The sequence below is a fragment of the Roseibium album genome (assembly GCF_001404515.1).
Lineage (GTDB): Bacteria > Pseudomonadota > Alphaproteobacteria > Rhizobiales > Stappiaceae > Roseibium > Roseibium album.
The window spans coordinates 230687-346029 of the sequence record NZ_CXWE01000007.1 but is presented as its reverse complement, the minus strand read 5'-3'; the positions used below and the strand labels follow the sequence as shown (position 1 = coordinate 346029).

111 protein-coding genes (2 of these 111 running past the window's edge) are annotated in these 115343 nt (G+C 56.8%); 46 read left to right on the top strand and 65 right to left on the bottom strand.

Annotated elements, in window-relative coordinates:
* On the bottom strand, positions 1-582 hold the 5' portion of the coding sequence (locus LA5095_RS24085; protein ID WP_055119834.1) for a GlxA family transcriptional regulator. It extends 396 nt beyond the left edge of the window; only the first 582 of its 978 coding nucleotides appear in the window; the start codon lies at positions 580-582; its stop codon lies beyond the left edge, outside the window.
* Between the two features lie 129 nt (positions 583-711).
* On the opposite strand from LA5095_RS24085, the gene LA5095_RS24080 reads away from it, so the two are divergent.
* The 4 genes from LA5095_RS24080 to LA5095_RS24065 are packed head-to-tail and all read left to right on the top strand — an operon-like array spanning position 712 to position 5201.
* Complete coding sequence (locus LA5095_RS24080; protein ID WP_055119613.1) at positions 712-1434, top strand: GntR family transcriptional regulator; 723 nt, start codon at positions 712-714, stop codon at positions 1432-1434.
* 19 nt (positions 1435-1453) lie between these two features.
* The gene (locus tag LA5095_RS24075; protein WP_055119611.1) at positions 1454-2359 is read left to right on the top strand and encodes a dihydrodipicolinate synthase family protein; all 906 of its coding nucleotides are present in this window, start codon (positions 1454-1456) and stop codon (positions 2357-2359) included.
* A 2-nt stretch (positions 2360-2361) separates the two neighbouring features.
* Entirely contained in the window at positions 2362-3861 is a 1500-nt protein-coding gene (locus LA5095_RS24070; protein WP_055119832.1) for an aldehyde dehydrogenase, read from the top strand.
* A complete protein-coding gene (locus tag LA5095_RS24065; protein ID WP_055119608.1) occupies positions 3858-5201 on the top strand; it encodes an NAD(P)/FAD-dependent oxidoreductase in 1344 nt (447 codons plus the stop codon). The genes LA5095_RS24070 and LA5095_RS24065 overlap by 4 nt, the downstream gene beginning before the upstream one ends.
* Positions 5202-5206: 5 nt before the next feature.
* Here LA5095_RS24065 and LA5095_RS24060 read toward each other — a convergent pair whose 3' ends face one another.
* The gene (locus LA5095_RS24060; protein WP_055119605.1) at positions 5207-6238 is read right to left on the bottom strand and encodes a permease; all 1032 of its coding nucleotides are present in this window, start codon (positions 6236-6238) and stop codon (positions 5207-5209) included.
* 92 nt (positions 6239-6330) lie between these two features.
* Between LA5095_RS24060 and LA5095_RS24055 the strand changes: the two genes are divergently transcribed.
* Positions 6331-7200, top strand: coding sequence for a LysR substrate-binding domain-containing protein (locus LA5095_RS24055; protein WP_055119603.1), 870 nt, complete (start codon positions 6331-6333; stop codon positions 7198-7200).
* Between the two features lie 59 nt (positions 7201-7259).
* On the opposite strand, the gene LA5095_RS24050 is transcribed toward LA5095_RS24055, so the two are convergent.
* From LA5095_RS24050 to LA5095_RS24030, 5 genes are all read right to left on the bottom strand, one after another.
* Positions 7260-7994: an SDR family NAD(P)-dependent oxidoreductase gene (locus tag LA5095_RS24050; RefSeq protein ID WP_055119601.1), complete on the bottom strand. Its 735-nt coding sequence runs from the start codon at positions 7992-7994 to the stop codon at positions 7260-7262.
* Positions 7991-8722 (bottom strand): SDR family NAD(P)-dependent oxidoreductase, encoded by a 732-nt coding sequence (locus tag LA5095_RS24045; protein ID WP_055119599.1) that lies wholly within the window; start codon positions 8720-8722, stop codon positions 7991-7993. Before LA5095_RS24045 ends, LA5095_RS24050 begins: the two co-directional genes overlap by 4 nt.
* Before the next feature lie 14 nt (positions 8723-8736).
* Positions 8737-9840, bottom strand: a complete 1104-nt coding sequence (locus LA5095_RS24040) for a mandelate racemase/muconate lactonizing enzyme family protein (RefSeq protein ID WP_055119597.1) — start codon at positions 9838-9840, stop codon at positions 8737-8739.
* A gap of 59 nt (positions 9841-9899) precedes the next feature.
* Positions 9900-11447 carry a trimethylamine methyltransferase family protein gene (locus LA5095_RS24035; RefSeq protein WP_055119830.1) on the bottom strand — a complete coding sequence of 516 codons (1548 nt, stop codon included), beginning with the start codon at positions 11445-11447 and terminating at the stop codon, positions 9900-9902.
* Between the two features lie 146 nt (positions 11448-11593).
* Positions 11594-12565 (bottom strand): GlxA family transcriptional regulator, encoded by a 972-nt coding sequence (locus tag LA5095_RS24030; protein ID WP_208992840.1) that lies wholly within the window; start codon positions 12563-12565, stop codon positions 11594-11596.
* A gap of 60 nt (positions 12566-12625) precedes the next feature.
* Between LA5095_RS24030 and LA5095_RS24025 the strand changes: the two genes are divergently transcribed.
* The 5 genes from LA5095_RS24025 (at position 12626) to LA5095_RS24005 (ending at position 21071) form a co-directional block, all read left to right on the top strand.
* Positions 12626-15103: a CoA transferase gene (locus tag LA5095_RS24025; protein ID WP_055119592.1), complete on the top strand. Its 2478-nt coding sequence runs from the start codon at positions 12626-12628 to the stop codon at positions 15101-15103.
* 491 nt (positions 15104-15594) lie between these two features.
* Positions 15595-17205, top strand: coding sequence for an ABC transporter substrate-binding protein (locus tag LA5095_RS24020; RefSeq protein ID WP_055119590.1), 1611 nt, complete (start codon positions 15595-15597; stop codon positions 17203-17205).
* A gap of 179 nt (positions 17206-17384) precedes the next feature.
* On the top strand, positions 17385-18341 hold the full coding sequence (locus LA5095_RS24015) for an ABC transporter permease (protein WP_055119588.1): 957 nt from the start codon (positions 17385-17387) through the stop codon (positions 18339-18341).
* Between the two features lie 10 nt (positions 18342-18351).
* A complete protein-coding gene (locus LA5095_RS24010; RefSeq protein WP_055119586.1) occupies positions 18352-19416 on the top strand; it encodes an ABC transporter permease in 1065 nt (354 codons plus the stop codon).
* 2 nt (positions 19417-19418) lie between these two features.
* Positions 19419-21071: an ABC transporter ATP-binding protein gene (locus LA5095_RS24005; RefSeq protein ID WP_055119584.1), complete on the top strand. Its 1653-nt coding sequence runs from the start codon at positions 19419-19421 to the stop codon at positions 21069-21071.
* Positions 21072-21146: 75 nt separating this feature from the next.
* Here the strand turns inward: LA5095_RS24005 and LA5095_RS33430 are convergent, their stop codons facing one another.
* The 3 genes from LA5095_RS33430 to LA5095_RS23995 all read right to left on the bottom strand — a co-directional run bounded on the left by LA5095_RS33430 (position 21147) and on the right by LA5095_RS23995 (position 24153).
* A complete protein-coding gene (locus tag LA5095_RS33430) occupies positions 21147-21269 on the bottom strand; it encodes a hypothetical protein (RefSeq protein ID WP_268873259.1) in 123 nt (40 codons plus the stop codon).
* Positions 21270-21574: 305 nt separating this feature from the next.
* Entirely contained in the window at positions 21575-22441 is an 867-nt protein-coding gene (locus LA5095_RS24000) for an NAD(P)-dependent oxidoreductase (RefSeq protein ID WP_055119581.1), read from the bottom strand.
* A gap of 80 nt (positions 22442-22521) precedes the next feature.
* Positions 22522-24153 carry a right-handed parallel beta-helix repeat-containing protein gene (locus tag LA5095_RS23995; protein ID WP_144436130.1) on the bottom strand — a complete coding sequence of 544 codons (1632 nt, stop codon included), beginning with the start codon at positions 24151-24153 and terminating at the stop codon, positions 22522-22524.
* A gap of 282 nt (positions 24154-24435) precedes the next feature.
* Between LA5095_RS23995 and LA5095_RS23990 the strand changes: the two genes are divergently transcribed.
* The 6 genes from LA5095_RS23990 (at position 24436) to LA5095_RS23965 (ending at position 31055) form a co-directional block, all read left to right on the top strand.
* Positions 24436-25650 (top strand): ROK family transcriptional regulator, encoded by a 1215-nt coding sequence (locus tag LA5095_RS23990; RefSeq protein ID WP_082442553.1) that lies wholly within the window; start codon positions 24436-24438, stop codon positions 25648-25650.
* Positions 25650-26909 carry a M20 family metallopeptidase gene (locus LA5095_RS23985; protein ID WP_055119578.1) on the top strand — a complete coding sequence of 420 codons (1260 nt, stop codon included), beginning with the start codon at positions 25650-25652 and terminating at the stop codon, positions 26907-26909. Before LA5095_RS23990 ends, LA5095_RS23985 begins: the two co-directional genes overlap by 1 nt.
* A 23-nt stretch (positions 26910-26932) precedes the next feature.
* Positions 26933-28003, top strand: a complete 1071-nt coding sequence (locus LA5095_RS23980) for a substrate-binding domain-containing protein (RefSeq protein WP_055119576.1) — start codon at positions 26933-26935, stop codon at positions 28001-28003.
* A gap of 126 nt (positions 28004-28129) precedes the next feature.
* On the top strand, positions 28130-29083 hold the full coding sequence (locus LA5095_RS23975) for an ABC transporter permease (protein WP_055119574.1): 954 nt from the start codon (positions 28130-28132) through the stop codon (positions 29081-29083).
* A gap of 14 nt (positions 29084-29097) precedes the next feature.
* Entirely contained in the window at positions 29098-30309 is a 1212-nt protein-coding gene (locus LA5095_RS23970; RefSeq protein WP_055119572.1) for an alanine racemase, read from the top strand.
* Positions 30306-31055 carry an ATP-binding cassette domain-containing protein gene (locus tag LA5095_RS23965; protein WP_082442552.1) on the top strand — a complete coding sequence of 250 codons (750 nt, stop codon included), beginning with the start codon at positions 30306-30308 and terminating at the stop codon, positions 31053-31055. Before LA5095_RS23970 ends, LA5095_RS23965 begins: the two co-directional genes overlap by 4 nt.
* A 37-nt stretch (positions 31056-31092) precedes the next feature.
* Here LA5095_RS23965 and LA5095_RS23960 read toward each other — a convergent pair whose 3' ends face one another.
* The 6 genes from LA5095_RS23960 to LA5095_RS23935 all read right to left on the bottom strand — a co-directional run bounded on the left by LA5095_RS23960 (position 31093) and on the right by LA5095_RS23935 (position 36275).
* Positions 31093-32160, bottom strand: a complete 1068-nt coding sequence (locus LA5095_RS23960) for a bifunctional transcriptional activator/DNA repair enzyme AdaA (protein WP_055119568.1) — start codon at positions 32158-32160, stop codon at positions 31093-31095.
* 71 nt (positions 32161-32231) lie between these two features.
* Positions 32232-33041 carry a 3-methyl-2-oxobutanoate hydroxymethyltransferase gene (gene panB / locus LA5095_RS23955; RefSeq protein WP_055119566.1) on the bottom strand — a complete coding sequence of 270 codons (810 nt, stop codon included), beginning with the start codon at positions 33039-33041 and terminating at the stop codon, positions 32232-32234.
* Between the two features lie 17 nt (positions 33042-33058).
* Positions 33059-33910, bottom strand: a complete 852-nt coding sequence (gene panC / locus LA5095_RS23950; RefSeq protein ID WP_055119564.1) for a pantoate--beta-alanine ligase — start codon at positions 33908-33910, stop codon at positions 33059-33061.
* Positions 33911-34119: 209 nt separating this feature from the next.
* Positions 34120-34695: a TetR/AcrR family transcriptional regulator gene (locus LA5095_RS23945; protein WP_055119562.1), complete on the bottom strand. Its 576-nt coding sequence runs from the start codon at positions 34693-34695 to the stop codon at positions 34120-34122.
* Between the two features lie 3 nt (positions 34696-34698).
* Entirely contained in the window at positions 34699-35232 is a 534-nt protein-coding gene (locus LA5095_RS23940) for a dihydrofolate reductase family protein (RefSeq protein ID WP_055119560.1), read from the bottom strand.
* A gap of 311 nt (positions 35233-35543) precedes the next feature.
* A complete protein-coding gene (locus tag LA5095_RS23935; protein ID WP_055119558.1) occupies positions 35544-36275 on the bottom strand; it encodes a winged helix-turn-helix transcriptional regulator in 732 nt (243 codons plus the stop codon).
* Positions 36276-36438: 163 nt separating this feature from the next.
* On the opposite strand from LA5095_RS23935, the gene LA5095_RS23930 reads away from it, so the two are divergent.
* From LA5095_RS23930 to LA5095_RS23915, 4 genes are all read left to right on the top strand, one after another.
* The gene (locus tag LA5095_RS23930) at positions 36439-37830 is read left to right on the top strand and encodes an FAD-binding oxidoreductase (protein ID WP_158510431.1); all 1392 of its coding nucleotides are present in this window, start codon (positions 36439-36441) and stop codon (positions 37828-37830) included.
* A gap of 49 nt (positions 37831-37879) precedes the next feature.
* Positions 37880-38545, top strand: a complete 666-nt coding sequence (locus LA5095_RS23925; protein WP_144436128.1) for a hypothetical protein — start codon at positions 37880-37882, stop codon at positions 38543-38545.
* A 28-nt stretch (positions 38546-38573) separates the two neighbouring features.
* Entirely contained in the window at positions 38574-39155 is a 582-nt protein-coding gene (locus tag LA5095_RS23920) for a hypothetical protein (RefSeq protein ID WP_055119552.1), read from the top strand.
* Between the two features lie 358 nt (positions 39156-39513).
* The gene (locus LA5095_RS23915) at positions 39514-39915 is read left to right on the top strand and encodes a RidA family protein (RefSeq protein ID WP_055119550.1); all 402 of its coding nucleotides are present in this window, start codon (positions 39514-39516) and stop codon (positions 39913-39915) included.
* A gap of 140 nt (positions 39916-40055) precedes the next feature.
* Here the strand turns inward: LA5095_RS23915 and LA5095_RS23910 are convergent, their stop codons facing one another.
* Positions 40056-40838, bottom strand: a complete 783-nt coding sequence (locus tag LA5095_RS23910; protein WP_268873261.1) for a helix-turn-helix domain-containing protein — start codon at positions 40836-40838, stop codon at positions 40056-40058.
* A gap of 133 nt (positions 40839-40971) precedes the next feature.
* On the opposite strand from LA5095_RS23910, the gene LA5095_RS23905 reads away from it, so the two are divergent.
* Positions 40972-41862: an SRPBCC family protein gene (locus tag LA5095_RS23905; protein ID WP_055119546.1), complete on the top strand. Its 891-nt coding sequence runs from the start codon at positions 40972-40974 to the stop codon at positions 41860-41862.
* Positions 41863-42021: 159 nt separating this feature from the next.
* Here LA5095_RS23905 and LA5095_RS23900 read toward each other — a convergent pair whose 3' ends face one another.
* The 4 genes from LA5095_RS23900 to LA5095_RS23885 all read right to left on the bottom strand — a co-directional run bounded on the left by LA5095_RS23900 (position 42022) and on the right by LA5095_RS23885 (position 46793).
* Positions 42022-43638 carry a thiamine pyrophosphate-binding protein gene (locus LA5095_RS23900; RefSeq protein ID WP_055119543.1) on the bottom strand — a complete coding sequence of 539 codons (1617 nt, stop codon included), beginning with the start codon at positions 43636-43638 and terminating at the stop codon, positions 42022-42024.
* A complete protein-coding gene (locus LA5095_RS23895) occupies positions 43635-44915 on the bottom strand; it encodes a CaiB/BaiF CoA transferase family protein (protein WP_055119541.1) in 1281 nt (426 codons plus the stop codon). Before LA5095_RS23895 ends, LA5095_RS23900 begins: the two co-directional genes overlap by 4 nt.
* 120 nt (positions 44916-45035) lie before the next feature.
* A complete protein-coding gene (locus tag LA5095_RS23890; protein ID WP_055119825.1) occupies positions 45036-45887 on the bottom strand; it encodes a CE1 family esterase in 852 nt (283 codons plus the stop codon).
* A gap of 120 nt (positions 45888-46007) precedes the next feature.
* A complete protein-coding gene (locus LA5095_RS23885) occupies positions 46008-46793 on the bottom strand; it encodes an ion transporter (protein ID WP_055119823.1) in 786 nt (261 codons plus the stop codon).
* A 190-nt stretch (positions 46794-46983) separates the two neighbouring features.
* Here LA5095_RS23885 and LA5095_RS23880 point away from each other — a divergent pair, with 190 nt between their 5' ends.
* On the top strand, positions 46984-47745 hold the full coding sequence (locus LA5095_RS23880) for an SDR family oxidoreductase (protein ID WP_055119539.1): 762 nt from the start codon (positions 46984-46986) through the stop codon (positions 47743-47745).
* A 294-nt stretch (positions 47746-48039) separates the two neighbouring features.
* On the opposite strand, the gene LA5095_RS23875 is transcribed toward LA5095_RS23880, so the two are convergent.
* Positions 48040-48519: a DUF302 domain-containing protein gene (locus tag LA5095_RS23875; protein WP_055119537.1), complete on the bottom strand. Its 480-nt coding sequence runs from the start codon at positions 48517-48519 to the stop codon at positions 48040-48042.
* Positions 48520-48617: 98 nt separating this feature from the next.
* On the bottom strand, positions 48618-49769 hold the full coding sequence (locus LA5095_RS23870; protein ID WP_055119821.1) for a YeeE/YedE family protein: 1152 nt from the start codon (positions 49767-49769) through the stop codon (positions 48618-48620).
* A gap of 270 nt (positions 49770-50039) precedes the next feature.
* On the opposite strand from LA5095_RS23870, the gene LA5095_RS23865 reads away from it, so the two are divergent.
* Together LA5095_RS23865 and LA5095_RS23860 are read left to right on the top strand one after the other, a co-directional pair.
* Positions 50040-51425, top strand: coding sequence for a tetratricopeptide repeat protein (locus LA5095_RS23865; protein WP_055119819.1), 1386 nt, complete (start codon positions 50040-50042; stop codon positions 51423-51425).
* Between the two features lie 45 nt (positions 51426-51470).
* Positions 51471-52754 (top strand): OpgC family protein, encoded by a 1284-nt coding sequence (locus LA5095_RS23860; protein ID WP_268873258.1) that lies wholly within the window; start codon positions 51471-51473, stop codon positions 52752-52754.
* Positions 52755-52916: 162 nt separating this feature from the next.
* Here the strand turns inward: LA5095_RS23860 and LA5095_RS23855 are convergent, their stop codons facing one another.
* The 4 genes from LA5095_RS23855 to LA5095_RS23840 form a co-directional block, all read right to left on the bottom strand.
* On the bottom strand, positions 52917-53552 hold the full coding sequence (locus LA5095_RS23855; protein ID WP_144436126.1) for a hypothetical protein: 636 nt from the start codon (positions 53550-53552) through the stop codon (positions 52917-52919).
* 375 nt (positions 53553-53927) lie between these two features.
* Positions 53928-54212, bottom strand: a complete 285-nt coding sequence (locus LA5095_RS23850; protein WP_051645067.1) for a BQ00720 family protein — start codon at positions 54210-54212, stop codon at positions 53928-53930.
* Between the two features lie 33 nt (positions 54213-54245).
* Complete coding sequence (locus tag LA5095_RS23845; protein ID WP_029064358.1) at positions 54246-54674, bottom strand: Hsp20 family protein; 429 nt, start codon at positions 54672-54674, stop codon at positions 54246-54248.
* A 160-nt stretch (positions 54675-54834) separates the two neighbouring features.
* Positions 54835-55695, bottom strand: coding sequence for a LysR family transcriptional regulator (locus LA5095_RS23840; RefSeq protein WP_055119535.1), 861 nt, complete (start codon positions 55693-55695; stop codon positions 54835-54837).
* A gap of 104 nt (positions 55696-55799) precedes the next feature.
* Between LA5095_RS23840 and LA5095_RS23835 the strand changes: the two genes are divergently transcribed.
* The gene (locus LA5095_RS23835) at positions 55800-56114 is read left to right on the top strand and encodes a hypothetical protein (RefSeq protein WP_144436125.1); all 315 of its coding nucleotides are present in this window, start codon (positions 55800-55802) and stop codon (positions 56112-56114) included.
* 91 nt (positions 56115-56205) lie between these two features.
* Here the strand turns inward: LA5095_RS23835 and LA5095_RS23830 are convergent, their stop codons facing one another.
* Both LA5095_RS23830 and LA5095_RS23825 read right to left on the bottom strand, forming a co-directional pair.
* Positions 56206-56685 (bottom strand): YybH family protein, encoded by a 480-nt coding sequence (locus LA5095_RS23830; protein ID WP_055119531.1) that lies wholly within the window; start codon positions 56683-56685, stop codon positions 56206-56208.
* Positions 56686-56784: 99 nt separating this feature from the next.
* Positions 56785-57603, bottom strand: a complete 819-nt coding sequence (locus tag LA5095_RS23825; RefSeq protein ID WP_055119530.1) for an RNA polymerase sigma factor — start codon at positions 57601-57603, stop codon at positions 56785-56787.
* 155 nt (positions 57604-57758) lie between these two features.
* Between LA5095_RS23825 and LA5095_RS23820 the strand changes: the two genes are divergently transcribed.
* The 3 genes from LA5095_RS23820 to LA5095_RS32490 are packed head-to-tail and all read left to right on the top strand — an operon-like array spanning position 57759 to position 59668.
* Entirely contained in the window at positions 57759-58118 is a 360-nt protein-coding gene (locus LA5095_RS23820; RefSeq protein WP_055119814.1) for an MmcQ/YjbR family DNA-binding protein, read from the top strand.
* Complete coding sequence (locus LA5095_RS23815) at positions 58108-59295, top strand: MFS transporter (protein WP_208992839.1); 1188 nt, start codon at positions 58108-58110, stop codon at positions 59293-59295. The genes LA5095_RS23820 and LA5095_RS23815 overlap by 11 nt, the downstream gene beginning before the upstream one ends.
* Position 59296: 1 nt before the next feature.
* A complete protein-coding gene (locus LA5095_RS32490; protein WP_144436124.1) occupies positions 59297-59668 on the top strand; it encodes a SoxR reducing system RseC family protein in 372 nt (123 codons plus the stop codon).
* 435 nt (positions 59669-60103) lie between these two features.
* Here LA5095_RS32490 and LA5095_RS23805 read toward each other — a convergent pair whose 3' ends face one another.
* The 5 genes from LA5095_RS23805 to LA5095_RS23785 form a co-directional block, all read right to left on the bottom strand.
* Positions 60104-61228 carry a DNA alkylation repair protein gene (locus tag LA5095_RS23805; protein WP_055119523.1) on the bottom strand — a complete coding sequence of 375 codons (1125 nt, stop codon included), beginning with the start codon at positions 61226-61228 and terminating at the stop codon, positions 60104-60106.
* A gap of 195 nt (positions 61229-61423) precedes the next feature.
* The gene (locus LA5095_RS23800) at positions 61424-62500 is read right to left on the bottom strand and encodes a sn-glycerol-3-phosphate import ATP-binding protein UgpC (RefSeq protein ID WP_055119521.1); all 1077 of its coding nucleotides are present in this window, start codon (positions 62498-62500) and stop codon (positions 61424-61426) included.
* 8 nt (positions 62501-62508) lie between these two features.
* A complete protein-coding gene (ugpE, locus tag LA5095_RS23795) occupies positions 62509-63351 on the bottom strand; it encodes a sn-glycerol-3-phosphate ABC transporter permease UgpE (RefSeq protein WP_055119520.1) in 843 nt (280 codons plus the stop codon).
* A gap of 9 nt (positions 63352-63360) precedes the next feature.
* On the bottom strand, positions 63361-64242 hold the full coding sequence (locus LA5095_RS23790) for an ABC transporter permease subunit (protein ID WP_029064349.1): 882 nt from the start codon (positions 64240-64242) through the stop codon (positions 63361-63363).
* Positions 64243-64353: 111 nt separating this feature from the next.
* Positions 64354-65664, bottom strand: a complete 1311-nt coding sequence (locus LA5095_RS23785; RefSeq protein WP_055119812.1) for an extracellular solute-binding protein — start codon at positions 65662-65664, stop codon at positions 64354-64356.
* A gap of 559 nt (positions 65665-66223) precedes the next feature.
* On the opposite strand from LA5095_RS23785, the gene LA5095_RS23780 reads away from it, so the two are divergent.
* From LA5095_RS23780 to LA5095_RS23770, 3 genes are all read left to right on the top strand, one after another.
* The gene (locus LA5095_RS23780) at positions 66224-66826 is read left to right on the top strand and encodes an ImuA family protein (protein ID WP_055119518.1); all 603 of its coding nucleotides are present in this window, start codon (positions 66224-66226) and stop codon (positions 66824-66826) included.
* Positions 66780-68246 carry a Y-family DNA polymerase gene (locus LA5095_RS23775; RefSeq protein ID WP_055119516.1) on the top strand — a complete coding sequence of 489 codons (1467 nt, stop codon included), beginning with the start codon at positions 66780-66782 and terminating at the stop codon, positions 68244-68246. The genes LA5095_RS23780 and LA5095_RS23775 overlap by 47 nt, the downstream gene beginning before the upstream one ends.
* Before the next feature lie 196 nt (positions 68247-68442).
* Positions 68443-71832, top strand: coding sequence for an error-prone DNA polymerase (locus LA5095_RS23770; protein WP_055119515.1), 3390 nt, complete (start codon positions 68443-68445; stop codon positions 71830-71832).
* An 88-nt stretch (positions 71833-71920) separates the two neighbouring features.
* Here LA5095_RS23770 and LA5095_RS23765 read toward each other — a convergent pair whose 3' ends face one another.
* From LA5095_RS23765 to LA5095_RS23745, 5 genes are all read right to left on the bottom strand, one after another.
* Positions 71921-72523 carry a hypothetical protein gene (locus LA5095_RS23765; RefSeq protein WP_144436123.1) on the bottom strand — a complete coding sequence of 201 codons (603 nt, stop codon included), beginning with the start codon at positions 72521-72523 and terminating at the stop codon, positions 71921-71923.
* Between the two features lie 180 nt (positions 72524-72703).
* Positions 72704-73051: a hypothetical protein gene (locus tag LA5095_RS23760; RefSeq protein ID WP_055404411.1), complete on the bottom strand. Its 348-nt coding sequence runs from the start codon at positions 73049-73051 to the stop codon at positions 72704-72706.
* Positions 73052-73094: 43 nt separating this feature from the next.
* Complete coding sequence (locus LA5095_RS23755; protein ID WP_055119509.1) at positions 73095-73808, bottom strand: hypothetical protein; 714 nt, start codon at positions 73806-73808, stop codon at positions 73095-73097.
* Between the two features lie 73 nt (positions 73809-73881).
* A complete protein-coding gene (locus LA5095_RS23750; RefSeq protein WP_144436122.1) occupies positions 73882-74511 on the bottom strand; it encodes a hypothetical protein in 630 nt (209 codons plus the stop codon).
* 268 nt (positions 74512-74779) lie between these two features.
* The gene (locus tag LA5095_RS23745) at positions 74780-75133 is read right to left on the bottom strand and encodes a helix-turn-helix domain-containing protein (RefSeq protein ID WP_055119505.1); all 354 of its coding nucleotides are present in this window, start codon (positions 75131-75133) and stop codon (positions 74780-74782) included.
* Between the two features lie 341 nt (positions 75134-75474).
* Between LA5095_RS23745 and LA5095_RS23740 the strand changes: the two genes are divergently transcribed.
* The gene (locus LA5095_RS23740; protein ID WP_055119503.1) at positions 75475-76869 is read left to right on the top strand and encodes an adenylate/guanylate cyclase domain-containing protein; all 1395 of its coding nucleotides are present in this window, start codon (positions 75475-75477) and stop codon (positions 76867-76869) included.
* Between the two features lie 42 nt (positions 76870-76911).
* On the opposite strand, the gene LA5095_RS23735 is transcribed toward LA5095_RS23740, so the two are convergent.
* From LA5095_RS23735 to LA5095_RS23690, 10 genes are all read right to left on the bottom strand, one after another.
* Positions 76912-77868, bottom strand: a complete 957-nt coding sequence (locus LA5095_RS23735) for a CE1 family esterase (protein ID WP_055119500.1) — start codon at positions 77866-77868, stop codon at positions 76912-76914.
* Complete coding sequence (locus LA5095_RS23730; protein ID WP_055119498.1) at positions 77849-79693, bottom strand: hypothetical protein; 1845 nt, start codon at positions 79691-79693, stop codon at positions 77849-77851. Before LA5095_RS23730 ends, LA5095_RS23735 begins: the two co-directional genes overlap by 20 nt.
* A 231-nt stretch (positions 79694-79924) precedes the next feature.
* Entirely contained in the window at positions 79925-80557 is a 633-nt protein-coding gene (locus LA5095_RS23725; RefSeq protein ID WP_055119496.1) for a LysE family translocator, read from the bottom strand.
* A 108-nt stretch (positions 80558-80665) separates the two neighbouring features.
* A complete protein-coding gene (locus LA5095_RS23720) occupies positions 80666-81481 on the bottom strand; it encodes an SDR family oxidoreductase (protein WP_055119494.1) in 816 nt (271 codons plus the stop codon).
* A 25-nt stretch (positions 81482-81506) separates the two neighbouring features.
* A complete protein-coding gene (locus LA5095_RS23715) occupies positions 81507-82469 on the bottom strand; it encodes an aldo/keto reductase (RefSeq protein WP_055119810.1) in 963 nt (320 codons plus the stop codon).
* A gap of 243 nt (positions 82470-82712) precedes the next feature.
* Positions 82713-83696: a sugar-binding protein gene (locus tag LA5095_RS23710; RefSeq protein WP_055119492.1), complete on the bottom strand. Its 984-nt coding sequence runs from the start codon at positions 83694-83696 to the stop codon at positions 82713-82715.
* Positions 83697-83732: 36 nt separating this feature from the next.
* The gene (locus tag LA5095_RS23705) at positions 83733-84803 is read right to left on the bottom strand and encodes an ABC transporter permease (protein ID WP_082442550.1); all 1071 of its coding nucleotides are present in this window, start codon (positions 84801-84803) and stop codon (positions 83733-83735) included.
* Complete coding sequence (locus LA5095_RS23700) at positions 84800-85540, bottom strand: ATP-binding cassette domain-containing protein (RefSeq protein ID WP_055119490.1); 741 nt, start codon at positions 85538-85540, stop codon at positions 84800-84802. Before LA5095_RS23700 ends, LA5095_RS23705 begins: the two co-directional genes overlap by 4 nt.
* Before the next feature lie 12 nt (positions 85541-85552).
* The gene (locus LA5095_RS23695; RefSeq protein WP_055119488.1) at positions 85553-86512 is read right to left on the bottom strand and encodes a sugar phosphate isomerase/epimerase family protein; all 960 of its coding nucleotides are present in this window, start codon (positions 86510-86512) and stop codon (positions 85553-85555) included.
* Positions 86509-87531 (bottom strand): Gfo/Idh/MocA family oxidoreductase, encoded by a 1023-nt coding sequence (locus LA5095_RS23690; RefSeq protein ID WP_055119486.1) that lies wholly within the window; start codon positions 87529-87531, stop codon positions 86509-86511. Before LA5095_RS23690 ends, LA5095_RS23695 begins: the two co-directional genes overlap by 4 nt.
* A 203-nt stretch (positions 87532-87734) precedes the next feature.
* Between LA5095_RS23690 and LA5095_RS23685 the strand changes: the two genes are divergently transcribed.
* The 5 genes from LA5095_RS23685 to LA5095_RS23665 all read left to right on the top strand — a co-directional run bounded on the left by LA5095_RS23685 (position 87735) and on the right by LA5095_RS23665 (position 95666).
* Positions 87735-88757 (top strand): LacI family DNA-binding transcriptional regulator, encoded by a 1023-nt coding sequence (locus LA5095_RS23685; protein ID WP_055119484.1) that lies wholly within the window; start codon positions 87735-87737, stop codon positions 88755-88757.
* Between the two features lie 108 nt (positions 88758-88865).
* Complete coding sequence (locus LA5095_RS23680) at positions 88866-89063, top strand: hypothetical protein (protein ID WP_144436121.1); 198 nt, start codon at positions 88866-88868, stop codon at positions 89061-89063.
* Positions 89064-89192: 129 nt separating this feature from the next.
* On the top strand, positions 89193-89495 hold the full coding sequence (locus LA5095_RS23675; RefSeq protein ID WP_055119481.1) for a GNAT family N-acetyltransferase: 303 nt from the start codon (positions 89193-89195) through the stop codon (positions 89493-89495).
* 224 nt (positions 89496-89719) lie between these two features.
* A complete protein-coding gene (locus tag LA5095_RS23670) occupies positions 89720-92302 on the top strand; it encodes a caspase family protein (protein WP_082442549.1) in 2583 nt (860 codons plus the stop codon).
* Positions 92303-92681: 379 nt separating this feature from the next.
* Positions 92682-95666 (top strand): EAL domain-containing protein, encoded by a 2985-nt coding sequence (locus LA5095_RS23665; RefSeq protein WP_055119477.1) that lies wholly within the window; start codon positions 92682-92684, stop codon positions 95664-95666.
* A gap of 25 nt (positions 95667-95691) precedes the next feature.
* Here the strand turns inward: LA5095_RS23665 and LA5095_RS23660 are convergent, their stop codons facing one another.
* Together LA5095_RS23660 and LA5095_RS32155 are read right to left on the bottom strand one after the other, a co-directional pair.
* The gene (locus LA5095_RS23660; RefSeq protein WP_082442548.1) at positions 95692-96552 is read right to left on the bottom strand and encodes a DMT family transporter; all 861 of its coding nucleotides are present in this window, start codon (positions 96550-96552) and stop codon (positions 95692-95694) included.
* 163 nt (positions 96553-96715) lie between these two features.
* Positions 96716-97117 (bottom strand): GFA family protein, encoded by a 402-nt coding sequence (locus LA5095_RS32155; protein WP_199485848.1) that lies wholly within the window; start codon positions 97115-97117, stop codon positions 96716-96718.
* Between the two features lie 98 nt (positions 97118-97215).
* Between LA5095_RS32155 and LA5095_RS23650 the strand changes: the two genes are divergently transcribed.
* The gene (locus LA5095_RS23650) at positions 97216-97956 is read left to right on the top strand and encodes a helix-turn-helix transcriptional regulator (RefSeq protein ID WP_055119473.1); all 741 of its coding nucleotides are present in this window, start codon (positions 97216-97218) and stop codon (positions 97954-97956) included.
* A gap of 69 nt (positions 97957-98025) precedes the next feature.
* Here the strand turns inward: LA5095_RS23650 and LA5095_RS23645 are convergent, their stop codons facing one another.
* Positions 98026-98592: a hemerythrin domain-containing protein gene (locus LA5095_RS23645; protein ID WP_055119804.1), complete on the bottom strand. Its 567-nt coding sequence runs from the start codon at positions 98590-98592 to the stop codon at positions 98026-98028.
* A 287-nt stretch (positions 98593-98879) separates the two neighbouring features.
* On the opposite strand from LA5095_RS23645, the gene LA5095_RS23640 reads away from it, so the two are divergent.
* The gene (locus tag LA5095_RS23640; protein WP_055119471.1) at positions 98880-100265 is read left to right on the top strand and encodes an endonuclease/exonuclease/phosphatase family protein; all 1386 of its coding nucleotides are present in this window, start codon (positions 98880-98882) and stop codon (positions 100263-100265) included.
* Positions 100266-100362: 97 nt separating this feature from the next.
* Here the strand turns inward: LA5095_RS23640 and LA5095_RS23635 are convergent, their stop codons facing one another.
* Positions 100363-101256, bottom strand: a complete 894-nt coding sequence (locus tag LA5095_RS23635) for a DMT family transporter (protein ID WP_208992838.1) — start codon at positions 101254-101256, stop codon at positions 100363-100365.
* Between the two features lie 76 nt (positions 101257-101332).
* On the opposite strand from LA5095_RS23635, the gene LA5095_RS23630 reads away from it, so the two are divergent.
* The 3 genes from LA5095_RS23630 to LA5095_RS23620 all read left to right on the top strand — a co-directional run bounded on the left by LA5095_RS23630 (position 101333) and on the right by LA5095_RS23620 (position 102465).
* The gene (locus LA5095_RS23630; protein WP_055119469.1) at positions 101333-101680 is read left to right on the top strand and encodes a winged helix-turn-helix transcriptional regulator; all 348 of its coding nucleotides are present in this window, start codon (positions 101333-101335) and stop codon (positions 101678-101680) included.
* Positions 101681-101920: 240 nt separating this feature from the next.
* The gene (locus tag LA5095_RS23625) at positions 101921-102130 is read left to right on the top strand and encodes a cold-shock protein (RefSeq protein ID WP_029064322.1); all 210 of its coding nucleotides are present in this window, start codon (positions 101921-101923) and stop codon (positions 102128-102130) included.
* Between the two features lie 113 nt (positions 102131-102243).
* Positions 102244-102465 (top strand): hypothetical protein, encoded by a 222-nt coding sequence (locus LA5095_RS23620; RefSeq protein WP_196898545.1) that lies wholly within the window; start codon positions 102244-102246, stop codon positions 102463-102465.
* 114 nt (positions 102466-102579) lie between these two features.
* On the opposite strand, the gene LA5095_RS23615 is transcribed toward LA5095_RS23620, so the two are convergent.
* The 8 genes from LA5095_RS23615 to LA5095_RS23570 form a co-directional block, all read right to left on the bottom strand.
* On the bottom strand, positions 102580-103404 hold the full coding sequence (locus LA5095_RS23615; protein WP_055119464.1) for a sulfurtransferase: 825 nt from the start codon (positions 103402-103404) through the stop codon (positions 102580-102582).
* Positions 103405-103470: 66 nt separating this feature from the next.
* Positions 103471-103692 carry a dodecin gene (locus LA5095_RS23610; protein ID WP_055119462.1) on the bottom strand — a complete coding sequence of 74 codons (222 nt, stop codon included), beginning with the start codon at positions 103690-103692 and terminating at the stop codon, positions 103471-103473.
* 203 nt (positions 103693-103895) lie between these two features.
* Positions 103896-104615 carry a carbonic anhydrase gene (locus LA5095_RS23600; protein WP_082442546.1) on the bottom strand — a complete coding sequence of 240 codons (720 nt, stop codon included), beginning with the start codon at positions 104613-104615 and terminating at the stop codon, positions 103896-103898.
* 528 nt (positions 104616-105143) lie between these two features.
* On the bottom strand, positions 105144-105491 hold the full coding sequence (locus LA5095_RS23590; protein WP_144436119.1) for a hypothetical protein: 348 nt from the start codon (positions 105489-105491) through the stop codon (positions 105144-105146).
* A gap of 98 nt (positions 105492-105589) precedes the next feature.
* Positions 105590-106057, bottom strand: a complete 468-nt coding sequence (locus tag LA5095_RS23585; RefSeq protein ID WP_029064315.1) for a hypothetical protein — start codon at positions 106055-106057, stop codon at positions 105590-105592.
* A gap of 347 nt (positions 106058-106404) precedes the next feature.
* Positions 106405-107571, bottom strand: a complete 1167-nt coding sequence (locus tag LA5095_RS23580; protein WP_055119454.1) for a glutathionylspermidine synthase family protein — start codon at positions 107569-107571, stop codon at positions 106405-106407.
* An 18-nt stretch (positions 107572-107589) separates the two neighbouring features.
* Positions 107590-108261 carry a PspA/IM30 family protein gene (locus tag LA5095_RS23575; protein ID WP_055119451.1) on the bottom strand — a complete coding sequence of 224 codons (672 nt, stop codon included), beginning with the start codon at positions 108259-108261 and terminating at the stop codon, positions 107590-107592.
* Positions 108262-108296: 35 nt separating this feature from the next.
* Positions 108297-108740: a YjfI family protein gene (locus LA5095_RS23570; protein ID WP_055119449.1), complete on the bottom strand. Its 444-nt coding sequence runs from the start codon at positions 108738-108740 to the stop codon at positions 108297-108299.
* Positions 108741-108903: 163 nt separating this feature from the next.
* Between LA5095_RS23570 and LA5095_RS23565 the strand changes: the two genes are divergently transcribed.
* The 4 genes from LA5095_RS23565 (at position 108904) to LA5095_RS23550 (ending at position 111671) form a co-directional block, all read left to right on the top strand.
* Positions 108904-109959, top strand: coding sequence for a potassium channel family protein (locus tag LA5095_RS23565; protein WP_055119798.1), 1056 nt, complete (start codon positions 108904-108906; stop codon positions 109957-109959).
* Complete coding sequence (locus LA5095_RS23560) at positions 109940-110584, top strand: DUF2491 family protein (RefSeq protein WP_055119446.1); 645 nt, start codon at positions 109940-109942, stop codon at positions 110582-110584. The genes LA5095_RS23565 and LA5095_RS23560 overlap by 20 nt, the downstream gene beginning before the upstream one ends.
* 21 nt (positions 110585-110605) lie before the next feature.
* Positions 110606-111016, top strand: coding sequence for a DUF350 domain-containing protein (locus LA5095_RS23555; RefSeq protein WP_055119444.1), 411 nt, complete (start codon positions 110606-110608; stop codon positions 111014-111016).
* 91 nt (positions 111017-111107) lie between these two features.
* Positions 111108-111671, top strand: coding sequence for a DUF1190 domain-containing protein (locus tag LA5095_RS23550; RefSeq protein WP_055119441.1), 564 nt, complete (start codon positions 111108-111110; stop codon positions 111669-111671).
* Positions 111672-111736: 65 nt separating this feature from the next.
* Here the strand turns inward: LA5095_RS23550 and LA5095_RS23545 are convergent, their stop codons facing one another.
* The 4 genes from LA5095_RS23545 to LA5095_RS23530 form a co-directional block, all read right to left on the bottom strand.
* Positions 111737-112009: a hypothetical protein gene (locus tag LA5095_RS23545; RefSeq protein ID WP_186009648.1), complete on the bottom strand. Its 273-nt coding sequence runs from the start codon at positions 112007-112009 to the stop codon at positions 111737-111739.
* A 63-nt stretch (positions 112010-112072) separates the two neighbouring features.
* Entirely contained in the window at positions 112073-113251 is a 1179-nt protein-coding gene (locus LA5095_RS23540) for a helix-turn-helix transcriptional regulator (protein WP_055119437.1), read from the bottom strand.
* 407 nt (positions 113252-113658) lie between these two features.
* Complete coding sequence (gltS, locus tag LA5095_RS23535; protein WP_055119435.1) at positions 113659-114888, bottom strand: sodium/glutamate symporter; 1230 nt, start codon at positions 114886-114888, stop codon at positions 113659-113661.
* 170 nt (positions 114889-115058) lie between these two features.
* Positions 115059-115343, bottom strand: partial view of a flavin monoamine oxidase family protein gene (locus LA5095_RS23530; protein ID WP_158510430.1) — the 3' end only. The gene runs 807 nt beyond the window's last position; 285 of the gene's 1092 nt are visible here — the last part of the coding sequence; its start codon lies off the right edge, out of view; it ends in the stop codon at positions 115059-115061.

Here is a 115343-nt window from a genome sequence, read left to right as displayed (position 1 = left end):
ACGAACGCCCGAATAGACCATCTGGTCGGCGATCGCCATGGCGAGATCCATCCCGTGCGTTTCTCCGATCAGGTGCAGCATCAGGTCTGTTGCCGCTGTCCCCCCAGAGGCTGTAACGAAGGTTTCGTCGGCAACAAACACATTGCGCACCAGCTCGACATCGGGAAAATTCTCCTGAAAACTGTCATGGAAAGCCCAGTGCATTGCTGCACGCCTGCCATCCAGAAGGCCTGCCTTGGCCAGAACAAAGGCCCCGGAACAGATCGCACCGATCAAGGTTCCGCGGGACCGTTCCCGGCGAATGAAGGACAGAACGTCCGCAGACGCCCTTTCCCCGACATTCAAACCCGAAATCAGAAAAAGACTGCTTCTTGACGGCAAGGGCTCAAGACCCTGATCAACCAGGGTGACTGTTCGGTTCGAACAGGTCGCGCTTTCTCCCGAAGGCGACGCCAGCTGCCATCGATACAACTCCTTGCCTGAAAGAAGGTTGGCAATCCTGAGTGGCTCGACAGCGCAGGAGAAAGCAATGTGGGAAAAATCATCAAGCAAAAGAAAGGTGACGTCGATGGTGCGGGACATGTCGCTTTTCTCCGGCCTCTGTCGCCTCATGCTCATGAAGGCGGCAAGCGCATTTGTATAATTATTGTGTTGCTATTGTATTCATCATGTATACAAGCAGGTCAACAAAAATCGAAACGGAGCGGTTCCATGCCCAACGTGCGCGGCACAGCCAAATCGGTTGCCTATGAGGATCTGAAGCGCGAAATTCTAACGCTTGAGCGCCAGCCGGGCAGTGCTTTGGAGGAGAGCGAGCTTTGTGACCGGTACGGCCTGTCGCGAACACCTTTGCGCGAGGTGCTGCAGCAGCTTTCGGGGGAAGGCTATGTCACGCTGCAGCTGAACCGCGGTGCGCGTGTCTCCGACATGTCGCACTACACACTGCGAGACTTCTTTCTCGCAGCGCCACTGATCTACAGTGCCGTCCTGCGGCTTGCGGTTCAAAATGCCAGGCCTTCGCAGATCGAAGATCTCAAAAGCGCGCAGGAAGCCTTCCGGACCGCCCTGAGAACAGGCGATACAACAGACCGTGCGCTCACCAACGACAAGTTCCACCGGATCACCGGGCAGATGGCCGGCAACAGCTACCTCCTGGCGAGCCTTGACCGGCTCCTGATCGATCACACCCGCATTGCCATGACGTTTTTTCGCCCGAAATCCGGTGCGAAGGATGACCGGCTTGCCCTTGCCTGCCAGCAGCATGACGAAATGATCGCCTGTATCGAAACCGGCGACGAGGACCGGGCAAGTGAACTGGCGCTGGAACACTGGGCCCTGTCGCGCGACCAGATCGAATTGTTCGTGATGCCTGACGGGCTTGAGGCACCTCTCGGCGCCCCGCTGGGTGTAACGGCGAAACAGAAATCCGCATGAGGAAAAAATGACACCCATAATGGCTTTCGAGGGCATTTATACGCCCGTGGTCACCCCCTATGACGACGACGGTCGTGTCGTGTGGAGCGCCTTGGAACGAGTGATCGATCATCTGGTAGACAGTGGCGTACAGGGTTTGATATCCGGCGGCTCGACCGGCGAGAACTATACCCAGACGGTTGAAGAACGTCTTGAACTTGCCCGGTTCACCAAGGACAAACTCGACGGACGCCTCCCTCTCATTGTCGGCACCGGCACCATGCGGACGCCGGATTCGATCGCGCTCGCCGAAGGGGGCGCTGGAATGGGTGCAGATGCCCTTCTTGTCGCAACCCCGCCCTATGCAGTGCCCACGGAGCGGGAAAATGCCCTGAATGTACTGACCATCGACAGGGCCGCAGACCTGCCGATCATGCTCTACAACTACCCGGGCCGGATGGGTGTCAACATGGGTGAGGAATTTCTCGACCGCGTTGGCCGTTCGCGCAATGTCTGCGCAATCAAGGAAAGCTCGGGCGACATCAATCGGGTGCACCTTCTGGCGCGAGATTACCCGCACATCCAGATGTCCTGCGGCATGGACGACCAGGCATTGGAGTTTTTTGCCTGGGGTGCGCGCAGCTGGGTCTGTGCCGGATCGAACTTCCTGCCGCACGAGCATGTCGCGCTCTACAAGGCCTGTGCCGTTGAAGGTGACTTTTCCAAGGGTCGCAGGATCATGTCGGCAATGATGCCATTGATGCGTGTCCTTGAGCAGGGTGGAAAGTTCATTCAATGCGTCAAGCACGGTGTCGAAATGACCGGCCTCGACGCAGGCCCGCCACGCCCGCCGCTGAAAGCGCTCAACAAGGACGACAAGCGGCAGCTGGAACAGGTTATCCGGGTTCTGAAATCCACAATTGAAGACATTACGGCGGGAGCATGAGCATGACGGATCTTCTGACGCGCGAGGAATACAAAACGCTCGCGGCCAAACTTGCTCTGCCGACCAGCGCGTTCATTGACGGCAGTTACCGGCCCGCGCATTCGGGCAAGACGTTTTCAACCGTCAATCCCGCGACGGGCGACACCCTTGCAGAGGTCGCGGCCTGCGGCGCCGAGGACGTCGAATTCGCCGTTGTGAAAGCACGCGAAGCCTTTGACGACGGACGCTGGTCGAAACTGCATCCATCGGAACGCAAGGACATTCTGATCCGCTTTGCAAAACTGCTGACCCGCAACCGGCGAGAGCTTGCGGTGATGGAAAGCCTCGACAGCGGCAAGACAATATTCGACTGCGAAACTGTCGATGTTCCCGAAACGATCAGCTGCATAAAGTGGCACGCGGAAGCCATTGACAAGATCTATGATCAGGTTTCGCCGGCTTCCGACGATCATATCGCCATGATCGTGCGCGAACCGGTCGGTGTCGTCGGCCTAGTTCTTCCCTGGAACTTCCCGCTGCTGATGCTTGCCTGGAAGATCGGACCGGCGCTGGCAGCAGGGTGTTCGGTCGTGGTGAAACCGGCTGAAGAAACGTCACTGACTGCCTTGCGCGTTGCCGAACTTGCAATGGAAGCCGGTATTCCGCGCGGTGTCCTGAACATTGTGCCGGGAACCGGCCCGGAAGTCGGCGAACCGCTCGGCCGGCACATGGACGTCGACATGATTTCCTTCACCGGTTCGACCGAGACCGGGCGGCGTTTCCTGCGGTATGCGGCCGACAGCAACCTGAAGGAAGTGGTTCTGGAAATGGGAGGCAAGAACCCGAGCGTCGTTTTGAGGGATGCCGAAAATCTCGACCGCGTTGCCGCTCACGTGGTCAATGGCGCGTTCTGGAACATGGGTGAAAACTGCTCGGCAAGCTCACGCCTGATCGTCGAAGAGGAGATCAAGGACGCATTGCTGGAGCGGATCTTCGCACATGCCCGGGAATGGACCATGGGCGACCCGCTTGATCCCGAGCACCGGGTCGGGGCACTGGTGTCATCAGATCACTTCGGCAAGGTCTGTTCCTATCTGGAGACCGGGGCAACCGTACTGATGGGCGGCAAGGCTCATGACGGTGCCTTTGTCGAACCGACCATTCTGGAAGCCTCGCGCGGGTCACGCGTTGCGCAGGAAGAAATCTTTGGGCCCGTGCTGAATGTCATGACCGTCAAGGGGTTCGACGAGGCAATCGAGCTGGCAAACTCCACCGAATACGGACTGGCCGCTTCGATCTTCACAGCCAACGCCAAAAAGGCCCTGCGCGGCGCGCGTGCCATTCGCGCGGGAACCGTCACCGTCAACTGCTTCGGTGAAGGTGATATCGCAACACCGTTCGGCGGCTTCAAACAGTCCGGCTTTGGCGGGCGGGACAACAGCCTTGCTGCCCACGACCAGTACACGCAGATCAAAACGATCTGGCTGGATCTGTCCGACGACGAGGACGAGGCTGTCGGATGACATCAACCTGGTCCGCCAAGACGTTGCCGGACTTGCCAGGACCCGCAGCCTGGAACCGGATACTGGCGGACCAGCCCGCGCCTCAGACCCTGGCAGGCTCGACAACCGCCGATGTTGTCGTCATCGGCGCGGGTTTTGCGGGGCTGTCTGCAGCACGGCGCCTGACCCAGATTGATCCTGCCCTGAAAATTGCCGTTCTGGATGCCTGCCGAGTTGCGGAAAGTTCCGCCGGCCGGAATTCAGGTTTCATGATCGATCTGCCGCATGAGCTGAATTCGGAAGATTATGCAGGTGCGGGCGATGACCAGGCGATCACATCCTTGAACCGGCAGGCGATCGCCTTTGCCGGTGAAGCAGTTGAAGACTACGGCATCAATCCGAATTTCTTTGATCGTGCCGGCAAGATCAACGGTGCGGCCAGCGCCAAGGCCGTCCAGCACAACGAAAGCTATGCAACACATCTCCAAGGTCTCGGCGAGGCCTTTGACATGCTGGATGCCGCACAGATGACGGAGATCACAGGGAGCCGTCACTATCTTTCCGGGCTCTATACGCCCGGCACCATCATGCTTCAGCCCGCGGGGTATGTTCGCGGGCTGGTGGACGGGTTGCGGCGTGTCGGTGTCCGCATTTTCGAACATAGTCCCGTACATCGGTTTTTACGCCAGGGAGGCGCGTGGAAGGTCGTCACACCCGAAGGCGACATTGCGACACAGAAGATAATACTGACCGTGAATGGTCACCTTGAAAGCTTCGGCTTTGAACGCGACCGGTTGATGCAACTCTTCCTGTTCGCCGTCATGACGCCGGAACTGGACGCCGACGCCGTTTCAAGACTGGGCGGCTCCCCGAGATGGGGCGTGACGCCTTCGGATCCGATGGGAACGACAATGCGCCGCATCGATACTGACCAAGGCGGCAACCGGATCGTGACGCGCACTTGCGCGCTTCTGAAACCGAACATGCGCCCTGAACCGAAAAGCCTGGAGCGGGCGGCGGGCGTGATGCAGCGGAAATTCGATCAACGGTTTCCACAGCTTGCAGGAATGCAAATGGAATACAGGTGGGCTGGGCATCTGTGCCTCAGTCTCAATTCGGTGGCTGTCATGCGGGAACTGGAGGACGGTGTATTTTCCGGCTGTGTACAGAACGGCCTCGGCACAGCGCGCGGAACCCTTACCGGTATTGGCGCTGCAGATCTTGCCTTTGGCGTTTCCAGTAAAATCACCCGCCACTTCGGCACGGAGGCTTCGCCGACGAAACTGCCGCCGCAGCCCTTTCGCGAGATCGGAGCCAACATGGTCCTGCGCTGGAAGGAATGGCGGGCGGCGGCAGAGTAGATCGTTCAAGCAGTTCGGAAGTACCACTCGAAAAGGTAACCGGACAAAAGTGACCCGATCACCGCCAGCACCAGGTACAGCAGAAACGGCTTCAGCCGCAGAACCGGGAAGATCGCAAGAGCGCCCCAGATACTGACTACCCCTCCTGCAACGAGAAACGCCATCGCGGCACCTGCTGCCATGCCGTTGTCCAGAAGGGCGCGGGTCAGAGGCAGAGCCGCATAGCCGTCAATGTATGCCGGTGCGCCGACAAAGACCGCCATGGGTATCGACCACCAATTGTCGTTTCCGACATAGGTCGCAAGCGCTCCGGGCGTGAGAGCTGTATTGAGTGCATATTCGGCAAAAAAGGCCGGTATCAGACAGATCAGGATGAGGCGCGTTGTCGAATAAGCCTGCCTTTTCAGGACGGTAGTCCTTTCACTGTCCTGCCAGACATACGGGTTGAAACCGTTGTCCTGTCCGCAGGCACAGGCGGAAGACGACACTGTCAACCTGTTGGATCTCAAGGCAGTTATGCCGCTTTGCTGTCGAAAAACCAGCGATGTGACAAAGCCGCCAAGCAGACCCATGCCGAAGGCTGCCAGCGTCTTGCCGATCGCAAACGGCATTCCAAGTGTTGCCGCTGTTGTCGCCAGCATCGCCGGATCAGTGATCGGTGACGACAGCCAGAACGCCATGACGGGTGCCAAAGGAACACCGGCTCCCAGAAGTCCTGCCATAAGCGGAAGCACGGTGACGCCACAGACCGGCGTAATTGCCCCGATCAACGAGGCCATAAGAATTGATCGACCATGATTGCCCTCGAACGCGAGCCTTATCTTGCTGTCCGCGCCGCTGGCGATGATCCACGCCGTCAGCGCAATGCCGGGAACGACTAGCGGCGAGACGGCAACAAGACCAAGTATCGAGAATTTGAACCCTTCCCAGAAAAAACCCGGCCAGATGGCGACGGGCAGGATCATCAGAGCGACGCAAGCAGCCAGTCGAAGCGACCGGATCCTGATCGCGGTCAAAGCAGTGCCACGGACATCCATTTTTTTGGCTCCTATCGTTTGTGGTTGCACGATAGAAGCAAATCATTCATAAGAAAAACGAATATCTTTAATTTCTGATATTGGTAAAACCGATGCAACATCTCGACAGTGATCTCTTGCGCACTTTTCTTGCCGTTGCCGAAACAGGCAGCATCACGGAGGGCGGACTGAGAATCGGAAGGTCTCAGTCCGCAATAAGCCTCCAGATGGCGCGACTTGAGCAGATCGTCGACCAACCGGTGTTCCACAGAACCGGCCGCGGCGTCACCCTGACGGATGCGGGAAAACAATTGTTTCCGGTGGCAAGGGAAGTAACCGCAAGGCTGGATGCGACGCTGCGCGACCTCACGTCCACGTCCCTGAGCGGGACATTGCGGCTTGGAATCCCGGACGATCACGGCAGAACAAAACTGACGCAGATCGTCGGAAGGTTCGTACAGGCGAACCCGCAGGTTCAGCTTGACGTGACCTGCTCATTGAGCCCGGAATTTCCGGTAATGCTGTCCAGCGGCAGACTTGATCTCGCTGTCTACGAGGTTCAGAATCCGTCTTCAAGCGAAGAGGTCGTATTCGAGGACACCACGCACTGGGTCAGCAGCAAGCACAGGAACCTTCTGGAGACAGATCCTCTGCCCGTGGCGTTGTTCGACCGTGCGTGCTGGTGGCGGGACGCGGCAATCAAATCCCTTTCCGCGAGTGACAAAGCCTTCCGCGTTGCCTATTCCAGCCAGAGCGTGGCGGGAGTAAAGGCGGCAGTCGAGGCAGGTGTCGCTGTCGGTCTGCTCGGTCGTTCCTCGATCGACGGTTCGATGACGATCCTCGATGAGGTTCACGGATTTTCGCCAACTCCTTCATCCAAACTTGTTGTCGGTGTCGGTGACCAACAGGATGCGAACCTGATCAATTCTATGAAATCAGCTATTCGTGCAGTGTACCAACGCCAGCCGGAGACCATCATCTAGAGTGCATCCATCGCATGTTGGATCAATTGATGGACAGGCTTAAATCGAACTGCTTCGGCTCAGGGAAGGCTCAACCGGGTCATTCGCCCGCCATCCACGACATAAGTCTGCCCCGTGACAAATCCGTTCTCCTCAGCAGCGAGGAACGCAACAAGGGCGGCCACTTCTGCCGGTTTTCCGGTTCGTCCAACCGGATGGAGAGCACCGACATCCCGCCTGAAGGCGTCCGGATCCGGCATCGCGTTGATGAAATCGAGATTGAGGTCGGTATCGATCCAGCCCGGCGCGACGGCATTGCACCTGATGCCATGCTTGCCATGATCAACAGCCACCGCACGCGTCAATCCATGCAACCCCGCTTTCGACGCCGAATAGGCGGCGTGATGGGCATTGCAACTGATGCCTTCGATGGATCCCACGTTCACAATGGCACCACGGCTTTGCCTGAGATGCGGCAGCGCGTGCTTGATCAGAAGGAACGGCGCAGTGAGATTGACATTCAAAGAGCGCTGCCAGTCGTCAAGATCCATCTCTTCTGCGACGGCTTCCTGCATGATCCCTGCGTTGTTGACGAGCACATCCAATCGGCCCGCGCGCGCGGCAATTTCACCGACAATGCGTTCGGGCATAGCCAAATCTGCAAAGTCTGCAGGCACATGTTCGAAGTCAGGGTCCTTGCCACGCTGTGCGGTGAACACCCGGGCGCCCTCGTCGCGCAGCCGCATGGCAATGGCCCTGCCGATCCCGCTGCGCCCTCCGGTAACGATCGCAACCTTGCCTTCGAACCGATTCATGATACCGACTTTCCGCCATTGACCTCGACAAGGGATCCACACATGTAGCGGGCCGCGTCGGACGCAAGAAACAACACGACCTCCGCAATATCGGCGGGCGCGGCGACCCGTCCGAGTGGAACGGTCTTGCCGAGTTCCTCGATTGCCGATTGCGGGTCAAAGCCGCGTTGTTCGAAACCGGAACGCAACATCGGTGTGTCGACTTCGTTCGGGCAAACCGCATTGATCCTGATACCCTGATGGGCATGGTCATGACCCATACACCGGGTCAGAGAGGCAATCGCGGCCTTTGTCATGCAATAAAGCGCGTGGTTCGGACCGGGGTTCACGCCCCAACACGATGCAAGATTGACGATCGCGCCGCCACCGGATGCAGCCATAATCGGAATACCTGCGCGGCAGATCCGGAAAGGTGCCTCCACATTGACACCGACCGAAAGCGTCCAATCCGCATCACTGGTTTCGGTCACGGGGCCCCGGGAAATTACGCCCGCATTGTTGATGATGATATCGAGACCGCCGAGTGCCTCCGCCGTCACCACCGGCAGCCGGTCAGCGTAAGATGCCTCCAGCAGGTTTCCGGCAAATACCGCATCAGCCGCAACGCCATCGCAGTTTCGATCAGCGGCAGCCACTCTTGCACCCTCGGCCCGCAGCATCTTCGTGATTACCTGACCGATGCCGCCTGCGGCTCCGGTCACCAGAACACGCTTTTCTGAAAATCGCATGTGAGATCTCCCGGTCAGAACGAGGCGATGGGCGCACCGAACAGTGCTTCGTTCACCTCAATGCCAAGTCCGGCGCCCTGCGGCAATCGGATGTGGCCTTCGCGAATTTTCACGCCTTCATTTATCGTATAGGGCGTTTCGATCATGGGTTCGGCAAGCCAGACACCTTCAAGGAGCGACGGCTTCACAGTGGCGGCGAGATGAGTGCAGGCGGCCGCGATGATGTCACCACCCCAGGAATCATCGCATGTATGGGGCAGATTGAATGCTTCACAGACATCCCTGAATGCGGCCATCTGCTGCAAACCGCCGATCCGCGTTACCTTCATGCCGAAACCATCTACCAGCCCGCGTCCTGCGGCTTGAATTGCGGTGGCAAGATCGACGCCGCTTTCATCCATGTAAATGCCGTGGGAAACCTGCGGCCGGATCTTTTCCAGATCCTCGATCCTGTTGCAGGGTTGCTCCATCACGAATGGAATGTCCTGGCATTCCCGGCTCACACGGAGCGCGTCGCGTGTTGTCCATCCCCGGTTGCCGTCGATGGCGAGCCGCATGCCAGACGCTGAAACCGTTTCCCAGACCTTGCGGATCGTTTCGATATCGAGTTCCACGGGACGGCCGCCGACCTTGATCTGCAGACGCGGGTATCCCTCATCCCGTTTCTGCGCGGCCAGCCTCGCGATGTCGTCGGGCGCTCCTACGCCTGTCGCATAGTAAGACGGCAATCGTTCCCGTGTCGCGCCACCCAGCAGATCGGCAACCCGGATATCGTAGTGTCTTGCCAACAGATCGTGGGCGGCAATGTCGACTGCTGCCTTGGCATAATTGTGCCCGTTGAGCTGACCATGCATGAGCCTGTTGATTGTCAGCGGCTGGATCTCTTTGCCGATCAATGCCGGGGCCAACTGTCTGAGCGCAGCCTGCGCACCGCGCGCATGTGCTTCGGCATATGTCGGTCCGACCGGGCATGTCTCACCCCAGCCAACTTTACCGTTGTCGGCAACGAGCTTGACCAATGTCGATTCCAGAGCCCAGACCTGTGCGTTGGCCATCGTGTATGGCCCGTTCTTCACCGGAAGATCGTGGCGAAATATCTCGACCGATTTGATTTTCATCTGGCATTCCGAAATGCTGGGAGACAACGGGAAGGACAGGACGCCTCTCCCGGCGATCGTCAGTAGTCCTGGTTCAGGGCGTCTTCCGCTGGAATTTCACGCTCGCGGCGGGCAATATAATCGAGCAACGCCTCGTTTCTGGCTTCATCGAGTTTCGGCTCCTGATATTCGGACAAAAGCTTTCTGGCCTGTTTCAGGGCCCGCTCGGTAATCTCGACTTCCCCTTCCGCCTTCCATTGTTCGATCGAATTGTTGTCGAACATGTCCGGCATGAAGAAAGCCCGCTGGAAGTTCTCCTGGGTGTGGGGATGGCCGAGGTAATGACCGCCCGGGCCGACATCACGCACCGCGGCGAGTGCCTCGTCGAAATCGTCCCAGCGAGGCCCCTCCGCCATGCGATAGACCATCGCGCACTGTTCGGCATCAACGATGAACTTGGCAACGCAGCAATGCATGCCGGCCTCGTTCCAGCCCGCCGCATGCCAGATGTAGTTGGCACCTGCATGGATGACCGCGTTCAGGGTTGTGGCGCTTTCGTATCCGGCCTGCGCGTCGAAGGTTTTCGCTCCGCCGAGTGATCCCGAGCTGCGCCACGGGACGTCATAGTACCGGGCCAGTTGCCCGATGAGAAAATTCATCAGGCTGATTTCAGGCGTACCGGCCATCGGAGCGCCGGATCTCATCGACACCGTCGACAGGTAGTGCCCGTATATTGCAGGCGCACCTTTGCGGATCACCTGGGTATAGGCGAGTGCGCTGAGAGCCTCCGCGTTGAGCTGCGCCACCGCCGGAACGACAGATGCCGGTGTATTGGCGCCACCAAGCACAAAGGGTGAGCAAAGAACGGGCTGGTTCCGCTTGCTGAAGGCCCGCATGGCGCCGAGCATGGTCTCGTCCCAGACAAGCGGTGAGTTGCCGTTACAGTTTCCGGTCGTGACCGGATGATTTTCCAGATATTCCTCGCCGAACAGGATCGCGCACATGTCCATGACGTCTTCCGCATTCTTCGGACTTGTCGTCATGCCCATGAATGTCTTGTCGGAATGTTTCATCGAGGAATAGGTGATACGGAGGTGGCGGTGGCTGATAGGGTGGTCGTAAGGTTCCACGATGTGGTGTGCACTGGAGTGGATCGCCGGAAGCATGTGACTCAGCTTGTGAAACATGGCCAGGTCATCCAGCATCGGATTGCGCCGGACGCCGTCCAGGTCACGCAGGAAGGGTGCACCGGTCATCGGAACGAAGATCGTTCGATTGCCACCTACGGGAACGTTCTTCTTCGGGTTGCGGGCGTGATAGGTGAAACTGGAGGGAATGGTCCTGATCAGTTCGCGTACATGCTCGCGGTCAAGATAAACCCTCTCTCCATCGACCCTGGCGCCGGCCTTCTTCCAATCGTCCAGAGCGATCGGATCACGAAAGATGATGCCGACATCCTCCAAGATCGACATCGACGCGTCGTCGAGTTTCCGGATCTGATCTTCATCGAGTGGTTCGCACAGCGGCAGGTTCCGGGCAAGTCCGGGTAGCATGTCGTGGTCGGGAGCGGTCCGAAGGGCCCTGCGGCCTGCCCGGCCACCGCTACGGCTGCGAGCTGCAACATTCATGAATGTCTCCGAATTCTGGTCTGCTTTAACTTCAGCCTGCTCGTTCGGAGCCGCATTTTCCTGTCCGAAACCGAACACGGGGCGCATTTTCCGACATTGCCGCATTATTCGGCGATCTACAGGAACTCCTCCGGGCCGAAAACGCATCATCCTCGATTGCGCAAGCTCCTCAGATCCACCCCGCGATGTGCCTTGAAGCTTCGGATCAGGGTCGAGGCACCGGCAAAACCGCAGCGCAGTGCAATATCGTTCAGGGACAGATCGCTAAAGAGGACAAGCTGCCTTGCCCGGTCAAGGCGCATGAGAAGGTAGTATTTCCCGGGAGGCATCTGCAGTTTCTCGACAACGAGGCGATGAAGCGATCGCTCGGACATGTTCACGGCACGGGCAATGTCGGCGATCGTCATCGTCTGCTCCAACGCTTCGGACATCACCCGGATTATCCGCTTCAGCTGGTGCGGTGCGCTCGATGCCAGCGTCAGATCGAAACCGGAAGCGCCTGACCGGCGTGCGTTGTCGTGAAGGAACATCGCCCCTGCATCGAAGGCAGCAGCCTGACCAAACCGGTCACCGATATAGTTGAGGATCAGGTCGAGTGCGGCAGACGCGCTGCCACATGTCCAGAAGCGGCCATCCTTGACGAAACGGTCAGACAGGACACGCACCTTGGGAAAAGTCTCGGCGAACTCGTCGAGCAACTGCCAGTGAAGGGTTGCCGAACGTCCGTCGAGACAGCCCAACATTGCAAGTTTCCAGGCGCCTGTGTCCGCGGCGATGATCGTGCAGTCCTGAGTGAGTGAGGAAAGGTAACGGCGAAGCGCTATCAGCGCATTGCCCTCACGAAACTTGTCTCCCGAGATCAGAAACACGAGATCCGCGGGCCCGGCATCTGCGAGGCGAGTGTCCGGAGAGACCTTGATCCCACTCGAACTGCTGACTTCGGTGTCTGCCTCTGTCGCGATCTTCCAGCAGATCCCTGCTCCGGCGCGGTCCCGCACGACCCGCAGAGGCTCCAGCAGACAGGCCAATACCATGTTCGAGAAGGACCCGGAGAGCAGAATTGTCACATTGAAGTCAGGCATTGGCAGATAGGGACAGCTTTTTGGCAGAATCGGCACAGCTTTGTTCCCCCGCTTAAATAATCTGTTTCCCGAGGAGAACAAGTCGGAGGGCTTATCGTGCAGGAAAGGCCGCTTTCGCACATCAGGGTGCTTGATTTCGGGCACTACCTGGCTGGGCCACTGGTCGGAATGATGCTTTCCGATCTTGGCGCCGAAGTGATCCGGATCGATCCACCCGGAGGCCCGCGATGGAAGGCCCCGGTCTTCGACATGATTTCCAGGGGTAAGCGGGCGCTGACGCTCGATCTCAAATCGGAAGAAGGCCGTCTAACGGCTCTGAAGTTGACCGCGAGATCAGATGTTGTCATCGACAATTTTCGCCCCGGCGTGATGGCAAGGCTTGGCGTTGGCCCCTCATCTTTGCGCCGCGCCAATCCGGCGATCATCTCCCTGTCGCTGCCAGGATTTGCATCCACAGATCCGGAATTGCGGGAGATTGCAGCCTGGGAAGCCGTGATCGCGGCAAGAACCGGTCAGTTTACGGATATGGGACTTAACCGCCGTCTGATGGGCATCAACCCGTCCTTTACACCACTCGGACTGGCGTCCGCCTACGGCGCAGCATTCGGAGCAATGTCGGTCCTGTTCGCGCTTCGCGCGCGGGAGCAACTGGGCGGTGACCATATCGAAGTGCCACTCGCATCGGCGCTGTTCGAAGGGCTGGTCTACAACAGCGAGCAGATCGAGGACTATCCGGATCGCTACAAGTCGCCACGCGAACTGGAATTGGAACGCCGCGAGCGGCTTGGACTGCCCAACAATCTGAGTTATCCGGAACTCTCGGAGTTTCTCGACCCCTTTTATCGCACTTACATGTGCGCGGACGGGCGCGGCTTTTATGTGGTTGCCTGCTCGATCGTGACGCATCCGCGCCGGGTCCTGGAACTCCTGGGTCTGCAGGAGCTGTTGAAGGATCTGCCGGATTTCGACGTATACCTCGATAGAGGCGACTGGCCATCGGACTGGGCCCTTCGAAATTATCCCGTCGGGACGCAAGATCGCGGCAGGATCTCGGATGCCATGAAGGCAGCGTTCCTAACCCGGCCCTCACATGAATGGGAAACGCTGTTTGGTGCCGCGAAAGCGCCTGCAACCACACAGCGCAGCACCCGGGAATGGCTGAAGGACCCACACGCGCTTCAGTCCGGTCTGGTCCTGGAAGTCGACGACCCACGCCATGGCAAAATGCGTCAGATGGGAAACATCTGCTGGCTATCTTGTGATGGCGACGCGGTCAACAAGCGGCCTGGTCCATTGCCAGACGACATGCGCCCCGCCCTGCCTGAACTTCTGTTGGAACCTCCAAGAACGCAGCAGGTATCGAAAGTTGGCGGCTGGCTGGACGGGCTCAGGGTTCTTGATCTGACAAACGTGATTGCAGGGCCGACCATCGGCTCGACGGTCGCGCGCTTTGGAGCGGAGGTCACCCTTGTTCAACCGGTCTCGCCATCCGTTGATCCGTGGAATGCAGTCGTGTTCGGGCTTCAGGCGCAACGTGGCAAACGAAGCATCCTGTTGAACCTGCGCACGGCCGAAGGCCAAAGCGCGCTTTGGAAACTGTTGTCGGAGGCAGATGTCGTGACAATGAACGGAACGGACGAGCAGCGTCTGTCTCTTGGTTTGAGCGAAGAGCGGTTGGCCGAGATCAATCCAAAGCTGATACTCGTTCAACTGGACGCCTTTGGCGCACCACTCCGCGGTCCGAAATCGGACCATCTCGGTTATGATGATCTGGCCCAGGCGGCTACAGGCGTCATGACCCGATTTGGCGGCGGTCCGGATACGCCGGAAGAACACGCACATTTCGGCACGATTGACGTCCTTGCCGGTTTTTGCGGTTGTGCGGCGCTCGGAGCCGCCTTGGAACGGTTGCGCGTAACCGGCTGTGGCGGCATTGCCAGGGCGTCGCTCGCTTCTGCCGGCGAATTGATCCAGGCCCAATTCATGTACGATTTCAACGGCCGGGCGCCCTTTGACGAACCTTCGGGTCGTCATGTGCGCGGATGGGGAACGTTCTACAGGTGCTATCAGGCAGCAGACGGCTGGATGTTCTTTGCGGCCCCTACGTTACAGCAGAGCAGTTTGAACCACGTTCCTGAATTTCATGACCTGTTCAATGCTCAAGAAACCGACCTTGAGGAGACACTGACTACTCGCTTTCTGCAGCAACCGATAAGGTACTGGGCTGAACGTTTTTCAGGAACGGCGGCGGCCGTTGTGCCCCTAAGCTCTCTTCATGCAACGCGAAAGGCAGCGCTCAAGAAGGAGAGTGAGGGTGAGGCCGACATTCGTTCCGGTACCTTCAGCGCGATCCGTCATGACGCGCACCCGATGGGGCGATGGGTTGACCTTGTTGCTCCCAATGCCGTCCGCCCTGAACAGGCACAGGTTGTTGTTCCCGGCCCGGCTCCCAAATACGGGGCTCATACCAGGGATATCCTCTCAGAACTGGGTTATGAGGCACGGGAAATCGACGCGATGATCGCCAAAGGCTCCGCCGCAGAACAATGGTCGGAGAAATATCTTCCGGAATAGTTTCATGAAGGATGAGAAATGCCTGTCGACATGCTCAAAGTCCCCTTGCGAACGGTGCCGTTTCTGATTCAACGCTCACAACACTCCCGTGTGAATCGCAACAATTTTCTTGCCACAATTGACGGGAAGCGGCTGAAAACTTGGAAGATAATGATGCTAAAAGTTAAATAATGTTAATTTCAGGGTCGTTGCAAGATGATACTAAAGTATTCAATAATATTAGCAGCTCAACATGCACCCAGAATGTGCGCCGCTGCCCAAAATTGAAGCAACTGGTCAAATCCTGTGCCGCAATGCGGAAAAATTGGATTTAATCAAGATCGAAAAAATGAAAGGAATAATTTCATCCAAAGGGTAGCGGAATCGGCAGTGTTCGTGTTTTGCTGATTATATGTCGCATATGAGCTTTGCAAATACCGGAAAAATGCTGAAGCTACATTTGGGAAACTCGCAGGCCTTGTGCCTGAAAAAAATCCATAAGGGGAGTAAGTATGACAAAATCCAAAAACCCGGAGTTACTGAACAATCTTGAGAAAGCGGCCCGTACCGGCGGCATCTCAAAACGTGAGTTCCTGCAATACTCCATGCTCGCGGGCGTGACGGCCTCCACGGCAACCGGACTTTGGACTTCGCAAGCCAAGGCACAACCCAAGCGTGGTGGAACGTTCCGCTACGGCGTACACGACGGCAACACGAGCGATAACCACGATCCAGGCACCTATCAGAGTGTCTATTCCATTCAGCTGGCGCACACGCACCGCAGCTATCTAACCGAAATTACGGAAGAAAACGGCCTTGGTCCCGATATGGCGACCGGTTGGGAAGCAAGCCCGGATGCCAAAGTCTGGACGTTCGAGCTCAATACCGATGCCGTATTCCACGATGGGCGTAAGTTTACCGCGAATGACGCCGTTGCTTCGTTGAATCACCACCGCGGCGAGAAATCGACATCGGCCGCCAAGGCTCTCCTCGATAGTGTCGTCGACATCAAGGTAGATGGTGACAAGCACATCGTGATCGAGCTCGACCAGGGCTTTGCCGATCTGCCGTGGATCATGACCGACTACCATCTCGTCATGCTGCCGGCAAAGGATGATGGTTCGGTGGACTGGGAAAGCGGTGTCGGCGCCGGCCCCTACCAGATCGAGCAGAACGAATTCGGCATTGGCACAACCCTTGTCCGTCACGACGGCTGGCACCGCGAGGGAGCGTGGTTCGACCGGATTGACATGACGGTCCTGAACGATCCGAACGCCCGCCAGACCGCACTTGTAACCGGTGATGTGGATGCGATTTCATCCGTGGACCTGAAGACCATGGCGCTGCTGCAGCGTCATCCGGATGTTGAACTCGACAACATTCCTTCGGGATCGGCAATCACACTGCCAATGTTCTGCGATGTTGCACCGTTCGACAATGTCGACGTACGCATGGCGCTGAAGCTGGCGATCGACCGCGAGGAAATCGTCGAGAAGATCGTTTTCGGCACCGGCACCCCGGGCAACGATTTCCACGTCTCGCCGAACATGCCTTACTTCCCGGCAGATATTCCACAGCGCACATACGATCCTGAAAAAGCCAAATGGCACCTGAAGCAGGCTGGTGTGGACAATCTTTCGGTCAGCCTGTCCGCTGCGGACAGCGTGCTGCCGGGCGCAGTGGACATGATCGTGCTCTACTCCGAGCAGGCGAAAAAGGCCGGCATCGACATCAAGCCGGTTCGTGAGGCAAACGACGGCTACTGGTCGGATGTCTGGCTCAAGAAGCCCTGGGTGTTCGTCAAGTGGGGTGCGCGCCCGACACCGGACAACATGTTCACGCTCGCCTACAAGGACGACGCTGCCTGGAACGAAGCGCACTGGAAGAATGCGCGCTTCAACGAACTGCTGCTTCAGGCCAAGGCGGAGCTCGACGAAACAAGGCGGGGCGAGATGTATCACGAAATGTGCACGCTCGCGCGTGACGACGGCGGCACAATCATCCCGATGTTCGTCAACTTCGTCTACGCTCGCCGCAAGAACGTCAAGCACGGCCCGAGTGTTGCCTCGTCCTGGGAGACGGACGGCGCACGGGGAACACACCGCTGGTGGTTCGAAGGCTGATATCTGAGATCGCGGCGGGCCTGGCTCGCCGCTTTCAACATGGGGCCGCCCTTTTGAGGGCGGTTCCGCACTAGACTGTCGGGTATTTCAAAAAGACAAATTCAGGATCTGTTCGAGATCCGCACCCGACACGAATCCGGTCAATTGGGGTACCGGACGTCTTTATTCTGGAGGGACAAATGGGGGACATCCTACAGCTGGTCCTAAAGAGACTTGGCTTAGGTGTGGTCACTCTTCTGGTGATCTCAATCCTGATTTTTTTCGCGGTTGAGCTGCTGCCGGGCGATATCGCCCAGGCCGTTTTGGGCCAAGCAGCAACACCAGAAACCGTGGCTGCATTACGCGAAAAGATGGGCCTCGATCAGCCCGCGATCTTGCGATATTTCCAATGGCTCGGAGGTGCCCTCACCGGTGATTTCGGTGTTTCGCTCATATCAGGCGAACGCGTCAGTGAAGCGATCAGCGGCCGCTTTATCAACACGCTTTTCCTTGCGACATATGCGGCAGTCATAGCTGTACCGATCTCGATCATACTGGGCGTCATCGTGGCTTTGCTGCGCAACACGCTGTTCGACCGTGTCGCCAATGTCGTGACCCTCACGTCCATCAGCTCTCCGGAATTCTTCCTCGGCTACATCCTGATCCTGTACCTGGCCGTGAAGACCAACTATTTCCCTGCCATCGCCAGTCTCAGTACAGACATGAGTTTCGGCGAATTGCTTCACAGGACATTCCTTCCGGCGTTGACGCTGGTTCTGGTCGTAACCGCGCACATGATGCGTATGACCCGGGCCGCAATCATCAACCTCCTTGCATCGCCATATATCGAAATGGCCCGGCTCAAAGGCGTGCCGCCCTGGAAGGTGATCGTCAAACACGCGCTTCCCAACGCCTGGGCACCGATCATCAATGTGGTAGCGCTGAACCTTGCCTACCTGATTACCGGTGTGGTTCTGGTGGAAGTTGTCTTCGTCTATCCGGGTGTCGGCCAGCTCCTCGTCGACGCTGTTTCCAAACGCGACTTCCCGATAGTCCAGGCATGTTGCCTCATCTTCGCTGCGACCTTCATCCTGCTCAACCTGGCAGCAGATGTCGGATCAATCTTGACCAATCCGCGTTTGCGGCATCCGAAGTGAGGGCAGCGACATGAGTACATTCGTCATCGGATACTATGCGCTGCTGATTGGGGCCTCCTGTCTCGCAGCCTATTTCAAGAAAAGACAACTGTTCCTGTTGATCTTTTCCCTCACACTCATTTCCTTCGTCACCGGGATCGTTGGTGGTGTCGGTGCCTTGCGTTTCATCACAGTCGCGGCCGGTCTCCTGGCACTGGCGGCCGGGGTGTCCTACGCTTTCCGTGAGTTTCTGATCATCATCGCGTCGGACGGTGTTGCAAAGGAACTTCGCACGGCTCCCCTGACCGCCGCGTTCGGCATGTTCGTGATCTTCACCTACGCCATTGCAGGGATCTTCGCGCCTATCATTGCCCCTTTTGGCGAAGCAGAGGTCATTTCCTCCGCCTTCGCGCCGGCGGATGAAAACATGCTGCTCGGAGCAGACCAGCTCGGGCGCGACATGTTCAGCCGGTTGATCTACGGTGCGCGCAACACCGTCGGTCTTGCCCTGGTGGCAACCAGTCTTGCCTTCATCCTCGGAGCGCTGACAGGTCTGCTGGCAGCAACCAAGGGGGGTTGGTTCGACCAGTTGATGGGCCGGGTCGCCGACGTGATCATGTCGGTTCCCTCGCTGATCTTCGCGCTGCTGATGCTGAGTATCTTCGGCACGAGCCTGTTCGTGATTGTCATCATCGTCGCCTTGATCTATTCCCCGCGCGTTTTCCGTCTGACGCGAGCCGTTGCGGGCAATGTCGTCGTGATGGATTACATCGAGGCTGCAAAACTGCGCGGGGAAGGCAACTGGTACCTGATCCGAAGGGAAATCCTGCCGAATTCGACCGCACCACTGGTCGCTGAATTCGGCCTGGAATTCTGTTTCGTGTTCCTTCTGATCGCGGGTCTCTCGTTCCTTGGTCTCGGTATCCAGCCGCCGACCGCCGACTGGGGCTCCATGGTGCGCGAAAACGCCACGCTGATTTCGTTTGGCGAACTGACACCCCTCATTCCGGCAGCTGCTATCGCGTTGCTGACGGTTTCGGTTAACTTCGTCGTTGACTGGATGCTTTTCCGGTCCTCCGGCCTTAAGGAGGTTTGAGCATGGTCCCTAAAAAAGATGTGCTTCTTGAAGTCAAGGACCTTCGGATCGAAGGCTATTCGGATGAGCAGTGGATCGAGATCGTTCATGGTGTCGATCTCACTCTCCACAAAGGCGAGGTTCTCGGCCTGATCGGAGAGTCGGGTGCGGGCAAATCCACCATCGGGCTCGCCGCGATGGGATTTGCCAGGGACGGTTGCCGGATTTCCGGTGGTTCCATCGAGTTTGACGGCATGGAACTGACCACGACACCGGAAGGAGATTTGCGTGCGCTGCGCGGGTCAAGGATTGCCTATGTGGCGCAGTCTGCCGCCGCGTCCTTCAATCCGGCCCACCGGATCATCGATCAGCACACCGAAGCCCCGATCCAGTACCGCATCCAAAAGCGCGTGGAAGCGCAAGAGGATGCAATGGAGCTTTACCACCGCCTCCGGCTTCCCAATCCGGATGAAATCGGCTTCCGGTATCCGCACCAGGTTTCGGGTGGACAGCTGCAGCGCGCCATGACTGCCATGGCAATGGCATGCCGTCCCGACCTGATCATCTTCGACGAGCCGACAACGGCGCTGGACGTGACGACCCAGATCGAGGTTCTTGCCGCGATCAGGGACATTGTCGACCAGTTCAATACGGCCGCGATCTATATCACGCACGACCTCGCGGTCGTTGCGCAGATGGCAGATACGATCAAGGTCTTGCTGAAAGGCGAGGAAGTCGAAGAAGCGCCTACGGAGCAGATGCTGGATGCGCCGAGCGAAGACTATACCAAGAGCCTTTGGGCAGTGCGCAGTTTCAAGCGTCCTCAGAAGGAACGCCCGACGGAGGCCGGGTCAATACCTATTGTCTCTGTCAAGAACGTGGATGCAGCCTACGGCAAGATCAAGGTGCTTGATGATGTCTCTTTCGACATCTACCCGGGCATGACAGTCGCGGTGGTGGGCGAATCCGGATCCGGGAAGTCGACGACCGCACGGTGTATTACCGGCCTGCTGCCACCGACGAAAGGCGAGATCCAGTTCAATGGTGAATCCTTGCCGCCCCGCTATCAGGACCGCACAAAGGATCAATTGCGCCAAGCGCAGATGATCTACCAGATGGCGGACACCGCGCTGAATCCAAAGATCAAGATCAGCGAGATTATCGGACGCCCGGCGCAATTTTATCGTGGCGTGCGCGGAGCGGAGTTGAAGAACCGTGTCGACGAACTTCTGGACCTGATCGAGCTGGATCCGGCGAAGTTCTACAACCGCTACCCGCCAGAGCTTTCCGGCGGTCAAAAGCAGCGTGTGGGAATTGCGCGCGCGCTGGCGGCGGACCCGTCCTTCATCATTTGCGACGAAGTGACAAGCGCGCTCGACCAGCTTGTCGCGGAAGGCATCCTGAAGCTTCTCGACAAATTGCAGGAAGACTTCAATCTGGCCTACATGTTCATCACCCACGATCTGGCGACCGTGCGCTCGATTGCCGACGAAGTGGTCGTGATGCAAAGGGGCAAGGTGGTTGAGCAGGGGGCAAAGGACGAAATGTTCACCCCGCCACACCATCCCTATACGGATCTTCTGCTGTCTTCGGTGCCCGAAATGGACCCCAACTGGCTGACGACCTTGCTGGAGGAGAGGGGAACCGACTCCATCGGCGAAGCCGCGAATGTCTAGGACCACAAAATGAAAAACCCCGGGACCAGGGTCCCGGGGTTTTTCAATGTCTTCATTGAACAGGCAGGCGCTTGCCTAGCCGACCATCAGATAGCCGGACAGAGCCATTACGCCGACGATTACGGCGTATACGCCGACCAGACCCTGCCAGGATCCGCTCTGCTCTTTGTACTCACGAATAAGTTCATCACGGGTCATGCCGACCTCCTGTCGCCCGGGCAATGTCCGGGATGATGGTGTTTCCATTTGAGGCGACACTTAAGCGACAGAGATTAATATTTCAATGACCCAAACATGAAATCGCACTAACATTTCTGCATATCTACTCTGCTTCACATTCACCCAGCGGGTAGCTTCGACGGCAATTCAGACGCGATCCGACACGAATCAAGCGTGTTCAGACCTTGATTGAAGCTTTCCCCAAGTGTCCAACAGACAGGACGCTGGAAGATCGCACCCGATTTCCCAGACGGAAAGACCATCGCGCCATGCCGACGGAGGTCCTATCTTTCAGACTTCGATTTGTAGGTTTCAAAAACCGAAGCCGTATCGAACTGATTGGGCAATTCGTCGACAGTCGCGTCATAAACGGACCTGCCAGCTTCGAACAAAGGGGCAAAAACACCCTTATCTTCAATATCTTCGCCAATAATCCGCAGATCCTTTTCAAACATTTTCAGACTGGCGGAAGGCGGATCGTAAGCGCCGTTGATCATCAAGGGCATGCGCAGGTCTGACATGCGAGACTGCCCCGCACCAGACGACAGCAATCGATAGACCGTGTCGCGCTCCAGACCGAGTGCATCGGCATAGTTCAGCGTTTCGGCCGCTGCGACATTGTGAATTGCTACGGCATGATTTGCGACGAATTTCAGTTTCGTTCCGTTTCCGAAGTCACCGACATACATCACCATGCGCGTGAATTTTTCCAGAAGGGGTCGGATTTCCGCGACCACCTCTTCTGGCCCGGACGCCATCATCACGAGATCGGCTTCAGCAGCCTGGGCACCCGTTCCGCTGACAGGACAGTCCAACAGGACCGCGCCGGATTTTTCCAGGAGCGATCTGGCCTCCTCCCTGTCCGCCAGGGAAAATGTTCCGGTCTCGACAACGACCTGCCCTGGCCGGAGTCCGGTTACCAACTTCTCGCAGACCGAAGCGAGCACATGCGGTGCGGCCAGCGAAAGTACGATTGCGTCACAATCTGAAACCCAGTCACCGAGCGTTTCGAATACCGAACCTCCCTCCTCCGCCAGCTTGGCCCGCGCAGTTTCAGACGGGTCGACACCAAACACGGTTTCACCGGATCGAATGAGATTGCGAGCGTATGCGCTCCCCATGATTCCGAGACCGATCACTCCAACAACCACAGTCGTTCCTCCTCGTCCGCATCGGAGAGTTCAAATGAGCCAGACCGGGGCAGAGCGGCAGCCCTCCTGGCGGTATGCCTTCAGGACATTTCTGGCTGTAACGGGTATTCCCAATCCCGTACAAACAGCGGTTCGGGTAGCCGAAAAAGTTCATTGCCCTGCCATGCACCGACATCCAGCGGAGGCAATTCGTCTGGGAATGTTTTCACCTTGTCACCATCTGGCAGTCGTAACGTCACCCTGGCAGCATTCATTGCATTGTTCAGTTTCAATCCTTCCGGGCGACCATGAAGCGCCTTTGAGAACCTCGGAACCTCGCCGGAAGATCTGGGGCCAAGCGGGTACCCGGCGGACTGGAGTTCAAGCGGAAATGCCGGATGTCCGACCATGTCATTGTCAACTGTAATGTCCAGTTCCGTCCAGGCCTTGGTGAATCTTCTTTTCTCAATGGACTTGATGGTTTCCCAATCCGAAGACGGGTCATGCCGTGCCTGCCAGTCCTTGCCAAATGGATTGACCTGGTTGAGTGAAATCGACAGAGCGTCCTCGTTATATGCAATGACATTGTTGAGGTGATGGAAATTTCGTATCCGCTTTTTCTTGAATATCGGATTGCGCACGAACCAGGAGTTATGCACGACATAATGCGGACCGACCGCTTCGTGGTTCGTTCCGAATTTGAAGAGGCGGCCTGTCGACGGATCCTCCGGGTCGGGTCCCGGCCGCTCACGGCTCCAGCCGAGATTTCCATAGATGTAGAAAAATCCGGATTGCTCCGGTTCGAGGGAGAAGGGCGCGTAGCAATCGACGAACTTGTTGTGTCTGACTGTCCAGTTGAAGGCATAGTTCTCAGGTTCGACCGCATTGTCGCGAATGCGGACAAACCAGTTGTCGCTGATCATCACATTCCTTGAATGACGATGCCGCGTATCCTTCGACGCCTGATTGAAAAAATGGATGCCGTTAAAAGCGTCCACGATGCAGTTGTTGCGCAGGATGACATATCCGGCAATGGTCCATGCCCGGAAAAAGTCACCGTCATAGGCGCGTGAATCGTCCGGCTGGACGAATTCGCCCGTTACACTGACATCGGAATGAATCTGGTTAAAATGCGTTTTTCGCCAGAGATGGCAACCGTCGACCTCCCTTTCATCCAGCAGGTATCCGTTGTCCCTGATGGACCGGACCTGAATGTCTCCATGACAACCAAGGTCCTGGATCCAGTCGCAGTTTTCAATCAGGAGGTGTCGCGTGTCGGCTCCCGTTGCCCCGATGGCAAAGGTTCCACCGCGGAAATGGATGCCCCTGATCGTTATGTGCTGACAATTCTCGATATAGATCGCAGTTGGCCAGCAGTTTTCGAATGTAAGGTCTTCCAACACGATCCACTGACAGTCACGCAGGACAAGATGGGCGTTGTCGGCCATGAAGTAGAGGCCGGGATAGTTTCCAGCCGCTTCATGCGCCCGCGCCAGTCTGTTGGCTTGAACATTGAATTCTTCGAAAGTTTCCCTGGTGCCGAAAACAGTCGGCGATCGTTTGGCCGCCATCTTGTTCACATCCGGGGCAACCGGCTTTTCTCCGCGGATGCAAACGGGTTTTTCACGCGTGCCGCTGATGCCATTTATTACAACCGGGTCGGTAAAACACGCGGCTTCGAGAGCCAGCACATCACCGGGTCCCAATTCCCTGACGGCAGCGTGAATGTCCATATTCCCCCCAATATCCCAATTCAAAATACCGAAGATCCAGATCGAAAACAGCGCGAAACATGACAGCCCGGCTTGAGCGCCATATTCAGACGCCCGCATTCAGATAAACGGATTTAGGCACGGGCACCCTACCACAACCCAGACCTGTCCTCGAACCGGCAGATTACGGTTCTCTCGCCGCCATGGCACGCTTCTGGTGCTGGCAAAACCGGTGACTACGACTTGACAAGTGGCCAGTTTTCTATTTAGTTCGGTTACTGAACGAACTAATTGAGAGAACCAGTGGCCGATCCTTCCAATATATCCAGGCGAATGTCCCTGAGCGCGGTGGTTCAGGCAATCGCGAGCTTCGGCCCCATCTCCCGGGCAAGCGCTTCGAAAATCACGGGCCTTTCCAAGCAGACGGTCTCGGAAATCGTCGGCAACCTGGAAGTTGAAGGCTGGGTCAGAACCGTCGGTCAGACGGAAGGGCATATCGGGCGCCGGGCCGTCGTTTACGAAATCGTACCGGACGCCGCCTCGGTCGCGAGTGTGGACCTTGGCGGCACGAAGATCCGTGTCGCGATCTGCAACCTGACCGGCGCCGTAGTCAACGAACTGGAGGAACCGACTGACAAGTCCGGTGGTGAGGCCGTCATCAGGCATGTCACCGATCTGGTTCAAAGAGCGGCCGGTGGGGCGAAGCTCAACTCGAAACTGCCGCGTGTTGCCGTCATCGGTGTGCCGGGTGTCCCTGATCCCGGAACAGGACAGATCAGGATGGCTCCCAATATCCCAGGTCTCGACTGTATCGATGCGCCAGACCTCTGGCGGCGCCAACTCGGTATCGAGGTTTTCGTCGAAAACGACGTGAACCTGGCGGCGCTTGGAGAACACTGGCTTACAAAACGCGGCGAGAAGGATGACCTTGTCTATGTCTCCATTGGCACCGGGATCGGCGCAGGGATCGTTGTCGGCGGGCAGCTTCACAGAGGTGCCAGTGGTGCCGCGGGAGAAATTGGCTATCTGCCCTTCGGAGCTGATCCGTTTGAACCGGAAAGCCTGAAAACCGGTGCGCTTGAACGCGTCGCGGCAACCCATGCCATCACCGAGATGTATCGGAAGAAAAGTGGCAGAAACCGGAGTGTTCCGGAAATATTCGAGGCCGCCAACCAGGAAGACGCGGACGCACAGGAGACGTTGGACCAGACATCGAGACAGATCGCTCGCGTAACAGCCGCCCTCACTGCCGTGATGGATCCCTCGTGCATCGTGATAGGTGGCTCCATCGGAGCGCGGGAAGAGCTTTTCAACCGCGTTAAAAAATACTTGTCGATGTGTTTTCCACGCCCTGTGCTGATCGAAAAATCAACGCTTGGAAACCATGCGGCGCTTGCAGGCGGCGCATCGGTTGCCCTTTCCCGATTGCACTTGTCACTGTTCGCCGAAGGCTTGAAGGGTGTTGAAATTTCAGTTCCGCCACCCTCCGTCGAAACCTTCAAGAAAGGTGTCGCGTGATGGCCCGGGATCTCCTTTCCAGCCTTGAGGCCCATCAGGACCGGGACGCAGACCTGCAACTGCTTCAGCAGGCCATCGCCGTTGAGAGCGTCACCGGAAACGAAAGCGCCTTTGCACTCTTCCTGAAATCACAGCTGGAAACACTCGGACTTGAAACCGGATCCGGAGAGTTTCTGCCCGGCCGTATGAATGTCTGGGGCCGTACCGGGAAGAATGGCGATGAGGACCCTAAACTGATGTTCGTGGGGCACACGGACACGGTTCATGTACGCGGCTGGGAAGAAAACTGGCAAGGCAAGCCCCAGCAGGATCCGTTTTCCGGCGCGTTGATCGACGGCGAAATCTGGGGTCGCGGTGCGTGCGACCTGAAGGGCGGTATTTGTTCTGCACTGGGCGCGGTCAGACTGTTGCAACGCGCAGGTTTTCGACCGGCAGGCGGTCTGTCATTTGCATTCATTGGCGATGAAGAAAGCGGCGAGCCGGGCACCGGGGTCTCTGCCGGCGCCCACGACCTCGTGAAGCGTGTCACTTCGGGTGACATCGGCCGGCCTGATTTTGCAGTCTACCTCGAACCGACAAAGCTCGATGTCTGCACGGCACAGATCGGATTTTTCATTGCCGACGTCGCGGTTACCGGCAAGTCGGCCTATTTTGGGACACCAGAACTCGGGACCGACGCCTTGAAGGCAACCCATTCGGTTCTGGAATGTCTTTGGGCACACGAAGACGACCTGGCGGCCGGTCCGAAACATGATCTTGTGGGTGCCTCTTCCATTCTCGTAACGGACATACAAGGTGGCGGCTACATCGCCGTTCCCGGGTCGTGCCGAATTTCCCTGATCCGGAAACTCCGACCCGGTGAAAACCTCGATGTTGCCGTCAGTGCATTTGAGACCGTTGTCCGATCCGCTCCGGTCGCGGACGGCATCACGATTGATATTCAATATCCCGCCGGCCGGGATCACAGATATGGCGGTTCGCCTGTCGAGATCCCGCAAGATGATCCGACCGCGGTCCGTCTTTCAGACAGCATTCGCCGGACGACTGATCACGGTGGAGCCATCGGGGGAGCACCCTACTGGTCGGAAATGCCGTTTCTTGTCAACGAGATCGGATGCCCGGCCGTTTATTGCGCACCGGGCGATATCAGCCTGGCGCATACATTCGAAGAGCGCATCGACGTGGAGAGCTATCTGGCAGCCGTCAGGGCTTTCGCGCTGTTCGTGGCCGACTATTGCGGCCTGGAAGAAGCACCATAAACACCAATACCAGAGGGTTACCAATGAGACTGACTGCAAAAAATCTGGCTTCATCCGCCCTTCTCGGGCTGCTGAGCTTCGCCTCCCTGTCCAGTTTTTCCCTGGCTGAAACCATTGGACCGAACAACGAAAACGCAACTCCCTCCTCCGCTGTCGTCGTCGCGGATGACAAAGTGGACGCCATTCGGTCCGGCAACTACAAGGCCGCGCTCCTGTGGCACGACCAGTCGGATTTCGTGAACGCCGTCACCGCAGGTGCAAGTGACGAGTTCAAACGCCTCGGAATTGAGGTCGTGGCGACTGCCAGTGCAGGTTTCGATGCAGCGAAGCAACGCAGTGACATCGAAACTTCGCTCGCAAAGGAACCGAACATCATCCTGTCTCTGCCGCTTGATCCGGTTACATCCGCAGCGGCATTCAAGGAAGCGCGCGACAGTGGTGTTTCGCTTGTCTTTCTGTCCAACCTGCCCTCCGGGTACGAACATCCACGGGATTACGCAGCCATCGTCACCGACGACCTTTTCCAGATGGGCAAGCAGGCGGCCGACGCCCTTGCGTCATCAATGAACGGCAAGGGAACCGTCGGCTGGATCTACCACGATGCCGACTACTACGTGACCAATCAGCGGGACAACGCCTTCAAGACAACGATCGAAAACGACTATCCGGACATTTCAATCGTCGCCGAACAGGGTATCAGCGACCCGGCCCGTGCCGAGGAAATCGCCAATGCGATGCTTCTGAAGAACCCGGATCTTGGTGGCATCTACGTAACCTGGGCAGGACCGGCAGAAGGCGTGCTGGCGGCCTTGCGGGCGAACGGCAACAAGAGCACGAAGATCGTGACACTCGACCTGTCCGAGCCGGTTGCCGTCGATATGGTTCGCGGTGGTAACGTCGCTGCAATCGTCGCAGACGAGGCTTACGAACTCGGGCGCGCCATGGCCGCCGCCGCTGCCCTGCGTCTTGTCGGCACGGATGTACCGCCCTTCGTCGTCGCACCGGCCATAACGGTTACCGCAGACACGGTTGCCGAAGGCTGGAAGAAATCATTGAACATCGATCCGCCGGCAAGCGTTTCCTCCGCGAATTAACCCGGCCAAGCGGCGGGCAGCCTGCTGCCCGCCGGTTCATTCGATCATCCTTCGCTTTCAATCACTCGGGCAAGAACCAAAGATGTCGACCTTCGATCCTCGGAAAACCGGCAAAACGAGACTGCGATGAGCTCCTCCCTTTCGCTGCTGCGGCGACTGGATCTGCAGAGATCCGTAATCTATGTGGGCTTTCTGGCCATCTTCCTGTTCTTTGCGGCTACGCTCTATGACGATGGCTTTCTGACCTCGCGCAATCTGACCAACATCGTGCTGCAGACCGCACCGGCCACGATCATGGCCATCGGTCTGGTATTTGCCCTGTCCGCAGGCGAGATCGATCTGAGTTTCGGATCGGTCGTGGCTGTCTCGGCGCTGTCTGCCGCAGTTGCCATGCAGAGCTTCCCCATGGCTGTTGGCATCCTGGCCGGGCTAGGCGCAGGCGCGCTGATTGGAGCGATGAACGGTATTCTGGTTGCCTATCTTCGCCTGCCTTCGTTTCTGGTCACACTGGCCACGATGGGCCTGTTTGCCGGCATTGCACGCTCAATGACGGATCTGCGGTCCATTCCTGTACTGAACGACACATTCACCGGCATCTTCGGATCCGGGAAACTGTTTTCCATACCCTCGCTCGTCCTCTGGACCATCGTTGCGGTCGCGATCGGACACATCGTCTATCGCAGCACGCGGTTCGGTGCTCATGTGCTCGCAACGGGCGACAATGCCCGGGCTGCGCAGGTCTCCGGGATCAAGGTGCCCCGGATCCGCCTGGGTGTATTGACGCTGTGCGGCACCATGGCCGGGCTGGCGGGGCTACTCTATGCCGGTCGCCTCCAGGCCGCAAAATACACACTCGGCGAGAGCGATCTGATGACCGTAATTGCCGCTGTCATTGTCGGCGGTACGGCCCTGAACGGCGGCAAGGGATCGATCATCGGCGCGTTGCTCGGCTCGCTTCTGATGGGAATGCTCAACAACGGACTGATCCTCATGGGTCTTGATGTTTCCGACCAGATGATCGTCCGCGGGCTGATTATCCTGATCGCGGTCGCCGTTTCGCTGCGCGACACGAGCCGGTAACTCGGAGAAGACAGATGTTTCTTGACGTTTTAATCCGCCGTAATCCGGCATTCATCGAAGCCGCGATGGAACTTCATCAGGCAGGACGCATTCCGGCAAATGCCTATGTACTCGACCTTGATGCGGTCGAACGCAACGCACGCCTTTTCCAACATGAGGCGCAAAGACATGGCCTGAAGACCTTCGCGATGACCAAGCAGGTCGGACGGCATTCCGGCTTTTGCCAGGCTGTCATGCGCGGCGGCATCGACCGGGCTGTTGCCGTCGACATGGCCTGCGCGCTTGCCTGCGACCGGGCCGGTCTCAAAACAGGCCATCTGGGACACCTGGTGCAGATCCCCCGACATGAAGCGGCCTATGCCGGTACCAAACTGCAACCGGACTACTGGACCGTCTTTTCAGACACAAAAGCCGGGGAAGCTGCATCGGCAGCACGCTCGGCGAGCCGCGAACAAAATCTACTGGCGCGAATCCAGACCGAAGGCGATACGTTTTACCGTGGCCATGAGGGCGGGTTTGCGGCTGAAGACATTGTCGCGATAGCAGAGCGGCTTGATGATATGGAGGGCGCTCGCTTCGCGGGCATCACGACCTTTCCAGCGCTGCTGTTCGATCTTGAGGCCCGCAAGGTAAAACAGACACCGAACCTGGCAACCCTCGGCCGGGCAGCGGATGCCCTGGCGAAGGCCGGCAGGACCGGTATCGAGATCAATGCACCCGGCACGACCTCCTCTGCCGTGGTCGCGGCACTGGCGGCATCGGGTGCGACCCAGTGCGAACCGGGCAACGGGCTCCACGGCACAACGCCTCTGCATGCGGTCGAGGACCTGCCGGAGGATCCCGCTGTTCTCTACCTTTCCGAAGTCTCCCACCATCATGGCGGCAAATCCTATTGCTTTGGTGGCGGTCTTTATATTGATCCTGTTTTTCCGGATTATCAGGTGCGGGCGATCGTCGGTCCGGAACCGACATCGGACCGGTCTGCGCTACGCGATGTCGAGATCCCCGATTATTCCGCCATCGACTACTATGCGATGATCGACGCCACCGGCCCGAGACCGCCGGAGCCAGGTGACACGGTCATATTCGGTTTTCGCGGCCAGGCCTTCGTCACGCGAGCGCTTGTGGTCGGCCTCTCAGGTGTCGCATCGGGCAACCCCGCCGTTACGACAATAGAAAACGGTTTTGGGGATCAGGTCTCCTGGCCGGGAGCGTTTCGTCCGTGAACCTACAAGCCCCCGTCCTTTCGCTCGCCAACATTCACAAGGCTTTCGGCGGCATTGTCGCGATAGAGGATTTTTCGCTCGATCTACATGCGGGCGAAATCGCCGCGCTTGTCGGTGATAACGGTGCCGGCAAGTCTACGCTGGTCAAGATTGTTTCCGGGGTGCACCGCCCCACATCCGGCGAGATCCGCCTGGACGGCGATCCCGTCTCCTTTTCAGACGCCAGTTCCGCACGCAGCTTGGGGATCGAGGTGGTCTATCAGGATCTTGCCCTTGCGGACCAGCAGCCAGTCTACATGAACATGTTCCTCGGCCGGGAACTGATCAAGCCGCCCTTCGGTCTGCTCGACAGGAAACGCATGCACAGGGAATGCCAGCAACTGGTCGATGAGCTGGACGTGCGTATTCCGTCCGCAGGGTCCGTAATCCGGGATCTCAGCGGCGGTCAGCGACAGGGAATAGCAATTGCGCGCGCCACGCACTGGGCAAGCAAGCTGGTGCTGCTGGACGAGCCGACCGCAGCCCTTGGTGTCGCGGAAACGGCAAAGGTGGAGGAACAGGTAGCCGCGCTGAAGGAAAAGAACCTCGCGATTTTGATCATCAGCCACAGCCTCGACCAGGTCTTCCGCCTTGCCGACCGGATTTGCGTCTTGAGGCGTGGACAACAGATCGGCGTGCGCGAGACTGCCAAAACCGACAAGAACGAGATCGTCTCCATGATAACAGGTGTTTCGGGAAAATCCTGATCACGGCCAGTTGGCATCCGGCCGGCAATGCCAACCATCAAATCGGATTTTGATTGCTGGAGTAGCTCCGCTCAAGTTCGATGAGACGCTGTTTGCGCCAGAGCCCACCGCCATACCCGGTCAGCGATCCGTCCGCTCCCAGCACCCTGTGGCACGGCACTACAATCGCGATCTGGTTCGCACCGTTTGCCCTGGCAACCGCGCGCACAGCTTCAGGTCTTCCCAGCTCTCTTGCAAGCTCTGAATAACTCCTTGTGCCTCCGGCCGGAATTTTCAGAAGTTCCCGCCAGACATCCCGCGTGAATGTCGAGCCGTGCAGCGCAAGCTTCGTTTCAAAGACGCCGGAACTGCCGTCGAAAAACAGTCGCAATTCATCCTGGATCTGGTCGGTTATTTCGGTGCGCCCGAAGCCGATATTGCCTTTTGCGAAACCATGGAGCTTTCTGAATTCCGCCGGCAGGGCCCTGCGGTCCAGAAACTCCAGAAGATGCAGTTGCGTCCTGTCCGTCACTGCAATCAGCGGACCGAGCGGAGATGGCACCCAATCGGCAAACAACATGGGGTCCTGCGAAAATGTTCCCGGCGCCTGCCCCAGTATTTTGGCAAACGCCTCGCGAAAGGCGCTTGGCGATTCAAAGCCAGCGGTGATTTGCGCATCGATGACCTTGCCGCCCTCGGCCAATGTCGAAAAACCTTCCTGCAATCGCCGCTGTCGAGCCATTTCCAGAAAAGTCATGCCGAAATGGCGCTTGAAGGCCCGCCGTACCGTTGATGGGTCCAATCCCATCCGGACGATATCCGGCTCGCGCCAACGATATCCCGGCTTTCCTTCCAGGGCTTCTATCAGGGGCTTTACGACCGGGTCCGCACTTGCTTGCGGTGTTGTCGGCTTGCACCGTTTGCACGGGCGGAAGCCGGCGTCGATACATTCGGCAACAGTTTCGTAAAAGGTGCAGTTTTCGCGTTTCGGTTTGCGTGCCGGGCAAGTCAGCCGGCAGAAGATGCCGGTAGAGGCCACACAGACATAGACACGCCCGTCATAGGACGGGTCGCGATTGAGGAGCGCTTCATACAGCGTGTCGAAATCGGATCGGATCATCAGCATGACCTGACAATAGTTTGTCCAGCGGAATGGCGCAGCCGGAAATCGGGCGTCTATTCACGGCTTGCACATCGTCAACGATACACCTGATCCTCGGCAGGGAACTTGCGGTCCTTGACCTCGTCCGAATAGGCTTTCACCGCTGCCTCGATCTGGCCACCAAGATTGCCGTAGACCTTGACGAATTTGGGTGGTGCCGGATTGAGGCCAAGCATATCCTCCAGCACCAGGATCTGGCCATCACAGTCCGCGGATGCGCCTATGCCGATGGTCGGGATCGGGATTTCCCTGGTGATCTGCGCGGCAAGCGGTTCAACCATACCTTCCAGGACAACCGAAAATGCACCTGCTTCGGTAACAGCTGATGCGTCCTCGAAGTGCTGATCCCAGTCATCCTCGTGCCTTCCTTGCGTCTTGAAACCGCCCATGACGTGGACCGATTGCGGCGTCAGGCCGATATGAGCCATCACGGGAATTCCGCGCTCAGTGAGGAAGTGAACGGTTTCGGCCATGCGGACACCACCTTCCAGCTTTACCGCGCCGCATTGGGTCTCTTTCATGACGCGTGCTGCGTTGCGGAAAGCTTCTGAAGGACTTTCCTCATAAGTGCCAAAGGGCATGTCGACAACAACAAGCGCTTTCTTGGTGCCGCGGACGACCGCCTTGCCGTGCATGATCATCAGATCGAGCGTGACACCGACCGTCGATTCCATTCCGTGCATGACCATCCCAAGGCTGTCGCCAACGAGAATGAAATCGGCGTAGTTATCGACGATAGCGGCCGTGTGCGCATGATAGGACGTCAACGAGACGATGGGATCCCCGCCCTTGCGTTTCGCGATTTGCGGCGCGGTCAGGCGGCGGACAGGTTTTTGAACACTCATGAAAAGTCCCTTCAGCTTCAGGTCACCGGCGCGATGACGCGCTGATCAATCAGGAGAACAGGTCCGAAACGTACCGCCAGCAGCACGACGGCCGGACGATCCAATGCGCCTTGCAGCTCACCCAGGGTCACAGCATCACGGATGTCGACGCTTTTGACCTCCGCGGATGGGGCCTGCGCGAGTCGAGACATGACAACGGCCTCCAGTTCGGCAATTGCGGGCCCTGTTTTTGCAAACTCCTGTGCCCGATCGAGCGCGCGATTGAGCATGACGGCTTCAGACCGGTGATCTTCCGAGAGACGAACATTCCGGGAAGACATTGCCAGACCATCGCTTTCGCGCACGGTCGGGTGGCCGACGATTTCCAGCGGCATGTCGAGGTCACGAACCATCTGACGGATAAGTGTGAGTTGCTGGTAGTCCTTCTCGCCGAAGACGGCGATGTCCGGTGCAACGATATTGAACAACTTGGTCACGACAGTCGAGACTCCACGAAAGTGCCCTGGACGCAGGGCTCCTTGCAGGATTCCAGACAGGTCCGGCACGTCGACATGAGTTCCACCGCCCGCGCCGTACATTTCCTCCTCGCTAGGCAGAAACACTGCGTCCACCCCCTCCGCTGCCAGAAGGCCGAGATCTTGTTTCTCGTCGCGTGGATAGGTCGCCAGATCTTCATTGGGACCGAACTGAGTGGGGTTCACGAAAATACTTGCAACGACCCGGTCTGCCTTCTGGATCGCCATACGGACCAGAGCAAGATGCCCTTCGTGCAAGTATCCCATTGTCGGCACGAGTCCGACCGTTTGTCCCACCTGTTTCCAATTCCGCACGTTTTCGCGCATATCCGCCTTTGTCCGGCAGATTATCATTGTTTGCCCTCCCAGACCTTCAGTTCCCGCCAAGGTCCCGCTTACTTCGCAGGTGCAACATAAGCCGACGATCGATCAAGGTCCAGTAGCCAAAGAGAGGTGGCAAGGCGTCATCACTACCGGATGCAAAAGCCAATACGAGCCGGTCCGGACAGCGGCCAGTCCCGGAATACATTCAGAAAACAGACACGAACGATCCGCTCGGAACTTCAATTTGAAACTTGTGCGGACTGACCTGCTTTCAGCACCCAATCGACACTCCGCAGATAATCGTCCAGGGTCAGACCATGATTTGACGGCGCTGCAACTGCGGAAAAAACAAAGCCATGTGTGTAGTCGACCAGCAGATTGAGCAGCACGTCCTGCTCGTCGCCATCGTTAAGCATTCTGGTGTTTTTCCGGATCTCTTCCGTGACCGTAACGACCTCGCCGCTCATCAAGGATGGATCGTTCAGGATGCAGCGCACAACGTTCGCATTTTCCAAGGCCCGGGTGCAGTAAGTTGAGAGTATGTGTCTGAGACGTTCTTCCGGGGTGTTGCCTTCGATATGAGTAAGGGTACCCTCGAAAGCGGTTCGTATCAGCGCGGCAATCAAACTCCTGTGGCTGCCGACATGGTATTTGATCGCCATCGCGGTCACGTTCAGCGCATCGGCCAAACGCCGAAAAGACACTGCTTCCAAACCTTGCTCATTGAGCAACGGAAGTGCGGTTGAAAGTATATGTTCCCTGGAAATGGAGCGACTGCCCTTCTGCGGACGCCCTATGAGCCTGCCTGACGACATGACTCAAATCACCACGTAGTACATATGGATCAGTCCCGACTTGAACCGGTCCACGCTTTCGAGTCTCAGGTCGATGTCACGATCCAGTTCTCCGAACATGCGGATACCTTCACCAATGAGAACAGGAGCAATCGCAACCCGCATGTCTGCAATCAGGCCTTCGCGCATGAACGATCGGATGATAGCGCCGCCGTCCACATAGACCCGGCCAATACCACGCTCACCGAGACGCGACATGAGTTCGGCCGGTGAGAGCCGGCTCAGCTCGACCTTGGACTTCACGTCTTTGGGGATCTCATCATCGGCAAGTGACCTGCTCATTACGATGACCGGTTTCCGATACGGCCATTCGCCAAATCCCAGGACCGTCCTGAAGGAGCCGGAGCCCATCACGATGACATCGATGCTGTTCTGAAAAGCGGCAAATCCGTAGTCTTCACCCTCGGTGTCGAGCTTCATCAACCAATCGAGGGTGTGATCCTTTCGCGCGACAAAACCATCAAGCGACATTGCCATCATCGTGTGACCGGTCGGCACGATTTCCTCCTCTTTTTATACAGTGTATAATTATTGTGGCGACAATCGTCAACCGCACTCCGAAAGGTTGTTTCATCCATTCTCTTTAGCCTGGTGAGGATGCCGAATTGCGGTGCCGGACAATCGCATCCTTGCGGACGACGACAACAATTGATCGACACATCATGTTGCTATCGGGATCGCGCGATCCCCGCACGCCGGTCTGCAGCACTCCGGTCCGCTGCACTCCGGTCCGCTGCAATGGGCGCGACATGAGTGACAACGGAGACCGATGGCACAATGACGCATTGGTACGCGCCATCCGGCTATTGTTAACCCGTCCGCGCAATATGCGGTTCGCCGGCACCTGCCTCGTTACCGGTTTGTCTGGGAAATTGTGCCAATGCGCTCAACATCAACCAGTCGGGCAGTGCCCTGCGATAGGCCGTCGAGCCAGACACGGACACCTGACCGCTGGCAATTTCGCTGCGCAGATCTCGTATGCCGTCTTCTGCTTGAAAAAAACACCTGATATCCGAAGAGATGGCGACATCCACCTCCAGACCGGGATACTTAAGGCACATGTCGACGCGACCGTCTTCAACCACAAGCCAGAAGCGGCTCAAGCCCTTGTGCGTCCCGGAAAAGGCAAATTCCATGACAATACGGTGCGCGGGCATGGCCTCGACATTCAGCCTTGTGTGCATGCTCCACGCCAGGAATGCCGGATCAAGATCTTCGGTTTCCATATCCCGCGACCATTTCTGACCCCAAACGGCAAGGCTCATGATGATCGGATCGAGTTCACGCCCGGCATCCGTCAATTCGTATGAAAATCCCCGGCCGTTTTCCAGGGCCCGGCGCGTAATCAAGCCGGCATGCTCCAGACTGGACAACCGCTGACTGAGCAAAGTGGCCGAGATCTTCGGAACGCCGCGATGAATTTCATTGAAGCGTGTGCACCCGTCGATCACCCGGCTAATCACCAGCAAAGTCCAGCGTTCACAGAGGACTTCAGCAGCCAGGGCGAGCGGGCAGTATTGTCCATAACCTTTGTACGGCATCCGACACTCCTCACATCTTGCAACAGAACTGAAAGAGTACGGTGCACCCCGAATTCGGACAACTCCGGAATCTGTAGTTACTTCACATTCATGAGTTTTTTGTGCCGGAAACTCGCGACAGACTTCTGCCGACAGTAAATGGCAACGAATGGCAGATGGCATCATGGAAGAAACTCGACTGAACTTGCTGGCAGCGCGTCTCGGCTCCGATGCCGTTTTTCCAGGCAATCCGGAATTTGATGAAAGACGACAGGTCTGGAACGCCGCAATTGACCGCAAACCGATAGCAATTCTGCCGGCGCGCCACCCGGAAGATGTCTCCAGTGCTGTCAAAACGGCAGCGGAGCGGGGATTGGCCTTATGTGTGAAAGGCGGTGGACACAATATCGCGGGTTCGGCGGTAGCAAATGGCGCGCTGATGATCGACATGTCGGCGCTGAACAGTGTCCGGATCAATTCAGTTAACCGGACTGCGCGTGTGGGTGGCGGTGCCACATGGAGGCAGTTTGATGCAGCTGCGCAAACACAGGGCATGGCGACACCCGGAGGTGTTGTCTCGTCGACCGGCGTTGCCGGACTTACCCTTGGCGGTGGCTTTGGCTGGTTGGCCAGACTGCACGGGCTGGCCGTCGACAATCTTCTGTCCGCCGAAATCGTTCTTGCCGACGGATCAATCGTGATGTGTTCAGACGACGAGAACACCGACCTCTTCTGGGCCATTCGCGGTGGTGGGGGCAATTTTGGGGTCGTCACCGAATTCACGTTCCAGCTTCACGCACTCGACCCCACTGTCCTTTTCGGACCCACTTTCTTTGCCCTGAAAGATGCAAGGACGGTTCTGGCAACCTACGCCGAACACGCCCCGATGCTGCCCCGCGAATCCTGTGTCTGGGCCAACCTGATGACGGCACCCGCAACCCCTGCCCTACCGGACAATCTTCATGGGGCGAAAGTGCTGACACTGATGCAGTTCTTCGCAGGACCACCGGACGCGGGATACAGCGTCGTGCGGCATCTTTACGGTGGAGTCGAGCCGGTCGGCAGCGCCCTTGCGCCACGCGCTTACACGGAGGCGCAAAGTTTTCTCGACCAGGCCTATGATTTTGGTGCGCGAAACTACTGGCGCACACACAATCATCGTGCGCTGACACCCTCGTTGATCGACACACTGGTCGATATGGCACCAGAACTGCCGACAGCCGAATCCGAACTGCTGATCTGCCTTCTGGGAGGTGCTGTCGCGGACGTCGATAACGACACGACCGCGTTTCCTCATCGCGATGTTTCCTTCGTTTCAACACCGGGTGTTCGCTGGCGCGACCCGTCGGCAGACACCGCCATGACCGGATGGCTGAAATCCGCCTCGAGACGGATCGCTGACCATGCAGTTCCCGGCTCCTACGTGAATTTCATTGCCGAGCGCTCCGGGGACATTTCCAGCGCATATGGCGGCAACCTCGATCGTCTCACGTCGATCAAGCGTCGGTACGACCCGCATAACCTGTTCAGCTCCAACCAGAATATTGCGCCGAACGCTTCGACCGATGAGCCGTGAGAACCGGGAAGTCAAAGAGAAATCAACCGTAAAAGAAAGGAATCACACCATGGCCAAAAGCTTCAGACTTTTCCGGCAGATCTTTTTGGTCGGCACCAGTGCCGCTTGCCTTGGATCCCCTTCCCTTGCCGCAGACGGAGCAATTGCTTCGCGACCTGTCGAACACATGGCGACGGCGGAAACTCCGGCGGTGCACATCCTTGGTGCAGAAGCGCGGCTGTTGCGGAGCACCGAAGGAGCAACAATGACCCTGCGTACCTCCGAACTCACGCCGGGCCACGTGACCACTGCGTGGTGGGTGATCATGACGCAGCCGGAGAACTGTTCGGCGTCTCCCTGCACAGCGGAAGATGTCATCGGCCGGGCCGAAGAGGTCGGAACGCAGATTGTTTACGCGGACGGGGTCGTCAACCAGCCGGACGGAACCGCTGCCTTTGCGGCGTTTCTCGCTGCTGGTGATGTCAAAAACGGGTGGTTCGAACAGAGTTTCGACGCGCCGTCAAATGCGGAGATTCACCTGGTACTGAATGACCACGGTCCGCTGATCCCAGAGATTTCGGCATCGATGCTGACAAGTTATCGCGGCGGGTGCAGAGGCGACAGCCTGCCGCCTCCCTTTCCCGACACTGCAAAGGCTGACGGGATTGAGGGACCCAACGAGTGTCGCCTGATCCAGGATGCCATTTTTTCGGCACCGGCATCCCGCGCAAATTAGCCGTCATTTTCACGAAAGGAATTTACCCATGTTCAACCGACTTATAACCTTTGCCTCGATCTTGATGCTTTGCTCCGGCGTTGCCCACGCGATTCCAGTCAATCCGGGTGACACGATTCGTGGCAGTTATGCATTTCCCACATACGGAGCAACGGAACTGGAGCCGACCTCGTTTCTGCTCAGGCTGTTCTCCGCCGACTTGTTTGGTGGTGCCGACGCGGTCGGGATTCGCATCCTGGACGAAGGCCTCAATCCGCTGCTTTTCACGACCTTAAATGCGAGCGGAACCGCGCTTGATCCAACAATCGGAATCCCGGTCAGTCTCTCGGATTTCCTTCCGGGTGTACTTGGACCAAGCGACCCGGCAAGGATACCCCGCACCGGCTTCGTCGATGTTACAGGCCTTGCGGGATCATTTGATGTCTCTTCCCTTTCTCTGTTCGGCACAGAGTTTGTTGGCAAAGTCGGCATTCTGCGGCAGGCGCGTGTGGATGAATTTTATGCCGTCATGACACCAACCACCGTACCGCTGCCAGCTGCCGGCTTCCTGTTGGCAGGAGCCGTCGCAGGTCTATTCGGCTTCCGGGCCGGCAAAACCCGACGCGGTTAGCCGGGACAATCAAATGCCGATAGGTTGATCTGAATTTTCGGACATCTTCCCATGGCACATCGTCAACCGGAAACAGCAAGATCGTGGGAGCGGCGACAGCACCTGGACAGCTTTGCCGCTCCCATTCCACTCATCACGCGATTCAGGTTCAGGACAGGATTGCCTGACATCCGGAACCGGGGGTCTGGTCAAATGCGTTGCGGCGGTCAAGAATAGTCGCACGACCGGCAGAACAACATCCAAGTGCGAACACTGGTTCTGACACACGAATTGGACTTTGCGATCAGGATCGCCAACGCCCAGCCGGTCAAACAGCTGCCGAAAGGCAACGCCGCATTGGTTCAAACAAGAGGTTCCCATGTCCGACCGCATAAATCCCGACACTCTCTATAACAGCGTTCAATGGGGATTTTCCCATGCTGCTGTCTCTGAACCCGGACGCCTGCTGCATCTCGCCGGACAAGTAGCCTGGGACAAGGATTGTCAACTTGTGGGCGGCGATGATTTGAACGCTCAGGCCCGGCAGTGTCTGGCAAATCTCAAGGCCGTGCTCGCCGACCAGGGCCTCGGTCCGCAGCACCTTATCCGTCTTCGGACCTATGTCGTGAACCACACGCCGGAAAAACTCGAACCGGTTGGCATGGCCCTTGGAGAATTCTGGGGAGAGGTCACACCGGCTCCCAATACCTGGCTTGGTGTGCAGTCCCTGGCGCTGCCCGAATTTCTGGTCGAAATCGAAGGCACGGCGGTGTTGCCGTAAGCGATACTCTCAGGTTTCCAGTTCGCCTCGTACGCACCGACTGAAAACGCTGCAGCCTGCGCAAATTCAGGCCCTGGCGTTTTCAGCTCTGTCTTCCCAACACCCGAATTCGCAACCAGCGAGCCCGCAACCATCGGCGGTCATTGCAGGAAGCGGCTTTGGAACCAGTCACGCGTTACATCATTTGCCGGCAAAAGAGTTTCGATCCGTAAATCATCAAGCGTCGCGTCGGCGCTCATGCCGATCGTCGCGATGAGTGAAAACAACTCCAACTCGGTTTCTTCGATCCGAAACCGGATCGTCATCACAGGCGCGCTCACACCTGAACTGGGGTGAGACAAAAGTTCATCCACTCCATCGAACGACCTTAGCTCGGCGAAAAGCGCATGTGCCTCACGGTCATGGGGACGGCGTGTGATTTCCAGTTCCAGCAACCTCAACAGGGCTCGGGCGGTCTCTTGCCAATTCACGATTCGCTCTCGCAATGGCCCGGCCGCGAGAATCTCGCGCAATAGATTGCTGTCGCCGCGCGCGCCGGCGAGCGCAAAGAACCTTTGTGCGGCTTCATTCGCTTTCAACAAATTCCAGATCCGGTCGATTGAAACTGCCGGAAAGGGTTCATGCCCTTTGAGCACGTGATCGACGGAAGCCTCAACAGCTCTCTGAATAGAGCCGTTCCAGCCATTGCGCGAGGACTTGGCAGCGAATCCCGCCGAGAGCAGCATGGCATCGACTTCTGCCGCGGGCATTTGCAACGCTTCTGCCAATTGCACAATTGCAAAACGACTGGGATTGGATCTTCCGGTTTCCAGAAAGCTAATGTGTCGTTGCGACATGCCAGATTGCAGCGACAGCTCCAATTGCGAAAGTCTGCGCCGCAGTCGCCAATTCTTCAAGAACCCAGGAAATGTCGGTTCGTCCATGTTCGGATTGTAGCTCATTTTCCTTTCCTGACCGAAAACTGCACACAGGTCTATTACCTCCAATGTAATTGAGAAGAATTTTCTTCAGCAGCAGGATTGCCGGCGATCGATAACTGACGAGCGAGACTTCACCATGAAAAATTCCGGAACTGCCCGCATCTTTCTCGGGCTCAACGCGGCCTTTTCGCTGATTACCGGAGCTAACCTGCTATTCCTGCCGGGCTTTTCCGCTGAAATCCTGTTTCTTGACACCGCCGGATGGCAGAACCTCTCCTTGTGTATTCTGGGTGCGGGATTGATCGTGTTCGCACTCGATCTGACACTGATGGCGACCGACCGCTTCGTCGCCAAGGGTCAGGTGCTGCTGATAACCGCAATGGATACCGGCTGGGTTCTGGCCAGCATCTTGCTGCTGGCGTTCGGCAGCCAACTGTTTTCAGGGACTGGACAGGCGGTGATTGTCGCTGTTGCTGTTTTCGTCGCAGTTTTTGCGATCGGCCAATATCTGGGCGCCCGCGATATTGTTGTTCCTCTCAGCCAGGCCACCGTGAAGTCCTCCGGCGACAAACTTCTCGCCAAAGTCAGTCGCACAGTTGATGCCCCCAGGAATGTTGTCTGGAAAGTCATGACAGACCATCCCCGTTACGCCGATGTGGCGGACAACATATCCAAGGTCGAGGTTGTCGCAGGCAATGGTGAAGGCATGCAGCGCAGGTGTTACGGCCCAAAGGGAGAAAACTGGCTCGAAACCTGCGATCTGTTCGACGAAGGTCACGCGTTCGGATTTCGTATTCACACAGAGGCGGACGATTACCCCTATCCGATCTCGAAACTCCACGGCGCATGGTCGGTCGTGCCACAGGAGAATGGCTCGACCTTCACGATCGACATCGAAGCCACGCCAAAGGGCAATCTTCTCATGAGGACATTGTTCAAAACAGCGGCAAAGCGCCAGTTCAAGGCGGTGCTCGCCGATCTTGCCGATGCCTGGGCAGACCGCATGGAACGCGAAGCCAGAGCATGACCGACACTCGCGATTTGGCGCCGGAGGACGGCATTGATTGTGTCCGGGACGCGGTCCCAGCACCTGACCTTTCGGGTCACAACACCGGAACTGCTCGCACATGGCAGCCGTCTTGAAACAGTGCAGGCCGGTTAGCCGGCCGCACTTGCCCCGTCTACATCAAAAGGCTCCGTCGTAAGCCCGGCGTGAAATGCGGCAGGCGAGTACCGTGAAGCCATCCCGTTCCAGAGCTTGCGCGGCTTCCCGCTGCAAGTCGTCGGCACTGTCGATCCAGACACCGTGACCCCCATAGGCTTGAGCAACGGCGGGGAAATCGGTCTCACCGAAATCGACACCCACGTTCGGACGCTGGCTGCCACGCTGTTTCAATTCAATCAGAGCCAGGCTGGTATCGACGAGCACGCAGATGATGACCGGAATCTTGAGATCCCGAAGGGTCGAAAGCTCGCCCAGGCACATCTCCAGCCCGGCATCGCCAACGAAGGCGATGACGGGCGAAACGCCTTCGACAAGCCGATGCCCCATGGCCAGCGGGACAGCACATCCCATTGTGCACAAGGCGGAGGACTGCAGCATCTGACGCGGCAACGGGCATCGCCAGATCTGGCTGGCCAGGATCCTGTGCGCTCCGCTGTCCGCCGTTGCCACGGTGTCGGCCGGCATCACACCGCGAAGGGTGTGAAAGACGGTTCCCGGTCCCCAGCCGTCCTGCTCCGGCGCAAATGCAGCGTCCAGTTCCTGTCGGACCTTCGCCGGTTCACCATTTTCCCATGAGCGGTGCTCCGGGGCTCTTGCTTCGCCCAGAACGTTCAGAACCGGCATCGTGGCGCTTCGCAATGTTGCCGATACGCTATGCATGCCGTGCGTTCTGAGAACCGGGGTCACATCGATCACATTTGCGTCCGCGTTCCAGGGATCGCGCCAGTTGATACGCATCTCGATCGGATCATAGCCAAGCAGCAGAATGCAGTCGCTTGCGTTTATCAACGGCAGCAGATGTCCGTCTGCCTTCGGTGAAAGCCCCGCACCGCCGAGTGCAAGCGAATGGTTTTCGTCGAGCAGACCCTTGCCCTTGTAACTCGTGACCAAAGGCACACGGAACTTCCGGCAGAACTCGCTGATCCCGGCTGAAGCGCCTTCATTGACCGCATCAACACCGGCAATCGCGATCGGCCGTTCCGCCTTTGCAAACAGATCGATGGCCGTTTCAAGTTCGGATCCCGCAGCGGGCGCGGATCCGACCGGTGCTGATCGGAAGGTGTTTGACCATTTTTCTTCGGTTTCCATCTCGGCGACCCGGATCGGGACATCGATATGAACCGGACCCGGCTGTCCATCGAGCGCGATGGCAAGCGCCTTTTCCATCATCACATCCAGCGCACCGAGACGCGCAGAAAAACTCGCCTTGACGATCGGGCGCAACAGCTGCTGATGGTCGAACACCTGGTGGGTATAGCTCTCCGCCTCGCCTTGATCCACACACCCCGTCAGGAAGACCAGGGGAACACGGTCCTGCCATGCATTGGCAATGACATTGACGGCATTCGCCGCACCCGGACCGAGCGTCGCCAGAAGCACACCCGGTGCGCCATCGGCGTGCCAGCCGCCTTCGGCCATGAACCCACCGGCGTTTTCGTGTTTAACCAGCACGAAATTCATACCAACCTGGTCCAGGGACTGCATCAGGGCCAGAACCTCGCCACCGGGAATTCCGAAAGCATGTCGGCAGCCGGCGGCAAATAGCTTGCCGGCAATAATGTCTGCGCCGGTTGTCATTTGGCTGTTTGGTCCTTTTTGTCTGATGAATTTCCAAGATCCAGAATGCCCTTGGCACAAAGGTCTTTCAAAGCTTCTTCGGTCAAGCCGAGATGCCGCTGAAGAACGTCCGCAGTGTCGGCTCCGAGCATCGGTGGAGCCCTGTCATAGCTGACCGGTGTCTTTTCCAGATTGATGGGCGATCCGATCAGATCGACAGAACCGCTGAGCGGGTGCGGCAGCGTGATCCGCATGTTCCTTTCCAGGATATGCGGATCGGAAAACACCTGACCGAGATCGTTTACAGGTCCGCAAGGCACGCTCGCCGCCTGCAGGAGCGCGATCCACTCTGCGGCAGTCCTTTCGATCGTCAGGCGGCGGATCAATGGCACCAGCTGCTTCCGGTTGCGGACCCGGTCAGCATTCCGTGCATAGAGCGGGTCATCCGCCAGTTCAGGCGCTCCGGCAACTTCGCAGAACTTCCTGAATTGGGTGTCATTGCCAACGGCAATGATGAATGACTGATCGCTTGCGGGAAACGTTTCGTAGGGAACAATAGTCGGATGCCCGTTGCCAAGCCGGCCTGGCACATCACCAGAGACAAGATATCCGGCCCCCTGATTGATCAGCCAGGAAACCTGCGCGTCCAGGAGCGAGATATCGATATGCTGGCCTTCACCCGACCCATTCCGGTGATTGAGGGCGGCAAGGATGGAAACCGCCGCATACATGCCGCACATCACATCCGCAATGCCGACCCCGCATTTGGTCTCCGTGCCGCCTTCATCGTCCGGAAATCCGGTCAGAGACATGATCCCGCCCATGCCCTGGATCAGAAAGTCGTACCCGGCGCGATGCGCATAGGGTCCGGTTTGCCCGAAGCCGGTGATCGAACAATAGATCAAACCAGGATTGATTTTCCGGAGCGTGTCGTAGTCGAGCCCTCGCCGCTTCAGATCGCCCACCTTGAAATTCTCAAGAAGGATGTCCGCCCTGGCTGCGAGATCCGCGATAAGTTTCTGGCCGTCCGCACTGGCGAGATCGATGGCGACTGACGACTTGTTCCGGTTGGACGACAGATAGTAGGCGCTTTCGGCGGTCTCGTTCCCATCCGTATCCTTCAAAAACGGCGGACCCCAGCCACGTGTGTCGTCACCGCGGCCTGGCCGTTCGATCTTGATGATCTCCGCACCGAGATCACCAAGGACCTGCGAACAGGTTGGCCCGGCCAAAATACGGGACAAATCGAGGACAACGAGACCGGAAAGGGCTCCGGATGCGCTGGTGGGCTGGGACACGCAACACCTTCAGACTGACAAGATCCGGGGAAATGGGCACATAGCCCCTTTCCCGTCAACTCCGGTCTGCATGCACGATGAACACCTTGCCTCACATTCCTGTTAAGGCAATGTGAAAACTCAACTTTTCCGATCCCAGCCCTTGATGGTACCGAGTTCGTTCCAGGCACGCTTGATCCACTTGGCTTCCACGCTGTGTCCCCCGGTATGAAGGCATAGCTCGAAAAGCCCTTCTTCCGGTGCCCAGCGCTCGCATTCCAGATTGCCGTCGGAAAGCTTTTGAGATTGCTCTTCCACGAGCCCGTTCTGGCGCCGCCAGACATCGAAGCTTTCAAATACGTCCCCCTGTTTCCACTTGCCTCCTCCCAGCCAGCGTCCCGCGAGCGGAACAACCGTGTCGCTGGTTCCGTGAACGTGGAAAAGGTACGGATTTTCTGCGGGGCAAGTGTCCGGGAGCGGTTCCCAGAATGCGCCGGCGATCGGCGCGTAACCCGAAAAACGATCGGAATCTTCGCAGGCAATATACCAGGTCATGAAGCCGCCGGAAGAAAATCCCGAAAGCATCGTCCGGTCCCTGTCGATACCGAAGCGGTTTTCCAGGTCAGACAGGACCGTGTCAAAAAACACCGGCTCGTCACGCAGATTTCTGGGAGCGGTTGGAAACGACCATGTACCGTTGACACCTTGAACCGCCACAAAGGCCACCCCGAGGTCGTCCGCCATGCGCTGGAAGCCCTTGTTGCGGATAGCATTGACTGCCTTGCCACGGTGGCCGTGCAGGTAAAAAATCGCACCGAGCGGTGAACTGTCGTCCAGGTTTTCAGGCAGGTGGATGTAATATTCCCCGTTGTCGACGTTGCACGGGATCTCTTCGCCACACCCGGACTGGTCATCAGCCGACGCGGGGCCTGCCACAAGCGCGGAGGCCAAAAGGGCGGCGCGGACCGCAGATGGATACTTTTCAAAAAACAAGACCGGCTCCTGTGACACGCTTCTTCGTCTGCCCAGCGCGGAAAGACTGCCAGAAGAGAATGGTTTTTCCGGTCCGTTTGTCCAGCTTGGCGTCATCACAAGTCAGCGAGACACAAACACCTAATCCCAGGCGCCTTCCGTTGGAATGTTCAACATGCGACCACAGTGCTTGCAGTGGATGGCATCGGTGTCGTGGCGGTTCAAGCCGCAGTCCGGGCAGGCAAGCTGTGCCTTCGAGGGACGGAAAATCGTCTGCACCAGCCGCAAGAACAGGGCAACGCCGAATATCATGATGAGGACTGTCATCAGGCGTCCGACACTGTCCGTCATCGTGATGTCGCCAAAGCCTGTCGTCGTCAACGTGGTCACTGTGAAGTAGAGCGCATCCAGATAGTTGTTGATGTTCGGATTGCGGTCATCCTCAACGACAAAGACGATGGCCGTGACGACAAAAATGAACACAACCAAATTGACAGCTGACTGCAGAATGTCTTCGTTTCGGCGGAACCAGCTCGACGCTTCACGCAACTCTTTCAGCAGATGGTAGGACCGCAGCAACCTGAGCATCCGGACGATACGCAGGAAGGCAAAATTCTCCAGAAAAACCGGGGCAACAAGAGAAGCAATCACAACCAGGTCCGCGACCGACGTGAAGCTGAATATGTACCTGGCCGGCGTCGCGGAGGCAATCAACCGGGCAACGTAGTCCAGCGCGAGAACAGCGGCAATTGCGTAATCAAGCGTATGAAAGTGCCGCTCGGGATCCATCACGGAAGACACGATGAAATAGCCGATCGTGATCAGATCGAAGGCCAGGAGTACATATCTGAACACCCGTGCCCTGGTTGAGTGACCAAAATAGAGCTGACGAAACAAAGTCTGCAGAACCGGTTTATCAGCCGCCATCAATTGTGCCTCGTCTTTCAGTCGGAATGTTGCACGCAACATCAAATCGCTAAAATACAGTTTTCAAGCATTCGTGTAATTCTTACACGAAGTTGCTGCAAACAAGCTGTTTATTCCGATGCTTTCTGCCACTAAGTTTGCGCCAGGTTCAACAAGGACCGGTCGGGTCCATATAACTCGGGAACACTCTATGTTTGATTTGTCAGGACAGGTTGCCATGGTGACAGGTGCCAGCCGCGGTATCGGTGAAGCTGCGGCACGGAGTTTGGCAAGATACGGTGCCAAGGTCGCCCTGGCGGCACGGTCAGGTGACGATATCGAGCGGATCGCGGCGGATATCAACGAAAACGGCGGCGAAGCAATTGCCATCACATGCAATGTTGCCGACTATCGCGACGTGGAAAGCTCGATCGCGCAATGCGTGGAGACATTCGGCACAATCGACATCCTCGTCAACAACGCCGGCGTCATCGAACCCATCACCAGAATTGAGGCGTCCGACCCCGACGCGTGGGGCACGGTGATCGACGTCAATGTGAAGGGTGTCTACCACGGACTTCGCGCCGCCGCTCCGCATATGCTTGAAAAAGGCGCAGGCACGATCATCAATATCAGTTCGGGTGCTGCAACCGGCGCTTTGGAGGGTTGGAGCCACTATTGTTCGTCAAAGGCAGCAGCGCTCTCGCTGACCCGCTGCGGGGAAAAGGAATTCGGAGAAAAGGGTTTGCGTGTCATCGGCCTCAGCCCCGGCACAGTCGCAACCCAGATGCAGGTCGACATCAAGGCGTCCGGCATCAATCCGGTCAGCCAGCTGGACCCTTCCGTTCATATCCCCGCCGAATGGGTCGGTGAAGCCATCTGCTGGCTCAGCACGGAGGCTGGCGACACCTATCGCGGTATCGACTGTTCCTTGCGGGACGAAGATGTGCGCAAAGCCGCCGGACTGGTCTGACACGCCTGTTTCCGGCTGCCCGCAAAACAAAAGAGGGCCGCATAGCGGCCCTCCCATGAGATCGACGTAGACCCCAGGTCCGGATCAAATCCCGGCGAAACTGTCCGATACCAGAGGCTGCTCCAGCACCGTTCGATTCCACCCAGATCCCCGGGCCACGTTCCGATACTCATTAGACATGGGCACACCTCCTTTCGGTTGTTAACGACATGAACAGTGTCGCGCCTGAAATGTGGCATCACAAGGTTAAACGCGCTTCATCCCCAAAAAGAAACGCAAATTCAATGCAGTGTGTTACCGTGATGCAACAGCGTTTTCAGCGATGGTCCGGAAAACACCATCGAGCTCTGCCGCGAGTTCGCGGAGCGCTTCGCCCCCCTCATCCATGTAAGGCGCGAAAACGAAGCCGGGCGTTTTCCATGACAGGGTTGCCGTGCCATCACTGTTCTCCGTCACGTAAAATCGTATCGGTGCTTCAATACCGGCGGCAACGGAAGCTTCGAGCATTCTGATCGCATAATCATTGCGATAGACACCCATCACCCTGTTGCCCGGGATCGTAAGACCGCGGCCCTTCGCGCCACCGGAAGCGCTAGCCTGGGTGACCAGAAGCATCTTTTCCGCCTTGATGGCCGACTTCAGATCGTCGACGAGCGTCTGATACGGCTTTTCCGTGGGCATCACCCGCCAGCCATCCCGGACAGGGACGCTGTCGGACAAAACCATTCCGGTCATACACAACAATAGAAAAACGCAACCAACCAGCACCCGCATGTCCTGTCTCCCGTGACCAGGCAGTGAAATGAGCCGCAAGTTACCGCAGACGAACTCACGCGGCCCTCACAATCGGGTGTTTGTCCGAGGTCTTCAGATCATCCCATGCCGAGCTTAAGTCTCAATCGGGTTCCCAGCAGACTGCCGAGAAACCCGAAAAGCAACCAAAGCCAGCCATGAAGGGATCCGGAGACAAGCCCGCCCAGATACGCACCGATGTTGCAGCCATAGGCAAGACGTGCGCCGTAGCCCATGAGCAGTCCACCTGCGATCGCAGTCCACAGGTCTCGGCGGCTGAGGCGCCAGACCGGAGCAAACCGGCCCGCCAGCGCTGCAGCGACCATGGCCCCGAGAATGACGCCGAAATCCATAACGGACGTCGTGTCCCTGAGGACCGAGTTTTCAAGTGCACTGCGTTGCCACGTCCAGTAGGGCCAGGTATCGACAGGAACGCCGATCGCATGGAAGAACTTGCCACCCCAAAGCGCAAAGGCCGACGTGATCCCCCAGGGCCGGCCGACCACGACAAATGTTGCGATGCCGACGACCGCCAGCATGACTGCACCCAGCATCGGTGACCACGGCCCTGTCAGGAACGATCCCGTCGCTCGTGATGTGGCAAGGTCGCCATGCGCACCTCGTTCGATCCGGATCGTGACGATGGCCAGCACACCAAGTACGCAGGCCGTTAGCAGAAAGGCTCCGTGAGGCCCCAATTCCCTTATCAGAGAGATGGCGGGCAACTTCGGCAGACGTCCCCAGAGGTGCAGATGCGCCGTTGCCAGAACAGACCCCAGGACAAAGGCTGCAAGCGTGATCATCATGCGGGTGGAGCCGCCACCTGCCGTAAAGAGCGTACCGGATCCGCAACCACCACCAAGCTGCATGCCCAGTCCGAACATGAAAGCTCCAATGGCGGCCGCCACACCGAATGGAAACACGAAACCACCGGTGGGCCAGCCAAGCTGACTGCCCCAGGCAATCAACGGAAAGGAGACCACGCTCGTCAGAAGAATGAGAACGAATTGCGCCCGGAGGCCCGCGCCACGTTTTTCGGTCACGATCCTGCGCCAGGCAGCCGTAAAACCGAAACTCGCGTGGTAAAGAGAGAGCCCCGCGACACCGCCGATCAACACTGCGACAGCCTGTCGCATGCCGGCTTCGTTATATGCACCGATTGCGATCACGGCCAAAAGACCGGTCGCAACCGCTATGACCGTGCCTTGAGACTTCGCAATGGTAACCGCCATTATTTCCGCTTCCTGTCCGGTCCGATACCGGTTTCGTCGACTGTGCCTGACTGCCGAAATTTTGACCTTTACCCTTGCATTAACCGCCATATGTTCACAATCCAAGGGTCGTTTGGCGCACTACACATTGCCAACACCTTTTTGTGTTTTGCAGTTCATGAGAATGCTGCGGATTTTTAGCGGTAAGTATTCATTCGGTTGACTGCCGCCATCCGCTTCAGAAAGTGCGATGTGCGACAGTCGCCAGCATGGGAAACAAAAAGGCCAGACATGCGTCTCAGCGATCAATTTGGGTATGATCTCACTCTTTCCGACCAAGACGCTTTGGCGGCCTGGAACGCGACTGTCCTGGCCTTTCTGGCGCACGGTAAAACAACGCCGGAACATCTTGAAAGATGCCTGAGCCTCAGTCCGGATTTCGCTCTTGGCCATGCGGCCCGCGGACTGTTCTGTCTTTTGCTAGGTCGCAAGGAACTCCTGGGAACATCGCAGGAATGCCTGGCGATTGCCAAGACCTCGGCACAACACACTCCGGTCACCGAGCGCGAGCAGGCCTTTATCGATGCGCTGGACACCTGGATGCAGGGCTTTCCCTCGCGGTCCGCGGACATCCTCGACGCGATGCTTGTGCGCGCTCCCGAAGACGCGTTCCTCATGAAAGTCATTCACGCCATCCGTTTTGTGCTCGGCGATGCCGTCGGGATGCGCCAGTCCATTGAACGCGTCTTTTCGGCATACGACGAAAAGCATCCGGCCTATGGCTACCTGCTTGGCTGCAGTGCGTTTTCCCTTGAGGAGACCGGCGATTACCGCCTGGCAGAGGCTTCGGGTCGCAAGGGATTGGAATTCGCTCGTGACGATGCCTGGGGCCTGCATGCGGTCGCGCACGTTCACGACATGACCGGCCGCTCCGAAGAAGGTGCCGGCTGGCTTGAAAACCATCCGGATGGCTGGGCTCACTGCAACAATTTCGGTTATCACGTCTGGTGGCATCTCGCGCTGATGTATCTGGACCAGGGCGAAGCCGACAAGGCGCTTGCACTCTATGATGCAGACATTCGCAAAGACAAGACAGACGACTACCGGGATATTTCCAATGCGGCTTCGCTGCTGGTTCGTCTTGAACTGGAAGGGGTCGATGTCGGCGCCCGCTGGGAAGAAATTGCCCAACTCTCCGACAAACGCGCCGAAGACGGCTGCAATGTGTTTGCCGACCTCCACTACCTGCTGGCGCTGCTGAACGGTGGACGCCGAATGGGCTCCGACAGGCTGCTGAACGGCCTGAAAGAACGCGCGCAGAGTGAAACGGATATCGGCCGGATTTCCGCCGAAGCCGGATTGCCGACGGGCCTCGGCCTGGAGCAATACCGCAAAGGCAACTACGCCTCAGCGTTTTCGCTGTTGACGTCTGCCCGTGACAATCTTCACACGATCGGCGGCTCACATGCACAGCGGGATGTTTTCGAACGCATCACCATTGACGCCGGCTTGCGGGCAGGCTTTTCGTCAGAAGCTGAAACGCTGATCAAGAGCCGTAGCAGCAAGCGCGGCGCACTTGACCGTTTTGCCGAACAGCGGCTTGAGATCTGCGGAAAGATGCGGCGCGCCGAGCAGGTGATGGAAGACGAGAACCTGAGAGCTGCGAACTCGGTCTAGACGCATCACCCGGGATCTGTTTGACCGAAATACTCTGGATTTGACGTGAACGTACATACTCAAACGAAACGTCCGCGCGACCCGCGACTCGACTTCTTTCGCGGCATCGGCATGTTCATCATATTCATCGCCCACGTGCCCTGGAACTGGTGGACGCTGTGGATCCCGGCACGTTTCGGTTTTTCAGACGCGACTGAAATTTTCGTATTCTGTTCCGGGATGGCCTCCGCCCTGGCATTTGGAAAAACATTCGATGTCTACGGATGGGGTATTGGCGCTGCCAGGATCGCGCAAAGGATGTGGCAGGTCTACTGGGCATTTATCGGACAGTTTCTGGTCGTTGCGGTCGGACTGGTGATGGTCCACGAAAGCGGGTTCCTGAACGACTGCTGCGGCCTGACGCAGGACTATGTCAATTCACTGAACCTCTGGCATCTTTACAACAAGACGGAGATTGCCCTGCCGGGTCTGATGACGATGACCTGGGTACCCAACTACTTCGACATCCTGCCAATGTATGTGGTGATCCTGGCGCTGATGCCGGCCATCATGCTGATTTCACGTTACTCGGTGCCCGGTGCATTCGCCTTTTCAATCGGTCTGTGGCTGGCCTCACAATTCGGTTTGCTCGACCTTCCGGCAGAACCCTGGTCGGACCGCAAGTGGTTCTTCAACCCCTTCGCATGGCAGATGCTCTTCTTCACCGGATTTGCATTCATGCGCGGCTGGATCCCGGCACCGCCTGTCAGCCGAAATCTCGTGCTGTTTGCCCTTGCAATCCTCGTGATCACGGTGCCTTTCGCATATTTCCGCGTCTACAGCGCGAACCACCTGGACCTCGTCTGGGCAAAGGAAGTTCGCGAGGCCATCAGACCGCTCTGGGTCAAGACCGAATTCGGCATTCTTCGCTACATGCATTTCCTTGCCCTTGCCTATGTCGCCTGGGTTGCCGCGGGTGAACATGGCAAACGCCTTCTTGGACACGGCGTGCTGTGGGGCGGGTTTGTACGTGTTGTCCAGAAGGTCGGTCAGCAGTCGCTTGCCGTCTTCATGGCGAGCCTCGTGATTGCACAGACCGTGGCCATCCTGCGGGACATGGCATGGGCCCGCGGTGAGTGGCTGGCGCAGGTGTTCACCAATTTCGGCGGCTTCCTTGCGCTGATTGCGGTCGCCTATGTGGTGTCCTGGTACAAGAGCCAGCCCTGGCGGAAACCGCCGTCAATCTCCAACCCTCCATCGAGCACGGTCCCGGGTTCTTCACCCGGGGAAGGTGGCAACCAAACCACCGAGCAGGCACGGTCGGAGGCAAAAGAGCCCGCCCTTACCTGAATAGAACCCACCTATCTTGAGAGCCGTTCTCCAGGCGTCCCCTCAGGATGGGCGGACAGGAAAGTGAACCAACGGAGACCGAACCGTCGGGCGTTCCGATGTTCTCAATAGATGCAGACACTCATGCCGCGTTTTATCGGCATGTTTCCTGTTCGCCGCTACTCAACGTTCTTCATACAGGGGGCCCATAATGCTCCGTAATTCTCCAACACTGGTCATCTCTGCCAGGGCCCTGTTGAAACTCTGAAGAATCCGCTCTCCCGCCTGATCATCGGAACAAATGAAACCGTCGGGCGTTTGTTCGAAGGCATCCCCGTTTCGTATCAGTTCAGCGGGCGCATGCTGATCTTCGAACTCAAGCGGAAAATCCGGGCTTATGGAAAAAATGAAATCGACCCGCTCCATACGCAGCATATTTGCCAAATTGCGGTTTGACGAAACATAGATGTCGACATCCAGACCCATCTGCTGCGCCAAACGTCTGGTTTCCTCGAAATCCAGAGCAGCGACCGCGTAGTCTCCCGCCACAATCTCTTCAATTGCCATTCGGGGATAATTCAGCGAGAAAAATTGATAACTGAAATAATTTACCAACACGCTCGAGGTGCCGACGTCTGTCACCCCACGAAATCCGATCGGGTAGACACAGGAATAATTGCCGCGTTCGAATTCCTTTATCGCCCTGTTCATGGGCAAATATTCGACAAGGACCTCAAGTTCAGACTTTTCCAGCACCCTTGTGAGCACACGGTCATACAAGCCTGAACTGTCCCGTTCCGCGACGTTTGGAATCTCCATTACAACAATTTGTTCCATTGCGCTCAATGGAGACGAAAGCAACACCAGAACAAATACAACCAAAGCGACAGATTTCATATAGCGCCCACCGAAACCTTCGTTTAATTGTCAAAACTAACAGGCTATAGATCGTCTTAATTCAAATAATATCACGGAATTTCTGAATTTTTCTTATATTCTATTTCTCAAAATGGAAAATTCAAATCTGTCTTCTATGAATTTTACAAATAACCTGCTGAGGCGTGCGACTTTCCTGCTCAAAGCATCGGCAACTCTCACCTAACAGCCAGTCGTGACCCTGTTCAGGTCAAGGAACTTCTTGGCGAACAAAAAAACACCGGCCCAAGGACCGGTGTTTCTGTCTATCGATGCTGCTCAATGTAATGACGCCATTTCCAGCTCTGCCTCAAAGGCATTGGCGACAGCGGCTTCGCGGCTGTCTGCCAGCAGGATCGGCGTGCCGTCTGCATTTTGCAGGGCATACAGCGTCACATTGTCATGCAAGGGCGGGACGTCGGGAAACATTTCCTTCAGATCGACTGCCTTGATCGGCTTGATATAGGCGATATCACCGGTACCGAGTTCGGTCAGTTCGTCCGCCGACATGAATTCGGACAAAATAGTCTGGTCAGCCCAGTCAGGGCCATTGGGATCGTGCATCAGTCTTTCTCCATTCTTGTAGCCAACGAGGGTCTATTCGCCGCTGGAGATTTCTATTTTTCTTATCACGCGCTCCGGTTCCGGACGTGCCAGATCGATGGACAGAAGCCCATCCTTCAGGTCTGCGCCGAGAATATCAATTCCTTCAGCCAGAACAAAGGCCCGCTGGAACTGCCGGGCTGCGATGCCGCGGTGCAGATATTCGCGAGACTTGTCGTCCACCTGCCTGCCTCGTATCACCAGTTGGCTCTCTTCCACCGAAACGTCGAGCTGTTCCCTGGTAAATCCGGCGACCGCAAGGGTGATCCGGATTACATCGCCCTGGCCTTCCACTTTCGGAAGTCTTTCGATGTTATAGGGCGGATAGCCGTCATTGGCGGCCTTGGAAACGCGATCGAGCACACGTTCGATATCGTCGAACCCGAGCATAAACGGGCTGGAAAACGCTGACATGCGTGACATCCTCAAAGTCCTTGTCGAAGCGACCTTGCACCCGGACCCTTAGAGAGGCATCCAGGCTGGAACCAAGAGGTTCCATTCACGATTAAATATGGAGCCTAGTTAATTTTGATTCAAGGAGCGCGCAATTTTCCGCCAATTACGAGGTTGTTTTGATGGAAAACTAGAACTCCGAACATAAAATCGGGTCAGTTTTCAACAGTTTTGCCAGTGCCGCCAAGGCCTGACGCACAGCCGGCTCATGCCTTTCGTCCTGGTGCATGACCAGCCAGCGCTCCGTCTGCAGACTGTCGATCGGGTCGGAAATCCGCTGCAAATCTGCAAAAGCCTCGCCGACAAACATCGGCAGCAGCATTCGTGCGGTTCCCTGGCGGACAAGCGACAAAGCATGGGCCGCCCTGTTCACGGTAACGACCACCTGGTCGCCATGGTTTTCCCTGATCCAGCTTCCCGTCGGAAAGTGCGCCTCGTCCTCGACGACGCCTATCCAGCCCGGATTTACGTCTTTGGCAATTGATTGAGACTGATAGACCGCATATCTGACGGTACCGATCTTCCGGCCTGCCAACCATTCCTGTTTCGGTCTCCGGCTCCTGATGCCGATATCGATCTGTCGGCGGGCGACATTCCGATTGCGGGGGTCAGCCAGAAACTCCGGCACCCAGGGGTCGTCGGGAGACCAGAATTCGGAGATATTGTCCAGAAGCAAGCGTGCGGTCCAGTCGCCCGCAGAAATGCGAACGCGGCGTTTGGTCCTGCCACTTTGCCGCCATTTGGAAATGGACCTTGCCACCTCGTCCATGTCCTCAAGCTGAAGCACCAGTTCCCGCCCTGCCGGTGTAAGCTGGTAGCCGCGCGCCTCGCGTTCCACAAGCCTTACATTCATGCTGTGCTCCAACGACGAAACCCGCCTGCCCAGTGTCGCTGAACTGAGACCGGTTTTTTCTGCTGCGCCTGCAAGCCCACCGGCTTTCGCCACCGCGAGAAACAGGCGCAGGTCCTCCCAATCCAGACTTTGTTTCATTTTTGAAACCTTAATTTCAATTGAAAAACATGCAGATAAACTCAACTCGTGAGAAGTTCCGTGTCAACTCATTCATGAAAATCAAATATGAGAGGATATTGCAAATGCCAATTCCCTATTCTCTTTTGAATGTTGGTGAACCGGACTGCGACGCCGGTCTCGCATGGAACGATCCGCGCCGGAAACTTTATCCGCACCATGCCGAGTTCTGGCCGGATGAGATCCCGGAGCATGTCTGCTTTGAAATGCAGGCGATCGAGCTCAGAAAGCAAAAACAGAAAGATTGGCTGCGCTTCTTCTTCCGATTCCGCTGGCTATCGACCGCAATTGCATTTTGTAGAGATCCACGGTGGCCGAAGCCGATATTCGAAAACCCCATGAACCTGCAAAAGCGGCCCGACGACACGAAACGGCGCTAGGCAGCTTGATGCCCGGGAACAAGCCAGGCAATGCTCTGTTCTTCAAGCGGCGCGCGTCGGCGCGCCGCCTGAGGTTCCATCCCGTTTGGCGTTATTTCAGCAGATGACTGCCGTGCGGGTTATCGATGACCATTTTCCAGGACCCATCCGGCTGTCTGCGCAAAACCGCGATGGACAGGCCCTCGCCCTTGATCGCGTTGCCATCGGGATCAGTGCCCGACATTTGCCACGGCGCAATGTGGATGGCGATGTCTCCCTCCACGATCACCTCATGTCCGGAGTAGGAAAACCTGGGTGAGATGGCTGCGAATCGTTCAAAGGCTGTCTTTGCCGTTTCACCGTCCGACACCGGATTTCCAGGCTCAAACATGATGGTCTGATTGGGCTCGTAAGTCCGCATGACTGTCTCAAGATCTCCGGCTTCGAAGGCGCTTGTCATCTTCTGAACAAGCGTCAGAACATCCTGCTGGTCCTGGTTCATTTTTTCAGATCCTTCTGCATAGGTCAGCGTCGAAAAGGTTGAGAAAACGGCCGTGCAAACGGCCGTCAGAACGCGCGTTCGTAGTTGCATGTTTCCATTCCTCATGTTCAGGCAATGCGGTGCCAGTCCCGCTTGATGCCAAGCTGGTTAAACGATCTAGTTGTCTGGCGGATCTGTTCGCTTAGAAGCCTAGAGGCTCGGCGACAGAATTCGGGTCAATTGTGTGCGGATGTCTTGTGGGCACTTGTGATACGGCACGGCGCGTTGAAGCTTGAAAGACCTGAGATCCTCAATCACGGCTTCGACCTGTTGCTTTGTCTCAATGTAACTGAGGGAAGACCCGATCGAATTGGGATGATTGCCTCGTACCACCCGTCCGGCCTTCATGGCAGCTGGAAGACGTCTGCGGCAGCTGCACTTCGCCTCGGCACTCACAAGTCCGCAGTGACGGGACGTGAAAGCAATAACTTCCGACCGGGCACGGGACAACCGTTTGCGATAGGCAGATGGCGCGAGTTCCAGTATTTCCGTCGCTTCCCCGTGGTCCAACTCGAATACATCGCCCAACACATAGGCGAGGCGAAGGTCCATCGTAAGACAAAGCAGCATCGCCATGGTGCAGGACACCCTCAACTCGTTCAGCAGGAGCGCCTGGTCAGGCGCTTCGGGTGGATCAGCGACGAGACCCGTTTCAAGGTCGGCGGCAAACATCCCGAACGTGAGTCCCATATCGCGGTCACGCAGCTTTTTGGCCGAAAGAATATGGCGAACGGCGACCTGGTAAGCCCAGGTCGAAAACGCGCTTTCACCTCTAAATGTCGACAGCTTGGTCAGGATCTGGACCAGAATTTCCTGTGTGGCTTCGCTTGCATCCTCAGGGTTCACCAGCACACGCCGGGCGAGGTTGTAGATCCGGTCCTGTATGCCGACAAGCACCTTTTCAAGGGCTTGCCGGTCACCTTCCTGAGCGGCTGTTACCATCTCCAGGGATACATTGCCTGTTGTCATCTCATGTTCCTGTCATCTGACACTTCATAGTGTTAGAGGGGCCGGAGCAGAATGTGTGACATATTTTTTTAATCGCTCCGAAGCTTGCGCGATCGGATTTGACACGCCACTGTTGCGCATCCCGTCTTCCCGTGCTGTTCAGACACGAGTTTCAAATGACCCGCGACGAATTTGACGTCTTTTGCAGTGAATTGCCTGCCACCTCCCATGTGATCCAGTGGGGTAACGCTTCTGTCTGGAAAGTCGGCGGCAAGATATTCGCGATCTGCTCCCGCTGGGGCGACGGCGACCATCAGCGGATCGGCTTCAAGTGTTCCGATATCTCCTATGCGCTCCTGATACAGCAGGAAGGAATGATCCCGGCACCCTATCTTGCGCGCGCGAAGTGGGTGCAAATGGAACGGGCAGGTGCACTCCCGGATCAGGATCTGAAGGCCTATATTGTGGCCGCTCACAAGATTATTGCGGGCAAGCTCACGAAAAAAGCCCGGAAAGAACTCGGCCTTGCAGATTGACTTCTCCGGAAAATGGCGCTCGCTGTCATTCCTGATGATTGCCGAGGTCGCCGGCATGAGCCTGTGGTTCATGTCAGCTGCGATCCTGCCGGATCTCACGCGGGAATTTGCAATCTCCGAAACACGGCAGGCAGCGCTTTCAAGTGCTGTCCAGATCGGGTTTGTCGTCGGCGCACTCGCGTCGGCGCTCCTGGGTCTTGCCGACCGGATCGACCCGCGGCGACTGTTTGCCTTTTGCGCAATCACGGCAGCGCTTTTCAATGCGAGTCTTCTGGTTGTTGAACCCGGCGGCTTGGTGTCGATCTTTGCACGGTTCGCGACAGGTGCCCTGCTCGCCGGTGTCTATCCGGTCGGCATGAAAATCGCCGTCGGCTGGGGCCAGAAGGACCGGGGTTTTCTCGTCGGCACGCTTGTCGGCGCCCTCACCCTTGGCTCCGCCGCGCCGCACCTGCTGGCACTGCTGGGTGGTGCAGACTGGCGCTGGAGTCTGATCGTTGCCTCCATTGCGTCTGCTGCCGGTGGGGCCCTCTGCCTCTTTGCAACGCTCGGTCCCTTTCATGCCAAGGCACCGCGCATGAAAATCCAAGCGATCTTTACCGCCTGGACCGACCGGAAAATCCGCTACGCCTATGCAGGATATCTCGGTCACATGTGGGAGCTCTATGCCATGTGGGCCTGGATCGGCGTTGCGCTGACGCTGTCGTTCTCCGCACACATGCCCGAGAGCGATGCTGTTTCCCTGTCCCGCCTGATCGCCTTTCTGACGATTGCTGCCGGGGGCGTTGCCAGCGTCATCGCCGGCATCGTTGCCGACCGGGTCGGGAAGGCAAACATCGCGATCCTCGCCATGATTGTCAGCGGATCCGCCGCCATCGCATCAGCCATCACATTCGGCGGCCCCGTCTGGCTGACGATCCTGTGCGTTTTGATCTGGGGCGCGGCGATCCTCCCGGACTCAGCCCAGTTCTCCGCGCTCGTCGCCGATTATGCTCCGCCCGAACAGGCCGGCAGCCTGATGAGTTTCCAAACTGCGCTCGGCTTCGCGCTCACATTCTTCACCGTTCAACTGACGCCATTGGGGGCAGAGCTGATCGGTTGGCCGGGTGTCTTTGCGTTGATGGCGATTGGTCCGGCACTCGGGATCGCGGGGATGGTGAGACTGAAGCGGATCAGTTGAAGTGAACAAAACGAACCACAAAGCGGCAGCAGTGCTTTATGTTGCTTTAGTCGCCGCATACTTTATTTTCATCAATCAAGAAATTGAATCCAGATACACTGCTAAATTGGGTTTTGGTTTAATATTGATACCCCTTTACTATTTTTTTGTTTACTTCAATAATAAAAGAAAACGAGGCGATCGCTCTTATATGCTGGAAATTGTTGTTTGCGCGGCTGGCTGGCTTGTTTATTTTTTGCTTTCGAACCAATTTCCAGAACAGAAATTTCTAACGTTCGCCTACGGTTTTCAAATCTTCTTTTCCATTTATTTGGGACTGGTCTTTTTTGCCAAGTTTATGCTCAAGATTGCAGGCGAAGAAGATCGACTCTAGGTCGCTCATATCATGAGTTTCGGCCATCGGGTGGTATTGCCCGATGTGCTACCACCGCTAGCAGTTCTGGGAAGCTGGTTGCTGAACCAATTCAGCAGACTTTCCGAGCAGCCGGCCATCTCTTCGTTTCATACCGTCGCTCCCCGGTTCCGGATCTCACTCGCGTTCGTCCGGGGTGACGGTTGCAAGTTGAAATCTTGAGCTTTCAGAAAACCGGGATCTTTCCTTTTCCTTGTCATCCCTGCCTGCGCAGGGATGACAAAAGAGACAGCCGCCGGCCCTATGAAATCTCCGAATGTACCTCTTCATCGTTGTCCCGGCCAAGCGCAGTGCGTGCCGGGATCTATTCAATCAAAATTGCCAACCAGGCAAGCAGGTCCCGGAATTTCGTTGCGCTGCGTCCGGCACGGAAAGAGATGCGTCCATACTCCTCGTCTACTCCATCACCAGCTCAAACTCCGAAAACCCGAAATCCTTGCCGTTAATCCTGAGGCCGATGGCCTGGGTGCCGCCGTAGTAGACCCGTGTCGTGATCGGCCTGATGGCGTGGTCGCGGGAGAGGGACAGCATCTCGCCGGGTTCAAGTTTCACTTTCGTCCACTTGAAGACCTTTGGCGCCAGCGTCCCGTTCGCTTTCTTGAAATGGACAAGATAGTCGATCACGAGATCCTGAGCCTTCTTGCCTGTCGAGCTTAGTTCGACATCAAATGAAACCGCATCGCCATAGATCACCCGGGGCGTTTTGACGTTCGGTCCACCCACTGTGATCTCAGGCGGCTTGAGCCCGAAGGCTGTCAGCGTTCCCGGATGCCCCTGCTTGACCAGGGATCGACAGGCGTGACGCACAAGCTTCTCGCGGTTCCTGTCCGCATCCTTCAGCCAGCGCCTTGCGATATCCGCGACAAGATCAGGATGATCCTTGGCGATGTCATTGAGGTGATTGGCGACCGAGCGGCGGACATATTCCTCGGGATCATCCTTCAGCGCCTCCAGAAGCGGCAGGGTCGGAGACGGATCCTTGACCAGCTTCTTCAGCCGCATGCCCCAGGGCAGACGCGGCCGCGTGCCTTCGGACACAAGACGGCGGACATGGACGCTGTCGTCCTTCACCCAGGGCGTCATGATTGACAAGGCCTTGTCCTGGTCCTGGTCGAGGAACGGGCGCACCTCGAATTCAGCGGTCGCGCGCTTGGTCATTTCCTTCAAAAGCGCAAACGACTTCTTGAAGTCCCCAAGACCATGATCGGTAACCACCATCCCGAGCGGCATCATGCCCCAGCCGCGGATGCCCTTGTCATCGCTCGCCCGATCCACATCCTCATTTTCAAGCGGATGGAGAATGGAGCGCAAAATGTGGAACTTCGCATCGAGGGTTTCCGGCAGAATTTTGCCGGTTTCATCGGCGATCAGCCGGGCCCTCTGCTTCAGCTCAAGCTGATCAAGCGCGGAGAGAATTGCAGCTTCATATGCTGCGCGGTCAAAAGTCTCAAGATGGCGTTCGATATGCATTCCGAGGCACTGCACGAGGTCCGGCGAGATCTTGTTTTTGAAAGGTTCCATCAGTCATTCCCTGTGCCTGCTTCAACGTTGCCCCTGTGTGCCAGTTGTGGTGTGCCGGTCCTAGCCTGTTCCTGCCATCCTCCTGACAAGCACTGTCAGGAGGATGGCAAAGAAAAAGCCACTCCGGTCGCCCGGAGTGGCTCTTTGGGAAGGGCCGCCCCCACATTTGCTGCCCTTCCCTTTTCAGCATGGTTGTCAGTCGATCCGACGACCCGTGCTTGAATCGAAGAAATGAACGTCCTTTGCATCGGCGTGCAGATGCATTTTTTCACCCGGCTCATGGCGAGCGTGGCTTGACACCCTGACGACAATTTCCGGCCCGCCGTCCGGGAAGCTTGCATAGACGAAGCTTTCCGCGCCGACCGGCTCGAGCACGTCGACACTGACTTCCAGGTTGACGCCGTCACCGGACGAAGGACCATCGACCACTTGCAGATGCTCAGGACGAATGCCGACAATATAGCTGTCTTTGCCCTTCGCGTTGGAACCTGACAATCCGGCTCCATTTTCAAGAGACAGTCCGTCCCCATCTGCCTTGACATTCAGAAGGTTCATCGCCGGTGAACCGATGAAGCTCGCGACAAAGGTGGATGCCGGCTTGTCGTAGACTTCAATCGGCGCACCGATCTGCTCGATATTGCCACCGTTGAGAACCACGAGCCGATCCGCAAGCGTCATGGCTTCCAGCTGGTCGTGGGTGACATAGACACTCGTGGTGCCGAGCGACTGCTGCAGACGCTTGATTTCGACACGCATCTGGACGCGAAGCTTGGCATCCAGGTTGGAAAGCGGTTCGTCGAACAGAAATGCGGCCGGTTCGCGCACGATCGCGCGGCCCATGGCGACGCGCTGCCGCTGACCTCCGGACAGCGCCCTCGGCTTTCGGTCGAGATAATCACCGATCTCCAGGATGCGGGCCGCTTCCTTCACACGGCGGTCGATCTCCTCTTTCGCCATGCCCCGGTTCTTCAAGCCGTAGGCCAGGTTGTTGTAGACACTCATGTGGGGATAGAGCGCGTAGTTCTGGAACACCATCGCGATATCGCGGTCGGCCGGGTCGACCTTGTTCACGAGCCGGTCACCGATCTTGATTTCACCGGTGGTGATGTCTTCCAGTCCCGCGATCATGCGCAGCAGAGTGGACTTGCCGCAGCCGGACGGGCCGACCAGCACAATGAATTCACTGTCGGCAATATCGATGGAGACGCCTTTGACCGCCTCCACATCGCCGGCATACACCTTCCGGACGGTGTCGAGAGTAATCGTTGCCATTTATAACCTCACTTATCGCTCTCGACGAGCCCTTTGACGAACCAGCTTTGGAAGATCACCACGATGAGTACAGGTGGCAACATGGCCAGAATCGCCAGCGCCATTGCCTCGTTGAAAGCCGGGATCTGCGCACCCACCCAGACCTGAAGGATCTGCTTGATGCCGCGAACCAGTGTGAACAGGCTTTCGTCCGTGGTGATCAGGGTGGGCCAGAGATACTGGTTCCAACCAAAGACGAACATGATGATGAAGATGGCCGCGATCATTGTCTTGGACAGCGGCACCAGAATGTCCTTGAAGAACTTCCACGGTCCTGCGCCATCGATACGGGCCGCTTCCAGGAGTTCATCGGGAACGGACATGAAAAACTGCCGGAAGAAGAACGTACCGGTCGCTGACGCGATCAATGGCACGATCAGGCCGGAATAGGTGTTCACCATGCCAAGCGACTGAACGATCTCGTAGGACGGCAGAATGCGAACCTCAAGCGGCAGCAGAAGTGTGGCGAAGATGATCCAGAAGCAGACCGAGGCAAACGGAAAACGGAAATAGACGATCGCATAGGCGGCGAGCATCGAAATGACAATCTTGCCGATGGCAAAGCCGAAGCCGAGGATCATCGAGTTTTTCAGCATCACGAAACCGTTGACTTCCTGGGTGAAGCCTCCGGCCTGGAACAGCACGGTTTCGTAGTTTTCAAGAAACTTGTCGCCCGGGAGAAACTGAACGCCGCCCTTGTAGATCGCGATCGCGTCGTGCGTGCTTGTCATGAAGGTCAGCACCACCGGTGCAACCATGAAGAACACACCTGTCAGAAGGATCAGATGGTCCGTAATCTTGAGTTTGTACATATCCGCCCCCTACGTGTAGTGCACGCGCCGCTCGATGAGGCGGAACTGAATGATTGTGAGGATGAACACCAGCGCCATCAGGATGACGGACTGTGCGGAAGACCCGCCAAGGTCATTGCCCCGGAAACCATCCAGATAGACCTTGTAGACCAGTGTGACCGGGTTGTTGCCCGGCTCGTTCTTCACGATGACGTCGACGATGCCGAACGTGTCGAAGAAGGCGTATGTGATGTTGATGATCAGCAGGAAGAAGCCGGTCGGCGCAAGCAGAGGAAAGGTCACTGTCCAGAACCGGCGGAAACCGGAACGGCAGTCGATGCTCGCTGCTTCCTGAACCGACTTGGAAATGCCCTGCAGGCCTGACAGGAAAAAGATGAAGTTGACCGGAATCTGCTTCCAGACCGCGGTCACGATCATCGCGAAACTGGTGTCGAAATAATTCACGCCGATCTGCATTTTCCAGCCGAACATGGCGAAGAGATCGACCATCGGGCCCACATGCTGGTCAAACAGCAGAACCCCGATCAGGCCGGCAACCGGAGGCGCAACCGCATAGACCCACATCAGCAGCGTCTTGTATGTCGACGCGCCGCGCAGGACCTTGTCCGCCTTGACCGCCAGCAGCAAGGCAAAGCCGAGTGACAGGAAGGTCACGAAAAAAGTGAAGACAGCCGTGAAACGCGCCACCCGGCCATAGTCGGTCGAGGTCAGCATGTCGGTGAAATTGTCCAGTCCGACAAAGGTCGAACCGAAGCCGAACGGGTCCTCCAGATAGAAGGATGACTGTATGGCTTCCGCAGCCGGCCAGAGGAAGAAGATCGTCACGATGGCGAGCTGCGGCAGCAACAGCATGTACGGCACCATTCGGGACTGAAACTGAACTTTTTTCATTGCGTCACCGGAAAAGGAGGAAGCGGACCATCAGTAAAACAGCTGGCCCGCGTCCTCACAAGGAAAAGGGGGCGCAGGGCGCGCCCCCAATAAGGGGTATTTCAGACTGGCCTAGTTGCCTGTTGTCTTTGAAAACCGCTCCAGAAGCTTGTTGCCGTCCGCTTCGATGGTTGCAAAAGCATCTTCAACCGTGGTTTCGCCAGACATGAGCTTACCATATTCGCGGTTCATGACGTCGCGGATCTGGACGTAGAAGCCCATGCGGTAGCCCTTGGTCCATTCGCCGCCCGGCAAGGTCAGCTGCTTGATGCCGATTTCGGCAGCCGGGGTGCTTTCGTAGTAACCGTCCTTCTTGGCCATGTCGTAAGCGGCGTTGGTGATCGGCACATAGCCGGTTTCCTTGTGCCACATGTACTGGACTTCCGGAGATGTCAGGTACTCGAAGAACGACGCGACGCATTTGTTTTCGTCGTCCGACTTGCCGGCCATGGAGAACAGCGCCGCACCACCGATGAAGGTTCCGGTACCCGCGCCGTCAACTGCATCCCAGTAAGGCAGATAGGTTGCGGAGAACGGGAAGTCGACGGTCTTGGAGATGCCACCGAAGGACCCGGAAGAGCCGAGCCACATTGCGACCTTGCCTTCGTTGAACGGTGTCTGATTGTCGCCCCAGCCGGTGCCGTAATAACCGAACAGGCCGTCATCCAGCCAGCCCTTGACGGCGGAGAAGTGGTTCTTGATCGGCTCACCGAATACCAGCGTGGTGTCCTTGGAACCATCGTAACCGTTGTTGTTGGTCGCGAATTGCAGGTTGTGACGGGACTTGAAGTTTTCGGTGAAGATCCATGGCAGGTGAGACTGCGCAAGCGGTACGTAACCGGCTTCCTTCAGCTTCGGAGCGATTTCCTGAAACTCTTCCCAGGTCTTCGGAGCTTCAACACCGGCCTTTTTCAGGGCGTCGACATTGTAGTAGAGGATCGGGGTGGAAGAGTTGAACGGCATGCCGATCATCTTGCCGTCGCTGTCGGCATAGAAGTAGCGAACACCGTCGATGTAGTCTTCGATATCAAAACCAACACCGGCGTTTTCCAGGATGTCCTGAGCCGGGATAACGGCGCCCTTTGCACCGATGATGGTTGCTGCACCGGCGTCAAAAACCTGCAGGATGTTCGGCTGTTCACCGGCGCGGAATGCCGCGATGCCTGCCGTCAGTGTCTCTTCGTAGGTACCTTTGAAGACCGGTGTGATCTTGCAAGCGTCCTGGGCAGCGTTGTAGCCGTTTGCGATGTCGACGACGACTTCGCCCAGACGTCCGCCCATTGCGTGCCACCAGGCAATGTCGGTTGCGGCATAAGAAGCGGTGGAAGTGCCCAGAAGGGCGGCCGCAGCGACGAAGCTGGCGACAGTCTTACGATAAGCCATGTTCATTTGCTCCCATCTCGAAGGGCTATGTGCCCCGGTCAGCAGTTGGTTTTCCTGGTGCCGAAATGGCTTGGCCGGCACCTGAAACGATAACGCCTGCGTTTCGTATTGTTTTCATATGAACGTTGTATGACGCTCATATGAACATTTAAACACGCCTAAGTCGCGTCCGCAAACAGGAATAATGTTATTTTGCAGATACTCACCAGATCGCTGGCCGCGAGAACAGTTTTCGTCGGCATTCCGGAGTAAAGTACCCCTGCGGCACTCTCAGCTTCGCGCGTTCCGGGCGGTTGTATGCCCCCTTTTTCACACCGCAACCCGGAGAAAGATTAGTCGGCTCATGTCTGGCTTCGACGTCACCGATATGGAATTGTGGCGGCACACGACGAACTCCGTGATTTTACCCGAGTTAGCGCGTTTTTCCGAGTCGTGACTTCATCGTGGCGGCGTTCGGGCCGCGATGTCCGTCTTTGACCCGGCCTTCATTGCACCTTTGCAGCGGGGCGCTATATTCGAGCTCCGATCATGTTTGAGACAGAGCAGCTCCCCTGAATCCATGTCCACGTCCTTCTCCTCCGTCTTTCCGTTGAAAAGAGCCCGTGCCCATGAGGTGTGCGGTGAAAGCTGCCTGGTCTTTGCCGCGATAATGGCCGGGCAGGCGACTGGCCCGGTGGTCTGGGTGTCGGAACGCTGGCGTCCGGTGGTCAATCCTGAAGGCCTTGCGCCCTTTTGCGATCCGGGCCGGCTTCTTGTCACCCGGGCCGACAGTCAGCTGAATGTTCTGGCCAGTGCCGAAACAGCGCTCCGCTCCGGCGCTGTCGGCCTCGTCGTCGCCGAAATCGCCGGCCCCATCGGCCTGACGGAAGGCAGGCGGCTGCAGCTTGCCGCCGAAACCGGTGGCACCACGGCGCTGTTGCTGATCCCGGAAGGTGGCGGCAGCAACGCAGCGGAGACCAGATGGCACTGCACAGGCTTCCCAATTCCTGCCGTCCCTTCCCAGCATGGCCTTCCTCAGCATGACCCTCGTGAAAATGACCACGACTCGACTCGCTGGCGGTGGTCCCTTATAAAGAACAAAATAGGAACATTGTCGGAATGGGTGGTCCGTTGGGATGCAGCGGCGCGTCGTGTCATTGTGGTTTCCGAGGCTGGCAGCTGAGCGTTCGCTCCGCGCCAATCCTGTTGACGCGCCCTTTGCCCTGACCCTTTTCGACCGTAATTCGGAACGCGTCTACGACCTGTGCCCGCGCGCGGAAGGTGCCGGTCTGAACCGGGGCATGACGCTGGTCCATGCCAGGAGCTTCTGCCCCGGTCTTCTGACCCGGCCCGCCGATCCCAAGGCAGACCAACGGTTCCTGCACCTGCTTGCCCGGTGGGCGACCCGCTATTGCCCCTGGGTCGGGCTCGACGGGCCCAACGGGCTCTTTCTCGACATCACCGGCTCTGCGCATCTCATGGGTGGCGAGGAACCGCTCCTGGACGATATCCGCGCCCGCCTTGCCCGGGCCGGGCTCACCGCCCGGCTGGGTCTTGCCTCTACGCCGGGGACCGCCTGGGCGCTTGCCCGTTTTGCCGAGGGCATTGCCCAGCCTGGCGAGAACCTTACCCGCATCGGCCCCCTGCCGCTGACTGCACTGCGCCTTGCCGACCAGACCTGCACCAGTCTGGAACGGCTGGGCATCGCCACCATCTCCGATCTCTACAACCTGCCGCGGGCAACCGTTGCAAGGCGCTACGATCCGGAAGTGCTGCGCCGTCTCGATCAGGCGCTCGGCGCCATTGCGGAACAGATTTCCCCCCTGAAGGAAGGTCTCAGCTTCGCCGTACGCATGACCTTGCCCGAGCCGGTCGGCCTCCTCGACGACGTGATGGCCGGGGCAGAACGGCTGATCGGTCATCTGTGCGAGCGATTGGACACGGCCCAGAAGGGCGCGCGCAGCCTGAAACTGACCTTCCGCCGGGTGGATCAGGAGAACCAGTCGGTCGAATTGCGCCTGGCCCGGCCGATGCGTGACGGCGACCGGATCCTTACTCTTTTCGAGCGCGGGGTGAGCGCGATCGATGCCGGTTACGGCATCGACATGATCCGCCTGGAAGCCACCCAGGTGGAAGAGCTCGGCCCACGCCAGCTGACCCCGTCGCAGACGCTGGAAAAGGACAGTCTCGCGGACCTCATCACCCAGCTCGGAAACCGGATCGGGCTGGAAAACATCCTGCGTTTTTCTCCAGTCGACAGCCATATTCCCGAACGCAGCTTCAAGCTGGTACCGGCCGCCTACAGCATGCCGGTCCGCACCTGGCCCTACCGGCGCCCGCGTCCGTTGCGCCTGTTTCCACCCGAGCCGATCACCGGTTCCGGCGCCACTCCGCCCGGACGCTTCCGCTGGCGCGGCCGGGCGCTGACGACACTTCAGGCAGAAGGCCCGGAACGCATCACCCCCGCCTGGTGGGAGGGTGACGACGACTGGACAAGGGGCCTGCGCGACTACTGGCGCGTTGCCACCGGCCAGGGCCAGCGTCTGTGGCTGTTCCACACGCCGCAGAACCCGGGCTGGTACGTACAGGGGGAGTTCGGCTGATGTCCGCTGATGTTTCTCCGCACAAACACCGCCGCCCCGGCTTGATCGGGGGTCCAATCCGCGGGTCCGCGAAACAGTCACATTCCAGAAGAGACGACCGAGCCGTGGATCCTTTGCCCGAAGAGGTCTTCTCTGAAAATGAGTGGGGCCCCGATCAAGTCGTGGATGACCCAGGAAAGAACGTGGAGGCCGCCCGATGACCTCCCATGTGCTGCCGGACAGCCTGCACTGGGACATTCCCCGTCATGCGGAGCTGACCGTTACCTCCAACTTCACTTTCCTGCGCGGGGCGTCCCACCCGGAGGAACTGGTGACGCGGGCTGCCGAGCTCGGACTTGAGGCGATTGCCATCACCGACTGGAATTCGCTTGCAGGGGTCGTCCGGGCCTATTCGGCGCTGAAGGAGATCAGGCGTGCGGCGAACGAGGAAGGCGTGCCGGTACGGTCCCACTCGCAGATCGATGCTTCTTCCCGGCAACAGATAAACGGGATCCCGCCCCTGCCCGTACCGCAAGTCCTGAAACTGCCGCGGCTGATCGTCGGCGCACGCCTGGTGCTTATGGACAGTCCTGTCGATTTCGTCGCCCTGCCGACCAACCGGGCGGCTTATGAACGGCTCAGCCAACTGCTCACCCTCGGCAAGCGGCGAGCGGAAAAGGGCGACTGCCATCTGGAATTTCAGGACGTCGTGAAGTTCTCCGAAGGCCTGCTCTTCATCGCGCTGCCCCAGGGAGACCATACACGGAATGCATTTTCTGAGACGGCTAAAGATCATATCCGTACCCTTCGCCAGGAAGTTCCGGGCCATGTTTTCCTGGGTGCCGCGCCGCGCTATGACGGTACCGACCAGGCCTGGTTCCACACCTGCGCGAAAGCTGCACATTCGCTGGCAACGCCGATGGTCGCGGTCGGTGATGTCCTGATGCACCATGCCGGACGACGGCGGCTTGCCGATGTGCTGACCTGCCTGCGCGAAGGCTGCACCATCGACGAGATCGGTACCCGCGCCCTGCCCAATGGCGAGCGGCGGCTGAAATCGGCTGCCGACATGACCCGTCTCTACCGCCATCATCCGGCGGCCCTCCGGCGGACGGTCGAGATCGCGACCCGCTGCAGCTTCGACCTTTCCGAGCTGTCTTATGAATATCCGGACGAGATCACCGACGGGGAGAACCCGCAGGACCGGTTGGAGCGGTTGACCTTCGAGGGTCTGGAGATGCGTTATCCCGCCGGTGTTCCGGAACATGCACAAAAGCTGGCGCGAAAGGAACTGAGGCTGATCGCAAAGCTCAAGTTCGCCGCCTATTTCCTGACCGTTCACGACATCATCGGCTTTGCCCGCAGCCGGCATATCCTGTGCCAGGGGCGCGGTTCGGCAGCCAATTCCATCATCTGCTATGCACTCGGCATCACCGATGTAGGTCCGGAGACCATCACCATGGTGTCGGAACGCTTCATCTCCGAGCACCGGGGCGAGCCGCCGGATATCGATGTCGATTTCGAACATGAGCGGCGCGAAGAGGTGATCCAGTATGTCTACGAGAAATACGGTCGCCACCGGGCCGGGCTCTGCGCCACGGTGATCCATTTCCGCACCCGCGCGGCGATCCGCGAAGTCGGCAAGGTGATGGGGCTCAATGCCGATGTCACCGCCGCCCTTTCCGGCCAGATCTGGGGCAGTTCCAACAGCGGGCCGGACGATGCGCGCATGAAGGAACTGGGGCTGGATCTTACCAACCGGCGCGTGATCCAGACCATCGAGCTGATCCGCGAGATCATCGGTTTTCCCCGCCATCTCAGCCAGCATGTCGGTGGTTTCGTGATCACGCAAGGGCGGCTCGACGCGCTTTGCCCGATCGAGAACGCAGCCATGGAAAACCGCACGGTGATCGAGTGGGACAAGGACGATATCGACGCACTCGGCATCCTCAAGGTCGACATGCTCAGCCTCGGCATGCTGACCTGCATCCGCAAATGCTTCAACCTGATCGACACCCATCACGACCAGGAATTCACACTCGGCACCGTGCCCCAGCACGACACCGACACCTATGACATGCTGTGCAAGGCCGATGCGATCGGCGTCTTCCAGGTGGAAAGCCGGGCGCAAATGAATTTCCTGCCGCGCATGCGCCCGCGCGAATTCTACGATCTCGTCATCGAGGTGGCGATCGTCCGTCCCGGCCCGATCCAGGGCGGCATGGTGCACCCCTATATCAACCGCCGCCAGGGCAAGGAGCCGGTCTCCTTCCCTTCAAGAGAGTTGGAGGAAGTGCTCGGCAAGACGCTCGGTGTGCCGCTTTTTCAGGAACAGGCCATGCAGATCGCGGTCGTTGCCGCCGGTTTCACCCCGTCGGAGGCCGACAAGCTGCGCCGCTCCATGGCGACCTTCCGGCGGATGGGCACGATCGGCCAGCTCAGGGAGAAATTTCTCGCCGGCATGCTCGAGCGCGGTTATGAGCTGGAATTCGCCCAGAACTGCTTCAGCCAGATCGAAGGCTTCGGCGAATACGGTTTTCCGGAAAGCCATGCGGCCGCCTTTGCCATGCTTGCCTACGTCTCGGCCTATCTCAAATGCCACTTCCCGGCCGAGTTCGCCTGTGCGCTTTTGAATTCGCAGCCGATGGGCTTTTATGCGCCGGCGCAGATTGTGCGCGATGCGCGCGAACATCAGGTCGAGATCCGGCCAATCTGCGTCAACACGAGCCGCTGGGACAATACGCTGGAACGGCGCAGCGACGGCGCGCTCGCGCTGCGGCTCGGCTTCCGCCAGATCAAGGGCATGCGCGAGGAAGACGCGGACTGGATCGTGGCAGCACGCGGCAACGGCTATCCCGATACCGAAACCCTGTGGCTGCGAACCGGCGTACCGCCCGCAACGCTGGAGCGCCTTGCCGAAGCCGACGCCTTTGCCGGCATGGGGCTCAGCCGCCGGGATGCGCTCTGGCAGGTGAAGACCATCCGCAGTCCGAAGCCGCTGCCGCTTTTCAACGACCCGATCGACGGCGAGGCGATCTTCGAACCCGATGTCCTTCTGCCACAGATGCATCTCGGCCAGGAGGTGGTGGAGGATTATCTGTCCACCCGCCTCACCCTGCGTGCCCATCCGATGGAGCTGTTGCGTCCGCATATTCCAGGTCTCACACCGCACGACCGGCTGGCACGGCTCACGCCATACGAGGCACGGCGCGTCTCCGTCTCGGGCCTCGTCATCACCCGCCAGCGCCCCGGCACGGCCTCGGGCGTCATCTTCATAACGCTGGAGGACGAGACCGGTGTTTCCAACGTGGTCGTCTGGCCGAAGATGTATGAAAAATACCGCGCCGCCGTCATCGGCGGGCGGCTGTTGAAAGTCACCGGACGGCTGGAGCGTGAGGGCATCGTGGTGCACCTGATTGCCGATCATATCGAGGACTGTTCCAACCGCCTCGCCCTGCTCGGCCATCCCAATGACGAGGTGCTGGGCCAGATGACGGCCAAGACCGACGAGGTTCCCGTCCACCTCAAGTCAGACGCGCCGAAACCCAGAGCGATGCATCCGCGGGACCAGGCGAAGAAACTGTTCCCGAGCCGGGATTTTCATTGAGGAGAGCAAGATGGAGGCCTGATACAACGAAGCCTATTGGAAGACGGCTGCTCCCGGACCGCTCGAGACCTCCGATCAGCGTCAACGATCAAGCCAGACCAGATGCCCGTTTCCTGAGTGCCTCGACCGGTTCATCGTTGAAGTCACAGGTCTCCAGAACGCTCTTCATCAGGTCCGGTTCAACACCGATCCACTGCTCCACACCCGACAGGGCACTTTCACGGCAGGCTGGATTGGCCAGCGTCAGCTGAAACCGCATGACATCAGCGCAAGCCGGTGCAATGCCCGCCTTCCCCGCCGTATGCGGTCCCAGCGGTGCAATGTCCCAGAACATCGCACAAGCCATATTCAGGTATTGCCCCGGCTCCAGGGAATGCTGCAAAACCGGATCACAATGAGGATCGAACAGCTCTGCAAATAGGGTCTTCAAACCGCCCGTCAGCGAAAGCCGGGTTTCAATCGGAACGGCCGCATCAGTCAGCAGGCGCAGACAGTCGGAACTCGAGCTGTCACAAAACCGCCAGGTCGCAAATCCAAGGCGTTCGGGTTCCGGTGCGCAAAAGCGAACCAGGCCGGACGGGTCAGACAGCAGGCCGGAAACGTCCTGCAACAGCGTCTCTTCCGGCAATGCAACTTCCCGGGTCGGCTCGCTGGACAACAATTCGAAAAAGGTCGGATTCAGATGAGACATGGGGGCAAACTCCATGCGGATTTATTCCATGTGTTTGACAGTCAGGCAATACTTGCCATGCGCGGGTCAGCCGGCTTGACCCTCCACGCTGCTAGGCAGCGAAGATTGGTGTTCGTGCCCAAATGTCACTGTTCAGGAATTCCTGCGTCAGTGGAATTTGAAGCCACAATTCGAAGCATTTTACTCCTCTCCAAGTTTGACAGCGCAGACATTGGCAGCGCGCAGGGCTGAATCGATAGCTTCCTGATGACCCGCATCAGCACCGCCGAAACATTCGGTTACATATTGTCGTGCTGCGGCGCAGTTTTCGTTGCGTGCTCTGTATTCCCGAAGTGTATCGCGCTGACTCGGAAGCACGCTGGCACAGGAGCGTTTGACATCACAAGTCGGGTGGACATGCGACTGCCTGTGCCTGCATTCCGCGACAGAACACAGATCCAGGTTAACGTCATTGCAGCTGGCCAGCCCGGGCGCTGGAGCGCCAAAACCAGTCAGGAACACCATTGCCATCATAACCGAATACTTCATCTAATCCTCCTTCGGCTCCAGGGGTGAGTGGTGAGTTGGATGGTCAGGTGAAGGTGAAACCTCCATCTGAATAGGTCGCCGTCACCGGCGTGTCCTCGGATATGGCTGTCGTGCTGAGATGAATGAGGGCAACATTCTGGAAAACCCCCACCCCCGTGAGCGTGCCGACAAAAAGGTGGATCCTGTCGACAAGCTGAAAACAGCCAATTTCTCCGTTCAAAACGGTCCGGATAGAATTGGCGACCGGACTGCCAGGCAATTTGTTGCCATTCACCGTGCAATCGCGCGCCAGACCAAAGGCCAGGCCCGAATGCGCGTTGCTGTTGCACATGTAATAGGAATTCAGATCCGTGCCTGCCGGTCGCTGACCGGCTCCAAAGCCGCTCGTCGTATAGGGATAGACAACACCCGGACTGACCGGACGGACCGAGTTTGACTGAACGATTTCCGCTCCGGATGAAGGTTGGCCGGATTGATAGATCGCGACATCCCGTTCCCAGGTCACGGTGGTGTTCTGAACCGGTGCGAATGTCACCCAGACAACTTTTCCCGCCTGGAAGTTGACGATATCGGGCGTGTCGTCGCCGTCTCCGTGAGCAATCTCCGAACCTTCGACCAATTCGCCGGTTTCGCCTTCGGCCTTCACCCCTCCACTAAACGCACCTGATGCCACTTCCTGAACCAGAGCCACTTTCTGGCCGGCTGAAACAAGTGCCTTCACGTCCGGAATGTCGATCCTGATATCAAGCTGGTACATGGCCCGGCCTCACCTTATGAGAGCGAAGTCAGCGCCCTCGGGATTGCATCCCGAAGACGCTGCTACAGCGGTTTCAGCCAAAGCTCGTGAAAGTGAATTCGTTCAGTGCATCATCGAAACCCAGAAGCGCCGTCGGCTTTTGACTTGTGAGCTGAACCGCCAGGGCGGTGTCCGCAATCTGGGACAGGACCACACCATTGTTCTGGATTGAGGAAACCCAGATCGAGATGTTCTCGATTGCGGTGAAACTTGCATGCTGATTGTACGGCACCCGTACCGCATTCAAAGCGGACATGGTGGTCTTGCCAGCCACCGTTGCCTCTTGCGCCAGTCCCATGGTCCAGGGCTTTGGCGATTCCTGGAAATTCTTGGTTTCAAATGCAGTTCCGGTGTCGGCTGGCGCGGAACTGAATGTGGATGCGGTCCCATATGTATATAGCTGACCGGATTGAATGGCTGAATCCGTGTAGGAGGTCATGTCGATGGTCGCACCACCTTTGGCCTCACTTGTGGACGCATAGAGGTAGTAGTCTTCGGTCCAGGTCACGGTAATATGCTGCGCCGGTTCAAAGGAAATCCAGGCAGTCGCCAGATTGCCGCCGACCATGGAAGCGGTCACTGTCTTGGCGATACTGATGGTTTCTCCCCTTATCTGCTCCAGCCCCGTTGAATCAATCGAGATATCCAATGTGTATGTGGTCATGTGACGCTCCACTGTTGCTTTGTTGACGCGCACTGCGTTTGCCTACGCAGCGGCCAACGATTTCCTGGAGGGAAAATTTCGACCAAGGCAGTCAGCCGCCGCACAACCGATAATAGGTTTTTGCCTTAACGTTATCTATTTAAGGTTGTTGACCGCCGATCAAAGAATCGCGGATTTTGACCGTCAGGAAATTTCTCTTCAGAAGCAGGCAGACGTTCGTGAAATGGGCAGATCATCCACATTCAGGACGATGCCAGGAAAACGCCGGCTATTTGGGTCGCTCCGGCACTTCACGCACCAGACTGAGCAGGACACTTGTGAACCTTTTGGGTCGCACGCGAAGCAGAAGGATGAGTTCCTGTTCCAATTCCGAAAGACCGGTGTTCTTGTGTGCCTCGGGAAAACCGCGCCCCAGCAAAAGCCAGTCGAGAGACGTATCCAGCACGGTGGCGAAACGGCAAATGTTGTCGATGGAAAAATTCCGCCCGTACCGCCACTTTGAAACCGCACCCGGCGACACCTTGAGTTCCTCGGCAAGCGAAAGGAGTTTGGGTTGCCCCGATATCTTGATCGCATATCGGATACGCTTGCCGCGCTCTTCGGACGCATCGGTGTAAGGCATTGACAGCACTCCAAAAATGACAGGAGCAATCAACCTAGAATAGATGTTTATATTTTTTATACTTTTACATGTACCTCATGCCAACCTACACGGTGTCTCGCTCAAAGGACCGGAAGGCGAAAAGCAGCGTTGAGGCTCAGGCCTGATTGCGCGCTGCCGGAAACCTTCACCGAAACGCCAATGCAGGCCTGTTCTTTCTATCAGTGCAGCGCGTGCGGCGAACACTTTTGCCATTCCAGGTCCCGCACCCTGTGCACATGCTGCGTGAGACACTATTTCCATTCTTGTCGCTCACATGACGATGGTATCGTCCAGCGATACTGAAATGAAACGGAGTGAGCATGCCGATCCCAAGACTCCCACCACCACTCAGATTCCTGGAACGCGTGCGCAAGATGCAGGAAGAGGAAAGGCAGCAAGCCCGTTCAAATCCATTTCTGGCGCAGGCGCTCGAGAAGGAAAAAATAGAGGGCCATCGGCTTGCGATCATCGCCCGTACGGTCGCGCTGGGTCTGGTCGGCCTCCTGCTGCCCTTTCTGAACTTCAGCCCGAGCGTGCTTTACTATGAAGCAACACTCTTGCTTTTCATCGCGCTCGGCTGGCTGCAGCTGCGCATGGCAAGTGTCGGCTACTCAAAGGCGGAGCTTTTGCTGATCTTTGCCGATGTTGGTCTTCTGACGCTCCTGTTCACCACACCGAACCCGTTCTTCAGCCAGAACATCCCAACCGCCTTCATGTACCGGTTCGATAATTTCATCTACTTCTTCATGTTTCTTGCCCTTGGTACACTGGCTTATTCCTATCGGACCGTTTGGGCCATGGGCACATGGGTCGCCCTGCTTTGGCTGATTGGACTAGGGGGCGTCTCGTGGCTCGGTCAAACGATTCCGGGCCTGAGTGAAGCTGCTTCGATTGCATTCGAAGGCCATCCGCTTATTCGGGAGGAAATGGATCCGAACAGCATCCAGGCCGGTGTCCGTGTCCAGGAAATTCTGGTCTTTCTGATCGTTGCGGGCATTCTGGCTCTGAAGGGCTGGCGCTCCAACCAGCTTGTGATGCGGCAGGCAAACATCGCCGCTGAACGCGCAAACCTGTCACGGTACTTTCCCTCCAGTCTTGTCGATGTACTGGCCGCGACCGACCGTGATATCGGCGCCGTGCGCACCCAGGAAGTGGCTGTCCTGTTCACCGATATCGTCGGTTTCACGCAATTCGCGGAGCAGCATACTCCGGAAGAAGTGATGGACCTGCTGCGCCACTATCACGCCTTTGTCGAACGCTCGATTTTCCAGAATGGCGGCACGCTCGACAAGTATCTGGGAGACGGCGTCATGGCGACTTTCGGTACACCTGAAACCAAACCCGGTGATGCCGCCAATGCGCTGAAAGCCGCCATGCAACTCATCGAGGAAACCGAAAGCTTCAACAAGGAACTCGAGACCCGCGGCATCACACCGATCAGCGTTTCGATCGGTGTTCATTTCGGCCCGGTCATCCTGGGCGACATCGGCCCCTCCAGGCGCCTGGAATTTGCAGTTGTCGGTGACACGGTCAACGTCGCCAGCCGGTTGGAAGCATCAACCCGGGAACTCGGATGCAGATGTGTGGTCAGCGAAGAACTGATACGTCAGGCCGCGCGCTCCGAAGGCAAGGACCACCCCGAAAAGGCCTTTTCTGCAAGGGACCCGATCAAACTGCGCGGCCGCCAGAATTCGATTAACGTCTGGACGGTGTGACTGTCCGGGCCGACACCGGACGCAAAACATATGCGTGGTGCATCAAGATCCTTCCGGCAGGGCTGCAAGCCAGTCCAGACCTTGGCCCACCCATTCTGCGGGGATGGAATGACCGCGCTGATGCAGACAGAGTTCAAGCACCCGCCCGCTCTTGCTTTCATCCCATCGCTCACAGGAAAGACGGTTATCGCCGCTTTCCACATTTCGGCTTGCGCGCGCAGCCCCGTTTGCCTGTGCAAGTATGTCAAATCCTTCCTCTATCGGCATGGAGTTGTAGATGCCGACCTCGTCGAACGCGACAACACCGTCGGAAAGCCCATGGATATGGCGCAGATTGACAACACCTGTCGGGCAGGCTTCGGGATTGGATCGCCAGAAACCGCCTGCAATGGGCGCATAGGCGCGGAACAGATCTCCGGTATAGCAGGCAACATTCCACACCATCGATGCGCCACGCGAAAAACCTGAGGCCAAGGTCCGCCTTTCGTCAACCGGCCAGCGTTTGCGGACATCCTCCATGACAGCGCGAATGTAAGCTGCCTCGTCCCGGCCGCGCTCCGCGCGTCCCTGGCCGATCTGCCGCCAGTATCCCTTTTCAGCGAACGGGACCACAAACAGGGCGCCCCGGTCAGTTGCGCCGCGCACCATGACCCGGTTACGGAAGGTTGCCTCTGGCGAACTGTTCCAGCCATGAAAATAGACCACCAGCGAAAGCGGTCTCTTTTGGTCCCAATCCTCCGGCACAGCTGCCAAATAGTATCCACCCGGCACCTCGCACCTGGTTTCAGGACCGCAGGCCTTTGCCGCAGCAGGAATGGCAAATAGCAGGAGCATAATTGCAACCACACGCATCGAAACACCTCGCGAACAGATTTCGCGATCATTTGCGCTCGCCCGCACATCTGCAATGAACATGTGCGTGAAGCCGCACGAGGCAATTTCTGACCGGGCGATCAGCATGACAAACCGGCCACCAAGATCAGGGATTGTTTTCCTCATCCAGTTCCGCTCGAGTCCGGAACACACTCAGAAACAGCAGCGGCACGCCGCAGGCCAGAACCCAAATCGCCGCCATGCTTTCATCGTCCAGAATCAAGGTTCTGATATCCTTGAAGGCGATGGGACACACAATAAAAACCACTCCGAGCAGGACGTAGTAGAGCGACCCTGTCAGGCGGCCCCAAAGATAGATCACGCTTCCCCAGATTGCCCAGCTGGCGATCGTGACCAAGAAGCTGAATTTCTCCGAAATCCCGCCATCTGCCGCCAGTCCATCCATAACGAATACGGCCTTCATCGACGCGATGATCGACAAGACCAGCAGAACGTTTGCAACTCCGAACAGAAGATCACCGGCATCGAGTTTCGAGCCGTCTCCCTTGATGTATTTCAGGGATTTCAGCACCGTTTGCGCCACAGAGAGAATATTGCCGACGATCGGAATTGATTTAACCGCATTCACCGAGAGTCGATACAGTCTTCTCAGGTACACGACGTGCCGGTCACGGATTAGGCCGCGCCACCAGGGAAGGCCTTTTTCGAAACTCCGGCTTTGCGAAACAGAGACGGCAACCCCAAATCCGACCGCGAACAGGAACTGCAGGCTGAGTTGATGCAGTGCGAATACATCGTCGATCACCAGGTCGGAGCCGCTTTCAAGGTTTTCCAGATCTGATCTGCCTGCTGGTGCGAATTTTTCGACCTCGTACAGCACACGGCCACTGAAGTCTTCCACGGCCAACAGCAGATAGAAGCACAGGCCCGCCGTCATGACAGCGGCAACCAACCTGACAAACGAATTGCCAATCGCCTCGGAAAACCCGACCAGAACGAGGACAATCGCTGCCGTCAAAATCGTGGGTAGCCAGAGTTCGTGAAACACCAGGTAACTCGTATCGAAATTCATCCACACGGCAAAAGTGGCAACAATGGCAACCCAGCTGACCCGGGTTGGATTGCCCTGACCCTTGCGCACGAAATGCATCAGGACCGCATATGCGATCACGGCGGCAAGCCAGCGCAACGACATACCGACCTCTCCGTCGCGAGGATCCAGCAGAAAAGCCGAGACGCCGAGGATGACGACAACAAGCCCCTGCACAAGGAAAAAGCGCTGATCCGACTGACGTCCGTGCCTGGCCCAGACTTCATAAACAATTATGGCGCCCACAATGACGGCAAGCACAAGGTAGATCTGTGCCGAGGGACCGTCTTCACGATCGATCTCCCCAAACAACACGATCGCGACTCCGGCAAGCAATCCAACAGCGCTGGAAAGATCCTTGCGATGAGCCAGATAAATGAGAGCCGACACGAGACAGATCAGATAGACCACGACCGGAAGGAGCGTTCCTTCTTCCTGCCAGAAGACAACAAGAAACAAGGCGAGGTAGATCCCGATGGCATTGAGGCAGCCAGGCGGAAAGATTTTTGCTTCAATGGCACAGAGGACCAGCACGAACCCGGACACGAGGAAGAAGGCTGACGGCGTCGGCCAACTGTAGCCCGCTGCTTCAAGTCCTAGGATACCGACCATCAGAAAACAGAAAATCGCCGCCGCGTATCTTGTGCGATCCGCCAGTTCCAGCCGATCTCCCCTGAAACGGAAATAGGCGATCAGAACGAAAGCTGTTGCCGGCAGCAGGACACTTGCCACCAGGAAAACAGTCTCATCCGTCTGACTCAGGACAAGTGTGGCAATCATGCTGCCGTGAAACCCCAGAAACGGCAGGAGGACTTCGGTGACGAACCTGTCGAGCTTGAGAGCACGCAGTTGGATTGTCCTGGTATCGAGACTGCCGATTGCAGAAATAATCTGTTTCATAACCGTCTCCACTGGGATGCGTGAACGGATCGACCGAAAAATCAAAAATGTCTTCGGTTACAACAGTTGAAAAATTCAGATTAACTCACAGACGATCGCGTTGATAGTTGTCCGGCAACAATAAAACTCCTGATTGCAGAAAGGTTGCAGCTCCGACCAAGAATTCTGGTTTGACCCGATCGGCATTTGTCTGTGCCGGACTGCACGCGGACACGAGTGCCTGATCGCTATCTATCGCTCGGATATCAGCAAGTTGGCACCAAGAGCGATCAACACTGATCCGGCGGCCCTGCGCATCCAGCGGCCCGCTGACCGGGATTTTTGAAACAGTCCAGCAATCTGGTCCGCAAAAATCACACAGCCTGCCTCGGCGAATGAAAAGAACAAATTGGCCGCTACTCCCAAAAGAATGATCTGCAGCCAGACCGGATAGGCCGCCCCCTGGTCCGTGAATTGCGGCAGGAAAGCAATAAAGAATACAGCAGATTTGGGGTTGGTGACTTCAACAACAAAGCTCTCTCGGAGCGCCTTGAAATGCATTGCTGGTTCAGAATGGCTTTCAGGACCGGAAGAGATCTCTTCGGCCATAAGAAAGCGAATGCCCATCCAGAAAAGAAACAGGGCACCGACAATCTTCAGCGCGAGATAGGCGACTGGAACGGCTTCAAGAAAAAAGCTCAGGCCGAAGGCCGTTGCGATAATGTGAACATAGCTCGCCAAATGTGTTCCAAGAGCAGAGAACCAGCCAGCATTCCGGCCTCGCCCGACAGTCTGGGCAGCGATGTAGAGCATTCCGGGGCCCGGAGTGATCGAGAGCAACAGGACTGTGACCACGAACGGAAGCAGAATTTCACCACCCGGCATCTTCAACCTCCTCGAACGTCACCACGGCACGATATGGATCAGGTTGCAAAAACAACCGAAAGAGCTGCTTCGCGGCAATGAAAACCGCGCATCCTCCGACACCCTTCATCAGGGTGTCATTGGTCTGGACGGCACGGGAGGCAGACCGTCGTAGCCACCCCAGACAGACTGATCGAACTGAACGACCGAACCGGTCATCATGCCGCTGTCCTCCGATGCCAGAAACGCTACGGCCTTTGCCACTTCGCCGGGCTCCAGCAAGCGTTCGAACGGCAACGTTGCGGCTTGTTTTTCCATAAAGTGGGGATCACCGGTCTCCGACACCTGCAAGGCACGCTCATTGTCGGAATTCATCCAGCCGATATCCAGTTGATTGACCCGGATCCGGTTTCTCATCAGGGCAAATCCGGCATTCCGGGTGAGCGTGGCAAGCGCTCCCTTGGAGGCACAATAAGGCGCGATGAAAGGCTGTCCCGCAAGAGACGAGGCCGATCCGATATTGACAATGCTTCCGGCAAGCTTTTCGCGGATCATCAGCTTGACGGTCTCCTGCATGAGAAAGAAAGGCGCCCTGACGTTGACGGCAAAAATCCGGTCAAACAATTCGGGGGACGTATCAAGCAGATTACCACGGTCTGTCAGGCCGGCGGCGTTGACCAGGATATCCGCCCGGCCGAAAACGTCATCTGCAGCCTTGACGACGGCAACACAATCGGACACTTCCGCGAGGTCGGCAGGGACGAACCTGACCGGAACGCCGGTGTCACGGGTAATGTCGGCCGCGACCGCTTCGCCTTTCGAAATATTGCGCCCACATGTTATCAGGCCGGAGACACCGGCGTCCGCGAACAATCGGCCAATCGCAGCGCCAAGGCCTTGCGTTCCACCCGTGACAATTGCGATCTTGCCGTCAAGCCTGTTCATTTTGGATCCCTCAAGTTTTGCGAAATCAGCCGGGTTTGTAGTCCCGATCTGCTTCCGGATCTTCCGACGAGAAGGGCAGAGTATCAAGCTGCGTCCAGACCGCCGGATCGATGTCCTGGCTCGCCCAATTGAGCGTCTGCGCGACCCGCGCCGCTTTCGATACACCCACGATCGTCGATGTGACACGCGGATCGCGCATCGAGAACTGGAGTGCCAGCGCACCCGGGTCAATTCCGGCACTTGCACAAATATCCTCGACCGCCTTCACCGGCTTCATCGTCGCCTCCGTTGCAGGCTGGTAGGTGATGCGCGGCATCTGGGCGCTGCCCTTGGCGAGAACGCCGCCCGCGTAAGGAGCCGCGTTCAAGATGGCGATCCCCCTGGAATGGGCGTAGTCGAACATTTCATGCGCCGAACGGTTCAACACGGTGAAGCGATTGTGGCTGATAAGTGCATCAAAAGGCCGTTCGCGGAGAATTGGCAACATGACGTCGATTCTTCCCATGGCAAGTCCCACTGCCGATGCGATGCCTTCCTCCTTGAGCTTGAACAATTCGTCCAGTGCGCCTCCCGTTCCTGTGATTTCACCCAAGTCTCTTGCATGTTCCGGATCATGCAAATGGAGCAAGGGAACATGGTCCAACCCCAGCCGCGAAAGGCTTTCATCGATCGACCGGCGAACGCGCGCTGCATCGAAACGTCCCGTTTCCATGTCGCGGTCGAGTTTGGTCGACAGAACAAACCCCTCAGGCAAGCCGCCGCGTTCCCGCAAGGCTGCGCCTATCCGTTCTTCACTGCGTCCGAAGCCATAATTGTTTGATGTGTCCAGAAAATTCACGGGACCATCGAATATTGCTCTCAAGGTGTCACGAGCACGGGCTTCGTCGACTTCGTAGCCGTAGGTATCGGGCATGTTGCTCAGGCCGGAGGCGCCGAAACATAGCGGTGTGACCCTCAGGTCCGATTTGCCAACAGATCGTTTTTGCATAATGCCTCCAGTGCCCCGGATCGCGACCGTGATATCCGTGGAAAGATGGTTACGAACCAACCGTAGCTGACAGAATGGACCGCTGAAACCGTCCAACAGCCAGAAACCCGCCAGGTCGTGTTCATTCGCCGGACAAAGGTCACGACCATCGCGCATCCGATAGCCGGTGCACGCCATGTGCTTCAAGCGAAAGGGGCGATACGAGTGTTCGCACCGCCCCAATCCTTGTTGTCGTGACAGGCCCTACTGGACGCAGCTGTCGATGTTTTTGTTGTCGCAAACGTCGAGGCCCGTGAAAATCGGATCGTCAACCGACTTGCCGTCGGCAATATCCTTCAAGATATACATGGCCTTGTAGCCCATCTCGTAAGGACGCTGACCAACCAGACCGTTGCCAAGACCGTCCTTGGTTTGCTCAAGCTGCATCGGCAGAGTGTCCGCAACCACGATCGTCATGTCACCGGAATCCATCTTTGCCTTATAGGGCTCTGCCGCCTTGCGGTAGGCATTGTCGAACCACTGCGTGAAGGCGCCCGTCGACAGGAATGCCGTCAAATCCGGATTTGCCGCGAGTATATCCGTCATGCCTTGCACAGCGACATTGCCGTCATCATTGGTGATGAGCGGGCATCCGGAAATCTCGGTCCAGCCACCGTCACCAGCGAGAGCGGACCCGGGAGGTGTCCCCGTATCCTTGCCAGACAGTGTATCGCGGGCACCTTTCAGACGTTCGTTGTGGTTTGCTGCAGCAGCCCCACCCGTCTGCAGGCAGACCGTGCCACCGTCTGGATGCCGCGCCTGGATCAGTTTCGCCAGGTTCACACCGATATCGTAGTTGTTTGTTCCGACATAGGTTGTGCGCAGGCTCTTGTCCTTATCAAGAAGGTCCGAGTCCCAGGTCATGACGGGTATGCCTGCGTCGGCCGCAGCTTTGAGAACCTTCGCCATGGCGGGTGCATTCGAAGGTGCAACCGCAATTCCATCAACACCCTTGGTTATGAGATCCTGCACGATCTGGATCTGTTCCAGCTCGGTATGTTCACCCGGCCCAATATATTCACAAGTAACGTCGGCAAGTTCTTCCTGGGCCTTGTAGCAGCCATCACGCGCGAGATCGAAGAACGGATTGTTCATCGCCTTTGGCACGAGCGCGAATGTATAGTCCGCCATTGCCATCGAGGGGGCCAGAATGGCCGCCATGGCGGTTAAGGTCAGTAGTTTCTTCATATTCTCCTCCCTGGATTTTGAAGAAATTGAGGGGCTTTAACTGCGCCCTCTGCTTCGGATCTGTTCCAGGAGCACTGCAAGTATCAGGAACAGGCCAACGAAGAATTGCTGCCAGAGCGCCGGAATACCGGCCAAAAGCAGTGAATTGCGAATGAGTTCGACCAATGCGGCTCCGATTGGAGCACCAAGGGCATAGACGACACCGCCCATGAGATTGGCGCCACCGATCACGCTGGCGGCGATCACATTGAGCTCATAGGTCACACCCATGCCGTTGGTGGCCGAGCCGGTGTAGCCGATGAACATGAATGCCGCGAGACCCGTGCACATGGAACACACCATGTATACCGAGACGATCATCCGCTCGACCGGAATGCCCGAGAGCTTTGCCGCTTGCGCGTTTCCGCCGATGGCAATCACCCATCTGCCCCAGGTGGAATATCTCCAGACCCACCAGAAACCCGCCGTCATCAGTATCAGCACCCAGACCACATTCGGGACACCCAGCATGCTTTCGCCACCGATCCATTCGAACAGCTCCATGTCGGGACCGAATTCGTAGATCATCTTGTTGTTGGAAATGACCATTGCAATGGATCTGGCCATAGCAAGCATGCCGAGCGTGACAACGAAGGGCGCCATCTTCAGATAGGCAATCAGAACGCCGTTGATCGCGCCAACGGCCGCTGCCGTCAGCATGCAAACGACAAAGCCTACCTCAATGCCCCAGCCAGCCTGCATGGTCAGGCCCAGCGTAATGGCACACAGACCGAGCAGCGACCCGACGGAAAGGTCGATACCAGCCGTACAGATAACCGCTGACATCCCGAGAGCCATGATGCCGAAGAAGGCGAAGTTACGGGTGATATTGAACATGTTGCGTTCTGTCATGAACGCATCGGAGACAAAGGTCATCACGATACCGATTGCCAGGATCGCCAGGAACACCCAAAACGGCTGTGTCCTGATCATCGAGCCGAAGCCGGACACTTCCTGGCGGGACGTGATGCTTTCGTCAATGGCGGCATGATCCATTTCGTTCAAGGTGTCCACCGGACCACGGCCCGGATGCCGACGTTGTTTCTGATCTGTCAGTTCTTCGGTCATGCAGCTTCGATCGCCCCCGTGATAAGCCCGGTCACTTCCTCGGGGCTTGTTTCCTTGATGTGCTTGTCGGCAACTTTCGTACCCCGGCGAAGAACAGCAACCCGGTCGCACACATCGAAAACATCCGGCATCCTGTGAGACACCAGAATGACGGCATGGCCGGTATCCTTCAGGCGTTTGATGAGCGCCAGAACTTCCGCAACCTGGCGAACCGATATGGCGGCCGTGGGCTCATCCATCAGGACCAGCTTCGGATCCGACAAGCGTGTCCTGGCGATGGCAACGGCCTGCCGTTGTCCACCCGACATCTGACGAACAAGATCTCTCGGCCGGGTTTCCGATTTCAACTCCGAAAACAGTTCCCCGGCGCGCTTGTACATTGCCCCGTGGTCGAGCCACGAAAATGGCCCGATTCTCTTCTTCGCCTCCCGACCGAGAAACACATTCGCCGCGGCCGTCAGGTTGTCGCATAGCGCCAGATCCTGATAGACGATCTCAATTCCCGCGTGTCTCGCATCAATCGGTTTGTGAAATTCGACCGACTTGTCCTCGATCCGGATTTCACCGCTCGTCGGTTTGAAATTTCCCGCGATGATTTTCATCAGGGTCGACTTGCCCGCACCATTGTCTCCCATCAGGCCGACCGCTTCCCCCGGATCGATCGACAGGTCCACCCCGTTCAGCGCGTGGATTGCACCAAAACTTTTCGTGATACCGTTCAGATTCAGAAGCCCCAACGATTTCCTCCCTCAAATTGCCTGCGGCACATAGTCGGACGGCGCAACAGGCAAGACATTACGGAGCATTTCAATCGATTTAACAAGCCCTTCCTCAGAGTTTAGCAAGACATCTTCGTGCTCAATACTCAGCCAGCCATCATATTTTGCCATTCTCAATCGATAGCAAAACTGTCGCCACCACTCTTCCCCGTGACCAAATCCCAGCGTTATGTAACTCCAGCTACGGGAGACGATATCCGTAAGGCTGCCGTTTTCAAGGAGGCTCCTTGTGGCCTGTACCTGCGGGTTCAACATCGTGTCTTTCGCATGCACGTGATAAATCGCGTCCCTGAGTGCTTCCGCCGCGACGAGCGGATCGGCACCCATCCAGAAAAGATGCGAAGGATCGAGGTTGACCCCGATAACGGGCCCGACCGCTTCGCGCAGTTTTTCAGCAGAGGAAACATTGAAGACACACTGGTTGCCGTGCAGTTCAAGGGCGATACGCCGCACACCATGCACTTTAGCCAGGTCAACGATCTCACCCCAGAATGGAATGAGAACATCGTTCCACTGATAATCAAGGATGGTTCGGGTTTCAGGCGGCCAACTGGAAACGATCCAGTTGGGCGTCGTGTCGTCCGGTGCTCCCGCCGGCAATCCCGACATGGCGCATATGGTTGTTATACCCAGGTCGCCAGCTATTCGGATCGTATCCTTCAGGCACTCGGCCTGTGACGTGTCCACCGGATGCAAGGGATTGCCATTTGCATTAAGACAGATGATTTCCAGCCCCCGGTCGTCAAACGCCCTGCGAAAGGCCTTGCGGGCGTCTGTGCTGGATTTCATGGCATCCAGGTCAAAATGAGGAGCTGTTGACCAGCCGCCTGTGTTTATTTCAACACCTTCCGCGCCAAGGCGAACCGCCGTATCGAGAAGCTCCTGGAAGCCCAACCCGCCCAGGCTGTCCGATACAAAGCCGAGCTTCATGCCGCGTCTCCCGTTTTGGCGTACAGTGCCGGCCGCTCGACCAGCTTGACTGCGGCCTTGTTGCCTGAAGTGAGAGCACTTGCTCCGGCCTCTGCAATCACGGTTGCGCAATAGCCATCCCAGGCATCGGCAGCCTGGGCCACAGGCCGACTGGAACTGACCGAGGCAATCCAGGCCTTGTTCTGCAGCCGATAGGCCTCGCGAAATCGAGGGCGCCAATCTGCGGCGTAAACCGTTCCGGCCGACAGGTCCTGGTCGATGCGTGTCTGGAATTGGGTCTGAAGCGATACGGAGCCCTCGGTGCCTACGAGCTCGCACCTGACGTCATAACCGTAGCCTGCATTGTTGTTTACCTCGACGGTAACGAGCTGACCGCATGTTGTTTCGATGATCATGACAACCGGCTTGCAGACGCTGTCTGTGTCAAGCGCCGGTTCAAAGGCCGAAATCGCCGCAACATTCGTGCCCAGAACATATCTGATGATGTCGAACTCATGCGGCGCGGAATTTGTAACCGCCATCAGTCCACTGAAATTTGGCGGTGCGGCAACGTTTCGATGAAAGTTGTGCATCATGACTGCAGTCCCGATCCGGCCCGCATGCATTGCCGACTTCATTTCGACATATGATGGATCGAAACGGCGCATAAAGCCGACATGCACCAGCTGTTGACCAAGTGCGCATTCAGCCTCGAGAACCATCAGAGCCTCATCCACAGTCTGTGCCAGTGGTTTTTCGCAAAGCACGGGCTTGCGCTGATGAAGGGATGCAAGTGTCAGCTCCGCATGCGTGGGGTCGGGGCTGGCGATCAGCACCGCATCGACATCTTTGCGCCTGATCGTGTCTAGAGGGTCCGTGCTGACGTCCTTGGCCGAATACGCGTCCGCGATGCGAATTGCCGTGTCTTTCGAGGCGTCGCAAACGACATGAAGCGTTGCTCCGGGCACATCACCTGAAATGATGCTGGCATGATCCGCCCCCATCACTCCGGCCCCAATCAAGGCGACTCGAACCGACACTTGTTCTTCGCCACCTCAACAGGTGACGTCCTCCCGTTTTGTTTCGGTCAGTATGTGAGTGGAAAACCCGGTTTTAAAGCGTGTTGAACGATGAATATTGATGTGAAATCCATCATTGATTGGAATTTTCGCTCGATTTCGGCAAAAGATTGGATTTGAGAATTTGTTCTGATGTATTTCACATCAGAAAATGGTGAACAGTGATGACACGAACCAAATCGGCTCATAACTGGAAAGGACCGACGATCAAGGAGATTGCCGATCTTTCCGGTTTGGGAGTTGCTACTGTAGACAGGGTTTTGAATGGACGGGCGGGTGTCCGGAATGAAACCCGCGCGCGCGTTCAAGCGGCGCTTTTCAAGCTTCAGCACTCCGCCAGTTCATCCGGCGATCTAAACATTACGCTTCTGTGCGAGTCCGGAAAGACCTTCAACAGTGCGGTCAGCGATGCAGTAAACGTTACCAATCGATCCCAGCCTGGTGTTTCAGTGTCCGGCATATTTGCCGAAACCAACCAGTCCGACCCTCAAAGTCTGGCAGGCAGCATTATCGATGCCGGCAAAAACAGCGATGGCCTTGTCCTGATTGCCAGGGAGCATCCGGCAATCAATCACGCGGTTCGGACAGTCTGCCGGGATGGAGTACCCGTTGTCTGCCTCACCACGGATCTTCCGAGTTCACGACGAAGTGCCTATGTCGGAAACGATCAATACGCCGCCGGAAGTGTCGCGGCCCAATTGATCGGTCAGTCGCTGACGAAAACGCGGCAAATGATCCTCATCGTGATGAGTGTCGCTTTCCGATGTCAGCAAGAACGGGAGATGGGTTTTCGGCGCGTCTTGAGATCGACCTATCCTCACCTGCGTATCGACGAAAGGGTAATCGCCGACGATGCACCCGAGACAACCTGTTCTCAGCTATTGCAACATTTCGAAGCACACGGGTTGCCACCTGCCATTTACAATGTTGCCGGTGCGAACCGCGGTGTTGCACAGGCGCTCGAAGTGGCAGCGGGTGCGGAAACAACCATTTTTGTCGGTCACGAACTGACCGTCAATTCTCAGCAACTGCTCGTGTCAGGAATTATGGACTACGTGATTTCACACGACTTCGAAGCAGAGGTTCAGGCTGCGGCTCACTGGATCAAGACATTTCACGAAGGTGTCGATACGGACGTCCGGCCGACACAGATCCTTGTTCACACAAGATACAATTGCAGTCTCTAGCTCGAACAGATCAGTTCTGCTCACATCTCATGGCGGGCGGCAGACATGAAAACACCGGTTCCTATAAACCCGGTGCAAGGTGAAGAAAACTCGCGGGAGGTCGCCAGAATGAGCGTTTGCATAGCCGATGCACAAGCCGAACACCCGCCTGGGCCGATCGCCGATCTCATCTGGACCGTCGACAAACCGCTGATGACATTTCTCTTCGGCACCAGGAACCGCTGGCGCCGCGTCTTTGCCAGCAACTGGCCGGAGAGCAAAGGTATCGTGTGCCACAAGCAGATGACCCTTGCCGTTCGAATTTAAGAAATTCTGGGTGTCCTGGCATCGCACACACTGGAAGAATTCGACGAACATTTCATCCACACACGCGAACGGCAGGGCCGGAATGAAGGTGCGGAGTTTCGCAAGCATCTGAACCATGCATTTGACCTGATGGCTGAGCTTTTTCCGCACGGGCTCGAAGGGTCCTATTTCGTGTTTGATCTTGAAGTATCGTCCAAAGCCCGCCGTCTCGGAATCGGTCGACAATTGCTCGATGTTGCGACATCAAAGGCGAAGGAAGCGCACTGCGACCGCATTTGCCTCGACGTGGCGGCTGACAACGATGCGGTGCAATTTTACATACGGATGGGAATGCATGTTGCAGTCGAGACACGGATTTCGGAACTGGCGGACCGACACGGTGTGGGAACGCATTTGCACATGGTTCTGCCCGTGCGGGACAGCGCCGAATAGCGGACTGTTGCAAAAACCTCCTCCTTCGACTGGCAGGATTCGACCACCCGTCAAGCTCGTAAAGTTGAATGAAATGCACAAAGATGCATGTTGACCGCTATTGACCGAGCAGCAATATTAGGATCGACCTAACCAAAGGGAAAACAAGAAAAAATCAAAACGAACGCACCTGCAAGGCAGTTCAGTTCAAAAAATTAATATCGCGAAACGGGCAATCATTTGAAATGCTAAGACACTGTATTGCCATTCCTGTTGCTGTGCTTCTGCTGCTCACACAGCTTTCCTCGGTGCTGGGTGGAACGACTGAAGTGCTGAGACCGGAGCCCGTGGAAGGGAACCTCTCGCGTATTGCGCTCGTCATCGGCAACAATGACTACGAGTACGTTACCGATCTCGACAACCCGATCAACGATGCCACATCTGTCGGCGAAAAACTCAGGGGGTTGGGATTTACCGTTCACCTCGGGCTGGATCTGGATATCTTTGGCCTGTCCGAACTGATCGACAATTTCCTGAGTCGGATTGAGGACGGCTCCGAAGTTGTCGTTTTCTATGCCGGTCACGGATTGGAGGTCCAGGGATCCAACTACCTTCTTCCAGTCGACGTGCCTGCGCTGAGCGTGGACGGAGAAAGGAAACTGCGGCACCGGGCCATAAACCTGACCACCCTGTTGCTGGATCTTGAGGCAAGTGGCGCAAACGTGTCCCTCGTTATTCTTGATTCCTGCCGCGAAAATCCCTTCCAGTCAAACGGAACGCGCAGCCTGGGAGCAGCGCGTGGAATGGGAGATCTGGGCACGCCCCCAGACGGCCTGTTCGTGATTTATTCCGCCGGTGCCAATCAACTTGCGCTGGATAACCTCGGTCCCGGCGACGCCAATCCCAATGGCTTGTTCACCCGGCATTTCCTGAGACTGCTGGACGAACCTCAACTCGGCATTCGGGACATGATGCTCCGGCTGAGGACCGTCGTTCGCGAAGAAGCCTCCCAGGTCCGCCACAAACAAACACCGGCCTATTATGATCAGCTGATCGGAGAGTTTAAGCTGAACCAGCGGCAAAAACCTGCTGTCGCTCAGTCACAACCGGTTGTTCAGGAAGACCGTGTTTCCACAAAGACCAATGTTGCCGATATTTCTTCTCCGTCTGCGATTGCAATCCGAAACCCGGAAGAAGAATCATGTTTCCTGGAAGCAACGCGTGAATTCGGACTGGAGACCACTGCAGCGACCCGCGGCTACCATGATTTTGTCAAGCTGTTCGAACAATGCGTTGGCAACGAGGATGCAGGCCTGTCACAAGCAGAACTGACTGAAGAAATCACGATGTGCGATCACCTTGCCGCGTCACCCGACGACCCGATGCGCCCTGCCGGCGTGGCTGGTGTCTATTTTGGCGATATCGACGGCCCGGAAGCCGCAGAGGCATGTTCGCAAGCCGTTGCCGATCATCCGGACAAACCCCGGTTCCTGTTTCAGCAGGCCAGAGCACTCGACTACCTGGATCGCGATGCGGAGGCTATTGATCTCTATGCCAGCGCGGCGGCGGCCGGATCGGCGGCCTCGATGAACAACCTGGGCCTGATGTACCTCAATGGCGAAGGAACGGTGAAGGATCTTGTGAGGGCAAGAGAGCTGTTCACGCAGGCGGCGGCCCTCGGTCATAGTGATGCCATGGTCGAGCTCGGATTGATGCACGACCGGGGTCAGGCCGAGGACATGACGCGCGCTGACGAGTTCGACTGGTATCGCAAGTCCGCAAATCTCGGCAACAGGGCAGCAATCAACAACATAGGCGTCATGTACCGTGATGGACAGGGCGTGGCGCAAGATGCCGAAGAAGCGGCCAAATGGTTCACCCGGGCCGCAAACCTGAACTTTCCCAAGGCGATGAGAAACCTCGCCGATCTTTATGTGTCCGGCGAAGGAATACCGCCAAACCCCGCGGAAGCACTGAAATGGTACCGGTTGGCTGCCGACAACGGCAGCACGGATGCCATGGTCGACATCGGCATTCTTTACGAGAACGGAACCGGCGTTCCGCAGGACAACGCCCAGGCATTCATCTGGTACGAAAAAGCCGCGAACCTCGGCAATTCCTATGGCCTCAACAATATCGGGATCCTCTACAGGGACGGTATTGGCGTGAAAGAAGATCCCGCAGAGGCACTGTCCTGGTTCCTGAAGTCGGCAGCTGACGGCAATGAGGAGGGAATGTATAACGCCGCCGATCTCTACGAGAGCGGGACCGGGACACAGCGCGACTATGCCAAGGCTCTGGACTGGTACCGGAAGGCCGCCGAACAGGGCAACAGCGCGGCAATGGTCAATATCGGTCTCATGATCTACGAGGGCAAGGGGACAGATCCGGACCCCAAAGAAGAAATGGACTGGTATCAAAAAGCCGCATCACTTGGAAACCGCGCGGCGATGAACAACATCGGCGTCATGCATCGTGAAGGTGAAGGTGTGCCTCCGGATTTTGTCAAGGCACGCGAATGGTTTCAAAAGAGCGCCGATGAAGGCTTTCCGCTCGCGATGTACAATCTTGCGGAATATTACGCAGGCTCCCGGTACAAAGAACAAAGCTATGAAATAGCTGCGTTCTGGATGGAAATGTCGCTTCGTTCCGGTTCTGAGCGGGCATTGAACGAGTTGTCCGACAATGCGCAAGCCTGGCCTTCGGACTTTCGCAAAACGTTTCAGGAGCGATTGCTCAACGCCGGGTTCTACAGCGGGGCGATTGACGGAGCCTTCGGCAGACAGACCCTGACAGCTGTGAACCGGATTTTCGACGCGGGAGGTTGAACCCGTTTTGCGGGCACACCCAGCTCGGGAGCCTTCGGGTTCTTCGCATCGACATGGCGCGATTATCGACTGGGTGAAACGGGAACTCTTCGCAAACCGGGTCCGGCAGCGACGGCAATGACCAGCCTAACTCGACAGCACCTGCCCGACGAAACGCGACTGCGGCTGGTTGAGTATTTTCGCTCAAACCGCGCTATGATTGCAAATGAACCAAATTTTTTTACCAGAACCCGAATTGCGAACTCGCTTGATCGAGATCATATTGTAATAATTACTTATCTCACTGAAAGTCTATATACGCTTTCACCATCGTAATGATGATTGTTTATGTTTATCTAACATGTTCGCTTTACAATCGAATACACGGTTGCGAGGCAAAATGGATTTCTCGGTACTTACAAAAAACTTCATTGAGTTAACCGGCGACGCCATTGCCATCGGGCATCTCGCGCCCGGCACAAAATCCGCGTGTCTTGTCCATGTAAACGAGGCATTCACTGAGCTCTTTGGCTACAGCTCGAAAGACATTCTCGGGCGGACAATGGACAGCTTTCACGATGGTGAAACCCTGCTTCCACCCGGCGCGAGCTTCAATCCCGATACAATCGTCCATCGACAGGCTTTTCTGAAAAAGATCAGTTTTGTGCACTTTGACGGCACGCCGGTCCGCACGAGTGTTTCGATCATCCTCCTTCCGAACCCGGACGCGGGAGGGCTGCTTGTCTGTGCAACCTACCGCAGTCTTGCCGACAACGAACAGTCGAAAGTGACCAAGACAGGCACCGTGGGAACTGTCGCTTCAACCGAAAAAGCAAGTTACCCGTCCGGCGAAACCGAAGCATCCGCAAACCGCTTGCTATCAGCGATAGATGACTATTCCGAACCGGTGGCGGTTTATGACAAGGACATGCGCCTTTGCTTTTGGAACAAGGCGTTCGCGGCCTCGCTGACGGACCGTCCGAACGAAATCGGAAGCGGATTGACTGTCGAGGAACTTTTGAGGATCGGTCTCAAAAACGGGAAGTTTCCAGCAGCCCGGGGCCAGGAAGAGGACTGGCTGAACCAACAACTTGCTGACCTGTCGGAAGCAGTACCAGCTTCGGATGTGGAAATTGACAGGAACGTTCACCAGCGTATTGTGCGCAGCCGGGCACACAACGGCGATTTGCTCGTCATGCGCTTCGATACCACCGAAATCGTTCGCCAAAGAATGGCTGCCGACCGCGTTCATGCCCGCCTCGTGGCAGCGCTGAATGCCTATCCGGACCCGATCGTGATCTATGACAAGGACCTGAACCTGGTCTGCTGGAACGACGGTTATGCGGCTTCAATGACGGATGATCCCGCTGATCTTTTCGAGGGGATGCATCTGAAGGAAGTGCTTCACACGGCCATTCGCCACGGGCGTTACCCTGATGCCATCGGACAGGAGGACGCCTGGGTAAGGGGCATAATGGCGGCCGATGCGCTGGACCGTGACTGGCAGGATGTTGAACTGGACGGAGATATCCATCATCGCCTGCTCAGATCCCGTTCGTCCAATGGCGACTACGTCGTGATCCGGTTGAACTCCACGGAGCTCGTGCGTCAGAAACGGGCGGCCGAAGCCACGCAGGCAAGGCTGATTGCAGCCCTGAATGCATATCCGGCACCATTCGTCATATATGACGCCGACGACTGCCTTGTCGTCTGCAATGACGCCTACCGCATGTCGATGGCCAACAATCCGGATGATCTGGAAGTTGGAATGCACCGCACCCATGTTGCCCGTATTGCAATACGCGCCGGAAAAATTGCCAACGCGATGGGCCGCGAAGAAGAGTGGATGTCCAACGAGCACCAAAGCGTTGATGTCAGCAAACCGATGCAGGACCTCGAGCTTCCCGGAGATGTTCATCACAGAATTCTGCGGTCGCGCGTGGAAAACGGCGATCTGGTCATCTTACGTATCGACACAACAGAACTTGTTCGACAGCGCCGTGCCGTGGAGGAATATTCCCGAAAACTGGAGACCGCGAACCAGGAAATTACCTACAAGGCATTGCATGACGACCTGACCGGTCTTGGCAACCGTCGGTTTCTTTCTTTGAAATTCGATGAGATGGTCAGAAAACGAAGTGTCGACGGAGGAGAAATCGCAGCTCTTCACATCGACCTCGACCGGTTCAAGCAGATCAATGACACGATGGGCCACCTGGCGGGAGACGAGGTGCTTCTGGACATTTCGATGCGCATTCGCGATCAAGCCGCCCCCGAAGACATAGTCGCGCGCATCGGAGGAGATGAATTTGTTGTCCTGCTGAGTGTTTCGGGTGACGGAGACCGGCCGGAGAAACTTGCAAACATTCTGATCGCGACACTGTCACGCCCCATGCGTATCAAAGACAAGGTGTGCCGTGTGGGCGCGTCAATCGGCTTGGCACGTACACCGCTCGCCGAAGTCGACCAACTGCTGACAAATTCCGACGTTGCACTCTACAAGGCAAAGCGGCGTGGTCGCGGTCAGCTCGGAATTTTCGATCGATCGGACCTTGAAGATTTGCAGCACACCAAGGAAGTGGCAGATGATCTGCTTCTTGCCATTGAAAACGGTGATTTCGAACCGTTTTATCAGCCGCAGGTAAATGCGGTGACCGGACAGGTTGTCGGCATTGAAGCGCTGGCACGATGGCGTCATCCTGACAAGGGTGTTTTGGCACCGGCGGCCTTTTTGTCGGTTGCAACGGACCTGAATGTCGCTGCCGATATAGATCGGATCATTTTTGAAAAGGCGATCGCAGAATGCGAGCATGCATTCGGCGCGATGCCTCATCCGCTGTCGCTGTCCTTCAATGTCAGCGAAAACCGGGTCAATGACGGTGAAATCGACGCGATCCGCCGGCAGGTCCAGGCATATTCAGGCCAAATCAGTTTCGAGCTTCTTGAAACGATTTTCCTGGAGGAACAGGATGACGAATTCCTTTTCCGGCTCAATCAGCTGCGAGACCTGGGGATCGGTATCGAGGTAGACGACTTTGGAAGCGGGCGGGCGTCGGTTGTCGCGTTGCAGCGGATCAACCCGGAGCGGCTGAAGATCGACCGCCGCCTTGTTTCACTCGTCGCAGAGGGCAGTGGTGGTCTTCGATTGCTCCGATCGATCATCGAGATTGGTCATGCACTTGAAATGGGTGTCACGGCCGAAGGCGTTGAAACGCGAGAGCAGGCCGAGATCCTCGCCAAGCTGGGATGTGATCGACTGCAAGGCTTCCATTTCGCAAAGCCCATGGCGTTTCCTGATTTGATCAGGTTTCTGGAACTTCAACGCAGCTCCGTGGCGAGCGTTCGGGACGAACACCAGGCAAAGGCATCTTCGCGAACAACCTGAATTCGTTTATTGGCAATTTCCTGCATCACACCTTGCCAGCTCGCCTCAAGGCCAACCGTTCTCGGTTTAAGGTATAAATTCCCGTCGCGACAATGACCAGTGCTCCGAGCCAGGTCCATGCATCGGGAAGCTGACCGAAGACGAGATAGCCGTAGATCGTGCCCCAGATCAAAAGCGAATACTGCAGGGGAGCGACAACGACGGCCTGGGCGGCATCGAGGGCCATGATGACCAGGGTTTCCCCAAAGGCTGCCAGGACAGCCATCGCGACCAACAGGGCGATTTCAAGGCCCGTGTCCGGCGTCTCCCAGACGAACAGCATTGGCACAGTCAGCAGCGCGCAGGATACGATGGCCGTGTAGGCGACTGTCGTCGCCGCACCGTCTCCTCCGGCAAGAATGCGCGACAGGATCTGTCGGAGTGCGAATGCGGAGGCGGCGATCACCAGCAGGCCTGCGGCGGGATGCAGGACACCGAGGCCGGGGCGGATCACAATCAGGGTACCGACAAAACCGATAATGACCGCCGTCCACCTGCGAATGCCGACCGGCTCGCGCAGAACCAGTGCGCCCAACACGGTCACCATGAAAGGCGCAACAAATGTTATGGCCACCGCATCGGCGAGCGGAACGAACTTAACTCCGATAATGAAGAGGGTCGCGGAAACAGCCGCAAGCGCGCCGCGCCCAATCTGCAGTTTCGGATTGGCTGAGACAAGGACGGACCGGCCTCTCAGGCCGACAAGAATAAACACCCCAATCAACAAACCCAACTGGCGGCACCAAACGATCTGAAACGGATGGATCGTGTCAGTGAGAAACTTCGCCATTGTATCAACGGCGGAAAACATGAACATGCCGGTCGCCATCAGCGCGATACCGCGCATGGTATCGGCATGCCCCGGCCCAGGGCCCGATTGTCGTGTGCTTGATGTGGTTGTGATCTCGCGTCTCCATTGACCGGTCCGATCAATGGGCCGTCACGCAGTGTTATCCGCGCAAACGGTTTTCGTCCATGGCAACTTGCAAGAAGTGACCTTCAGCGTTCGCTCAGGACTTCTCGGGATGCCCCGGGAATTGTCTTGCACCATCACAGATTTCATACCAGGCGGGTTTTTCCGAAACAAACTCATGAAAGGCGTTACGAACGATAAGGTCGTCATCCAGACAATGCGCGTTGATCGGAAAGGACGTTTCGGCAGAAAGCGGTTCTCCCAGAGAGGTCCCGCACCGGCGGCAAAAGGACCGGACATAGGTGAATGGCGCATCGGGCATCAAGCATTGAATGTCCGCCTCGCCGCTTATCAGTTCGAATTGCTCCCGACTGACGAATACGAAGGGTGTTGCACCCAGTTTCCGGCAGCGGGAACAATGACACGTTCCCATCATCGCGGGCATTCCCTCAATGGTGAAACGGACCGAACCGCAACAACAACTACCTGACAATTTCATGACCTGTTCTCCAGCGGGGTGGCGTTGCAGATCATTTAGCGACACTATGCTGACAGCGTGTTGTCAGCATAGTGTCAGCAGTATTTTTGCGAGGGTATATGAGGCGCGGCGACCGGCTGTTCGAACTGATCGAGATCTTGCGGCGGGCGCGGCAACCGATCTCTGCCTCTGCAATTGCGTCGGAACTGGAGGTCTGCAAACGAACGGTCTACCGCGACGTTGCAGCGCTCATTGCGCAGCGGGTACCGATCCGGGGAGAGGCGGGCGTCGGATATGTTCTGGAGGCCGGATTTCACATGCCGCCGCTGATGCTGACCCAGGACGAGATAGAAGCAGCAGTCCTTGGAGCGCAATGGGTGCGGACACGCGGTGAACCTGACATGCAGCGAGCCGCGGAAAGTCTCGTTGCAAAGATCGAGGCGATCGCGCCGGGCGACCTGCACAGTTTCTTTGCACGTCCTGCAACCGGTGTTGCGCCAGTTGATCCGCCTGAGGAAATACTATGTTCCTCAGAAATCAGAGCGGCCATCCGGCGACAAAAGAAAATCCGGCTGGAGTACGGAGACGACAGGGGCGAGATAACCGACCGGATCATCTGGCCGCTTCTGCTCGGATACCGGGATCAGGGCCGGATCATCGCTGCCTGGTGTGAATTGCGGGAAGGTTTTAGGTATTTCCGGACGGAACGGATAAAACGCGCGAAAATACTCGAAGAAAGCGTGCCAAGACGACTGGATCTGCTGCGTGCCGAATGGCATGTGGCAATGGCTAAAGAACGTCAGAATTTTTCAACTTCAGAACTTGAGGGAGCATTTCACCCGCCATCCGAAGAAGATTGAACTCAAAACAACATGCTATCCGCCGCACATGACGCTTCGTCACATGCAGCGGACAGCTGTCTCCGTGGCCTATCCCCGCAACCGGTGATGCAGGATGATCGGGACAGCCAGTTCCTCCTCGTCGGCAAGGTGCCGGTCGAGAAAAGTTTCTATTGTCCCGGCCAGACCATGAAGCCGGCCAGTTTCCTCGTGGGCCTGGTTTTCATCCAGATGGATCAGCTTGATCGCGCGGTTGGCCGTTCTCGTGAAGCTGTCCAGTACGTGATCAAGTTCCTGATGGTCCTTTTCAAGGATCTCAAGGCCCCTGTCGAACCTGGGGTCGGCGGCCGAAAGCTCCGGGAAATAATTCTTGTCTTCCCAGGTATGGTGGCCGTGCAGGTTTGCGACAAGTGCGTTGCCATAGTAGGAAAGGCGCCCGGCAAAATCGTCGGATGCACGGGATTTCTCCAGATAGAGTTCCGTTTCCCGGCGTACGAGTTCGCCAAGCCGCCGGAACATCTCATGTGCTCCGAGCCAGTGTCGGGTTTTTTCCCTGAAGCCCGGATGCGCTTCCCAGCTGTCGCGGGGATATTCGTCCAGAAGGACACGCATGGTCGCGGGCATGTCTTGCGTTCGGATGTCGAATTCCTGTGTCATCGCCATCTCCTTTCCGCAGCTATATCGGAACGGAGGCCGGACAATTCCAGCTGGCGAACTGCAATGCCGTTATGCGTCAGACGGTTGGCGGAGGTTCTTGCCAATATTCACATGCGGGACGCACAATACAACAAATTGGTTTTCGACCGGTCGCAACATCAATTGGTTTTGCCTGACCGGGCAGTGGTTCAGTTCACGAAAGTGATCATCATCGGTTTGAATACGTGAGCACCGCGTTTCGTGCGTCATTGGCGTAATTGCATTTCAAAGCGAATTGGGGGTCTGACATGCCGTTCTACAGCCACCTGAAGAAAAGTCATCCGAGAGGGTCGGAAAAGGAAGAGCAGCGCAAGCGCACGATCCGAGGAATTCGACGTCTGCGAGATGCCTTGGCCGATCACTTCCCCGCAGGCACCGACCGGACAAAAACACTGCGTATCGGCACGTGGAACATCCGCGAGTTCGGCAACACCAAATATAGCGGCCGCGACAGCTATGAGCCGCTTTACTACATGGCAGAGATCATCTCGAACTTCGACATTGCCGCCATTCAGGAAGTGCGCGACAACATGAAGGAGTTTTTGTACCTGCTGGACATTCTGGGGCCGGACTGGAGCTACATTGCCACCGATGTGACCGATGGCGGTGCCGGCAATGGTGAGCGCATGGTCTTCGCCTACAACAAGAACAGGGTCCATTTCCGTAACATTGCCGGCGAATTGACGTTGCCTGAAGGCGAAAAGGTGCTTGCCAGTTTCGGAGAACGCATCCGGCTGGAAAACGGCATTGCGCTTCAAATGCCGGCAGGGACGGATCTTTCCGGCGTTTATGATGCAAGATCCGACAAGAAGAGCAGCGGGTCGATCAAGCTTGCTCAGGACGTCGAGATCCCGCTGCCCGATGGAACGTCGCTGGTGCTGCCCGACGGGAGCGCCCTGGCAGTTACGCGCGGCACGGAGGTGACAAGACCGCCGGGAACACGCGGTCAGGTGAATGTCAGAGTTCCGCAAGGCAGGGTCGAGGGCAAGGACTTCAGGTTACGCTTTCCCGGCGAGGCACTGGACCAGAGTTTCAAGCAATTCGCCCGGACACCCTATATCGTCAGTTTCCAGGCAGGCTGGCTGAAGATCGACCTTGCCACCGTGCATATCTACTTCGGCGACAATGAAGACGAGAGACTTCTCGCGCAGCGCAAACGTGAAATTCTGCAGCTCACCGAATCTCTCGGCGACAGGGCTTCGAAGGAATTGAAAAAGAACCCCGACAATTCCGTGATCACGGCTGTTCTCGGCGACTTCAACATTATCAGCCCGCAGCACCAAACAATGGAGGCCCTGGAGCAAAACGGATTTGTCGTCCCCGAGAAAATTCGCGCGATTCCGGGGTCGAATGTCGACAAGTCCAAAGCCTACGATCAGATCGCCTTTTGGGAGCCGCGGCGCAATCGCGGCTACGCGCGCGTTGAAGTGCTGGATGCGAACGTCTTCGATTTCTTTGAACATGTCTACCGCCTGGACGAGCGCGATATTTATCAACCGGAACGCACCGAGGGCTCGTACAAAACCTGGCGAACCTACAAGATGAGCGACCATCTACCGATGTGGGTCGAACTGGTCAGCGATTTTTCCGATGCTTATATCGATGTCTGCGAAGCCACCGAGCCCACGGATTGAGAAAGCCGGTTGCCGAAAGATGTCAGTCGGTCAGCTACCAGACGGTCTTGTTGCGGCGGCTATTGCCGTGAACATCCTGCGAAAACCTGACGTCCGTTCAACCGCCACGACGAGGTTTCCTGGTCACGAGGAAGATCGCGATGAGGATTGCGCCGAGAGCTGCAAGCTGGTGCGTCATGATCGTTTCGGAAAGAACAGTTGCGCCGATCAGCGCGCCGCCGACGGGAACTGCGAAGTTGACCTGTGACATCCGCGTCGCGCCGAGACGCGGCACGAGCTGGAAATAGATCAGCGTCGCAAGTGCCGTCGAAAACAACCCGAGATAAATGACTGCCCCCACCGCTGTAGCGGTCAACTCGATATCCGTCGGGTTTGCCCCCGAAAGTACCATCATGCCGATCATTGCACCTGCAGCAACAATCGTGGAGCCTGTTGCCATTTCCAATGGCGGGCGTTTCACAAATCGCCTGACGTAGATTGTTGTCACGCCGTAACAAAGCGCTGCTGCGAGGATCGACAATTGTGCCGGAAGGTCTCCGCCAAGGTCAGTCAGCGCGCCCGGCCCGACAAGAAGAATGATACCGGCGACCCCGCATACCAGGCCAAGGACAATTCGGCGCGTCAGATGTTCGTCGGCAAACACGATCGATGCCATGAAAACCGTCGTCACCGGGGCGATACCCATGAGGATGGAAGCCAGGGCACTGTCGACAGTCTGCTCCCCATAGGAAATCAGCAGAAACGGAATGGCACTGCCCATCAGGCCGCTGACGGCATAGTGCTTCCAGTCTTCCGGTTGCCGCGACAATGGCATCCTGTTCATCTTCAGGATTGCATAAAGGACAAACGCGCCGATCGACAGTCGCCCGGCGACGAGAATGACAGGATCGAAGGATTGAACGCCAACCTTGATCGCCGTGTAGGAGGAACTCCACAGGGCGGCGAGGACAATCCAGAGAATGATGTCGGCGGGACTTGCTTTTTCTTTCAATACTTCGCTCCATCCTGCTACTATATTCGTAGCATACATTGCTACTCTTTTCGTAGCAAGGAAAACCGGAGACGGCATGACCGAAACAAAGACCGACCTCAAGATCCCCAGACCCGGAACCCCTGTACGCGGTTCAAAATCGGGGCAACCGATCATGGTGCTCTTCGACCTGATAGGACGACGCTGGTCCATGGGCATCCTGTGGAATCTCAGCGATGGAAATCGTACGTTCCGCGACCTGCAGGACAGGTGTGGATCCGCTTCCCCAAGCGTTCTGAACACACGCCTGAAGGAGCTTCGTGCCGCGGGCCTGATCTACAACGCCGAGAAAGGGTACGCTCTGACGGAGGACGGGCAGCAGCTTTTTGAGAGGTTGGAGCCGCTCGGTGACTGGGCGGCGGGCTGGGTTGAAAAGCTGCAATAAGGGGCATCGAAGCATCACTCCTCGCGAAACCCAATTCACGAAGGTCTGAAAATTTTTCAATCCGCCTTGTTCTGAACACTGTTTTCGTATACGCACGTGCAATCGATTTTGCTTGTTGGACTTTGTGACTGCGCAGTTCTCTGCGACCTGAACGATCTTCCCTATCAACGTCGACCTAACCGCTGCATCGTGCAATTTGTGCTTTGCGCATAACCCACGACCGATTGAAAGGAAATCGTAATGACCATCGGTACCGTAAAATTCTTCAATGCGACCAAAGGCTTCGGCTTCATCCAGCCGGAAGACGGCTCTTCTGACGTTTTCGTCCATATCTCTGCTGTTGAGCGTGCAGGCATCCAGTCTCTCGTTGAAGGCCAGAAGATCAGCTTCGAAGTTGTTCAGGATCGCCGCTCGGGCAAATCTGCCGCGGACAATCTTCAGGAAGTCTGATTTCGCGCCTCGATCCCTGATCCACACGCGTGGCCGCAGGGATGCGAAGATGTTTGGAAAGGCCGGGAAATTTCCCGGCCTTTCTGGTTTTTGCCGCCGATAAAGGAGCAATCATGCCTTCCGACGATGCCATGCGACCGAAAAGGGAATCCGCCGAAAGCAAGGCGGAGACAACCAAACGCGTCTCGCAGGAATTAACGCGAGCAGCGACCGAACGGCGAGAAGCCAAGACCGCAAAGCTCAGGGCGGCACGGCTCGCCCAGGAGGAAAGCCAGCAGGAACAGCCGATCGTAAAAAGCCGCCGCAAGACGCCTGACACCAGCGGCAGCAAGTAAGATCCACCTGAACGGGTCCTTTTCATCCGTCGTCTTCGCGCCTGGTGCATGAGCCAGCCCAATCGACAGCGGTGGCAATCAGGACGCCGGTATTTACCGGATCAGTATGGGATTCTATCTTTCGATCGGCATTCCGACCATGCTGCCCCATTCCGTCCAGGAACCGTCGTAGACACGAACATTTTCAAATCCCAGCAACTCGGTCATCGTGAAGCTCGCAAGAGTGGCCCGATGTGCCAGACGGCAGTAGGATATGACGGGCGTGTCAGGCGATCCGACGTGCTTGCCAACCATCTCTCGTATCTCCGCATCACACCTGAAGGAGGTATCCTTGTTGAGCAAGCTGTCAAAGGGCAAGTGTTTTGCCCCCGGAATACGCCCGTAACGTTCCGCGCCCACGTCGGGCTTGCCGGGCAGCCCGACCCGTTCACCGGAAAATTCCTCCATCGACCTGTGATCGAGGATCACTGAACCCGCACTACCGATCGCTGCCAGCACATCATCGCGACCTGCCCGCATGTGTCCAGACCTCGCCGCCCCATGATACCGTGCGGATGTTGTGTTCGGCTCATCTTGTGTGAGTGGCCGACCTTCCGCGCACCACTTGACCTTGCCCCCGTCAAGCATCCTGACGTCGGCGTGTCCAAGCAACTTGAATACCCACCAGGCATACGTTCCGAACTGGACCGGCGCACCATAGAACACCACGATGGATTGCGCCGATATTCCAGCCGCACCGAGACGCGCCGCGAATTTGGCGTTTGAGGGGAATTCACGTTCGAACGGATCCCAAAGTGCCGTCTTCCAATTCCACCCAAGTGCCCCTGGTATATGACCTGCTTGATAATCGCGTCGTCCATCCCAATTGATTTCAATCAGGCAGACCCTCGGGTCGGACAGGTTCCGCGCAATCCATTCCGTGTCGACCAAGGACGTCATCACAAGCTACTCAGCAGTGTTCCAACAATTTGGATTGGCTGGTCGACAATGGCACAGAACCCGGTGTCAGTCGGAATCCTTTCGATCCAGTCTGAAGCCGAGTTTGACGCCGACCTGGAAATGGCCGACAGACCCGTCGCTGTTCACGTGACCGCGAATTTCCGTGACTTCGAACCACTCAAGATTGCGAATGCTTGTGCTGGCAGCGCTTATGGCATTGCGCACCGCCTGATCGATCGACTCGGGCGATGAGCCGTATACTTCGGTTACCGGATAGACGTGGTCCATGCTTTCCTCCCTGAAACGTCCAAAATGCTGCACCAGCGCGCAGAAGCGGCGCTGCCATCTGATCGTGACACATGCCGAGACGCTTGTCAGGCAAGGGGCTGCACCACGTGGATGTTTGGCAAAGAGAGCAGCAATCCGGCAATTCGAAACCGCAGGAAATTTGGCCGGTATTGCCTGACCGAAATTCGGCCAACGGAGAAATCCTAAAGGAAATCCACCTTTCCGGTGGTGATGTTATAAACACCGGCAACGGACGTCAGTTTGCCGGAACCATGCAAGCCAGCCAGAACAGGCTCCGACGCCGCTGCTTTTTCGGCATTCAGCCTGGCATTCTGCCTGATGGCCGCTGACAGAAGATCCACCGGTTTTTCAGGCATGACGTCGTAAACAGCCGGGCGAATGGCATCGACCAGGTTGGGCAGGTGACCCATTGGAAGTTCCCTGTCCTCTACGGATCTGATCGTCGCATCGACTGCACCGCACGAGGAATGCCCAAGGACGACGATGACCTGGACACCGAGGACAGCTGCACCGAATTCCAGACTGGCCAGGCCGTCATCGTTGATGAAATTTCCCGCAACGCGAACAACGAAGATGTCGCCCAGTCCCTGATCGAAAATGATCTCCGGGGCGACGCGAGAGTCGGAACATGCAACAACTGCGGCAAAAGGTTTTTGACCTGCCGAGCGTTTGGCTCGGTCGACAGAATGATCGGTGTTTACCGGAGCATTGGCGACATAACGGGCGTTGCCTTCCTTGAGCCGCTGCAACGCTTCGCGGGGTGTTGCCGGTGGCGTGGTGCCTGTTGCGGTTTCGGTCACCTGCGCAAGAGCTGCCGGTGATAACAACGCCCCGGCGCCCGCAATACCAGCCGCAAACATACCCCTGCGGCTGATGCCGCCTTCTGCACTGCTCTTGCACATAGAAGTTTTCCTTTCGAATCGCGGCGAAAAGTTATCGCCGCCTGGCACTCAATTGCCTCAATGGCCTGTCCGGATGGGTGGCCTGAAGAAGAAGCGACGCGACCGAGCAGTCACGCTCGTGACGTTTCTCGCAGGCACAACCATAAAGGTGTACGAATTTAGAAATTGTTGCGAAGGCTGGCACAAGAGCCACTTCTCGGCCAGGGATCTCAAGTCGTGGAATTTGCGTCCGTTGAAGAAATGGTTCCCGGCGGCAAAAAACAAAATTAAACTTGCTTAATCTAGGCGTGTTTTATCTATCAATCAGCAAGCGTCGAAGGCTCCAGTGAATTGACACTTCAACAGAGCCTTGACCTGGTTCGTTCGTCGATCGTCGCGGTTGTCAAAACACCTGCATTCGTGCAGTCGCAAATCCGGATGGAACCGCGCGCCAGAGGCCCGGCATAAAGGCGCCGAATGTTGAACGGTTTCAGGGCCGCAGTTGCGTCCCGATGCCGTGCCCGGATCTGTTTCAATTTGGCCTGAGGCCTATTGCTCGACCAGTTGCATGGATTTCACGACCCAGGAGCCGTTCTCAAGGCGCATTTGCGCCGAACCGACAAGTCCCTCGATCGGCAGACTGAATTTGACGGTTCCATCGGCGTTATCAAGCTCCAGCATCGAAACGATCAGATTGGCCCTTGCAGGATCGGGTGCCGTTCCGCGTTTCAGGAAAACAGATGGAACACCGAGGTCGATCCCGGCAAACGCCTCGACGCCAACGCCTTCCGGCAGATTGACCTGCAACGGAAATCTTTCGTCGATTTCAGGATGCATGAAAGCCTGAACTCTCGGATCGCCAATAACGACCTGGAGTGCTTTGGATTGGTTCGTCACAACAGAGTCTCCTTTTGCGGAAGGCATTTCGGTCACGATGGACGCCCAGATGGACATACCGGCAACGAGGCACCTCGATACAAAGCGCGACGCGGGTCTCATCCTTCCGTGTTCCGTCCATAAACCGCCTGTTCGAAGAGCTCTCCCTCTTCGCCCGGATAATCGACCCCGTCCTGGTCATCGCCCCAGTGCACCAGCTCATGCAGAATGGTAACGCCGACGCGCGGCATGCGCTGGCCGGCCGCATTTCTGGTAAATGCCAAGTGAGCCGGTGTGCCGTTTTCATAGGCAGTCACCAGGATCTCGTTCAAACGGATTTCGTTCGAGCTGCTATTCGGTGTGAATTCACCGTTGATGAATGATCCCGCTGGAGACGCGATTGCAGTGATGTTGAGTGTCGGCTGATTTCCCCATGCCAGTGCACGGCGCAAGGTTGTGCTGTTCATTTGCGCATACCTGCGGAATGCGCGCCGCATCGATGCGATGTTGGCAATGGAGGGTAAACTTCTGCGGACATACCGCGTGAACCTTGGATATCTGGTTTGGTCGGCGGCACTGATAATCATTTTGCTTCCTTCTCAAATGATCGCTCACACAACACGCCTCCCAGTATAAACTCGAATTGAGTGCTAAACTGTGATGTTTTGCACACAATTCTCATTCATGCTTTTCTTTTTTTGATAACAACTTAGATAGATTTTATTTTTCTCCACTTCTTACTTAAACGAAGAAATGGTAACTGAATTTTTTCTTATAAAATCAGATTTGACGCCATCTGAACTGAACTCGGAAAAGTTCAGCAGAAAATTTTTAGGCACGGTTTATTGAAAACAGTATGCGAGGGATGGACAACTGGCGAGTTGTTGTTAGCTCCGCCCACCATTGCTGAAATTGCACTTTCCCGCATTCTTCTTCAGTCCTCAAGTATAACATGCGGGACAAAGCGGGAGAGATCCTGAGTAATCGGATGACGATCCTCACGGATGCAGATGCCTGATGCGAGACCTCCTACGATCCAGGAACCGATCATGACATAGTCCTCGCCAAACTTCGGCGGCTCCTGGTAGGCCTGCAGTATATGCCCTTCTTCACCGTAATGCCCCGGGGTCGACAATTCGGCGTCGTCCACACCACGTATCGTGATGTTAGCGCCTTCCCGGCTGTAAAAGGGTTTTCGAACGTGCGGCATGTCCAGTATCGTCTTGTCGGCCACCTCTTCGAAACAGGCTGGCAAAAGATTTGGATGACCGGGAAACATTTCCCATAGCAACGGCAGAATCGCTTTGTTCGAAAGGACAGCTTTCCAGGGTGGTTCTATCAGCTGTACGGGTGCACCCGGCAAATATGGTCCGTATTCCTCGCGGAACATATCCTCGTACGGGTAGAGTTTGAACAGCGCCTCAATAACGTGGTCATCGTTGTCCGCAAACCGTCCATCGGCGTCAACGCCTATTTCCTCGACGGCGACAAAGTGTGGATTCAAACCAGCCTGACGAGCACAATCTTCCAGATAGCGAACGGTTGCCCGGTCTTCATCCTGATCCCTGGTCGACGCAAAATGAATGTGATAGCCGGGAGCAAACATGGCCGCAAACCGCTCAATGAGCCTTTCCTGTACCGAATTGAACTGGTCGGCTTCAGTCGGCAGCTCGCCGGCAGAAATCTGGTCTTCCAGCCACATCCACTGGAAAAAACCGGTTTCATAAAGCGCTGTCGGTGTATCGGCATTGAACTCCAGCAGCTTCGCCGGGCCACTACCGTCATAGAAAAAGTCAAACCTTCCGTAGAGCGAAGGTTCCGAGGCTTCCCAGGAGGCTTTGATCCAGCCGTGATACTCTTTCGGGATGGCAATCTTTGTCAGGAGTTCTTCATCACGGACGACACGGTCCACGAGATCCAGGCACATGCGGTAAAGATCCTGGGACGGATCTTCCAGATCTTCCTCAATTTCAGAAAGAGAGAGCACGTATGCCCGGCTTTCGTCCCAATATGGAGCACCATACATGGTGTGAAAGCCGAACCCGAGCCGTTCAGCCTTTTCTTTCCAACCAGGTCTTTCCGGAATTGATATCCGTCTCATGTGATGGCGATCGGGGCGTCAAAGTTTTTCAAGCAATGCTCTCACGTCGTTTCGACCCGGGTTTTCCAAAGCCTTGATCTTGGCTTCAAGATCGGCTCCGCTTTCCAACCGTGCTTCTTCGTCTGCTGCTTCCAGGATGGCCTGTTGCTCAGCCTGACGCTGCTCAAGACGCGCCAGGCTGTCAACAGCGCCAGCAAGTTTGCCATCAGAAGCAGTCGTGTTCGTGGATGCTGCCTTTTGCGCCTTGATCAGTGCTTCATTCGCCTTGGCACTTTCCATCTTGCGCTGCAGGGTTTCGATTTTGCTTTCCGACTGTCGAATGGAGCTGTCCATCCGTTCTTCGGTCGCCTTGTATTGGTCGAACAGCGCCTGATCCGCCTCTACCTTGTCACGAAGCTTCAAAATGCTCTCGACAATCTCAATGGCCAACGGCTCATCGCCTTGCGATTTTGCTGTACGGGCAGCTTCCGTTCGACGCTCGATTTCCCCCAACAATTCCGAAACCGACTTTTCCTTGAGCTTCCGGTTGGCAGACATGCGCGCCTTTTCGTCCTTGGCAGCTGCAATCGCCTGCCGGGCCTCGCGCACCTCTTGCTCAAGGATCGTCATCAGGTTCGCGTCCTGAACGGCTTCAGCCGCATTGCTGGCATGGCCTTTGAAAGCCGTGATCAATTTGCCCCAAACACTCATGTCTCAACTATCCCGTTCCAACCAATCAGCAGATCTCAAACGACGCCGGCCCTTGGACCGACATCAGCTGCCAGTTCCAGGGCACTATTGGCGATTGTGCGCAGTTCCGTCTCCACCGAGTTCAGCGTCGAGCGGACCGACATTGCTCCAAAGAGCTCATAATACTCCTTGCCGTCGACTTCATCGATAGATAGAGCGCAAAGCGGCAGCAGTTTTTTGTGATTGCGAAGCATCATGGCTTCAAACGCAGCCGGGTCATCCTGTAGATCCCTTGGCCACAAGACGGTTGTCGTCAGGATCTGCGTCTCACCGACCGTCAGAAACAGAGTGATTTCACCCGCTGAACGAAGTTGCACTTCCAGAACATCAGGCTGGGTCTCGCTCAATGCGCAATGGACTTCGTTTTCCGCGAACGAAGCGGACCGTTCGAGGGCCTCTTTCAGTTCGTGCAATGTCCATGGGATTTGCCGCGCGCTCATTCTTTGGCCTCCAGTTAATGGCCAGGCCTTCAACCCAGCATCGAACAAGTAGAAGTGATGCAGGCTGGTTTCAAGCGATTTTTCGCCATGGAGGTTCGATTTGACAAGCCTCCGCCCTCTGGTCAAATTACCAATGCGATTCAACCGGGGGCAGAATCCATCCGTGCCAATATTGCAGCTACTTATTTCGCGAGTTTATCAGCATGTTCTTGAGCTGAAGCTCTGGCTACTGACAACGCTGATCTGCGCTTATCTGATCATCTCGTGGGCGCTGTTTCTGCTTGCGGGCGAGACCGGCCTGACTGGTAATCCGCTTACATTCATCTATTTCGCGGCGACCACGGCATCGACCGTCGGCTATGGCGATCTGTCGCCGGAGACCGAAGCCGGACGCATGGTCGCAGCTTTCTGGTTTTTTCCCGGTGCCTTGTTGATTTTCTCAGCTGTTCTTGGCCGGCTGACAGGTGTCCTAGTCGAAGGAGTGAGACGTATGGCCGACGGAAACGGTAACTTTGAACGCGTGCAAGGCGCCACCGTCATTGTCGGATACCATCGCGACAAGACCCCTCTCATGGTGGAGAACCTGATTGCCGGGCAGGATGGCGATGAAAAAATCATTCTTCTGGCAACCTCCAAAAACATCGAAATCCCCGAGGGTGTCCGGTTGATCCGTGCCGAACGGCTTGACGCTCTCCAGTCTCTCAAACGCGCCGCAATTGCCGGGGCACAAAAAGTTCTGGTCTATGCCGGCACCGACGCCGAGACCTTCAATACCTGCCTTGCCATCCGGGAATTGAACAGCGAAGTTCATATCGCCGCCTATTTCGAAGACCGCGACACCGCACGCCGTTCCGGCAAACTTGCGAACATTGAGCCGGTTGTTTCGAACGCCTGCGAGTCCCTTGTGCGTGCCGCGCAAGATCCAGGCTCCGGGCAGATACTCATGGCTCTTTCAACCGCCGGATTCGGGGCGACAATCTACTCCGCAATTGTCGAAGCCGATAAACCGACCGGAACGTCCATGCTTGAACAATCGTTGCGCGGGTCCGACGGCACACTGATTGCGGTCTCCCAACCAGACGACAAGGAATTTGTGTTCCGGCCATTTCCAAAGGAACTCAATTCAGGAGGCTCAATTTATTATCTTGCCAACAAGCGACTGAGCGCTGACGACATTTCCAAAGGCCTGGAGGGATCAAATGTTCGGATCTCTGTTTAAGCGGTCAAAGGATTGGCTGCCGTCTGAAATCCTGGGCCTCACAATCGGGCGCGGCATCACATTCGATCCAATCGCTCTTCGGTTGCTGCCGGATGAAACCCTCATGGAAAAACCCGACACCACGCTGATGATCGCTGCACAGGGACACTGTGACCTTGGCGAGCAATCGCATATGCATCGCTTTTATCCGGATGATGATCGGTTCCTGATCCAGTTCCAAGGTGGAGATGGCAATGCCGACGATCGCGTCGACGAAATCATGCTTTGGTACTTTTATGATGTTCAGTATCCTTCCGGCGAGGCGGAATGGAGCAAGTGCAAGAACAACATCCGCCAGAAGAACTACAGCTTGTCGCGTGGTGGTGAGAATATCAGTTTCGAGCGCGCTTGGTTCGACACTTCGACCTCGCCTGAAGATCCGATGACCTATTGGGAAGAAATCTGCGACGACCGTTCCGGTGGGGGACGGCGCCGAATTTTTCAGACTGCAATGTTGTTCGCCCGCCAGCTCAAAGACGGCCGGGACGAAATGTTACTCATCAACATGGAAGAACCTGAAAACGCGGAGCGGAGCGTCGCATTCATGATCGGGTTTCCGCTCGAACAGCACAATTTTTCTGTCTAAGTCACATTACCGGAGATCAAAATGGCCGACCTACAGGCATCTCTATCAGGCATCGTTCCCTTCATCGCGTATTTCATTGCCGCAATCGTCATGCTGCTGGTTTTCATGAAAATTTACACCATCATGACGCCCCACGACGAGATGGCGCTGATCAAGGACAACAACGTGGCAGCGTCACTTGTCTTCAGTGCCGCCTTTGTCGGCTTTTCACTACCGCTCGCAAGCGCCGCCGCCAACTCGGTCAATATTGTCGACTTCATTATCTGGGGCATCATCGCCTGTGTTGCACAGTTGATCGCCTATCAGGTTTTCCGACGCTTCTACCCCAAGATCACTTCCCGTATCGAAAAAGGTGAAATTGCCATCAGCACGAAGCTCGCAGCGATCTCCATTACGGTGGGATTGCTCAACGCTGCTTGTATTACTTATTGATCGACTTCGAATTGGCTCACACGGAGGCCAGCACAATGCCCCTTCTGCTTACCAATTTCATCAGGCCGATTTGACGGTCAGGAGATTTTCTATGAAACGATCCAAATCGATCAAACTGGTTGTCATGGCAACGACGACAGCAACGCTAGCGGGCTGTTCGCAGGAACCCGACCTGGAAGGTCGCGTTTACAAGACCGAGTCCGAATGTGTGGCAGACAGCTATATCTCGGATGAAGTCTGCGTTAGCGCCATGAAAACCGGTATCAACATTCACGAGAATTCTGGCCCACGATACGAATCGATGAGCCTTTGCAGCGACCAGCACGGCAACAATGCCTGTGTCGGGGAGTCTTCCAACGGCAGATCGTATTTTTCACCGATCCCGGCAGGATACTTCCTCGCCGGCGCATTGACGGGTGCAATCACGAACGATCTTCTTCGTTCCAATGTTCGCCCGGTTTACCCGGAACGTGGCAGCAAGCGTTATTATACTTCAGGCGGTTACTATGTCGGAAGTTACGGCGGCGGAAGCTGGCGGACATACAATGACGCAGTCAAATCGCCTCCTAAACCCGCCAAAGTGCAGACACGCACGTCCGTCGCCTCGCGCGGTGGTTTCGGCAGTCGCTCCAGTTCCGGATCGAGGGGCGGCTGATTTGCCTGCCGCCGAACATCAGACAAGCATGGCGGCCGGGAAACAGTCCTCTAACTGGCAGAAACTCACATGATCGCCCTGGTGTGTATGTGCATGATGCGTATCGTGGCCAATTGAACCTCGCAAAAGAGACTGCAGATCTCGGTCACAGACGGGTTCTGCTCGCCACTATCCGGATTGTGGGTGGTGCGATCGAAACTGACCTTGATCGGGTCCAAGGCGGTCAAATGCTCACGGGTCCAGCTATTGTGACGGGTCTGCATCGTGTCTTCGCGGGGAATTCCGCCGGTTGGTGAGACCGGACAATCTGTTTTTCGAAAACCATCAGGGCTACGCATTGCACGGCGCTGCGTCGATTTCGGGCGGGTGCCGGACGATGCGCGCCGGCCTGTAGAGTATTCCTAGAAAATCGGTGGCGCGAACTGAAAGACGCGCCAGACAAAAGAGACACGATTGCGGCATCCGCACTTTTCGAACATGGACTTCATTTGTGACTTGATCGTCTCGGGACTGACGTCGAGTTCGAGAGCGATTTCCTTGTTGGTCAGTCCTTTGAGGACAAAGTCGACCAGCCGATGTTCGGCAACAGTCAACCTGTAGGCACCGGCAACAACGTCCGATTTTATCTTCATGGGTTTCTGCGGATCGATCAGGGTGACGAGCGCTCCGGTCAGATTTCGCTCCAGTTCCATTTCGGCGTCCCTGAGCGGAGAAACGACCGCGACCAAAGCTGCTTTGCTGCTCTTGCGAGCGATCTGAATGATCCGCCCGGCTTCATCATTTTCGCCGACAGCGGTTCCGGCCAGGCATCTGGCGGCATCTTTCAATGCCGCCTCCGCTTCCGCCGCAAAGCATGAAACGACCTTGTCCGGCCCGACAGACAGTCCATCACCTTCGGCAAGGACCTCTGACGCAGCGCTGTTCTTGAGAATGATCTCCCCCGCTTCGGTCAGAATGAGTATGCCCGTGTCGATCTTGTCGAGAACAGCCAGGGCAGCGTCGTACCGGCGCCGAAGTTCGACGGTGAACCGGTTCAGCTCAACGGCCTTCGATAGATGCGGCCCAAGCTGGTTCACAACCTCTGCCGCCTGTTGCGGGACCGCAGCGTCACACTGCCGGCCGTAGAGAAAAATTGCACCCCTGAATGTGTTCGGATCATCGGAAAGGTTCACCAGGGCGCGACGTAAAAACCCGGCGCGGATCCCGAGTTGCACTTCCGGTCGAGCTTGATAGCTTTCGTCCAGTTGCCAGATGTCCGTGTCGAGCACGACTTCAAACGGATCCGCACGGTGAGTGGCTCCAAGGCCTTCCTGATCGTAATTCGACCCTCGACCGTCTGCCAGGAGTTGATTGTATTCAGAAAGGATATCGGCGGCAGCGTGGAGTGCGGAATTGGTTTCGTTCAATGCAAAATTCACCTGACTCAAATTCGAGAATTCGTAGAGCATCGCTCCGTTTGCTCCCATGGATCGGGCGCACATATCGAGCGCATTGCGCCAATGGTCTTTCGAAAACGCGGCATCGTAAATAGATATGAGCGTGCTCGGGGTCATCGTCCCGGAAAATGGTCTGCCCTTCATCGGTCCCTTTCTGATGTCGAAAACATTTCGGGATCCAACTCCGTCTATTCAGGGAAATATTTCAATCACATCACGCGATTTAACTTGTTTACAATTATACAACTGCAACAATTCGTCAAATTTCTCCTAGTTGTGAAGTCAATATTCACAATTGAAAACTGCACATCGCATTTGTAAACACACATTTTCCGGAACAGCGCCTAGTCATCGCGCCGCCTGGTTCCCGGATATACTACGACGAAGGAGACGGAGCGCGTATGACGGTTCGGCCGGTGCCGGAGCCTGCAAAAGTTTCTCAAGGGAAAGGGTTGCCTGGTGATTTCCACCCAGGCACATGGGTGCCCGGCCCGTAGCGCCGACAATGACGTTGTCATGAAGCCCCTGACAAGCCCGGCGACAACGGGGTGTCAGCCGAGCCCCAGGAACCATTGAATGATAAACGCGTTCGCCAGATCGACAAAAAATGCGGAAATCAGCGGCAATACGATGAAAGCAAGCGGAGACGGCCCGTAGCGCTGTGTCACCGCTTTCATGTTTGCAATTGCGGTGGGGGTCGCACCGAGTGCAAAACCGGCGAAACCGGCCGACAGGACGGCTGCAAAATAATTGCGCCCCATGACCCTGAAAACAACCAGCACTATGAAAACGGTTGCCGCAGCCGCCTGCAACAGCATGGTCACGGCAAGCACACCCGCGCTGCCGGCGAGGGTCCAGAGCTCCATGCTCATCAGCGACATAGACAGGAAGACCGAAAGACTGAACTCGTTGATGAGATCCATCGACTGGGTTCCGGCCGGGGCCTTTGCCTTCCTGAATATGAGCGGAACAACATTCGACAGGACAATGCCCGAGATCAGGCATGGTACGAACAACGGCAGCTTTAGTCCGGCTGCCAATAGGCTTTCATGGGCCGAGTAGCCGATGACGATTGCTACATGGATCCAGAGGATGCAGCGCATGATTTCAACGTGGTTGATCGCTGAACGGGTCTCGTCGGTCGCCGCCGCCTCGTGCGGTTCGTCCGCATCCTCGCCATCGGACGCCGTCAAGCTGTTCTTCGTGATCAGGTACTTTGCAATCGGACCACCAAGAATGCTCGCCAGAATAAGTCCGACGGTCGCGGAGGCAATGCCCAGTTCGGCTGCACCGGCCACTCCGTATTGGGAGGCGATCGTGGGACCCCAGGCAATCGCCGTTCCATGACCGCCGATCAGGGAAGCCGTGCCCAGAAGGACACCGGACTGGGACGGCATGCCGAAAAGCAGTGCCCCGGCTGCACCAACGCCATTTTGAACGAGCATGAACACCAGGGTCAGTGCGAGCATGACCGCGAGGATCGGCCCGCCACGTGCCAGATCGGAAACCCTCGCATTCAATCCAACCGTTGTGAAAAAATAGACCAGCAGAAAGTCCCGGACCGAGAGGTCGTATTCAATCGTGCGACCGGTCGCAACCACGATCACAAGAGCGCAAAACGCAGCCGCCAGACCTCCGCTCACGGGCTCGGGAATGCTGTAGGAGGAAAGTATCGAAAACCGCTTGGTGAGCTTTGCTCCGAGGAAATAGACGATGATGCCCAATGTGAACGCTGCAAAACTGTCGATGACGATCGGATCGGCAGCGGCGGTCGCATCCATGAATTTCTCCAATACCCGGCAATCTCACAACACAGGATGGGCAAGTACGTCGCGCCCGGAAGCCCTTGAAAAGGCATCGTAAGCTGAAAAGTAGTGTCAAACCAAGCGTGTTCTGGGTTCTGATCGTCGTGATAACATGAACAGATGGCTGCAAATTCACGGGGCAACCTTCAGAATGTGATTGCGCGTGCAACCCGCTCGGCTGACTCCAACGCTCCTTCAAGAAACCCACCGTTTTCGGGTGCCGTTTCTGTTCCTGCAAACCGTAATCGTCCGGACCATGGGTCAATCGCAAGTTCGATATCCTGATATCGAGGATGGGCTGATATGTCCGCGGTATCGAGTGGTGTCGCCGTTCGTTCCTCACATGCCCAATTCATGAAATGCAAGCGCGCGGGTTCGGCGGCCTCCGAACCAAACAAGTCTGTCAACTGGGCGACGGCGTCACGAAGAAG

Bases quoted from the DNA above. Each gene is read 5' to 3' on its own strand.
- LA5095_RS24080 (WP_055119613.1), top strand. From the start codon at position 712: ATGCCCAACGTGCGCGGCACAGCCAAATCGGTTGCCTATGAGGATCTG.
- LA5095_RS24075 (WP_055119611.1), top strand. From the start codon at position 1,454: ATGGCTTTCGAGGGCATTTATACGCCCGTGGTCACCCCCTATGACGAC.
- LA5095_RS24070 (WP_055119832.1), top strand. From the start codon at position 2,362: ATGACGGATCTTCTGACGCGCGAGGAATACAAAACGCTCGCGGCCAAA.
- LA5095_RS24065 (WP_055119608.1), top strand. From the start codon at position 3,858: ATGACATCAACCTGGTCCGCCAAGACGTTGCCGGACTTGCCAGGACCC.
- LA5095_RS24060 (WP_055119605.1), bottom strand. From the start codon at position 6,238: ATGGATGTCCGTGGCACTGCTTTGACCGCGATCAGGATCCGGTCGCTT.
- LA5095_RS24055 (WP_055119603.1), top strand. From the start codon at position 6,331: ATGCAACATCTCGACAGTGATCTCTTGCGCACTTTTCTTGCCGTTGCC.
- LA5095_RS24050 (WP_055119601.1), bottom strand. From the start codon at position 7,994: ATGAATCGGTTCGAAGGCAAGGTTGCGATCGTTACCGGAGGGCGCAGC.
- LA5095_RS24045 (WP_055119599.1), bottom strand. From the start codon at position 8,722: ATGCGATTTTCAGAAAAGCGTGTTCTGGTGACCGGAGCCGCAGGCGGC.
- LA5095_RS24040 (WP_055119597.1), bottom strand. From the start codon at position 9,840: ATGAAAATCAAATCGGTCGAGATATTTCGCCACGATCTTCCGGTGAAG.
- LA5095_RS24035 (WP_055119830.1), bottom strand. From the start codon at position 11,447: ATGAATGTTGCAGCTCGCAGCCGTAGCGGTGGCCGGGCAGGCCGCAGG.
- LA5095_RS24020 (WP_055119590.1), top strand. From the start codon at position 15,595: ATGACAAAATCCAAAAACCCGGAGTTACTGAACAATCTTGAGAAAGCG.
- LA5095_RS24015 (WP_055119588.1), top strand. From the start codon at position 17,385: ATGGGGGACATCCTACAGCTGGTCCTAAAGAGACTTGGCTTAGGTGTG.
- LA5095_RS24010 (WP_055119586.1), top strand. From the start codon at position 18,352: ATGAGTACATTCGTCATCGGATACTATGCGCTGCTGATTGGGGCCTCC.
- LA5095_RS24005 (WP_055119584.1), top strand. From the start codon at position 19,419: ATGGTCCCTAAAAAAGATGTGCTTCTTGAAGTCAAGGACCTTCGGATC.
- LA5095_RS33430 (WP_268873259.1), bottom strand. From the start codon at position 21,269: ATGACCCGTGATGAACTTATTCGTGAGTACAAAGAGCAGAGCGGATCC.
- LA5095_RS23995 (WP_144436130.1), bottom strand. From the start codon at position 24,153: ATGGACATTCACGCTGCCGTCAGGGAATTGGGACCCGGTGATGTGCTG.
- LA5095_RS23985 (WP_055119578.1), top strand. From the start codon at position 25,650: ATGGCCCGGGATCTCCTTTCCAGCCTTGAGGCCCATCAGGACCGGGAC.
- LA5095_RS23980 (WP_055119576.1), top strand. From the start codon at position 26,933: ATGAGACTGACTGCAAAAAATCTGGCTTCATCCGCCCTTCTCGGGCTG.
- LA5095_RS23975 (WP_055119574.1), top strand. From the start codon at position 28,130: ATGAGCTCCTCCCTTTCGCTGCTGCGGCGACTGGATCTGCAGAGATCC.
- LA5095_RS23970 (WP_055119572.1), top strand. From the start codon at position 29,098: ATGTTTCTTGACGTTTTAATCCGCCGTAATCCGGCATTCATCGAAGCC.
- LA5095_RS23960 (WP_055119568.1), bottom strand. From the start codon at position 32,160: ATGCTGATGATCCGATCCGATTTCGACACGCTGTATGAAGCGCTCCTC.
- panB (WP_055119566.1), bottom strand. From the start codon at position 33,041: ATGAGTGTTCAAAAACCTGTCCGCCGCCTGACCGCGCCGCAAATCGCG.
- panC (WP_055119564.1), bottom strand. From the start codon at position 33,910: ATGATAATCTGCCGGACAAAGGCGGATATGCGCGAAAACGTGCGGAAT.
- LA5095_RS23945 (WP_055119562.1), bottom strand. From the start codon at position 34,695: ATGTCGTCAGGCAGGCTCATAGGGCGTCCGCAGAAGGGCAGTCGCTCC.
- LA5095_RS23935 (WP_055119558.1), bottom strand. From the start codon at position 36,275: ATGCCGTACAAAGGTTATGGACAATACTGCCCGCTCGCCCTGGCTGCT.
- LA5095_RS23930 (WP_158510431.1), top strand. From the start codon at position 36,439: ATGGAAGAAACTCGACTGAACTTGCTGGCAGCGCGTCTCGGCTCCGAT.
- LA5095_RS23925 (WP_144436128.1), top strand. From the start codon at position 37,880: ATGGCCAAAAGCTTCAGACTTTTCCGGCAGATCTTTTTGGTCGGCACC.
- LA5095_RS23920 (WP_055119552.1), top strand. From the start codon at position 38,574: ATGTTCAACCGACTTATAACCTTTGCCTCGATCTTGATGCTTTGCTCC.
- LA5095_RS23915 (WP_055119550.1), top strand. From the start codon at position 39,514: ATGTCCGACCGCATAAATCCCGACACTCTCTATAACAGCGTTCAATGG.
- LA5095_RS23910 (WP_268873261.1), bottom strand. From the start codon at position 40,838: ATGGACGAACCGACATTTCCTGGGTTCTTGAAGAATTGGCGACTGCGG.
- LA5095_RS23905 (WP_055119546.1), top strand. From the start codon at position 40,972: ATGAAAAATTCCGGAACTGCCCGCATCTTTCTCGGGCTCAACGCGGCC.
- LA5095_RS23900 (WP_055119543.1), bottom strand. From the start codon at position 43,638: ATGACAACCGGCGCAGACATTATTGCCGGCAAGCTATTTGCCGCCGGC.
- LA5095_RS23885 (WP_055119823.1), bottom strand. From the start codon at position 46,793: ATGGCGGCTGATAAACCGGTTCTGCAGACTTTGTTTCGTCAGCTCTAT.
- LA5095_RS23880 (WP_055119539.1), top strand. From the start codon at position 46,984: ATGTTTGATTTGTCAGGACAGGTTGCCATGGTGACAGGTGCCAGCCGC.
- LA5095_RS23875 (WP_055119537.1), bottom strand. From the start codon at position 48,519: ATGCGGGTGCTGGTTGGTTGCGTTTTTCTATTGTTGTGTATGACCGGA.
- LA5095_RS23870 (WP_055119821.1), bottom strand. From the start codon at position 49,769: ATGGCGGTTACCATTGCGAAGTCTCAAGGCACGGTCATAGCGGTTGCG.
- LA5095_RS23865 (WP_055119819.1), top strand. From the start codon at position 50,040: ATGCGTCTCAGCGATCAATTTGGGTATGATCTCACTCTTTCCGACCAA.
- LA5095_RS23855 (WP_144436126.1), bottom strand. From the start codon at position 53,552: ATGGAGATTCCAAACGTCGCGGAACGGGACAGTTCAGGCTTGTATGAC.
- LA5095_RS23850 (WP_051645067.1), bottom strand. From the start codon at position 54,212: ATGCACGATCCCAATGGCCCTGACTGGGCTGACCAGACTATTTTGTCC.
- LA5095_RS23845 (WP_029064358.1), bottom strand. From the start codon at position 54,674: ATGTCACGCATGTCAGCGTTTTCCAGCCCGTTTATGCTCGGGTTCGAC.
- LA5095_RS23840 (WP_055119535.1), bottom strand. From the start codon at position 55,695: ATGAAACAAAGTCTGGATTGGGAGGACCTGCGCCTGTTTCTCGCGGTG.
- LA5095_RS23835 (WP_144436125.1), top strand. From the start codon at position 55,800: ATGCCAATTCCCTATTCTCTTTTGAATGTTGGTGAACCGGACTGCGAC.
- LA5095_RS23830 (WP_055119531.1), bottom strand. From the start codon at position 56,685: ATGCAACTACGAACGCGCGTTCTGACGGCCGTTTGCACGGCCGTTTTC.
- LA5095_RS23825 (WP_055119530.1), bottom strand. From the start codon at position 57,603: ATGACAACAGGCAATGTATCCCTGGAGATGGTAACAGCCGCTCAGGAA.
- LA5095_RS23820 (WP_055119814.1), top strand. From the start codon at position 57,759: ATGACCCGCGACGAATTTGACGTCTTTTGCAGTGAATTGCCTGCCACC.
- LA5095_RS23805 (WP_055119523.1), bottom strand. From the start codon at position 61,228: ATGGAACCTTTCAAAAACAAGATCTCGCCGGACCTCGTGCAGTGCCTC.
- LA5095_RS23800 (WP_055119521.1), bottom strand. From the start codon at position 62,500: ATGGCAACGATTACTCTCGACACCGTCCGGAAGGTGTATGCCGGCGAT.
- ugpE (WP_055119520.1), bottom strand. From the start codon at position 63,351: ATGTACAAACTCAAGATTACGGACCATCTGATCCTTCTGACAGGTGTG.
- LA5095_RS23790 (WP_029064349.1), bottom strand. From the start codon at position 64,242: ATGAAAAAAGTTCAGTTTCAGTCCCGAATGGTGCCGTACATGCTGTTG.
- LA5095_RS23785 (WP_055119812.1), bottom strand. From the start codon at position 65,664: ATGGCTTATCGTAAGACTGTCGCCAGCTTCGTCGCTGCGGCCGCCCTT.
- LA5095_RS23780 (WP_055119518.1), top strand. From the start codon at position 66,224: ATGTCCACGTCCTTCTCCTCCGTCTTTCCGTTGAAAAGAGCCCGTGCC.
- LA5095_RS23775 (WP_055119516.1), top strand. From the start codon at position 66,780: ATGCAGCGGCGCGTCGTGTCATTGTGGTTTCCGAGGCTGGCAGCTGAG.
- LA5095_RS23770 (WP_055119515.1), top strand. From the start codon at position 68,443: ATGACCTCCCATGTGCTGCCGGACAGCCTGCACTGGGACATTCCCCGT.
- LA5095_RS23765 (WP_144436123.1), bottom strand. From the start codon at position 72,523: ATGTCTCATCTGAATCCGACCTTTTTCGAATTGTTGTCCAGCGAGCCG.
- LA5095_RS23760 (WP_055404411.1), bottom strand. From the start codon at position 73,051: ATGAAGTATTCGGTTATGATGGCAATGGTGTTCCTGACTGGTTTTGGC.
- LA5095_RS23755 (WP_055119509.1), bottom strand. From the start codon at position 73,808: ATGTACCAGCTTGATATCAGGATCGACATTCCGGACGTGAAGGCACTT.
- LA5095_RS23750 (WP_144436122.1), bottom strand. From the start codon at position 74,511: ATGACCACATACACATTGGATATCTCGATTGATTCAACGGGGCTGGAG.
- LA5095_RS23745 (WP_055119505.1), bottom strand. From the start codon at position 75,133: ATGCCTTACACCGATGCGTCCGAAGAGCGCGGCAAGCGTATCCGATAT.
- LA5095_RS23740 (WP_055119503.1), top strand. From the start codon at position 75,475: ATGCCGATCCCAAGACTCCCACCACCACTCAGATTCCTGGAACGCGTG.
- LA5095_RS23735 (WP_055119500.1), bottom strand. From the start codon at position 77,868: ATGAGGAAAACAATCCCTGATCTTGGTGGCCGGTTTGTCATGCTGATC.
- LA5095_RS23730 (WP_055119498.1), bottom strand. From the start codon at position 79,693: ATGAAACAGATTATTTCTGCAATCGGCAGTCTCGATACCAGGACAATC.
- LA5095_RS23725 (WP_055119496.1), bottom strand. From the start codon at position 80,557: ATGCCGGGTGGTGAAATTCTGCTTCCGTTCGTGGTCACAGTCCTGTTG.
- LA5095_RS23720 (WP_055119494.1), bottom strand. From the start codon at position 81,481: ATGAACAGGCTTGACGGCAAGATCGCAATTGTCACGGGTGGAACGCAA.
- LA5095_RS23715 (WP_055119810.1), bottom strand. From the start codon at position 82,469: ATGCAAAAACGATCTGTTGGCAAATCGGACCTGAGGGTCACACCGCTA.
- LA5095_RS23710 (WP_055119492.1), bottom strand. From the start codon at position 83,696: ATGAAGAAACTACTGACCTTAACCGCCATGGCGGCCATTCTGGCCCCC.
- LA5095_RS23705 (WP_082442550.1), bottom strand. From the start codon at position 84,803: ATGACCGAAGAACTGACAGATCAGAAACAACGTCGGCATCCGGGCCGT.
- LA5095_RS23695 (WP_055119488.1), bottom strand. From the start codon at position 86,512: ATGAAGCTCGGCTTTGTATCGGACAGCCTGGGCGGGTTGGGCTTCCAG.
- LA5095_RS23685 (WP_055119484.1), top strand. From the start codon at position 87,735: ATGACACGAACCAAATCGGCTCATAACTGGAAAGGACCGACGATCAAG.
- LA5095_RS23680 (WP_144436121.1), top strand. From the start codon at position 88,866: ATGAGCGTTTGCATAGCCGATGCACAAGCCGAACACCCGCCTGGGCCG.
- LA5095_RS23675 (WP_055119481.1), top strand. From the start codon at position 89,193: ATGGCTGAGCTTTTTCCGCACGGGCTCGAAGGGTCCTATTTCGTGTTT.
- LA5095_RS23670 (WP_082442549.1), top strand. From the start codon at position 89,720: ATGCTAAGACACTGTATTGCCATTCCTGTTGCTGTGCTTCTGCTGCTC.
- LA5095_RS23665 (WP_055119477.1), top strand. From the start codon at position 92,682: ATGGATTTCTCGGTACTTACAAAAAACTTCATTGAGTTAACCGGCGAC.
- LA5095_RS23660 (WP_082442548.1), bottom strand. From the start codon at position 96,552: ATGCGCGGTATCGCGCTGATGGCGACCGGCATGTTCATGTTTTCCGCC.
- LA5095_RS32155 (WP_199485848.1), bottom strand. From the start codon at position 97,117: ATGAAATTGTCAGGTAGTTGTTGTTGCGGTTCGGTCCGTTTCACCATT.
- LA5095_RS23650 (WP_055119473.1), top strand. From the start codon at position 97,216: ATGAGGCGCGGCGACCGGCTGTTCGAACTGATCGAGATCTTGCGGCGG.
- LA5095_RS23645 (WP_055119804.1), bottom strand. From the start codon at position 98,592: ATGACACAGGAATTCGACATCCGAACGCAAGACATGCCCGCGACCATG.
- LA5095_RS23640 (WP_055119471.1), top strand. From the start codon at position 98,880: ATGCCGTTCTACAGCCACCTGAAGAAAAGTCATCCGAGAGGGTCGGAA.
- LA5095_RS23630 (WP_055119469.1), top strand. From the start codon at position 101,333: ATGACCGAAACAAAGACCGACCTCAAGATCCCCAGACCCGGAACCCCT.
- LA5095_RS23625 (WP_029064322.1), top strand. From the start codon at position 101,921: ATGACCATCGGTACCGTAAAATTCTTCAATGCGACCAAAGGCTTCGGC.
- LA5095_RS23620 (WP_196898545.1), top strand. From the start codon at position 102,244: ATGCCTTCCGACGATGCCATGCGACCGAAAAGGGAATCCGCCGAAAGC.
- LA5095_RS23615 (WP_055119464.1), bottom strand. From the start codon at position 103,404: ATGACGTCCTTGGTCGACACGGAATGGATTGCGCGGAACCTGTCCGAC.
- LA5095_RS23610 (WP_055119462.1), bottom strand. From the start codon at position 103,692: ATGGACCACGTCTATCCGGTAACCGAAGTATACGGCTCATCGCCCGAG.
- LA5095_RS23600 (WP_082442546.1), bottom strand. From the start codon at position 104,615: ATGTGCAAGAGCAGTGCAGAAGGCGGCATCAGCCGCAGGGGTATGTTT.
- LA5095_RS23585 (WP_029064315.1), bottom strand. From the start codon at position 106,057: ATGATTATCAGTGCCGCCGACCAAACCAGATATCCAAGGTTCACGCGG.
- LA5095_RS23580 (WP_055119454.1), bottom strand. From the start codon at position 107,571: ATGAGACGGATATCAATTCCGGAAAGACCTGGTTGGAAAGAAAAGGCT.
- LA5095_RS23575 (WP_055119451.1), bottom strand. From the start codon at position 108,261: ATGAGTGTTTGGGGCAAATTGATCACGGCTTTCAAAGGCCATGCCAGC.
- LA5095_RS23570 (WP_055119449.1), bottom strand. From the start codon at position 108,740: ATGAGCGCGCGGCAAATCCCATGGACATTGCACGAACTGAAAGAGGCC.
- LA5095_RS23560 (WP_055119446.1), top strand. From the start codon at position 109,940: ATGTTCGGATCTCTGTTTAAGCGGTCAAAGGATTGGCTGCCGTCTGAA.
- LA5095_RS23555 (WP_055119444.1), top strand. From the start codon at position 110,606: ATGGCCGACCTACAGGCATCTCTATCAGGCATCGTTCCCTTCATCGCG.
- LA5095_RS23550 (WP_055119441.1), top strand. From the start codon at position 111,108: ATGAAACGATCCAAATCGATCAAACTGGTTGTCATGGCAACGACGACA.
- LA5095_RS23545 (WP_186009648.1), bottom strand. From the start codon at position 112,009: ATGCGTAGCCCTGATGGTTTTCGAAAAACAGATTGTCCGGTCTCACCA.
- LA5095_RS23540 (WP_055119437.1), bottom strand. From the start codon at position 113,251: ATGAAGGGCAGACCATTTTCCGGGACGATGACCCCGAGCACGCTCATA.
- gltS (WP_055119435.1), bottom strand. From the start codon at position 114,888: ATGGATGCGACCGCCGCTGCCGATCCGATCGTCATCGACAGTTTTGCA.